The 115,343-nt window shown below is 38.4% G+C and carries 101 protein-coding genes, 2 pseudogenes and 2 riboswitches (1 of these 105 running past the window's edge); of the genes and pseudogenes, 89 read left to right on the top strand and 14 right to left on the bottom strand.

Annotated features, from left to right (window positions below; all coding sequences use genetic code 11):
* Both ACQV2X_RS00005 and ACQV2X_RS00010 read right to left on the bottom strand, forming a co-directional pair.
* The coding region (locus ACQV2X_RS00005) for a helix-turn-helix domain-containing protein (RefSeq protein WP_428894169.1) at positions 1 to 193 on the bottom strand (193 nt) is incomplete at its 3' end.
* A 6-nt stretch (positions 194 to 199) separates the two neighbouring features.
* Positions 200 to 599, bottom strand: a pseudogene (locus ACQV2X_RS00010) (transposase); the annotation flags it as partial.
* A gap of 308 nt (positions 600 to 907) precedes the next feature.
* Here ACQV2X_RS00010 and ACQV2X_RS00015 point away from each other — a divergent pair.
* The 8 genes from ACQV2X_RS00015 (at position 908) to ACQV2X_RS00050 (ending at position 7,290) form a co-directional block, all read left to right on the top strand.
* Complete coding sequence (locus tag ACQV2X_RS00015) at positions 908 to 1,072, top strand: hypothetical protein (protein ID WP_428893376.1); 165 nt, start codon at positions 908 to 910, stop codon at positions 1,070 to 1,072.
* Positions 1,073 to 1,129: 57 nt separating this feature from the next.
* The gene (locus ACQV2X_RS00020) at positions 1,130 to 1,429 is read left to right on the top strand and encodes a type II toxin-antitoxin system RelB/DinJ family antitoxin (protein WP_428893375.1); all 300 of its coding nucleotides are present in this window, start codon (positions 1,130 to 1,132) and stop codon (positions 1,427 to 1,429) included.
* Positions 1,426 to 1,740: a type II toxin-antitoxin system RelE/ParE family toxin gene (locus tag ACQV2X_RS00025; RefSeq protein ID WP_428893374.1), complete on the top strand. Its 315-nt coding sequence runs from the start codon at positions 1,426 to 1,428 to the stop codon at positions 1,738 to 1,740. The genes ACQV2X_RS00020 and ACQV2X_RS00025 overlap by 4 nt, the downstream gene beginning before the upstream one ends.
* Before the next feature lie 297 nt (positions 1,741 to 2,037).
* The gene (locus ACQV2X_RS00030) at positions 2,038 to 3,099 is read left to right on the top strand and encodes an extracellular solute-binding protein (RefSeq protein WP_428874378.1); all 1,062 of its coding nucleotides are present in this window, start codon (positions 2,038 to 2,040) and stop codon (positions 3,097 to 3,099) included.
* Positions 3,100 to 3,176: 77 nt separating this feature from the next.
* Positions 3,177 to 4,199, top strand: a complete 1,023-nt coding sequence (locus ACQV2X_RS00035; RefSeq protein WP_428875383.1) for an ABC transporter ATP-binding protein — start codon at positions 3,177 to 3,179, stop codon at positions 4,197 to 4,199.
* Positions 4,199 to 5,914, top strand: coding sequence for an ABC transporter permease (locus ACQV2X_RS00040; protein WP_428894135.1), 1,716 nt, complete (start codon positions 4,199 to 4,201; stop codon positions 5,912 to 5,914). The genes ACQV2X_RS00035 and ACQV2X_RS00040 overlap by 1 nt, the downstream gene beginning before the upstream one ends.
* Before the next feature lie 254 nt (positions 5,915 to 6,168).
* Positions 6,169 to 6,399 carry a PF20097 family protein gene (locus ACQV2X_RS00045; RefSeq protein WP_428874374.1) on the top strand — a complete coding sequence of 77 codons (231 nt, stop codon included), beginning with the start codon at positions 6,169 to 6,171 and terminating at the stop codon, positions 6,397 to 6,399.
* 429 nt (positions 6,400 to 6,828) lie between these two features.
* Positions 6,829 to 7,290 (top strand): Dps family protein, encoded by a 462-nt coding sequence (locus tag ACQV2X_RS00050; protein ID WP_428874373.1) that lies wholly within the window; start codon positions 6,829 to 6,831, stop codon positions 7,288 to 7,290.
* Between the two features lie 176 nt (positions 7,291 to 7,466).
* On the opposite strand, the gene ACQV2X_RS00055 is transcribed toward ACQV2X_RS00050, so the two are convergent.
* On the bottom strand, positions 7,467 to 8,087 hold the full coding sequence (locus ACQV2X_RS00055; protein WP_428874372.1) for a nitroreductase family protein: 621 nt from the start codon (positions 8,085 to 8,087) through the stop codon (positions 7,467 to 7,469).
* Positions 8,088 to 8,458: 371 nt separating this feature from the next.
* Between ACQV2X_RS00055 and ACQV2X_RS00060 the strand changes: the two genes are divergently transcribed.
* The 11 genes from ACQV2X_RS00060 (at position 8,459) to ACQV2X_RS00110 (ending at position 19,816) form a co-directional block, all read left to right on the top strand.
* On the top strand, positions 8,459 to 9,193 hold the full coding sequence (locus tag ACQV2X_RS00060) for a MurR/RpiR family transcriptional regulator (protein WP_428874160.1): 735 nt from the start codon (positions 8,459 to 8,461) through the stop codon (positions 9,191 to 9,193).
* A gap of 203 nt (positions 9,194 to 9,396) precedes the next feature.
* On the top strand, positions 9,397 to 11,052 hold the full coding sequence (locus ACQV2X_RS00065) for a PTS transporter subunit EIIC (protein WP_428894136.1): 1,656 nt from the start codon (positions 9,397 to 9,399) through the stop codon (positions 11,050 to 11,052).
* Positions 11,039 to 12,361: a 6-phospho-alpha-glucosidase gene (locus ACQV2X_RS00070; protein WP_428874158.1), complete on the top strand. Its 1,323-nt coding sequence runs from the start codon at positions 11,039 to 11,041 to the stop codon at positions 12,359 to 12,361. Before ACQV2X_RS00065 ends, ACQV2X_RS00070 begins: the two co-directional genes overlap by 14 nt.
* A gap of 61 nt (positions 12,362 to 12,422) precedes the next feature.
* Positions 12,423 to 13,565, top strand: a complete 1,143-nt coding sequence (locus tag ACQV2X_RS00075; RefSeq protein WP_428894137.1) for a glycerate kinase family protein — start codon at positions 12,423 to 12,425, stop codon at positions 13,563 to 13,565.
* Between the two features lie 697 nt (positions 13,566 to 14,262).
* The gene (locus tag ACQV2X_RS00080; protein WP_428881916.1) at positions 14,263 to 14,508 is read left to right on the top strand and encodes a hypothetical protein; all 246 of its coding nucleotides are present in this window, start codon (positions 14,263 to 14,265) and stop codon (positions 14,506 to 14,508) included.
* A 327-nt stretch (positions 14,509 to 14,835) separates the two neighbouring features.
* Positions 14,836 to 15,768: an NADP-dependent oxidoreductase gene (locus tag ACQV2X_RS00085; protein ID WP_428894138.1), complete on the top strand. Its 933-nt coding sequence runs from the start codon at positions 14,836 to 14,838 to the stop codon at positions 15,766 to 15,768.
* Positions 15,769 to 16,073: 305 nt separating this feature from the next.
* On the top strand, positions 16,074 to 16,796 hold the full coding sequence (locus tag ACQV2X_RS00090) for a DUF5058 family protein (protein ID WP_428874153.1): 723 nt from the start codon (positions 16,074 to 16,076) through the stop codon (positions 16,794 to 16,796).
* A gap of 10 nt (positions 16,797 to 16,806) precedes the next feature.
* Positions 16,807 to 17,523, top strand: a complete 717-nt coding sequence (locus ACQV2X_RS00095) for a hypothetical protein (RefSeq protein WP_428874151.1) — start codon at positions 16,807 to 16,809, stop codon at positions 17,521 to 17,523.
* Between the two features lie 52 nt (positions 17,524 to 17,575).
* Positions 17,576 to 18,742: an amidohydrolase gene (locus ACQV2X_RS00100; protein WP_428874150.1), complete on the top strand. Its 1,167-nt coding sequence runs from the start codon at positions 17,576 to 17,578 to the stop codon at positions 18,740 to 18,742.
* A 198-nt stretch (positions 18,743 to 18,940) separates the two neighbouring features.
* A complete protein-coding gene (locus tag ACQV2X_RS00105) occupies positions 18,941 to 19,141 on the top strand; it encodes a hypothetical protein (RefSeq protein WP_428891833.1) in 201 nt (66 codons plus the stop codon).
* A 279-nt stretch (positions 19,142 to 19,420) separates the two neighbouring features.
* The gene (locus ACQV2X_RS00110; protein ID WP_428894139.1) at positions 19,421 to 19,816 is read left to right on the top strand and encodes a hypothetical protein; all 396 of its coding nucleotides are present in this window, start codon (positions 19,421 to 19,423) and stop codon (positions 19,814 to 19,816) included.
* Positions 19,817 to 20,234: 418 nt separating this feature from the next.
* Here the strand turns inward: ACQV2X_RS00110 and ACQV2X_RS00115 are convergent, their stop codons facing one another.
* From ACQV2X_RS00115 to ACQV2X_RS00130, 4 genes are read right to left on the bottom strand one after another with little or no spacing between them, the layout of a single operon-like run.
* The gene (locus tag ACQV2X_RS00115) at positions 20,235 to 21,977 is read right to left on the bottom strand and encodes an ABC transporter ATP-binding protein (protein WP_428874146.1); all 1,743 of its coding nucleotides are present in this window, start codon (positions 21,975 to 21,977) and stop codon (positions 20,235 to 20,237) included.
* A complete protein-coding gene (locus ACQV2X_RS00120) occupies positions 21,967 to 23,730 on the bottom strand; it encodes an ABC transporter ATP-binding protein (RefSeq protein ID WP_428891835.1) in 1,764 nt (587 codons plus the stop codon). The genes ACQV2X_RS00115 and ACQV2X_RS00120 overlap by 11 nt, the downstream gene beginning before the upstream one ends.
* Positions 23,723 to 24,181, bottom strand: coding sequence for a MarR family winged helix-turn-helix transcriptional regulator (locus ACQV2X_RS00125; RefSeq protein WP_428874144.1), 459 nt, complete (start codon positions 24,179 to 24,181; stop codon positions 23,723 to 23,725). Before ACQV2X_RS00125 ends, ACQV2X_RS00120 begins: the two co-directional genes overlap by 8 nt.
* A 59-nt stretch (positions 24,182 to 24,240) precedes the next feature.
* Entirely contained in the window at positions 24,241 to 25,608 is a 1,368-nt protein-coding gene (locus tag ACQV2X_RS00130) for a PLP-dependent aminotransferase family protein (protein ID WP_428875373.1), read from the bottom strand.
* Between the two features lie 84 nt (positions 25,609 to 25,692).
* On the opposite strand from ACQV2X_RS00130, the gene pdxS reads away from it, so the two are divergent.
* Positions 25,693 to 26,553: a pyridoxal 5'-phosphate synthase lyase subunit PdxS gene (gene pdxS, locus ACQV2X_RS00135; RefSeq protein ID WP_428874142.1), complete on the top strand. Its 861-nt coding sequence runs from the start codon at positions 25,693 to 25,695 to the stop codon at positions 26,551 to 26,553.
* A gap of 73 nt (positions 26,554 to 26,626) precedes the next feature.
* Here pdxS and ACQV2X_RS00140 read toward each other — a convergent pair whose 3' ends face one another.
* A complete protein-coding gene (locus tag ACQV2X_RS00140; RefSeq protein WP_428874141.1) occupies positions 26,627 to 26,968 on the bottom strand; it encodes a phage holin family protein in 342 nt (113 codons plus the stop codon).
* Between the two features lie 122 nt (positions 26,969 to 27,090).
* On the opposite strand from ACQV2X_RS00140, the gene ACQV2X_RS00145 reads away from it, so the two are divergent.
* Positions 27,091 to 29,985 (top strand): insulinase family protein, encoded by a 2,895-nt coding sequence (locus ACQV2X_RS00145; RefSeq protein WP_428894140.1) that lies wholly within the window; start codon positions 27,091 to 27,093, stop codon positions 29,983 to 29,985.
* A 71-nt stretch (positions 29,986 to 30,056) separates the two neighbouring features.
* On the opposite strand, the gene ACQV2X_RS00150 is transcribed toward ACQV2X_RS00145, so the two are convergent.
* Positions 30,057 to 31,010, bottom strand: a complete 954-nt coding sequence (locus tag ACQV2X_RS00150) for an NAD(P)-dependent oxidoreductase (RefSeq protein ID WP_428876410.1) — start codon at positions 31,008 to 31,010, stop codon at positions 30,057 to 30,059.
* 333 nt (positions 31,011 to 31,343) lie between these two features.
* On the opposite strand from ACQV2X_RS00150, the gene ACQV2X_RS00155 reads away from it, so the two are divergent.
* On the top strand, positions 31,344 to 33,086 hold the full coding sequence (locus tag ACQV2X_RS00155) for an ABC transporter ATP-binding protein (RefSeq protein WP_428874138.1): 1,743 nt from the start codon (positions 31,344 to 31,346) through the stop codon (positions 33,084 to 33,086).
* Complete coding sequence (locus tag ACQV2X_RS00160; RefSeq protein WP_428874137.1) at positions 33,073 to 34,818, top strand: ABC transporter ATP-binding protein; 1,746 nt, start codon at positions 33,073 to 33,075, stop codon at positions 34,816 to 34,818. The genes ACQV2X_RS00155 and ACQV2X_RS00160 overlap by 14 nt, the downstream gene beginning before the upstream one ends.
* 81 nt (positions 34,819 to 34,899) lie before the next feature.
* On the opposite strand, the gene ACQV2X_RS00165 is transcribed toward ACQV2X_RS00160, so the two are convergent.
* Positions 34,900 to 35,583, bottom strand: coding sequence for a histidine phosphatase family protein (locus ACQV2X_RS00165; protein ID WP_428874135.1), 684 nt, complete (start codon positions 35,581 to 35,583; stop codon positions 34,900 to 34,902).
* A 158-nt stretch (positions 35,584 to 35,741) separates the two neighbouring features.
* On the opposite strand from ACQV2X_RS00165, the gene ACQV2X_RS00170 reads away from it, so the two are divergent.
* Complete coding sequence (locus tag ACQV2X_RS00170) at positions 35,742 to 36,593, top strand: YihY/virulence factor BrkB family protein (RefSeq protein WP_428875498.1); 852 nt, start codon at positions 35,742 to 35,744, stop codon at positions 36,591 to 36,593.
* 63 nt (positions 36,594 to 36,656) lie between these two features.
* A complete protein-coding gene (locus ACQV2X_RS00175; RefSeq protein WP_428874133.1) occupies positions 36,657 to 37,868 on the top strand; it encodes an FtsW/RodA/SpoVE family cell cycle protein in 1,212 nt (403 codons plus the stop codon).
* A 50-nt stretch (positions 37,869 to 37,918) separates the two neighbouring features.
* Here the strand turns inward: ACQV2X_RS00175 and ACQV2X_RS00180 are convergent, their stop codons facing one another.
* Positions 37,919 to 38,650 (bottom strand): gamma-glutamyl-gamma-aminobutyrate hydrolase family protein, encoded by a 732-nt coding sequence (locus ACQV2X_RS00180; protein ID WP_428874132.1) that lies wholly within the window; start codon positions 38,648 to 38,650, stop codon positions 37,919 to 37,921.
* 130 nt (positions 38,651 to 38,780) lie between these two features.
* Between ACQV2X_RS00180 and holA the strand changes: the two genes are divergently transcribed.
* Positions 38,781 to 39,800, top strand: coding sequence for a DNA polymerase III subunit delta (gene holA, locus ACQV2X_RS00185; RefSeq protein ID WP_428894141.1), 1,020 nt, complete (start codon positions 38,781 to 38,783; stop codon positions 39,798 to 39,800).
* Positions 39,801 to 39,815: 15 nt separating this feature from the next.
* Entirely contained in the window at positions 39,816 to 40,793 is a 978-nt protein-coding gene (locus ACQV2X_RS00190) for a diaminopimelate dehydrogenase (protein ID WP_428874129.1), read from the top strand.
* A 163-nt stretch (positions 40,794 to 40,956) separates the two neighbouring features.
* Here the strand turns inward: ACQV2X_RS00190 and rpsT are convergent, their stop codons facing one another.
* Entirely contained in the window at positions 40,957 to 41,217 is a 261-nt protein-coding gene (gene rpsT, locus ACQV2X_RS00195; protein WP_428874128.1) for a 30S ribosomal protein S20, read from the bottom strand.
* Positions 41,218 to 41,403: 186 nt separating this feature from the next.
* On the opposite strand from rpsT, the gene uvrB reads away from it, so the two are divergent.
* The 10 genes and pseudogenes from uvrB to ACQV2X_RS00245 all read left to right on the top strand — a co-directional run bounded on the left by uvrB (position 41,404) and on the right by ACQV2X_RS00245 (position 53,035).
* Complete coding sequence (gene uvrB / locus ACQV2X_RS00200; RefSeq protein ID WP_428874127.1) at positions 41,404 to 43,401, top strand: excinuclease ABC subunit UvrB; 1,998 nt, start codon at positions 41,404 to 41,406, stop codon at positions 43,399 to 43,401.
* Between the two features lie 61 nt (positions 43,402 to 43,462).
* Positions 43,463 to 43,555, top strand: a riboswitch (THF riboswitch).
* Positions 43,556 to 43,630: 75 nt separating this feature from the next.
* The gene (gene folP / locus ACQV2X_RS00205) at positions 43,631 to 44,623 is read left to right on the top strand and encodes a dihydropteroate synthase (RefSeq protein ID WP_428891840.1); all 993 of its coding nucleotides are present in this window, start codon (positions 43,631 to 43,633) and stop codon (positions 44,621 to 44,623) included.
* Positions 44,624 to 44,631: 8 nt separating this feature from the next.
* On the top strand, positions 44,632 to 44,982 hold the full coding sequence (gene folB, locus ACQV2X_RS00210; protein ID WP_428894142.1) for a dihydroneopterin aldolase: 351 nt from the start codon (positions 44,632 to 44,634) through the stop codon (positions 44,980 to 44,982).
* Between the two features lie 3 nt (positions 44,983 to 44,985).
* A pseudogene (gene folE, locus ACQV2X_RS00215) lies at positions 44,986 to 46,057 on the top strand (GTP cyclohydrolase I FolE).
* Positions 46,054 to 47,328, top strand: coding sequence for a bifunctional folylpolyglutamate synthase/dihydrofolate synthase (locus ACQV2X_RS00220; RefSeq protein ID WP_428894143.1), 1,275 nt, complete (start codon positions 46,054 to 46,056; stop codon positions 47,326 to 47,328). The pseudogene folE and the gene ACQV2X_RS00220 overlap by 4 nt, the downstream one beginning before the upstream one ends.
* Positions 47,315 to 47,848 carry an NUDIX hydrolase gene (locus ACQV2X_RS00225; protein ID WP_428874123.1) on the top strand — a complete coding sequence of 178 codons (534 nt, stop codon included), beginning with the start codon at positions 47,315 to 47,317 and terminating at the stop codon, positions 47,846 to 47,848. The genes ACQV2X_RS00220 and ACQV2X_RS00225 overlap by 14 nt, the downstream gene beginning before the upstream one ends.
* A gap of 131 nt (positions 47,849 to 47,979) precedes the next feature.
* The gene (rpsO, locus tag ACQV2X_RS00230; RefSeq protein ID WP_428894144.1) at positions 47,980 to 48,249 is read left to right on the top strand and encodes a 30S ribosomal protein S15; all 270 of its coding nucleotides are present in this window, start codon (positions 47,980 to 47,982) and stop codon (positions 48,247 to 48,249) included.
* A 161-nt stretch (positions 48,250 to 48,410) separates the two neighbouring features.
* A complete protein-coding gene (gene pnp, locus ACQV2X_RS00235) occupies positions 48,411 to 50,516 on the top strand; it encodes a polyribonucleotide nucleotidyltransferase (RefSeq protein WP_428874121.1) in 2,106 nt (701 codons plus the stop codon).
* Positions 50,517 to 50,744: 228 nt separating this feature from the next.
* Entirely contained in the window at positions 50,745 to 52,433 is a 1,689-nt protein-coding gene (locus ACQV2X_RS00240) for a ribonuclease J (protein WP_428873766.1), read from the top strand.
* Positions 52,434 to 52,435: 2 nt separating this feature from the next.
* Positions 52,436 to 53,035, top strand: a complete 600-nt coding sequence (locus ACQV2X_RS00245; protein WP_428874825.1) for an energy-coupled thiamine transporter ThiT — start codon at positions 52,436 to 52,438, stop codon at positions 53,033 to 53,035.
* A 95-nt stretch (positions 53,036 to 53,130) separates the two neighbouring features.
* On the opposite strand, the gene ACQV2X_RS00250 is transcribed toward ACQV2X_RS00245, so the two are convergent.
* A complete protein-coding gene (locus ACQV2X_RS00250) occupies positions 53,131 to 53,481 on the bottom strand; it encodes a hypothetical protein (RefSeq protein ID WP_428874824.1) in 351 nt (116 codons plus the stop codon).
* A 190-nt stretch (positions 53,482 to 53,671) separates the two neighbouring features.
* On the opposite strand from ACQV2X_RS00250, the gene gmk reads away from it, so the two are divergent.
* The 11 genes from gmk to ACQV2X_RS00305 all read left to right on the top strand — a co-directional run bounded on the left by gmk (position 53,672) and on the right by ACQV2X_RS00305 (position 65,067).
* The gene (gene gmk / locus ACQV2X_RS00255) at positions 53,672 to 54,313 is read left to right on the top strand and encodes a guanylate kinase (RefSeq protein WP_428873763.1); all 642 of its coding nucleotides are present in this window, start codon (positions 53,672 to 53,674) and stop codon (positions 54,311 to 54,313) included.
* A complete protein-coding gene (gene rpoZ, locus ACQV2X_RS00260) occupies positions 54,310 to 54,504 on the top strand; it encodes a DNA-directed RNA polymerase subunit omega (protein ID WP_428873762.1) in 195 nt (64 codons plus the stop codon). The genes gmk and rpoZ overlap by 4 nt, the downstream gene beginning before the upstream one ends.
* Before the next feature lie 75 nt (positions 54,505 to 54,579).
* Positions 54,580 to 56,994, top strand: coding sequence for a primosomal protein N' (gene priA / locus ACQV2X_RS00265; protein ID WP_428873761.1), 2,415 nt, complete (start codon positions 54,580 to 54,582; stop codon positions 56,992 to 56,994).
* A gap of 14 nt (positions 56,995 to 57,008) precedes the next feature.
* A complete protein-coding gene (gene fmt, locus ACQV2X_RS00270; protein ID WP_428873760.1) occupies positions 57,009 to 57,989 on the top strand; it encodes a methionyl-tRNA formyltransferase in 981 nt (326 codons plus the stop codon).
* A 6-nt stretch (positions 57,990 to 57,995) separates the two neighbouring features.
* Positions 57,996 to 59,357 (top strand): 16S rRNA (cytosine(967)-C(5))-methyltransferase RsmB, encoded by a 1,362-nt coding sequence (rsmB, locus tag ACQV2X_RS00275; RefSeq protein ID WP_428884823.1) that lies wholly within the window; start codon positions 57,996 to 57,998, stop codon positions 59,355 to 59,357.
* A gap of 8 nt (positions 59,358 to 59,365) precedes the next feature.
* On the top strand, positions 59,366 to 60,142 hold the full coding sequence (locus tag ACQV2X_RS00280; RefSeq protein ID WP_428873758.1) for a Stp1/IreP family PP2C-type Ser/Thr phosphatase: 777 nt from the start codon (positions 59,366 to 59,368) through the stop codon (positions 60,140 to 60,142).
* A complete protein-coding gene (gene pknB, locus ACQV2X_RS00285) occupies positions 60,126 to 62,105 on the top strand; it encodes a Stk1 family PASTA domain-containing Ser/Thr kinase (protein WP_428873757.1) in 1,980 nt (659 codons plus the stop codon). Before ACQV2X_RS00280 ends, pknB begins: the two co-directional genes overlap by 17 nt.
* A 78-nt stretch (positions 62,106 to 62,183) precedes the next feature.
* Positions 62,184 to 63,104 carry a ribosome small subunit-dependent GTPase A gene (rsgA, locus tag ACQV2X_RS00290; protein WP_428876399.1) on the top strand — a complete coding sequence of 307 codons (921 nt, stop codon included), beginning with the start codon at positions 62,184 to 62,186 and terminating at the stop codon, positions 63,102 to 63,104.
* A 6-nt stretch (positions 63,105 to 63,110) separates the two neighbouring features.
* Positions 63,111 to 63,761, top strand: a complete 651-nt coding sequence (rpe, locus tag ACQV2X_RS00295) for a ribulose-phosphate 3-epimerase (RefSeq protein WP_428894170.1) — start codon at positions 63,111 to 63,113, stop codon at positions 63,759 to 63,761.
* An 11-nt stretch (positions 63,762 to 63,772) separates the two neighbouring features.
* Positions 63,773 to 64,435: a thiamine diphosphokinase gene (locus ACQV2X_RS00300; RefSeq protein WP_428876397.1), complete on the top strand. Its 663-nt coding sequence runs from the start codon at positions 63,773 to 63,775 to the stop codon at positions 64,433 to 64,435.
* Between the two features lie 131 nt (positions 64,436 to 64,566).
* On the top strand, positions 64,567 to 65,067 hold the full coding sequence (locus tag ACQV2X_RS00305) for a hypothetical protein (RefSeq protein WP_428884821.1): 501 nt from the start codon (positions 64,567 to 64,569) through the stop codon (positions 65,065 to 65,067).
* 67 nt (positions 65,068 to 65,134) lie between these two features.
* Here the strand turns inward: ACQV2X_RS00305 and rpmB are convergent, their stop codons facing one another.
* Entirely contained in the window at positions 65,135 to 65,323 is a 189-nt protein-coding gene (rpmB, locus tag ACQV2X_RS00310; protein ID WP_258436016.1) for a 50S ribosomal protein L28, read from the bottom strand.
* A 202-nt stretch (positions 65,324 to 65,525) separates the two neighbouring features.
* Between rpmB and ACQV2X_RS00315 the strand changes: the two genes are divergently transcribed.
* The 41 genes from ACQV2X_RS00315 to der all read left to right on the top strand — a co-directional run.
* A complete protein-coding gene (locus ACQV2X_RS00315) occupies positions 65,526 to 65,882 on the top strand; it encodes an Asp23/Gls24 family envelope stress response protein (RefSeq protein ID WP_428873752.1) in 357 nt (118 codons plus the stop codon).
* 20 nt (positions 65,883 to 65,902) lie between these two features.
* Positions 65,903 to 67,570, top strand: coding sequence for a DAK2 domain-containing protein (locus ACQV2X_RS00320; RefSeq protein ID WP_428873751.1), 1,668 nt, complete (start codon positions 65,903 to 65,905; stop codon positions 67,568 to 67,570).
* Positions 67,571 to 67,645: 75 nt separating this feature from the next.
* Positions 67,646 to 69,682 carry an ATP-dependent DNA helicase RecG gene (gene recG, locus ACQV2X_RS00325; RefSeq protein WP_428894145.1) on the top strand — a complete coding sequence of 679 codons (2,037 nt, stop codon included), beginning with the start codon at positions 67,646 to 67,648 and terminating at the stop codon, positions 69,680 to 69,682.
* A gap of 14 nt (positions 69,683 to 69,696) precedes the next feature.
* A complete protein-coding gene (gene plsX / locus ACQV2X_RS00330) occupies positions 69,697 to 70,722 on the top strand; it encodes a phosphate acyltransferase PlsX (RefSeq protein ID WP_428873768.1) in 1,026 nt (341 codons plus the stop codon).
* A gap of 58 nt (positions 70,723 to 70,780) precedes the next feature.
* Entirely contained in the window at positions 70,781 to 71,023 is a 243-nt protein-coding gene (gene acpP, locus ACQV2X_RS00335) for an acyl carrier protein (RefSeq protein ID WP_428874816.1), read from the top strand.
* Positions 71,024 to 71,058: 35 nt separating this feature from the next.
* Positions 71,059 to 72,069 carry an ABC transporter ATP-binding protein gene (locus ACQV2X_RS00340; RefSeq protein WP_428873748.1) on the top strand — a complete coding sequence of 337 codons (1,011 nt, stop codon included), beginning with the start codon at positions 71,059 to 71,061 and terminating at the stop codon, positions 72,067 to 72,069.
* Positions 72,069 to 73,031: an ATP-binding cassette domain-containing protein gene (locus ACQV2X_RS00345; protein ID WP_428873747.1), complete on the top strand. Its 963-nt coding sequence runs from the start codon at positions 72,069 to 72,071 to the stop codon at positions 73,029 to 73,031. Before ACQV2X_RS00340 ends, ACQV2X_RS00345 begins: the two co-directional genes overlap by 1 nt.
* Entirely contained in the window at positions 73,032 to 73,994 is a 963-nt protein-coding gene (gene opp4B, locus ACQV2X_RS00350) for an oligopeptide ABC transporter permease (protein ID WP_428873745.1), read from the top strand.
* An 11-nt stretch (positions 73,995 to 74,005) separates the two neighbouring features.
* Positions 74,006 to 74,929 carry an ABC transporter permease gene (locus tag ACQV2X_RS00355; protein WP_428873744.1) on the top strand — a complete coding sequence of 308 codons (924 nt, stop codon included), beginning with the start codon at positions 74,006 to 74,008 and terminating at the stop codon, positions 74,927 to 74,929.
* Positions 74,930 to 75,311: 382 nt separating this feature from the next.
* Entirely contained in the window at positions 75,312 to 77,096 is a 1,785-nt protein-coding gene (locus tag ACQV2X_RS00360; protein WP_428874813.1) for an oligopeptide ABC transporter substrate-binding protein, read from the top strand.
* A 147-nt stretch (positions 77,097 to 77,243) separates the two neighbouring features.
* Positions 77,244 to 77,939 carry a ribonuclease III gene (rnc, locus tag ACQV2X_RS00365; protein ID WP_428874811.1) on the top strand — a complete coding sequence of 232 codons (696 nt, stop codon included), beginning with the start codon at positions 77,244 to 77,246 and terminating at the stop codon, positions 77,937 to 77,939.
* Positions 77,940 to 77,943: 4 nt separating this feature from the next.
* Positions 77,944 to 81,510, top strand: a complete 3,567-nt coding sequence (smc, locus tag ACQV2X_RS00370) for a chromosome segregation protein SMC (protein ID WP_428894146.1) — start codon at positions 77,944 to 77,946, stop codon at positions 81,508 to 81,510.
* 5 nt (positions 81,511 to 81,515) lie between these two features.
* A complete protein-coding gene (locus tag ACQV2X_RS00375) occupies positions 81,516 to 82,325 on the top strand; it encodes a Cof-type HAD-IIB family hydrolase (RefSeq protein ID WP_428873740.1) in 810 nt (269 codons plus the stop codon).
* 15 nt (positions 82,326 to 82,340) lie between these two features.
* Positions 82,341 to 83,366, top strand: coding sequence for a signal recognition particle-docking protein FtsY (gene ftsY / locus ACQV2X_RS00380; protein WP_428874808.1), 1,026 nt, complete (start codon positions 82,341 to 82,343; stop codon positions 83,364 to 83,366).
* A gap of 81 nt (positions 83,367 to 83,447) precedes the next feature.
* Complete coding sequence (locus ACQV2X_RS00385; RefSeq protein WP_428876367.1) at positions 83,448 to 84,449, top strand: helix-turn-helix domain-containing protein; 1,002 nt, start codon at positions 83,448 to 83,450, stop codon at positions 84,447 to 84,449.
* Between the two features lie 3 nt (positions 84,450 to 84,452).
* The gene (pgsA, locus tag ACQV2X_RS00390) at positions 84,453 to 85,034 is read left to right on the top strand and encodes a CDP-diacylglycerol--glycerol-3-phosphate 3-phosphatidyltransferase (RefSeq protein ID WP_428876366.1); all 582 of its coding nucleotides are present in this window, start codon (positions 84,453 to 84,455) and stop codon (positions 85,032 to 85,034) included.
* A 95-nt stretch (positions 85,035 to 85,129) separates the two neighbouring features.
* Positions 85,130 to 86,407 (top strand): competence/damage-inducible protein A, encoded by a 1,278-nt coding sequence (locus tag ACQV2X_RS00395; RefSeq protein ID WP_428894147.1) that lies wholly within the window; start codon positions 85,130 to 85,132, stop codon positions 86,405 to 86,407.
* 44 nt (positions 86,408 to 86,451) lie between these two features.
* Positions 86,452 to 87,513: a recombinase RecA gene (gene recA / locus ACQV2X_RS00400; RefSeq protein ID WP_428874803.1), complete on the top strand. Its 1,062-nt coding sequence runs from the start codon at positions 86,452 to 86,454 to the stop codon at positions 87,511 to 87,513.
* A 250-nt stretch (positions 87,514 to 87,763) separates the two neighbouring features.
* Entirely contained in the window at positions 87,764 to 89,326 is a 1,563-nt protein-coding gene (gene rny / locus ACQV2X_RS00405) for a ribonuclease Y (RefSeq protein ID WP_428874802.1), read from the top strand.
* Positions 89,327 to 89,564: 238 nt separating this feature from the next.
* Positions 89,565 to 92,129, top strand: a complete 2,565-nt coding sequence (gene mutS, locus ACQV2X_RS00410; protein WP_428876365.1) for a DNA mismatch repair protein MutS — start codon at positions 89,565 to 89,567, stop codon at positions 92,127 to 92,129.
* Positions 92,130 to 92,144: 15 nt separating this feature from the next.
* The gene (mutL, locus tag ACQV2X_RS00415) at positions 92,145 to 94,028 is read left to right on the top strand and encodes a DNA mismatch repair endonuclease MutL (protein WP_428894148.1); all 1,884 of its coding nucleotides are present in this window, start codon (positions 92,145 to 92,147) and stop codon (positions 94,026 to 94,028) included.
* The gene (gene msrB / locus ACQV2X_RS00420; protein ID WP_428876364.1) at positions 94,021 to 94,458 is read left to right on the top strand and encodes a peptide-methionine (R)-S-oxide reductase MsrB; all 438 of its coding nucleotides are present in this window, start codon (positions 94,021 to 94,023) and stop codon (positions 94,456 to 94,458) included. The genes mutL and msrB overlap by 8 nt, the downstream gene beginning before the upstream one ends.
* A gap of 3 nt (positions 94,459 to 94,461) precedes the next feature.
* Positions 94,462 to 95,049: a Holliday junction branch migration protein RuvA gene (gene ruvA / locus ACQV2X_RS00425; RefSeq protein WP_428894149.1), complete on the top strand. Its 588-nt coding sequence runs from the start codon at positions 94,462 to 94,464 to the stop codon at positions 95,047 to 95,049.
* Between the two features lie 19 nt (positions 95,050 to 95,068).
* Positions 95,069 to 96,073 carry a Holliday junction branch migration DNA helicase RuvB gene (gene ruvB, locus ACQV2X_RS00430; protein ID WP_428873729.1) on the top strand — a complete coding sequence of 335 codons (1,005 nt, stop codon included), beginning with the start codon at positions 95,069 to 95,071 and terminating at the stop codon, positions 96,071 to 96,073.
* Between the two features lie 13 nt (positions 96,074 to 96,086).
* Positions 96,087 to 97,124 (top strand): tRNA preQ1(34) S-adenosylmethionine ribosyltransferase-isomerase QueA, encoded by a 1,038-nt coding sequence (gene queA / locus ACQV2X_RS00435; RefSeq protein WP_428873728.1) that lies wholly within the window; start codon positions 96,087 to 96,089, stop codon positions 97,122 to 97,124.
* A 29-nt stretch (positions 97,125 to 97,153) separates the two neighbouring features.
* Positions 97,154 to 100,501 (top strand): DNA polymerase III subunit alpha, encoded by a 3,348-nt coding sequence (dnaE, locus tag ACQV2X_RS00440; RefSeq protein WP_428894150.1) that lies wholly within the window; start codon positions 97,154 to 97,156, stop codon positions 100,499 to 100,501.
* A 91-nt stretch (positions 100,502 to 100,592) separates the two neighbouring features.
* Positions 100,593 to 101,564 carry an ATP-dependent 6-phosphofructokinase gene (locus tag ACQV2X_RS00445; RefSeq protein ID WP_428873726.1) on the top strand — a complete coding sequence of 324 codons (972 nt, stop codon included), beginning with the start codon at positions 100,593 to 100,595 and terminating at the stop codon, positions 101,562 to 101,564.
* Positions 101,565 to 101,582: 18 nt separating this feature from the next.
* The gene (gene pyk, locus ACQV2X_RS00450; RefSeq protein ID WP_428894151.1) at positions 101,583 to 103,340 is read left to right on the top strand and encodes a pyruvate kinase; all 1,758 of its coding nucleotides are present in this window, start codon (positions 101,583 to 101,585) and stop codon (positions 103,338 to 103,340) included.
* Between the two features lie 239 nt (positions 103,341 to 103,579).
* Positions 103,580 to 104,452, top strand: a complete 873-nt coding sequence (locus ACQV2X_RS00455) for a CvfB family protein (protein WP_428873724.1) — start codon at positions 103,580 to 103,582, stop codon at positions 104,450 to 104,452.
* Positions 104,445 to 105,365 (top strand): site-specific tyrosine recombinase XerD, encoded by a 921-nt coding sequence (xerD, locus tag ACQV2X_RS00460; RefSeq protein ID WP_428873723.1) that lies wholly within the window; start codon positions 104,445 to 104,447, stop codon positions 105,363 to 105,365. Before ACQV2X_RS00455 ends, xerD begins: the two co-directional genes overlap by 8 nt.
* Before the next feature lie 22 nt (positions 105,366 to 105,387).
* Positions 105,388 to 106,554, top strand: coding sequence for a phosphopentomutase (deoB, locus tag ACQV2X_RS00465; protein ID WP_428894152.1), 1,167 nt, complete (start codon positions 105,388 to 105,390; stop codon positions 106,552 to 106,554).
* A 9-nt stretch (positions 106,555 to 106,563) separates the two neighbouring features.
* Positions 106,564 to 107,361 carry a purine-nucleoside phosphorylase gene (locus ACQV2X_RS00470; RefSeq protein ID WP_428874794.1) on the top strand — a complete coding sequence of 266 codons (798 nt, stop codon included), beginning with the start codon at positions 106,564 to 106,566 and terminating at the stop codon, positions 107,359 to 107,361.
* An 85-nt stretch (positions 107,362 to 107,446) separates the two neighbouring features.
* Complete coding sequence (locus ACQV2X_RS00475) at positions 107,447 to 107,878, top strand: hypothetical protein (protein WP_428873719.1); 432 nt, start codon at positions 107,447 to 107,449, stop codon at positions 107,876 to 107,878.
* The gene (locus ACQV2X_RS00480) at positions 107,878 to 108,642 is read left to right on the top strand and encodes a segregation and condensation protein A (protein WP_428873718.1); all 765 of its coding nucleotides are present in this window, start codon (positions 107,878 to 107,880) and stop codon (positions 108,640 to 108,642) included. The genes ACQV2X_RS00475 and ACQV2X_RS00480 overlap by 1 nt, the downstream gene beginning before the upstream one ends.
* The gene (gene scpB, locus ACQV2X_RS00485) at positions 108,635 to 109,216 is read left to right on the top strand and encodes an SMC-Scp complex subunit ScpB (protein WP_428894153.1); all 582 of its coding nucleotides are present in this window, start codon (positions 108,635 to 108,637) and stop codon (positions 109,214 to 109,216) included. Before ACQV2X_RS00480 ends, scpB begins: the two co-directional genes overlap by 8 nt.
* Before the next feature lie 9 nt (positions 109,217 to 109,225).
* Complete coding sequence (locus ACQV2X_RS00490) at positions 109,226 to 109,951, top strand: pseudouridine synthase (protein WP_428893121.1); 726 nt, start codon at positions 109,226 to 109,228, stop codon at positions 109,949 to 109,951.
* 47 nt (positions 109,952 to 109,998) lie between these two features.
* Positions 109,999 to 110,120: riboswitch (FMN riboswitch) on the top strand.
* 103 nt (positions 110,121 to 110,223) lie between these two features.
* On the top strand, positions 110,224 to 110,853 hold the full coding sequence (locus tag ACQV2X_RS00495; RefSeq protein WP_428894154.1) for an ECF transporter S component: 630 nt from the start codon (positions 110,224 to 110,226) through the stop codon (positions 110,851 to 110,853).
* 148 nt (positions 110,854 to 111,001) lie between these two features.
* A complete protein-coding gene (locus ACQV2X_RS00500) occupies positions 111,002 to 111,604 on the top strand; it encodes a LysM peptidoglycan-binding domain-containing protein (protein WP_428894155.1) in 603 nt (200 codons plus the stop codon).
* A gap of 61 nt (positions 111,605 to 111,665) precedes the next feature.
* Positions 111,666 to 112,331: a (d)CMP kinase gene (cmk, locus tag ACQV2X_RS00505; RefSeq protein ID WP_428873712.1), complete on the top strand. Its 666-nt coding sequence runs from the start codon at positions 111,666 to 111,668 to the stop codon at positions 112,329 to 112,331.
* A gap of 350 nt (positions 112,332 to 112,681) precedes the next feature.
* Positions 112,682 to 113,962, top strand: a complete 1,281-nt coding sequence (gene rpsA, locus ACQV2X_RS00510; RefSeq protein WP_428894171.1) for a 30S ribosomal protein S1 — start codon at positions 112,682 to 112,684, stop codon at positions 113,960 to 113,962.
* Positions 113,963 to 114,060: 98 nt separating this feature from the next.
* Positions 114,061 to 115,343 carry the 5' portion of a ribosome biogenesis GTPase Der gene (gene der / locus ACQV2X_RS00515; RefSeq protein ID WP_428873711.1) on the top strand. Its footprint extends 31 nt past the window's final position, so the window shows 1,283 of its 1,314 coding nt (coding positions 1-1,283); its start codon is at positions 114,061 to 114,063; its stop codon lies off the right edge, out of view.

Raw genomic sequence — 115,343 nt, forward strand, 5'->3', positions numbered from 1 at the left:
ATTGTTTGCGTTTCTGAGTAACTGTCCCGCGTTTCACTTTTGTATGAATGGTCTGTGGTGAACGTCCGAGCAATCGAGCGATTGCACGGTTGGATGGAGGAGGGACTTGTGTTTTATACGCTTCAATCTTCACACGTTCTTCATAAGATAGATGTTTGCCTTTGGGGGATGTGGTACCATATGTTTGAGCCATGTGGAATTTTGAGACAGAGTTTCCACAGAGTTCTTCAACAATTTTGAAGCTTTACGTGTAGAAACACCAGAGACATACCTCTCCAACATGGAAGCGAGCAGAGCCTGTTCATTTCGCTGATAACGCTCAAATACCGTTGGTGAAAATTCACCATTGCGAGTTCTGGACACTTTTAAATCAAGTGTTCCTACACAAGTGGTAAACTCTCGCTCATAATAGCCGTTTTTTGATTTTGACGACTTTTTAAACGTTCATACTCATCGGCTTGAATATATTCTGTTCGTTGGTTTTCCATTAACTGATTAAATACTGTCGTCAAACTATTTTTAGATACCTCCTCTTTTACCGAATAATCAATAATAATTTGAACCACTTCGCTGTTCAGTGTAAAATGTACTTGGGTCATGTAAAGTCCTTTTGGATATGTTTTGGAGTAAAAACATTGTACCGTAAAAGGAGCTTTATATGGCTCTTTATCTTTTACACAATTATATGGACTTTATCCGAATAACTCTAATATTGATATAGGTTCTTTAGAACTCTTTGAGAATGTAGCCTATGTCATGGCAAGACATGGGGATAAGACGGTAGAAGACAGTCCAGAGGAATGGTTAGATAATTTTTCTACTTTTTCTATTTATCAAATCCTATCCCAGCTAATAAAATTGTGGGGATTATATATTAAGATGGAAAAATATCTAAAAAGTAAGACCAATGACCACCCCCTTATTTTTATTAAGAGCAGTGGAACGTGGTCTTTCTGTTTTTGATTTAGATTTACTCACCATTGGACTTATAACTGATATGGACACAGAAAAAACTAACGATGAGTGGAAAGATAAGCAAGTAGTTACACAGGAGGACTTCGATAAACTTTAAATGTATAGACATAGTGTTGACGTATTTGATATAATTAAGCAAAAGGAGGAGTCAATTATGGCTAAGTCAGCAAACCTAAATATAAGGATGAAACCGGAAATTAAAGAAAGGGCGGAGGAGATACTGAAAACCTTGGGCATACCTCCATCAAATGCAGTGGATATGTTTTATAGGCAGATTATTCTTAATAAAGGCTTACCTTTTGATGTAAAATTACCGGATGTAAAACTTGTTGATATTTTTGACATCTCAAGGGATGAATTAAACAAGATGCTAATGGAAGGGATAAATGATTTAAAAGATGGGAAATATGAAAATGTGGATGAGGCTTTTAAATCAATTTACGATCAATTATGAGCAAATATACTATTGTAGTATCATCTAGAGCCAAAAAAGACATCATTGAAATATATGAGTATATTTCTGCAAACTTGAATTCTGATTTATCCGCATTAAGGTTAATAAAGAAAATAGAAGAGTCTATAAGAGGGCTTGATGAAATGCCTGAAAGATTTAGAAGGTATAGAGATGAAGACTTAGATAAAGAGAATATAAGAATTTGTCCCGTAAAAAACTATCTTATTTTCTACCGAGTAAATAATGGAGAAAAGCTAGTAGAAATAATCCGTGTTCTGTATTCAAGAAGAAATTACGAAGATATTTTATAAAGCACCTATCAAAAAGGGAGGTGCTTTTTTGATGCCTAAAATTAAGGAGATGATATATTGGCAAATAGAATAAAGAAAATAACGGTATAAATCGGTGGAGATACGACCAAATTACAGGCTGCATTAAAATAAGTAAATATCTTTAACGATATGAATCAATCACCGTTGGTAAGTGTTTAAATTAATAATAAATACTTGAATCAGCTTTTGAAAGGAGAGTAACTTTGTCACAACAATTGACTTTAATAGAGTGGGTTGGTAATCTTAGTTTGAAAAAAATAATGAGGGGCTTAATCAATGAATAAAAAATTTTTAATAGCATCAATGGCCGTTTTGTCTGCATCCGTTTTTACTAGCACTGGACTTGCTAAAGGAATGGCACAAGACGAAAAGCGTACAGTAACGATTTATTCCAATACTTATTATGACGATGCGCGTACGGCTCGGCTTGTCGAATTAGCTGAAGCTGAAGGCTTTTACTTGGAAATGGTAACCGCTCCGGGGGGAGATACTTACAATCGGCTACTGGCTGAGGCAAACGATCCACAAGCGGATGTGATTATTGGGATGGATGAAGCCAACTGGTTAAATGTACAAGAGCAAGTTGATTTACATGCTTTTGAACCAGTTTGGGCCGAAAACGTACCCGAAGAAATTATCATCGGCAAGGGTGAATTTTATCCTTTTGCTGAAGCGTATATTTTTGGGATGTACAATCCTGAATTTATAAACCAAGAAGATGCTGTAAAAACATTGGAAGCGTTAGGCCAAGAAGAGGCGTTGAAGAATAAGTACCGTATTCCGTCGGATTTAGCAGGTTCAACCAACCAAAAAATTATTCTTTCCATGCTAATGCAATACCGCGATGATGAAGGAGAACTTGGAATTTCTGAAGAAGGGTGGCAAAAAGTTGCGGCTTATATCAATAATGGCTACCAAGCACGAGAAGGGGAAGACCAATGGGTGCTTTTCCAAGAAGGCACAACCCCTTATAACTACTATCATATTTCAGGGACTGCGCTTGCCTTAGAAGAGTACGATGGCTTAGCATTAGAGCCAATCGTTCCAACATACGGTATTTTTTCCATGACTGAACAAATCGGGATTTTAGATAAGGGAGAAGAGTATGATTATTCAGCGGCTGAAGATTTCGTAAACTGGTACGGCTCTGATGAAGTGCAAAAAGTTTTTGCTGAAGAATTTGGCTTCTTACCGGTGACGGAAGGTGGCCAAGAAGTGCTTTCCGAACCCCTAAAAGCATTATTAGATAAAATGGTCCGTATGGATGTTGACTGGGATTTCTACCGTCAGAATGTAGATAGTTGGGTAGAAAAATTAGAACTGGAATATATGCCATAAGATCATTCTCGCCAAGTCCTCATCCTCATTTCGAGGCTGAGGCTTTTTGTTTTCTTATTCAATAAAGGAGTGGGCTTATGCTTAAATTAGAATCAATCGAAATTCGTTATGGAGACTTTGCCGCGGTCAAGGGTGTTAATTTATCAATAAATAAAGGAGAATTTTTTACTTTATTGGGTCCTTCCGGTTGTGGAAAAACAACCACCCTTCGCGCCATTGCAGGCTTAACATTACCGAGTCATGGTAAAATTTTATTAAATGAACAAGACATAAGCTATCAACCAGCTGAAAAAAGAAATATCGGCATGGTGTTTCAATCCTACGCTTTATTTCCGACGATGACTGTCTTTGATAACATTGCTTATGGTTTAAAAGTAGCGAAGGTAAATCGTGAAGAAATTAAACAAAGAGTAGCCGAACAAGCGCAATTAGTCGACCTCGACACCACCCTTTTAACTAAAAATGTTTCCCAGTTATCAGGTGGACAGCAACAGCGTGTGGCGATAGCAAGAACGTTAGTTACTGAACCGGATTTAATTTTATTTGATGAACCCTTATCCAATTTGGATGCAAAATTACGCGAACAGTTGAGAGGGGAGCTGAAAGCTATCCAAGCGCGTACAAATCTTACAGCTGTTTATGTTACGCACGATCAACGCGAAGCTTTAGAATTATCAGACCGAATAGCTGTTTTTAATAAGGGGGAAATTCAGCAAGTGGGAACGCCAAGTGAAATTTATAATCGGTCAGAAACAGAATTTGTCTGTAATTTTGTCGGAGATGTCAATTTTCTTTCAGAAAATTTAGTAGAATGGCTGAACCGTCAAAGCGATTTCAAATTCGATCGATCGAAGCGTCATTATATTCGTCCAGAGAACTTGCATGTGAACAGATATCCTTCTGACAATTTAAGTTTTACGACGACCCTTACGAATAAAATCTTTCAAGGAGATGTTATTCTATACGAAGTTGAAGCGGGACCGTCAACACTTCGTTTTATGACGCTCAACCAAACATTGAACACCTTTCAGCCTGGCAATTCTGTGACCCTATCTTTAGATACAGCAAGCATTTTATCCTATGAAAAAGGTGAGAGCTAATGCCAAAAATATCTAATAAAAAGGTGACTCATCTATTCTTCTATACTTTTATCATTTGGCTAGTTATTACCTTTATTATCTATCCAATTAGTGTTGTTTTCACCAATAGTTTACTAGTGGGTGGCAACCTTGATTTTTCTTCAATTGAGAAAGTGTTAACGTCCAAACGCGCCATGCAATCGATAAAAAATTCCTTTGTTTTAGCTGTTTCTTTGGCTGTATCAGTGAATTTCTTAGGCGTGTTTTTAGTTCTAGTCACGGATTATTTTGAGATAAGCGGGGCAAGATTCTTGAAGATGGGCTACATGACCACCCTGTTAATGGGTGGAATTGTCATGAACTTTGGCTATCTACTTGTTTATGGAAAGAATGGGTTTTTGACCAAGTTATTAATGGAGGTCTTGCCCAATTTAGATCCTTATTGGTTTGAAGGATTTGGAGCTGTTTTCTTTGTAATGACTTTCGGCACCACTCATATTTATATGCTTTTCTTATCGTCCGCTATCCGATCGGTTGATTTTAACTTGATTGAAGCAGCCAAGTTGATGGGATCAAGCCCTAGTTATATTTTGAAAACGGTTGTTTTACCAACACTTAAGCCGGTAATTATAACGCTGACTATTATGACCTTCCAAACAGGCTTGGCAGCTTTTTCGGCACCAGTTATGGTAGGAGGGAAGACGTTTCAGACGATTAGTCCATTAATTTTAACCTTTGCTAATCGGCCTGCTTCTAGGGACTTAGCGTCCATTCTATCGATTTTTCTAGGCTTCACCCAAATTTTTTTACTATATAGTATGACTCGTAACGAACACCGCCTGCGTTATTTATCTCTGTCAAAGACGCAAGCTCGTTTGCAAAAGCAAAAAATTCAGTCGCCTATCTGGAATGCAGTAATTCATGTGCTAGCTTATCTTATATTGATAATTTATTCCTTACCGCTCGTGGCTTTAATCATCGCTTCTTTTTCAAAATCTCAAGCCCTACGATCTGCTAATCTTTCACTTGGTCAGTTAACTTTAGATAATTATGTCAAGGTTTTTTCACTGAGTGACAACCTTCAACCCATTGTGACCTCCATTCTTTATTCATTAATTGCTGCACTGGCAGCCGTTTTTCTAATGGCTATTGTTGCTCGCAAGCTTCACCGTGGGCAACTAAAATTTTTCACGCCTCTTTTAGAATACGTCTTTTATATTCCTTGGTTGATTCCAGGGATACTGTTGGTAGTGGGGTATCTGATGGCTTATGATCGGCCTTCCTTTTTATTAGGAGGACATTCAGTAATCGGATCTTGGTGGATTTTACCCATAACTTATATGGTAGTTTCCCTTCCTAATTCCTTGAGGTATTTGAAGGCAGCTTATTATGGATTGGATAATCAATTAGAAGATGCTTCGGTCCTATTAGGAGCTTCATCAGGGTACACCTTTAGAAAGATTGTGTTACCAGTTATCCTACCGACTATCCTAGCACTTATAGCCATTCATTTTAATCGGCTAGTCGATGATTTTGATCTCTCAGTCTTTTTATATCAACCCTCCCAGCCTACTTTAGGTATTGTGATCCGTCGTAATGCGAACGCAGACACTAACAGTGACGCTCAAGCAATTAATGCGGTTTATTCCGTCTTTTTAATGGGGATAAAGGGACTCGCGTTGTATTTCATATATGGTCGGGGAAATCGCTTAGCTGAGGAAAGAAGAGGGAAATAAACCCTAAGGAATCGTCTGTTATTAAAATAAAAAAATTAAGTAAAATAAAAACGCCACCTTCAAAAGAAAGCCCCTTTACAAATAAAAATAACCATTCTTTCTTTGTGAAGAGAGTGGAGAAATAAACGCAGTACAACTTATTCCATAGTGGCATAAACTGCATCACTTGAACCGTTAAAAGTAAAACGGTTATAATTTCTCTAATCGATAAGTTTGTGATAGTCGGTGCATTAAATTTTAAAGGAGATGATTGTATGAATTGTCCTCAATGTGGTAACGAAATGTTAAAAGGGAGTTTATTAGGAGATCGCTATGCGATTAAGTGGCAGCCCGACGATAAAAAATTAGTCGGTGGTATATTTGCTAGCGGAGGATTCGCTTTAAAGAGTAATGGTTCTTTCTTAAGTCGCCCTAAAGCAGAGGCTTTTGTTTGTGAAAACTGTGAATTATTAACCGTCGATCTAAAAACGCAACGTAAAAAATAATAAGCTCTTAAAATAGCTGGAAAGGCTTGAATTTTCAAGTCTTTTTTTATTAATCAGGGGAAAAATGTTTTAAGACCTCTTGTTAAATTCGCTTGCTTTCTTATTAGTTATTTTATTCGTGTACTTTCGTGAATCGATTTTTATTCATCGCTAACAGGGTTCGCGAGTGAGCAATTGTTCAATGGAACGTTTCAAGAGGTGTTTTCTTTTACTAATTCATTTGGTAGAAAGTTCTTGTTGCTGGCTAATCAGTGTCGGATAATAGCTGTTTTAATTAAAAGGATGAAGGGAAACCGAAGTGATTAATTTTTAAGTATGGTTGAAGATAAGCATAATAATTAACTATTGAGGAGGAACATGCTATGCTAAAGATATAAAGCAATGGTGAGAAAAACCTTGCTTTAAAAGCAAAAAATAGGAGGAAATCGTATGGAGAAAAAGGTGTTTGATCTATTAAATAAAGTGGTTGCTACACAAGGTGTTTTCTATACTCGGCTGCATCAATTTCATTGGTATGTAAGCGGAACACGTTTTTTCACACTGCATGAAAAGTTTGAAGAATTGTATGATCAGGTGACAGCTGATATGGATGAGGTTGCTGAACGTTTATTAGCTATTGGTGGTCAGCCATATGCCACTTTAACAGAATTTATTGAACATTCTGTTATTAAAGAAAGTACTAGTGATCAAGCATTATCACAAGATCAAATGGTAGAAGCGATTGTCAACGATTATAGAACATTAATTGCTTTGTATGATGAAGGTATTCACTTAACCGATGAAGCAGAAGACTTTCCATCAAATGATATGCTCATTGCTTTAAAATCCGAGGCTGAAAAAACAATTTGGATGTTAAATGCTTACTTAGATAAAAGTGCTAATGAAAAATAGTCATAACATCTCCCTCCGTTATAAGAGGGAGTTTTTTTGTTCAGTGAATTCTTTTTAAGAAGATTGTTTAAGTTTATTGGCGTATTTTTCTATTTAAAGCTTAATAAAAGATTTAAAAAAGAAGTATTATCCATTTGGACAATACTTCTTTTCAAATGTTAATGAAAGTGTTTTACTTATTTTTTAACGATGAATCGCTCTTCTACTGGTTGGAACTCTTTAGGGCCAGCTGGTGAACCGATTTCGCCAAATGGCATTTGAGCGACTAATTCCCAGTCTCTAGAAATGCCATAAGTTTCATAAACTTTTTCATCAATCACACCATTATAGTGTTGTAAGGAAGCACCTAAATGTTTCTCAGCAAAAGCAGTCCATACATTAAATTGATGCATAGCATTAGTATGTTGAGCCCAAGTAGGGAATCCATCAGCAAAGATAGGGAATTGTTCTTGCAAACCTTTAACGACTGTCTTATCTTCGAAGAAGAGAACGGTTCCGTATGCATTTTTGAACATATCCATTTTTTGTTGTGTTCCTGTGAAATCAGCATCTCCCATCATCTCTTTTAAAGATTCTGTAGTTAAATCCCAAAGTTGTTTGTGGTTATCGTTTAATAGTAAAACGATACGTGTACTTTGTGAGTTGAAAGCTGAAGGTGTAAATTTAATTACATCTGCAATGATACTTTCAATTTCTGAGTCACTGATTGGTGATGCAGCCTTCAAATCGTAAATTGAGCGTCTTTTCTCAATCATGTCTAAAAAGTTTTCTTTTGGTTCTTTACTAAATAATCCCATTTATTTCACTCCTAAATCTAATTTGTAATTACTCTAATCAGATACACTCAAAGCTTAGTTTTCGTATATCTCTATTTTTAAGTATACACTATTCTTAACAAATAGCAAGTATAAGTTTCAAATTTTTTCTAAAGTTACTAAAAGTTTTGATCGATTGGAGTTATTTGTTGCTATCTAATCAAGAGATGGCAGACATCTGTCTCTTAGTTGCTTTTTAATCCTTTGCAACAAACATCTAGTTGTGACTCTTGTAAAACTGAATTAGTATGAAAGAATATAATCCTTTATAATGAAAGGGTATACATACTCAATAGGTATGCATTTAGACCACTTATAACTTGATGAGATACAAAAAAGGAGATCATAAATCTATGTACCAAGTAATCAACCAATTGCAAGAGAGGAATTTTGCTAAGAAAATAAGTCAAAGTGAAAAAGTTGTACTGGATTATTTAGAGAATCATTTTGCATCAATTCCCAATCAAACCGTGTTAAAAATTGCCCAAGAGACTTATACCTCACAAGCGACAATAAACCGAACGTGTAAGTTGTTAGGCTTTAAAGGGTTCAGTGAACTTAAATATGCGGTACAAGCAGACATCAATTTACAAAAACGTAAAGCACATTCAGGATTGACCACTACTGAAAGTGCTGTGGATCTGATTGACTTTGCAAGTTTGGCTGATTTAGCAGGGGCTATCTATACCCATCGCCACCACTTAATGCTCTTTGGTCTAGGGGCTTCCGGGGTCACCGCACGCTACATGGCAAGGCAGTTGATTTATTTAGGCATTCCGGTGGTGATTATTTCTGAAATCAAAATGTTGGAGCATTTTCACAATTATAGCCTATTAGTACTTTCATCTTCAGGTGAAACACAGCGCTGCTTGCAAGTTATTGAGAAAGCCAAAGCAAAAAAAATGACGGTCTTTGCGATAACCAAAAAGGATTCTTCAGTCATGAAGGCCAGTAAATTAAGCTTTTATCATGACGTTCAAGTGAATTTATTAGACGGTTTGTCAAGGGAACAGCAAGTGCATATGATTTTAATGGTCAATGAAACAATTAACTACCTCAAATCAAACTATTTGAAGTTAGTTAAATAAGCTTTTTAACAAAGTGGCCATTTGTGGATAATTATCCGTCCACTTGGAGCCATCCGTCTTATGTAAGCGCTATAATACAAAAGAAGTAAATTAAGAATATAAGAGAGGAGGAAGAATGAATCATTAGGTAGAAAAGAGACAGGGTTTCTACTGCAAGACACGACCGGTAACACTAGAAACTATAAAAGAGAGGATGTTGTCAATTGAAAAATTTTAGAAAGAATTTTCAAAGTTTTGGCAAATCTCTGTTATTCCCAATTAGTTTGCTTTCATTCATGGCAATCTTTCTGGGGCTATCAGCTGCTTTACAAAACGAAAATATAATCCGTTACGTGCCTTTTTTAGGGAACGAGATTTTACAAAACATTTTTGGCATGATTCGTAAGTTATCCGCGTTACCATTTGGGTACTTACCTATTTTATTTGCTATGTCGATTCCATTAGGAATGGTTAGAAGAGATAAGGAAGTAGCCGTTTATTCAGGGGCAGTAGGATATATTGCTATGCTGATTGGGATGACGTATGTATTACAACTTCAAGGCTTAACTCCGGACACAACGTCAATTAATTATTTAATGGAAACAGAGGGCTTGTCTCAAGTCGATGCCACTTTACAGAATTCCTTATTTACTCGTACGCTAGGCCTCTTTGTATATAATACCAATGTTATCGGTGGTATTATTGCCGGTTTGATGGGTGTCTTCTTACATAATAAATACCGTAACACTGAATTACATCAATCCCTTACTTTCTATAGTGGGAAACGTTTTGTACCAATTGTCGTAGCCATCGTGATGGCGATAGTCGGTGCCTTGTTAACCATCGTATGGCCTTTGGTAAATCAACTTATTATTGCTTTAGGTGGACTTATCAGCGAAACGGGCTCTTTGGGAATCTTTTTATATGGAATGATCGAAAAACTGATGATTCCAACGGGGTTGCACCATGTACTCAACCAGAGTTTCCGTTTCACCGCCTTGGGTGGGATTGAAAATATCAATGGTGAATCACTGGTCGGAGCCCTTCAAATTTATCTCTATCAATTAGACAACGGTCTTCCTTTTTCAACGGATGCAACAGCCTTCCTCGCTCAAGGTAAGATCTTGCAGATGGTATTCGGTATGCCGGCAGCTGTTTTAGCGATGTATCATATGGCTCTACCAGAAAAAAGAGACCGTTTATTGAAATTCTTTATTCCAGGTGTCACTGCGGTGATTTTAACTGGGATTACCGAACCGATTGAATTCTCATTTATCTTTATTTCACCAATCTTGTGGGTAGTGAATTCAATATTTGCAGGAATTGCCTTCTTAATTCCAGCCTTATTAGATGTGGCTATCGGAAATGTTCAAGGGGGAATCATCGATTGGTTCGTCTTTGGGGTACTGCAAGGTGCTGAAACGAAATGGTATATTTATCTCATTGCCGGACCCATCTTCTTCGCCGTTTATTATTTCACTTTCAAATATATTATCACCCGACTTAATATCATGACCTTAGGTCGTCAAGCCAGTGATTTTGTTGAAGAAGAAGTTGACGGTAATGAGGAGGTAGATATTACGGAAGCGAATCGTTTAACCGCGCAAAATATTGTCAATGGCTTAGGAGGCGTTGATAATATTACTGATGTTGATAATTGCATCAGTCGTTTACGTGTGGAAGTCAAAGACAGTTCGTTAATTGATGAAAGTTTACTTAACCGGACCCAACCCAATGGTATTATCAAACCAGATGACCATACCATCCATGTGGTTTACGGCGGAAGAATTACACAAATGCGTAACATCGTTGACGATTACATTTATAATCGTAAAGATCAAAAAATACAAAAGGAGACCGCAGAAAATGAAAAAAAATAATATAGTGGTTGTCGGTGGCGGATCTACTTGGACACCGGGTATTTTAAAAGCAATGACTAAACATCTGGATAAGTTTCCGATTAACAAATTGGTGCTTTATGATATTGATGAGAAACGGCAAGCAGTGATTGGGGAATTTGGCAAAATACTCTTTAGAGAAGAAGCACCAGAGGTAGACTTTAGCTATACGACAGATAAAAAAGAAGCGTATTCAAATGTGGATTTTGTCTTCTGTCAAATGCGGACAGGTGGCTACGATATGCGTGATCGCGATGAAAAAATTCCACTTCAACTCGGTGTCATTGGTCAAGAAACGTGTGGGCCGGGTGGATTTGCCTATGGTATGCGATCAATTAGAGATATGGAAGAAATGGTAAATGATGTGCGCCATTACAGTCCGGATGCATGGATCCTTAACTATACAAACCCAGCGGCAATTGTAGCTCTAGCACTAGATAAAATCTTCCCAGAAGAGGATAAAATTCTAAATATTTGTGATCAACCCGTCAACCTCTTACGTTCTTTCGGTAAGCTCTTAGACTACGATGCAGATAAATTTGAACCGGTTTATTTTGGTCTTAATCACTTTGGTTGGTTTACCCATCTTTACGATGAATTTGGTAAGGATCGCGCACCAGAACTAAAAGAAATGATTCTTAATGGGGGCTTTCGACCAGTGGATGCCGAACAGCGTGACCAATCATGGTTGGATACCTATGCAATGGTGGAAGATATGTTGCGAGACTTCCCAGATTATCTACCCAACACCTATTTACAATATTACCTCTATCCAGACGCTAAATTAGCTAAACTAGATCCAAATTGGACTCGTAGTGATGAGGTGCGAAATGGGCGCGAGAAAAAAGTCTTTACTGAATGTCGTCGTATTATTAAGAATGGCACAGCAAAAGATTCAGATATCGTGCATAATGATGCGCACGGAGACATGATTGTTGAAGTCGCTGCTTCGATTGCCAACAATTTAAGGAAGACTTTTGTAGTTATAGTCCGTAACGAAGGAATTGTTGCGAACTTACCGGATGATTGCATGATTGAGGTCGCTGCTTCACTAGGAGTCAATGGTCCACGACCTTACGCAGTAGGAAAAGTAGGCACATTCTATAAAGGCATGATTGAAGGGCAACACGCCTTTGAACAATTAACGGTCGAAGCCTACCTTGAAGAATCTTATGATAAGGCCTTACAAGCACTTACTTTAAATCGTACGGTTGTCGATGCCAAAAAGGCGCGTCAAGTCTTGGATGCTTTGATTGAAGCCAACAAAGAATATTGGCCGACTTTAAAATAAAGAGGGATACGACGTAAGAGTTATGCTTACGTCGTTTTTCTAAATAAGGAGAAGGTGTTTAATGAAGATATTAGCAGCAATCGATTCCTTTAAAGGATCAATGACTAGTGAACAAGCCAATTTATGCGTTAAAGATGCTTTACCTAATCATTCAGTCACCTGCTTTCCAATCGCAGACGGCGGTGAGGGAACAGTGGATGCCTTTGTATCGGTATTAAAAGGGGAATATATTACACAAACCATCAAGGGTGTTGATGGTAAGGCATTTAATGGAAAATGGGGATGGATTGAGCAGGAAAAATTAGCCATTATAGAAGTAGCACAAGGAGCAGGTATTATTCATGCCGACCCTAAAAACTTAGACCCTACGCGCCATACTAGCTATGGGGTAGGACAACAACTGATACAAGCACTTGATTTTGGTGCTGAAAGGATTATTCTTGGTTTAGGTGGTAGTGCGACCGTTGACGGAGGAATGGGCTTACTTCAAGCGCTAGGCTTAAAATTTTTTGATAGCCACCAGCAAGAGTTGCCCATTTTACCTGTAGAGTTGAATCGAGTAGCAAGTATGGATCCGTCAGGTCTAGATCGACGGATGAAGCAGGGTGATTTAATACTTGCCTCTGATGTAAATAATCCCTTAATAGGTCCTAAAGGAGCAAGCTATGTCTTTGGGCCACAAAAAGGCTTAGCTACTAAAGACCTTCCTACTTATGATGCTTCGATGAAAAATTACGCCGACCTATTGTTAGAGGCCACAAAAAAAGACTATCGACATTTAGAAGGGGCCGGAGCAGCAGGAGGGATAGGTTTTGCCTTATCGACCTTTTTTGGAGCCAAATATAGAAATGGGCTTTTCTTATTAGCTGAAAAAGGGAACCTTGACGCATTGATTAAAGAAGCCGATCTGATTATAACTGGTGAAGGTAGATTCGATGATCAGTCCCTCGGTGGCAAAGTACCTATTGGTATCAGTCGCTTGGCTAAAAAGTATCAGGTACCCGTCTTGTTATTTGCTGGACAGATTGATAGTCAACAAGTTGCCCTTCCTGAAGAAAACTTACTCGCCTTAATACCTATTGTTGATCGCCCTATGGAATTGGACCGAGCAATGGAATTGAGTCAACAACTGTTAACCAAAGCTGTGGAGAGGACGATCAATCTGATTGAGTTCGCTCAAAAAAATAAGCTGGTTTGCTTATAAAATGAAAGGTTTTAATAGAAAAAGACTGTCAAGAAGGATGTTCTTTTAAGGTTATTTTAAAAAAGTTGAAAGCGTTCTTACAATTTTATATAGTTAATTAGCGTTAGAAATTTAGTATGATTGTGTATTGCATGCGAATATTTCAGTTAAAAATTTTTTTCTGGGGGGATGGGATGCTTTCTACAAAATTGTTTGTTGTTTTCTTAATATTTCTTTTAGTTTTAATGATGGTTGCGATTTATCAATGGTATAAAGAAAAAGATCCTTACAAGAGAACAATTAATAAGCGTATCAGTATTATTTTAATAATAATTAATTTACTCGCTTTTCTTCCTTTTCTTGCATATTTGTTTCATAAATTCTAAAAGGAGACCTTATTAAAAAATAAAGGTCGTCTTATTAGGGCAATTGAATGTTAAATAATCTTAAAACAGATTTTTAATCTATGTTTGACCGTTGGGGGGGTTCAAGAATTTGAGTCTTCTTAATAGGACGCAGGTATTGTCTAATATAAAGATTTCAACTCAAATCATAAGTAATAGGTTAACCAACTCCATTGTTAGTGTTCGGTCAATAATAAAGAGTGTCATTCAATATCAAGGATCAGTTAGGGCACAAAATAATTAAAATTTAAACCATTAACTATACGTTTTGTTTGCACTCTGTGATATACTATCTTAAAAAGGAGGTTGTTCAAATGATTCATTATACGTCAACAGATTTAGGGACCAATGTTTCAGAAGAAGAAGTGATTAATCAAATCAAACAAGCCACTAAACCTATTCGTTTCACCCATTGGGAAGGGATGGGTACTCCCATTCATAATCAAGAAATTTCGAAAGAAGAAGCCATTGAAATTATAAGAAATGAACACACAACATTGATTACTGAAAATGATAAAATCATTAATGTGCAGACCTTTGAGGCATATAATAGACCCTAATTCTTCAAATCAATGCAGTCTTTAATTGGAACGATTGATGCGACGGTTTAAACAATAAAAGTCTGGTGGTTTAAAATTTAAATAAATAGGGCTGAGGATAAGACAACTTTATCTTCAGCCCTATTTATTTATCTTACATTAAGTTTTATATAATTCTAAGATTGTTTTCATTATTTTACACAAAATTCTGGACTGGATTAAACGCTAGATGCTCAATTTTTATGGTCTGTAAGCATCCCTTTAGGGGGTTCAAACAGTCCTGTGCTAAACTATTACTAAAGAGAGATGGAATTTTTCCAGTACTAGAAAATAGAAGGAGTGTTTGATATGAAAGCCATTGTTATCAATCAATACGGCGATACCGATCAATTTGTAGAAGCCAATCTACCTAAACCGCAGCTTAAAGACAATCAAGTTTTGATTGAATTGCATGCCACATCCATCAACCGCTTTGATACCAAGGTGCGAAGAGGTGAGATGGCTGAAGTAATTTCTTTTGACTTTCCCATTATTTTGGGACTGGATGCTGCCGGAGTAGTGGTGGAGATAGGTAAAGATGTTACTCAATTCAAAGTGGGGGATGAAGTCTTTGCCAATTCCTCTTTAAAAAGTGGAACCTACACTGAGTATGTGGCGGTTAAGGAGAGTTTAGTTGCCCATAAGCCAAAAAATATAACATTTAAAGAAGCGGCCGCTGTTCCAATGGTGGGTCTAACTGCTTGGCAAGCCATGGTGGAGTTTGGTCGAGTTAAAGAAGGTGACCACGTGCTGATTCATGCCGGTTCGGGTGGTGTAGGCAGCTTTGCTATTCAAATCGCTAAAAGTTTTGGTGCTTATGTTTATTCAACAGCCAGTGGTAAGAATGAAGACATGCTTAAAAAGCTGGGCGTTGATAGCTTCATTAATTATAAAACCACTGATTTTGCTGAGGTGGCTAAAGACTTAGACTTAGTCTTAGATACCTTGGGTGGCGAAACACTAGCTAAAAGTTTGGCTCTCTTAAAGGACGGCGGACGAATTGTTTCTACCGTGGGTCAAGCCGACCAGGAAAAAGCTAAAGCAAGAAACATTACGGTTGAAGCTCTTGCGGCCAAATCGAATGGAAACCACTTAGCCAAATTAGCTGAGTTAATTGAAAAGGGCCAAGTTAAACCTTATATCGGGCATGAATTCCCATTGACGGCTCATGGCTTAAGTGAGGCTCATAAAATCAGTGAAAGCCACCATGCTAAGGGTAAAATAGTGATTGTCATTAAATAAGGCCAATAGCTTTCTTCAAATGGGAGAAGTACAGCTGACGTAGGCATCTCACTGCTTTTTGAGCAATGCTGATGGCAAATAAATATTTTATGAGCGTTGAAATAAAAAATAGCAATTTTGATTCAAAACACCTTAGCAAACTATCAAAAACAAACGCTATCAATCAGAGTTTTGTTGATTCTGCACAACTATCCGGACTTCGTTTCATGTAATTTATTGTTGTTTTATAAAAGTGTAAATGTTATACTTTATTTACTTTATAAAGCGCTTTAAAGTTAAAATTTTATTAGAAACGGAGAATACACATGAATGAAACAATGCAAATTGCCAATAGTTTGGTGATGTGGATTTTAGCGATTATTATTGTATCAACTGTAATCATTCAATCCTTTATTTTTTATCGTCTTGCAAAGAATCACGTTAAAAACACTAATTTATTAAGTAATGAAGAGGTAAAGAAATCATTTAAAATTGGAATTATAGGAACGATTGGTCCAGCTTTTGCTGTTTTTGCGGTAGCCATCGCCTTAATTTCTCGGATTGGAGGACCAATTACCTTCGCAAGAATAGGAATTATCGGATCGGCTGCTTTTGAAATTATTTCAGCTCAGATAGGTAGTGGGGGAACTGCTGGTACAGCAGAGTTTATGCCTAAGATGTTATCTGCTGCTGCTTGGGTTATGACTTTAGGAGGAGCAGGCTGGCTGGTTGTGGTCTTCTTTGCTACTAAAAGAATAGATGGTATCCAAGAAAAAATGAAAAAAGCCAACCCTTTAACCATCGCTTACATGTCTGTCTTTGCACCTTTTATTATCTTTTTCACCCTAGGTTATAAAGAAGTCATCAATAAGGGAATTTTACAAGAAAACTCTTCGATTGCTCCTATGGCGGCATTAATTGCCGGAGGTTTAGCCACTGTTGCTATTAATAAAATCGTTGAAAAAGATCGTTCTAAAAAGTGGTTGAAGGAATGGTCTATGGGTTTTTCAGTTATTGCTGCAATGATTGTTGGAAGCATATTGAGTTAAGGAGAGAAAAATGGAAAATAATAAAAATTTATCAAGTAATTTTCAAAAGTCCATACATTTTTGGGGAAGGGTAACAATCGCAATTGCATTAATTTCAACTTTAATGATTCCCTCCTACTTAACCTTTGTATTAGGTCATTATCCTGACATTGCAGATATCATTTCTGGATTAATTTCGATTGTTGGGTTCGTGGGAGTTATTTGGTTCGTAGAGCCGATATCCTATTTCCCCACTCTTGGTCCAGCGGGTACTTATATGTCATTTTTATCTGGTAATATTGGGAATATGCGTATGCCAGTCATCGCTGCTACACAAGACGCTCTTGATTTAAAACCAGGATCTGAACAGGCTGAAGTAGCTGGGATATTTGCTATTATTTCTTCAACACTTACAAATCTTTTCATCTTGGGCATTGTCATGGTAGCTGGTCAAACGATTATCAATAGCTTACCACCTACCATCTTAGCTTCTTTTGATTTTGCCTTACCAGGAGTATTAGGAGCAATGATGATAACGTTAGGTTCCAAGGTTAAGAAAAATAATTTAATGGTTTTAGTCTTAATTGCTGTAGCAACTATGATTTTCATTAAATTCTCACCAAATTTTTTACCAGAAAGTATATATAAATTAATTTCATCAGCTGATGTAGGTATAGTCGCTTTATTAGGAATTGCTTATTCCTTGTATAGGGCCAAAAATGATGTAGAGTCAAACAATAAGGAATAAAAGATTTTAATTGACATTTTAATAATTAGTTAGATTTTAAGGAGGATAAATAATGAACTTTATTGAGAAAGCCAAAGAATTAGAAACTCAAATAATCGAAACGAGAAGATACTTACATCAGTATCCAGAATTAAGTGAACATGAGTTTGAGACTCAAAAGTACCTTATGAAGCGTTTGGAGGAGTTAGGGATACCTTATGAAAAGGTTGGTATAACTTCTTTGGTTGCCCATATTAAAGGTGGGAAGCCTGGTAAGACGGTTGCATTGCGTTCGGATATTGATGCCTTGCCTATTCTAGAACAATCGGGAGCTGAATACTCTTCTAAAGAAGATGGAAAAATGCACGCTTGTGGGCATGACGGTCATATGTCGATGCTATTAGGTGCTGCAAAAATGTTGACAGATATTAAAGAAGAATTACCAGGAGAAGTTCGCTTATTATTTCAAGAAGCGGAAGAAACCTTTACAGGAGCAAGAAGGGTTGTAGCTGATGGAGGAATGGAGGGTGTCGATGCGGTCTTTGGAATGCATGGTATGCCTATCGAAGTAGGAACATATGACATAACATCTGGTTATCGGATGGCAGGGTGCGATACAATCTACGTGAGCTTTGAAGGGGTTTCTGGACATGGATCCATGCCTCATAAAGCAAAAGATACGATTTTACCTGCTGCAGAGTTTGTGACTCAACTCAATGCAATGATCACTAAATTTGTGAATTCACAGTCTCCGATTGTGCTAACGGTAGGTAAATTTAACGGAGGAACTAAAGCAAACGTTATTTCTAAATATACTAAACTAGATATCTCTATGCGTTATTTACATGAAGAGACAAGAAAAATTATTCATAATAAGATTAAAGATTTGGCTGCTGGCTTAGAAAAAATCTATGATATTTCAATCAATGTTGAAATTGAAGAAAGTACAATTAGTTTGTATAATGATGAAAGAATCACTGAAATTGCTGCTAAAGCAGCTGAAAAAGTTTTTGGACCTGGAAAGAACGTTCACGGCCCAATCATGATGGGATCAGAAGACATGCCATATTATTTCCAAGAAGCACCTGGAGCTTATGCAATGATGGGTTATAGCAATGAAGAGAAAGATACAATTTATTTCCCTCACCATGAAAAATTCAATATTGATGAAGACTATTTGAAGTTTGGTGCAGCCCTACATGCGCAATTCGCATGGGATTTCTTACATATAAGCGAATAGTCTTTTGACTACTACTGAAAGTATGTTTTTAATTTAAGGATACTTATCTTTTTTGGCTCTATGTCAAATAGGGTGGATGGAAGAAAAAACACTTCCTTCCATCCTATTTATTATAGAGCCTCTTTTTTCTAATAAGCCTAATGGTTAGTAGACTTACTGACGATTAGGTTTTTTATTAATTAATTAGGCTATACATATATGTTACAAAACAATGATTATAAGCTAACAGATTTTTATTATAAGGGACTTCCAATTGATACTGAATATAAACGCATAATTGATAAACGCAATGACTATCATCAAATAATTAACTCTCTTCACTTGATAGATGCTTATCGAACCGGCTTTCTTCAACCTAATGATAAAGAGCTAGCTGAAGCTTATTGTAATTCGGTATAATTACAGGTGGAGCTGACTTGTTCGCATATAAAATTTATGTTCCACAAGTTTACGTGCGATAGAAAGATTTTGTTGAACAGATAATAAAGCGTGAAGAAAAATGTTACACTTCTCTTCTAAAATTACGCTGCTTCAAATTTTTTGATTGTTTTATTAAAGGAGCTATTTCTATGAGAAACACTCAAACTTCAAAAAATTAAGCCGGCTGTTGGAAATGCTTTTAGGGCTAGTTATCCTTTTAAGCATTTGTTCTTCATCTCTTTGTCTATATTTACGAACATGATAACTATACAAGATAGGACTATTAATCAGAAAACACAGGCATTTTCTTCGCTAGAAAAGTTGGAAACCACGCTAATCACTAGCGCAGAGAGCGAACAACATCTAAGTAATTTGCTGAAGGAGCAGACGGCCTTACTCGTTTTAAGAGATAATTATGAAGGTTTTCTAAGGGCTGATTTTGAGGAAGGAGATAAAACTTTTACTATTACTCTTACAGATGAAGATTTCAAAGCTTCAATTAATTTATTAGGGGCAGGCCATCTAGAAGTTTTGCCAGCATGGCAGAAGATGAAGAAAGAACTAAAAGCTGCTTATAATGAAATTGCCAAAGGGTTGGAAGGCGATTACCGCTTCAACTTGGTAAATCCAGCTGCTACAGACGAACAGGTCTGATCAATTTTAATTGTGTATGATATACCGATGAGACATACGAGTAGATAAACTTAAAAGATAAGTAACTTATGCCTTCAATTATTGAAGTTTTTTAAATACTTAAAATAACTATCAATAAAAAGCGAATTTGATTGGGGTCTTGCTAAAACACAGACAAGATACAATAAGAGGGAATTTCTTAATAAAGATTATAAAAATATTGTGGAGCAGGATGGTTTTGGATCCTTCTTCAAAGCATCCTGACCATCATGCAGTTGGAATCTAGCTTTCTATCGACTTCAGCTTATCAGCTGCTGTAGGGGCTGTCTTGAACTATCATTGTCACTATCAATACTATCACTTTGAATTTAGACGACAAGTGAGCCAATAGCTAAAAAGCTCGCCTGCTAGGGCGAGCTTTTGTGTGAGTAAACCTAGATTAGGCAGCTTCAAACTGACTATTATAGAGGTCGGCGTAGAATCCTTGTGCTTGAATTAATTGGTCATGGTTACCTTGTTCGATGATATTACCATCTTTTAGGACTAAGATTAAATCAGCATTACGAATAGTTGATAAGCGGTGGGCAATGATAAAGGAAGTTCGACCCTCAGTTAATTTATCCATGGCTTCTTGGATAAGCACTTCTGTTCGTGTATCTACTGAAGATGTTGCCTCATCTAGAATTAATAATGGCGCGTCCTTAATGAGCGCACGGGCAATGGTTAGTAATTGTTTTTGCCCAACTGATAGGGTAACTTTTTCATCTAAGATAGTGTCATAAGTATGGGGGAGGGTATTAATAAAATGGTCAATGCCGACAGCTTGACAAGCCGCAATCATTTCAGCTTCTCCCACATCTTTTTTATTAAAGAGTAAGTTTTCACGAATGCTTCCTTCAAATAGCCAAGTATCTTGTAAAACCATAGAGAAGTAATCATGAATTTCACTACGTTTCATTTTTTGGATATTTTTACCGTCTAGACGAATCTCACCCCTATCAATTTCATAAAAGCGCATTAATAAGTTCACAATTGTGGTTTTCCCCGCACCGGTTGGCCCAACAATGGCAATCTTTTTGCCTGGCTTGGCATAGGCAGAGAAGTCGTGAATAATCATTTCTTCAGGATCGTAGCCAAAATGAACATGGTCGAATTCAATTAAACCCTTAACGTCTTCTAATTGACGCGTCTTATGGTTTTCATCTTCTAATTCTGCTTCATTAAGAAAATCAAACACACGAGCCATAGCAGCGCGAGCCTGAGCTAAAGCTTGGCTGGATTGAGCCAACTGTTGAATCGGCCGAGAGAACATCCGAATATACATCATAAAGGCGACAATGACTCCAATCGTTATCTGACCTTCGATTACTAAGGCTGCACCGAAGATACACACCAATACATAACCAAAGTTACCAATAAAAATCATTAAAGGCATGGCAATACCTGAGAGAAATTGGGCTTTCCAAATGCTACTTTCTAAATCTTCATTAATCGTCCGAAAGGTTTCCTTGGCGAATTCGATGGCATTATATGAACGTACAATAGCATGGCCAGTATACATTTCTTCTATATGGCCGTTAATGTCGGCTAAGTGGTTTTGTTGTTGCTTAAAAAAGCTCCTGGATTTTATCATTAGAAAAATAGTGATTCCAAAACCAACTACAACGGTTGCGATAGAAACAAAGGTCAAAGTAACATCTGTGCGAAACATCATAATAAGTGTTCCGATTAACATAGTGGTAGCAGAAACAAGGGTAGACATACTTTGGTTGAGTGTTTGCCCTAAAGTGTCTAAGTCATTGGTCACTCGTGACAGGGTATCGCCTTGCGAATGTTGGTCAAAATAATTAAGAGGCATGCGGTTGACCTTGTGACCAATCCCTTCACGCAAATTTTGCGTTAAACGTTGTGAGATAGTTGCCATGATAAAGGAAGCACCGTAGTTGGCAACAGCCCCCAAAGCAAATAACATAGCTAAATAAGTGGCTTGTTGACTGATCTTTTCTAAATTCATTTCATTCATCATGCCTTGAGCAATTAAGTCGGTAATTTGGCGAATTCGATCCGGTCCGATTACTGAAATATAAGAACCAGCTATTGAGAAAAGAAGAGCCAATGCAAAAATTAGACGGAAGCCCTTGCTATAGGTTCTTAAAGTAACAGTTTTATCTTTATTTTCCATTGTCAAGTTCCTCCTTGTTTAATTGTGAATAAGCGATTTCTTGATAGATTTTGTTGGATGTTAATAATTCTTGGTGGGTTCCTTTACCAACAATTCGTCCCTTTTCTATGACCATAATCAAATCAGCATCCATGATGGTTGAAATTCTTTGACCGACAATGACTTTAGTCATTTCTTTGGTTTTTTCAGCTAGAATGTGGCGCAATTTACGATCGGTTTGATAGTCAAGGGCTGAGAAGGAATCATCAAAGATAAGAATTTGCGGTTTTCGACCGATAGCTCGGGCGATGGCTAAACGTTGCTTTTGCCCACCTGAGAAGTTGGTACCGTCTTGAGCCACATAACTTTGTAATTGTTCTTCTTTTTCAGTGACGAAATCTTTTGCTTGGGCGATATCGATGGCCTCCCATATTTCGGCTTCACTGAGTGGGCTTTGGCTGGAATCGCCAAAAGCAATATTAGATTCAATGCTTCCTGAAAATAAGACAGACCTTTGGGGGACATAGCCAATAATTTCGTTTAGGCGTTCACGAGGATAGTCTTTGATCGAATTGCCATTAATCAAAATTTCTCCTTCAGTGGTATCGAATAAACGTGGAATCAAGTTGATCAAGGTGGATTTACCAGATCCAGTTGACCCGATAAAAGCGAGGGTTTGACCAGCTTTTGCTTCAAAGGATATATCCTTAAGTACAGGCTTAGAAGCACCTGGATAAGTAAAGCTAACATCTTGGAATACCAGCGACCCTTTATCTTTTTCTTGTGGGGCCTTTTCTGGATAGATGAGACTCGATTTAGTATCTAGTACTTCACCGACTCTTTTAGCAGAAACCATGGTACGAGGCGTTATAATGAAGATCATAGTCATCATCATAAAACCAATCACTACTTGCATGGCATAAGATGAAAAGACAATCATATCTGAAAAAAGAACGATTTTTTCTTGAAAGGCAGCAGCTGCAATCAAATAGGCGCCTACCCAATAAACTCCTAAAGTCAAACCGTTAGAAACAAGCATCATTAGAGGGTTCATAAAACTCATTGTTCGGTAAATGACTAAGTTTAAACCGGTTAGTTCTTGGTTAGCGTCTGAGAATTTTTCGGTTTGATAGTCTTCCGCATTATAAGCACGAATTACGCGCATACCGGATAGGGTTTCTCGCATGATACGGTTCAAGCGGTCGGTTAAGCTTTGGACTAGCTTTTGTCTAGGTAAAACGATGGATAAGAGGATAATAATGGTTGTTAACATTAAGCCAACAGCAGTAAAGGTTACCCACATCCATTCCACATTTTTTGTAGAAATTTTACCAACAGCTAAAATAGCCATCATCGGTCCTCTAACAATAATTTGTAGGCCCATAGCCAAGAAGACTTGAATTTGAACGATGTCATTGGTTGTTCGCGTTAATAAGCTAGGAATGGAGAAATCTTGCAATTCTTTTGTTGAGTAATCCATAACAGAATCAAAAACGTCACGTCTCAATCCCGAGGCAAAACTAGCTGCCACTCGTGCTGATAGGAAGACAACTATCAGCGATAAGACGAGACCAATAATCGATAGACCAACCATCTTAGATCCTGGATGATAGAGATCTGAAACAGCTACTCCCGGATTTTGCAGTCTTTGTGTAATTTCTGACATATAGCCAGGTACTTGCAATTCAATCCAAACGCTAGCAATGATTAAGATAATAGCAGTTATCATCGTGGCTACTTGTTTAGCGGTTAGTCTTTTAAATATTTTAAGCATGAGTATCCTCCTTTTGATCCAATAATTTATTGGCCCTTATAATATTTTGGTCTATTCGTAGAAAAATTTTATGCAAGCAATTAATTTCTTCTTGTGAGATTCCATTCAGAAGGGTTTGTTTGATCATGATAATAAACGCTTCAATTTTACTCGATTTTTCAAGACCTAATTTTGTTAATTGTATGACTTTATGACGTTTATCTTCCGCATAGGGAAAAGTTTCAATAAAACCATTACGTTTCATCCGTTGAATTAAATGGCTGGCCACAGATTTAGAAATGTTTAAGTGGTCTTCAATATCCTTTTGAAAAACGTCTGAGTCTTGATGGCAGTATAGGTACATAATAGTGTGTCCTTGTGGACCGTCTAAATGTTGTATATCATAATCATTTGCATAACGCATTTTAAGTTGTTCGGCCTGGTGGATTGTATGTTTTAAATGATAGAGCATGGAAGTCTCCTTTCATATTAGTTACCATGAGAACTATTTTAAAGCAATCCTTTCCAATGTCAATCATTATGATCTGAAAGCTCTCTCTTTTTAAGATTTAATATTTCCTCCAAAAGCTTCATTCCGGCTTCTAATTCATTAAAATCAGCTCTAGCATATCCAACTACTAAACTAGCGGGTCTTCTTTTTTTATTTAATTCATAGTCTGCTAAAGGGGATAGAGCCATGCTGCTTTTTTTTGCTATCTCAACAATTTTACTTTCACTAAGAGTAGTAGCGTGAATTTCCAATAATAGGTGGAGCCCCGCGTTTGTACCAACAATTTTGAGATTATCGAAGTTTTTAGCCCATTCTTCTAATAATTGTCTTTTCTTAGCATATTTTCGTCGCATGCGGTTAACATGACGCGTAAAATGTCCACCAGCCATGAATTGTGCTAAGACATTTTGGGTCAATCGTGGAACGGGACAAGAAAAATAATAAGGGTATTCTTTAAATTTTTGTAAGAGCGAGTCTGGTAAAAGTATAAAAGATATTCTTAAAGCGGGACTAATTAATGATGAAAAAGACTGTAAGTAGATAACATGGTCATGTGAGTCGATCGCCTTTAAAGGGGGAATAGGCTTACCTTGATAGCGAAATTCACCATTGTATTCATCTTCAATTATCCATTTATCGTCTTGATTGGCCCACTCTAATAATTCTTGTTTGCGTCCGATTGTCATAATCGAGCCCGTCGGAAACTGGTAAGAGGGGGTAACATAGAGTAAGTCCATTTCTTTTTTATCAGTGGGACTAGGATTTGCACCTTCTTGATCTAATTCAATCGGTATCTGTTCAATTTGATTGGCTTTTAAAAAATCACCCCAACGATGAAAACCAGGATCTTCAACACCGATTTTAGCCTTACCAATCAATTTAACTAAGAGTAAAAGTAAGTTTTCAGTTGAGGAGCCAATAATAATGTGACTAGGAGAAGCCTTAATTCCTTTGGCATTCCATAAGTAGGTAGCGATCGTTTCACGTAAATGATGTTCACCGAGTTTAGAGCCTTTTTCAGTCAAATATCTTGCATCTTGATTGAGACACTCCATAGTAATTTTTTTCCAAGTGGCTACTGGAAATTCAGGATCCACTCCCTTGTAACGCCAATCAATAGCTGGCTGACTTTCTGCTTCTATTTCACTTAGCTGCCATTGATTGGGTTCTTTTAAACTTAACTTTTGGCTGAGAACGAAATATCCCTTTCGCTGAATAGCTTCAATATAGCCTTCTGCAGCTAACTGATCCAAACTAGCTGTTATAGTATTAAGGCTGACCCCACGGTCTTTAGCCATTTGTCTTTTACTAGCTAGCTTTTCACCGGGATTTAATTGACCTTGTAGGATTCTTTGTTTGATTTCATTATATAATTGTAAGTATAACAATCTGGTACCCTCACATTCTTTTGTTTTGGTACTTTATATAGTACCAAAATCTTTTATCATATAGCTATAGAAGGGAATGATTTTATGTCTAAAGAAATTATTGATCCAAAAACTTTTGTCGGTGGCGTGATTATGGATGTTATGAATCCAGAGCAAGCTAAAATTGCTGAAGCGGCGGGTGCAGTGGCTGTTATGGCTCTAGAACGTATTCCAGCAGATATTCGTCAAGCAGGTGGCGTTAGCCGGATGTCCGATCCAGCCTTAATCAAGTCGATTCAAGAAGCTGTTTCTATCCCGGTTATGGCTAAAGTGCGTATTGGTCATTTTGTCGAAGCGCAAATCTTACAAGCTATTGACGTTGATTTTATTGATGAATCTGAAGTTTTATCACCAGCTGATAATGACCATCATATAAATAAGACAAATTTCCAAATACCTTTTGTATGTGGAGCTAGAAATATTGGCGAAGCTCTCCGTCGTATTCAAGAAGGAGCTTCCATGATTCGGACCAAAGGAGAAGCGGGAACAGGAGATGTGGTTCAAGCTGTGACCCATATGCGGTCGATCCAAGCGGGCATTAAACGTATTCAAGCCATGGATGAAGATGAACTATATGTCGAAGCCCGTGACTTAAAGGTACCTTATGATTTACTTAAAAAAGTGCATGAAACGGGTGAATTACCAGTAGTTAACTTTTCTGCTGGTGGGGTAGCGACTCCTGCCGATGCAGCTTTAATGATGCAATTAGGTGCTCAAGGGGTCTTTGTTGGGTCTGGTATTTTCAAATCAGGTAACCCTGAAAAAAGAGCCAAAGCAATTGTTCGAGCTGTTGAAAATTATCAAGATCCTAAAGTCATCGCTGAAGTGTCAGAAGATTTGGGTGAAGCCATGGTCGGCTTGAACCCAGATGAAGTCGAAGTGATTATGGCTAATCGCGGTAACTAATCGAAAAGATACATGCTTCAAAAAAGACAAGGTCTGCCATGGCAAACCTTGTCTTTTTGTTTTTAAAATGGAACTAGATTCTATTGTGTTTTATATCTTCGTTCTGATTGAAAGTAGAGAAGAGGCTAATAACGATTGACAGTAAAGCTGCGTACCAGAAGTTTTCAACTTGAATACCATCCAACATACTGTCTACTAATTGAATCATAAAAGCATTAATAGCAAGGTTGAAGAAACCAAAGGTCAGTAAATTAATGGCACAGCCTGCAAACTTTAATAAACGTCCTAGAGTTCCACTTACTAATCCCAATAAAATAGAAAAAATAATGACAGACAATAAACTAGTGACAACAATCCCAGGGATTATGTAACTTAAAACAAGAACCACTAAAGTTGTTGTTAAAATATTTTTCATTCAATCACTCCTTTTATAATATTATAGCAGAAATTATCGCTTCTAAATACTTCTAAATTCTTTTAAAGGGCTTACAATTATGCCATAATGAGAAAGTAAACAATTAATTAGGAGGTCATATAATGACATTTAACAAAATAGAAAGTCAAAACATTCCAGATATTCACTCGGTGGGACATTTATATGTCCATGAAGAAACGGGGGCTCAAGTTCTATATCTCGAAAATGAAGATAAGAATAAATCTTTCACCATTGGCTTTAAAACACCGCCATATAGTGACAATGGAATTACGCATATTATCGAACATTCAGTTCTCAATGGGTCTAAAAAATATCCGTCTAAAGAACCTTTCGTAGAGATTATCAAAGGATCGATGAATACCTTTGTAAACGCTATGACTTTTGCCGATAAAACCATTTATCCTGTCGCTTCAACGAATGACCAAGACTTTAGCAACTTGATGAGCGTTTATTTAGATGCCGTTTTCGAACCGAATTTACGTCAAAATCCTCAAATTTTAGCGCAAGAGGGTTGGCATTATCATTTAGAAAAGGCTGAGGATGAGCTGATTTATAAAGGGGTCGTCTATAATGAAATGAAAGGGGCGATGGCTTCACCGGATGATCAAATGTATCATGCCATGAGTCAATCCTTATATCCAGACTCTATTTATCAATATGAATCAGGTGGTCTACCATCAGCTATTACAGATTTAACCCAAAAAGAATTTGTGGACTACCATCAAGAATATTACCATCCAAGCAATTCATTAACCGTTCTTTATGGTGACTTAGATATCAACCATGCTTTTGAGAGGTTAGAAGAATACTTTTCAGGAAAAGGCAAAACACCAGCTGTAGATTTAAAATTTAATATCCAAGAGCCAAGCCAAAAAGAAATAAATAAACACTATTCGATCACTGAAGGAGATGACCCAGCTGACAAAGACTATCTATGTTTAGCTTGGCATGTTTCGACTGCTGACAGATTACTAGAAGCCATGGCCTTTGAAATTTTGGAAGAAATTTTATTCGGTAATAACCAGTCTCCTTTGAAGAAAGCACTCCTTGATGCGGAAATAGGTGGCGACATCAGTGGAGGGCATGATTTACCTGGTTATACTGAAGTTTTTATGATTCTAGCTAAGTACTCGTCTGCTAATAAGATGGAGGACTTTAAAAAGGTTGTTAAAGAAACCTTAGCTAAATTGGTTGATGAAGGAATTGATCCAGCAATTATTCAAGCTTCCATTAATAAAATTAGCTTCCGTTTGAAAGAAAGAGTCATTTCAGAATCACGTCCTCGCGGCCTTTTTTATACCTTATCGGCTTACCAAACCTGGTTGTACGACTTTTCACCTTTTGACATTCTTTCCTTCTCTGAGAGGTTAACAGAATTGCGAAAGCTTGCCAAAGAGGGCTACTTTGAAAAATTAATTGAAGAAAAATTGTTAAACAATAACCACCGTGTGGCAATCACGCTTGAGGCAAGTCCAGGACTAAGTGATCAAAAAGAAGCCAAGCAAGATCAAGAACTACAAGCATACAAGTCTCAACTCTCTCAACAAGAGGTAGAAGATTTGGTAGCTTCCACTCAAGCCTTAATTGAACGTCAAGTATCGGTCGATAAATCAGAAGATTTAGCTAAAATCCCTATGTTAACTAAGGAAGACTTAACAACAGAAACAGAAGAATTACCTTTGACAATTAATCCGCTTGAAAAGAGTCAAGGTAAGTTTTATCATGCAGACCAATTCACCTCAGGCATTGATTACTTATCGCTTTATTGGGATATTCGTGATCTTGAAGTCGAAGAATACTCACGCCTTTCATTATTAGCCAAGTTGATGTCAGGCCTTGCTACAAAAAACTATTCTTCTGATCAATTACAACAGCAAATGGATACCCACACCGGTGGCATCTTAGCCTCAGTAGATATCGTTCCCAAATTAGACGGTAGTATTCAAACCTATTTTGCCTTAAATGGAAAAGCACTGGAAGCTTCATCCGATCATTTGATCGACTTAATGCAAGAAATTATGACTTCGACCTTGATTGAAGATCAGCAAGAAATCTTACGCATCATCCAAGAATTAATTGCCGGTTTTGAAAACCGTATAAACTTTGGGGCTCATGTTTTAGCCCTTAAACGCGCACTGAGCCAGTATAAGCCAGCTCTTAAATTAGAACAAATGACTTCAGGCATTGATTTCTTTAATTATTTAAAAGAATGCCGTGACTTACTCAAAGAAGGAAAAGGCGATCGATTATTAGACCAATTAAAGACTAGCTATCAAAAAATTCTTAACTTTAACCGTCTAAACATTTTATATACCGGTAATCAAGAGCGAGCAAGTTTGGTTAAAAATAAGGTGCTTAAAGCGTTTAATCAGCTTCCATCAAAAGATTTAGGACCTTTGCAAACTTATCCAAGTGGCAAGAAACAAAATGAAGCCTTTGTCACCGCTCAAGATGTCAACTATGTTGGTCTTGCGGCTGATGCTAGTGACCACCTACAGTATTCAGGTGCTTCTAAGGTCCTGAGCAATGAATTGAATTTAGGCTATCTTTGGAATACCATTCGTGTACAAGGTGGAGCCTACGGTTCTGGTTATGGTCATGATCGGTTAGGTTCTTTATATATGATGTCCTATCGTGATCCTAATATCCGCCAATCAGTAGAAAGTTATTTAGCGATTCCTGCTTATGTGCGCCAATTAGAGCTTTCAGAAAGCGAGCTACTTAAGAATATCATTGGCAGTCTTTCACCATTAGAACGTCCTAAATCAGCACACGAAAAAGGAGTAGAAGCCTTCACCTTGCATTTAACTGGCTTAGATTATCGAATGATTAGTCAGTTAAAAGAAGAGATGATTGCTGTAACGAATGAGCAACTAAATGACTTAGCAGATGGATTAGAAAACGCACTTCAAGATTACACTCTAGCAGTTATTGGTAATAAGGCGAAAATTGAAAAAGATAAAGACTTATTCGATGTAATCTATGAATTATACTAAGCTATTTAACTGGTTCAAATTGAAAGAGAAAAAGCATCCTATTTTTTTAGGGTGCTTTTTTATAAGGAGTATTAAACTAAGTTTTGTGGTTGATTTTCAAGATAACGATAGATGTTTTCAAAAGCGATTTGAGCTCTTAAATCCATCGCTTCATGGGTAAAGTAACCAACATGAGGAGACAGTAGGATGTTTGGTGCGGTTAGCAGCGGGTGGTCTTCACGAAGAGGTGCCTCGCTATCAAAGACATCAATTCCGGCTCCAGCAATCTCTCCATCCTTTAAGGCTTGGGCTAGGGCATCACTATCAATGATTGGACCGCGAGCGCAATTAATCAAAACGGCTGATTTTTTCATAGCTTGTAATTGATCTTTTCCAAAGAATTGCTGGGTTTCGCGGTTAAGTGGAAGGTGGATAGTGATGATATCACTCTTAGCTAGTAATTCTTCTAAGGAGGAGTAATCCATTCCCATATTGATTAATTCCTGATCACGACTGCGATTGAATCCCATTAAGTTAGCGCCAAAGGCCTTGAATAATTTAGCCGTTTCTTTACCAATTTTTCCAGTTCCAATAATTCCTACCGTCTTGCCTTTAATTTCAGAGCCTTGCCGAATACCAGGAAAGTCTTCGGTCATTCTTACTTCTTGGTCGCTAGCCTTGAGTTGACGGAATAAATTAAGCGTCATCCCTAGGACTAATTCAGCGACGGCTGTATTGGCATAGCCAGCGGCATTCGAAACTAAAATGTCGCGATCTTTGGCTTTGATTAAAGGAATATGGTCGACGCCAGTAAAAGCCACATTAATATATTTCACCATGTCTAATTGATCTAAGACTTCTTCGGGAAAAGGATTGTTTGCCAAAGTTATTATATCTGCTCCCTGACAGCGTTTAATCATTTCGTCTGGGTCTGTCGTTTTTTCAGGATAATATTTAAATTCATGGCCTGCTTCTATTAAAGGTTTTGCCAGTTCTTCAATCCGTTCTTGGGGGACTTTTAAGTTTTCTAGAACAACAATTTTCATAAATAAACCTCCTAATTAAATAGTAACTCTAATTATACGATACGCTATTGACAATTAATTGCAAATAAAATGAAATCAGTGTTTACAGATTATATGAAAAGGTATACAATAGATTCATTAAATTTAGAAAGGAGTTAAAACAATGAACACTATGAACTTATTTGTCTTTCATTTAATTATCACAAAAACTCCTTTCATAATAAATAGGAAGACTCACTAGCTAATTGATCTAGGAGTCTGTCATTATGCAAAAAGACACCTATTTAAGGAGCACCTTAAATAGGTGTCTTTTATGCTTACTTATTATGAAAGGATCTAGGAAGAAGGAGAGAGATGTTAGCAGCATTATATCAATTTATTAAGGAACATAAAATGGCTTATTTCATTGGCGGCCTACTAGCCATTTTATCAGGCTTATTAGCTATCGTTCCCAATTATATTATTCAATTATTCATTGATGCCATTGTCAAAAAATCTTTAGATTCAAAGACTTTAATTTTTTATTTAGCCGTTTTCTCAGTAGCGGCTGTATCAAATTATATCGTAGAGGCTTCTTGGTTGGTGATTCTTTTTGGTCGTTCATCACTTTTCACCAAGCAAGTCCGTCAAAAATTATTTCGCCGACTCACTTATTTAAAATTACCTTTTTATGAAAATTACCGCTCGGGTGATTTAATGACGCGGATGACTTCAGATATAGATCGTTTGGGGGAAACATTAGCTTATGGTTTTCTAATTATCATTTCAGATGGATCTTGGCTGGTTTCAATTCTTTTAGTCATGTTTATTACTATTTCCTGGAAATTGACCTTAATATCAATTATTCCTTTAATTCTTTTTGGGGTGATCATTCATTTCCTAGGACAAGAAGCCGATAAACGCTATGAAGCCAGCCGCGATGCGGTAGCTAAATTGTCTAACGAAGTGCTTGAAACAGTTGATGGGGTACGCGTAATCCGAGCCTATGGAAAGAAAGACTTAGAGCAGGTGCGTTTTCAAGAAAGAACCAAAGATGTTGTCAAACAAACCAATGTGATGAACTTCTTATTTGGTTTTTTTGGACCTTCTGCTCGTATCTTTTCTGGCCTTTCCACAGGGATTGGTCTGGCCTTAGGGGCATACTACGTCAACCAAGGCCAATTATCAATTGGTCAATTGATTACCTTCCAAATTTATCTCGGTATGTTTAATGAAGTGATTTGGGGGATGTCTGATTTGATTGCGATCTATCAACAGGGTCAAGTTTCACACCGTAAGATTCAAGAAATCGAAGAGGCTGATGATCTCTTTGGCAAAGAAGGCGACCGATCGATTAGTCAGATTGAACAAATTGATTTCAAAGATTTTCAGTTTGCCTATCCTGATGATCAAGAGCCAGTTATTCAAGCCATCAATTTTTCTTTAAAGGCGGGTCAAACTTTAGGAATTGTTGGCAAAACCGGTTCAGGTAAGTCGACCTTAGTGCGACAACTCTTACGCCAGTATCCTGTTGAAGATCCTGAATCCTTAAAGATTAACGGCCATCCGATTGCTGATTATCATTTTGAACAATTAGCTAGTTTGATTGGTTATGTTCCTCAAGACCATGTGCTTTTCTCTCGCTCAGTCAAAGACAATATTCTTTTTGGAAAGTCTGATGCGACAGAAGCGGAGCTGAACGAGGCCATTGAAGCAGCTGATTTTACTAAGGATATGGCCCATATGAATAAGGGCTTAGAAACCTTAATCGGTGAAAAAGGGGTAGCCATTTCAGGTGGACAAAAACAAAGAATTGCGATTGCCCGTGCTTTAATTCGTAAGCCGGAGCTTTTAATTATGGATGACTCCTTGTCTGCAGTAGATGCTAAAACCGAAACGGCTATCATTAAAAATATTCAAGCAGCACGTCAAGATAAAACCAATATTATCATTACCCATCGTCTTTCAGCTGTTTCGCATGCAGACTTAGTTTTAGTCTTAGAAGATGGGCGCATCATTGAAAGAGGAAAACCTGAAGAACTATTAAAAACTAAAGGTTGGTATTACCAACAGTATCGTAATCAACTAATGGAGGAGGGCGAAAATGGAAACTTTTAAACGTTTATTATCCTATTTGAAGTATGCTAAATGGAAATTTTTATTAGGTGTTTTCTTCCTAATTGCTTCGGTCGGCCTTTCTGTTTATGCTCCTTTATTAGCTAAAGATTTAATTGATTATGCAGCCAATCAAGTCAGTAATAATCAAATCATTGAACAAGGCAAGGTAATTAGCTTCTTCATTCGCTATGTCTTGATTTTGGTTTCTTCGGCAGTCCTTTCTTACTCTGCATATATTTTAATGGCTTTTGTGGCCAATCAGTTGAGTAAAAAGGTGAGGGATCAAGCCCATCAGCATATGCAAACCCTACCGGTTTCATACTTTGATGATAAACCGGCTGGAAAAATTGCGGCTCGAATTGTCAATGACACGGAAGTTTTGCGTCAGTCCTTTTATCAAAACTTTTGTAACCGTATGTTGATTAACTTAATGACGGTCATTGGTATTTATGCCGCCTTACTCTACGTCAATTTAAAAATTGGTTTAGCCTTTCTTTTATTCATCCCACTTTTTATCGTTTGGCAAGTTATTTATATGCGTAAAATTGCGCCAGTCAATACTAAATGGCGTGAAAGTATCTCTGAATTAAACAGCAAAACGGCTGAGATTATTCAAGGGGTAACAATTGTTCAAGCCTTTGGACAAGAAGAAATGCTCAATGATGAATTTGAAGCAACCAATGAAGAATGGTATCAATCAAGACTCCAATCCCAAAAGATTGATTCTAGACTCTCTTGGTCCTTGGCTGATTTATTAAAAAATATGGGTATTTTATTGGTAGTGACCTATTTAGGAACTCAATACTTAGAGGGCATCTTAGGTATTTCTGTCGGTAAATTATATGTGTTAATTAATTATGTATCGCGCCTTTTTGATCCGATTACACAAATTGTGCGTTTAATGACTATGTTGCAACAATCTTTAGTTTCAGGCTCTAGGGTCTTTTCCTTGATGGATCACCCCAGTGAAAAAGATCAAGCAGCAGTCTTTGAAATGGGTGAGGGGCGTGTTAGCTTTCAAAATGTGAACTTTGCCTATAAAGGCGATCAAAAAGTCTTAAAAAATATTAATTTTGAAGTTGAACCTGGTCAGACAATTGGTTTAGTCGGTCATACCGGTTCAGGAAAATCTTCGATAATTAATTTAATTTTCCGTTTCTATGATCCACAAGATGGAACGATTTTGATTGACGGCCAGGATATTCAAGACTTTTCGCGTGAGAGTGTTCGAGCCGATATGGGCATCGTCCTACAAGAGCCCTACCTTTTCTCAGGAACCATTGCTAGTAATATCTCTATGAATGATCCGGAGATCAGCCAAGAAAAGATCATGCAGGCTATCGAACAAGTTGGGGCCAAAGAAATGATGGCTAAATTAGAAAAGGGGATCGATGAAGTAGTGGTTGAAAAAGGTCAATCCCTTTCTTCAGGGGAACGGCAGTTAATTTCCTTTGCGCGTACCCTGGCTGCCGATCCTAAGATTTTAATTTTAGACGAAGCAACTTCACATATTGACACTGAGACTGAAACGATCATTCAAGCAGCCATGAAAGTTCTACAAAAAGGTCGGACAACTTTTATCATTGCGCACCGCCTATCGACTATTCAGCATGCCGATCAAATTATTTTGATGGATAATGGCGAAATCAAAGAAAAAGGCAACCATCATGAATTGATGGCTTTAAATGGACAGTATGCCGAAATGTATCGGATGCAGGCTAAGGTTTCCTAGTTTCTAAATTCTCAAGCAAAAAACACCGGGTAAATGCCCCGGTGTTTTTATTGCTTAGGATTAATTTATAAAATGGCTGACTTATTTATCGTAGATAAAATGCTCAGTTTGATTAAAGGCGTTTAAACGAAATTGTCCGTCACGATATTCAACAATGGATAGGGAACAATTAGATAGGGGTTGTCCACTCTCGAAATCTGCTACTAAACCGTGAATTAGATTGCTAATGGCCATGCCATGGCTCATAATCAATATTTTTTGATTAGTTCCCGCATGCTTATTTAATAGAATTAAAAGTCCTGATTCAATCCGATCCCAAAATTCAACATAATTTTCAGCCCAATGTTCAGGGTCTAAATGTTTTACTAGCTTTAGAAATTTAGGCATTTCAATTGGTTTATCCATTTTTTTTACGTCAATACCACCGGCCAATAAATGCTCATCCACTGCATCATACAGATTGGAAGCAGGTTGACCTTCAAATGAACCAAAGAAGACTTCCCGTAATTCCTTCATTAATTGGATTTCGTAGTGGTCTTTGTGATGGTTTTCATCCAGAACATAGCGGAGAGTTTCTTGCGTTCTGTGTAAATCGCTGGAATAAACCGCATCAAAATGGATATCTGCAATGCCACGACCAGAAGCTCTTGCTTGCTCAATTCCTTTAGCAGTTAGGGGGGCATCGGACCAACCTTGCACTTGACCATTGTGATTAAATATCGTTTCACCGTGCCGCATAAAGTAAAAAGTAACACCGTTAGACATAAATTCCCTCCGTTCTTTATTCTCTTTAATTATAACCTTATTGCCAATTATTGTCTAAGCAATCCGATTGAATTTATCGATTTTGCTTAGACATTCAAGTGCAATTACTCAATGATTATGGTAATCTATAGAAGTTATAAGAAGGGAGAGTAGCCTAAATGGGGTTGTTAAATACCAAGTCTAAAGACCAAATCAAAAGCTTAGTTGTCAAAATAAAAAAGCAGCTTGATGGGCTTTCTTTTGGCTCATACGCGGCGGAAGTTTCTTACTTTATTCTCTTAGCCGTTGTTCCTATTCTCTTAGCCTTTTCCAACTTGATTGTGCTCTTACCTTATTCTTATGAAGAAGTCATTGTCTTTTTGAGAACTTCTTTGCCTGGACAAGTGGCTAAGTCCTTAATCCCAATGATTCAACAGTATTATCAAACAGCTTCTACTAGCTGGGTGCCAATTGGTTTAGTCTTAGCTTTATGGCCTGCTTCCAATGTGTTTAATGCCTTGCAAAGAGTGCTCAATCAAATATATAGGGTAAAGAGTAAGAGACACTTTTTGATTCAACGCTTATTTGCCTATCTTTTTACCTTAGTCAGCGTCTTAGTTATTTTAGTTTCAACTTTTATTTTTACTTTCGGTGAGTATTTACTGACTTGGATTGACCAGTATTTAAGAAGTGATTTGAGCTTTTTGTTTACTTGGTTAAGAGGGGGAAGTTGGGGGTCTTTATTTTTCCTCTTTATTTTTCTAGTGATTGTTTATACCTATTTACCGCATCATCAATTAAAATATACTAAAGCTATTCCCGGATCCTTATTCTCTGTATTAACGTTTACTCTTTTAGGTAAATTATTTGGGACCATTATTCAATTTAATCAATCACTTAATAGTAACACTGCCTTGGGTGCAATTTTAGTCATCATGTTTTGGATTTATCTAAATTGTCTCATATTTTTTATCGGCGCTTTTATAAATGTTCTAACTTTAGATTTTAAAGCAGTTAATAAGAGACTTTAATGAAATGATTCGATCTATCAAATCCATCGATTAAGTCTTATCCTTAAGGAGGAAGAAATATTAATGCAAATAAATAGAAGAATTGCTAGTTATCAAGAAAATCGAATTGATTATGGCATTGTTTTAACTGTTTTGTTGTTATGTTTAGTGGGCTTAGCCGTTGTATATGCAACTACCGCAATGATTTCCAACCAAGGAATCGGGCCGACCTTACAACAAGCCTTGTGGTACGCCTTAGGTTCTCTGGTCGTTATTATCGTTATGCAGTTTGATAGTGAACAGTATTGGAAATTATCCATTTACTTTTACGGTATTGGTCTGTTTTTACTGGTGCTCGTCCTTTTTTTCCATGATCGCCAAACAGCAATCATGACGGGAGCTAAATCTTGGTTCAAATTAGGTTCTTTATCTTTTCAACCTTCAGAGTTGATGAAACCAGCCTTGATAGTTTATCTGTCACGATTGGTAACCGAACACAATAATCAAAATACTAATCGAACGATTCAAAGCGACTTTATCTTGATTGGTAAACTCTTATTGGCTTCCGCACCTGTATTAATATTAGTGCAAATGCAAAATGACTTGGGAACTAACTTGGTCATGCTGTCTATTATCGCTGGATTGATTCTTTTATCCGGTGTTTCATGGAAAATTTTATTTCCAGCTTTTTCAGTTGTTTTCATTGTTGGTGGGGGATTAATCTTACTGGCCGTCTTATTCCCAGATGCCTTACTGAAAATCGGCTTCCAACCTTATCAGTTAGGCCGGATCACTACTTGGTTAGAACCCTTCTCAGACACCAGAGGTGAATCTTACCAACTGGTTCAATCGATCTTAGCGATTGGATCTGGTCAACTCTATGGTAAGGGCTTTGGCATTTCCGAAGTGCCAGTTCCGGTTCGTGAATCAGACTTTATTTTTACGACTATTGGTGAAAATTTTGGTTTTTTTGGTGCGGCGATTATTCTGGTGATTTATTTTGTTTTGATTTATCAAATGGTTCAAACTTGTTTTGAGACTCAAAATGAGTATTATACTTATATTTCTGCAGGAGTTATTACCATGATTCTTTTCCACGTTCTAGAGAATGTGGGCATGACTATCGGTTTACTGCCAATTACGGGAGTACCATTACCCTTTATCTCTCAAGGGGGGTCGGCCATACTGTCCAATATGGTCGGAGTGGGTCTGATACTCTCTATGCGTTACCATCACCGATCCTATATGTTCTCAGAAGCTGACCCTTATATGTACGGTGATCGTAAGCAATACTAAAACAAAAACGAATCCTATGCAGGATTCGTTTTTGTTTGATTAATTAAAAATTACTGCTTATTTTTAGCCCGTTCTACCAAATCTTTAAAGATAGCTCGACTGCTTTCTTGATGTTTGTAAGTGAGTTCAGGGTGCCATTGGACAGCTAAAATATCCACATTTGGATCAGTGGATTCAATGGCTTCAACCAGATGGTCACCTGACCAGGCAATGGCTTTTAAGTCTTTACCCAGCTCTTTAATGGCTTGATGGTGAAGACTGTTGACGTAATCACCAGTTCCCATCCAATTACTTAAACGTGAATTGGGATCAATTTTAACCCGGTGGGTCATACGGTTTAATTCTGATTTTTGCACGTGTTGAATAGCCCATTCTGGATACAAGCTGAGGTCTTGATAGAGGTTCCCACCTTGAAGAACATTAATTAATTGCATACCACGACAGATACCAAGGATTGGCTTGCCAGCTTGCATAAAATGTTTAATTAATTTTAATTCATGGTGGTCACGGTCGATATTTAAAGATCCTAATTTTAAATGAGGTTCTTCTTGATAAAAACGTGGATCCACATCTTGTCCACCAGTTAGGATCAGACCGTCTATACGGTCAATAATGGCTTCAATTGGATATTGGTTATTGATGGGTAGAACGAGTGGAATCCCTCCCGCTTCAATAATAGCTTCTACAAAAAAGTGAGGGGTGTAAGTAGCATCGAAGGCTGCATATCGAGGGTCGTTTTGAATGGGTGTAATACTACCAGTAATTGCGATGATTGGTTGCATAATAAATTCCTTTCTGCGACTATAATGATATTCCTATTATACAAGAAAGTGCCTGCAAGTTAAAAGGCTTTATAGCATACAAAGCATAAAATATTTGGTACACTAATGAGAGAGGATGAGGAGGGGCATTATGGACTTTCAAAAGGCAAAACAGGCTTTGGTTCAGGGTAAGATTGATAATGTTTACTGTCTTCAAGGCAGTGAAGTCTATCTTCAACAAAATTTTCGACAAGCTCTGGCTCAAAAAATTGAAAATTTGGCCGGCGAACTAGACCTTTCTAGCTTTGACGCTAATGAAGTATCCATTGACACTGTTTTAGATGAAGCAGAAAGTTATTCGTTTTTTGTCGACCAACGCCTCATTATAGTGGACCAAGTAGATTTTCTAAACAGCCAAGCTCAACAAAAAATGACTGATGGTCAAACAAAGCGCTTGTTGGATTATTTGAAGGATCCTAATCCCGCTACTTGTATTCTTTTTATCGTCCCTCATGATCAAGTGGATAAAAGGCGAAAATTAACCAAGGCATTCCTGAAAGAGACGACTTATATTAATATTTCTCCTCTAGGAGAAGCGGCTGTTCAGTCCTTTATTCAAAGTTATATTCAAAGTGCTGATTTTGAGATGACTACAGAAGCCCAAAAGGCTTTGTTACAACGTGTAGATTATCAATTGAGTCAAGCAGTGGCTGAATTGGAGAAGTTGAAACAATTTGCTCAAAGTGGTCAAAAGGTTACCCTGGAAGTGGTAAATTCTTTAGTCACACGCAGCCTAGCTTCAGATGTCTTTGAATTGACCAATGCTATACTAGCCCGCAAGCTTGATCGCTCGATTCAAATTTATCAAGACTTAATATTAATGAAGCACGATCCCATTCAACTACATGCCTTAATCGTTTCGCAGTTTCGCTTATTTTTACAAGTTAAACTCTTACAAATGCAAGGAATAAAGCAAGATGAAATGGCTCAAACACTCTCTGTCCATCCTTATCGAGTGAAATTAGCCCTTCAAGCCAGTCGACCCATGCAAATAGGAGAACTTAGTCAGCTTTATTTACAACTCATTCAAGCCGATTACCAAATGAAAACCGGTTTGGGCAATAAGGATACGTCTTTCTATCTGATCCTGACCAAAATCATGCAACTTTAATTAAAGGAGGATCCTATGCAAAAAATTCGCTTAGCCATCGCAGGTTTCGATCAAGTGGGTCAAGCTATTATGGAAGTTATGGATCAACACCAAGACTTAATTATCCAGCATATCTTTAGCCGGCAAAGTAAGCAGGACTTCCCACAAGCCTTGCAGTCTTTGCCTATTCATCCCATGGAACAAGCACTTAACTTTAAAGAGTCTATTGATGTCTTGCTAGTCTGTAGGGGTACTACTGAGGATAATCCTGATAATCTAACGGAATATGCGGCTCATTTTAATTTAGTGGATACATATAATTTTTATGCTAAGCCAGCTCTTTTATTAAAATCGATCGATTCTATCAGTCAGGTTCACCATAAATTAGCCGTGATAGGTGTAGGGTGGAATCCTGGTATTTATACAATCAATCAATTATTGGCAGAAGCTGTGATGCCTCAAGCAACTAATTATCGTTTTATCGAAAATGAATGGAGTCAAAAAATGAGTGAAACACTGGCTGGCATAGAAGGAGTAGCCCAAGCAAGTGTATATATCAAAGCCTCTCCTCAAAGTATACAAGCCATTTTAAAAGGGGAAGGTGCTGATTTGCGTTTTTCTGACTATCAAGAAAGAGTGGCTTACCTAGTTTTGGAAGAGGGAGTGAATCCTGACAGGATTCATGATCAAGTACAGGCCTTACCTAATTATCTTTCTCAAGTTGAAAGGAATATAAATTTTGTTTCGAGTGATCAGATGACCAAGCTTTCAAAGGAAGCCAAAGCGGGTCGGCTGATTCGGACCCTTTCAGACAATCAAGAGCTTACTACTTATGATTTGAGCTTAAGTTTTAATCACCCTCGATTTAATCAAGCCCATTTACTGCTGGCTTATGCCAGAGCGGTTTACCGTTTAGCTAGTGAAGGAAAATCAGGAGCCTTAACACAATTAGATGTTCCAGTGTCTTATTTAAGCAAGCACAGTCGACAAGAACTACTTAATCAGTATCTATAAAATGAAGTTCAACATAAAAAGCATCCTTCTTAAAACCTTTCGATTAGGGTCTGTAACAAGATTTATCGGCTTGTTGTTAGGCCCCTAATCAAGCAAGGATTAACGAGGATGCTTGGTCTGATTAATCAGTAAAACAAAAAAGCTCCCAATGGAAGCTCAATTATTATTTAGCAGATGCAATTAATTTAGCTAAACGAGATTTATCACGTGCTGCTTTGTTGTGATGAATTAAGCCTTTAGTTGCGGCAGAGTCAATAGCTTTAACTGCGGCTTGGTATAATGCTTGAACATCACCTTCGCCCGTTTCAACTGCTACGCGAACTTTTTTCATTGCAGTTCTTAAAGCAGAAACTTGAGTGCGTTTACGGCTAGAAACTTTTTCAGTTTGACGTGTACGTTTTTTTGCTGATGCTGTATTGGCCATGAATGGTCACCTCTTTTCAATAAATCTAGTCTAAGTCTGAAAACTTAGTCAACAAGAAATATTATACAGAAGACAATGTCAACTTGCAATAAAAATAAGTCAGATTATTTAATAAGCATTGAACTTGTGAGACAAGCAAAAGTTGTGTAATTTATTAAGAGCAAAAGCATAAATGGAGGCGAGTTTTTGAAGAGTAATAAATTTAGGGTGGTATCACCTTATGAACCAGCTGGTGACCAACCCCAGGCAATTAAAGAGTTAGCGGCTGGTTTAAGAGCAGGAAAAAAAGAGCAGATTTTACTTGGGGCTACTGGTACGGGTAAAACATATACAGTGGCTAAGGTAATTGAAGAAGTCAATAAACCAACATTGGTCCTAGCTCATAATAAAACACTAGCCGGTCAATTATATTCCGAATTATTAGAATTTTTCCCTGATAATGCGGTCGAATATTTTGTCTCCTACTATGATTATTATCAGCCAGAAGCCTATGTGCCATCTTCTGATACCTATATCGAAAAGGAATCCAGTGTCAATGACGAAATTGATAAGTTGCGTCATTCAGCTTCTTCTTCTTTATTAGAAAGAGACGATGTGATAGTAGTCGCCTCAGTGTCGTGTATTTATGGTTTGGTTGATCCGGACATGTATCGTGAGCATGTACTTTCTTTACGTCAAGGTCAAGAAATTGCCCGTGACCAAGTGATGGCTCGTTTAGTCGACATGCAATTTGTTCGCAATGATATTGATTTTCAACGTGGAACCTTTAGAGCCCGTGGCGATGTCCTAGAAATCTTTTTAGCTTCAAGAGATAAAGAAGTCATTCGGATTGAGTTTTTCGGTGATGAAATCGACCGTATCCGTGAAGTAGATGTTTTAACAGGTGAAATCAAAAAGGATGTCGAACACTATCCCATTTATCCGGCTACCCACTTCGTAGCTAATCAAAAACAAACGCAAAGAGCAGTTGAAAGTATTCGTCAAGAATTAGAGGAAAGATTAGAAGTCTTACGCTCTGAGAATAAACTATTAGAAGCTCAGCGACTAGAGCAAAGAACTAACTATGATATTGAAATGTTATTGGAAATGGGCTATTGTTCAGGCATTGAAAACTATTCGCGCCATCTGGATGGGCGTGCACCAGGAGAGCCACCTTATACGCTATTAGATTTCTTTCCTGATGATTTTCTAATCGTTGCTGACGAATCCCACATTACCATGCCGCAGATTCGTGGGATGTATAATGGTGACCGGGCGCGTAAGGAGCAGTTGGTTGAATACGGCTTTCGTCTACCTTCAGCTGTGGATAATCGTCCACTTAAACTCAATGAGTTTGAAGACCATATTAATCAGATTATTTATATCTCAGCCACACCAGGCCCTTATGAATTAGAACATACCAACCATGAATATGTCGAACAAATTATTCGTCCAACAGGTCTTTTGGATCCTGTTATAGAGGTTCGACCGATTAAGGGACAAATTGATGATTTAGTTTCCGAAATTAGTTTAAGAGTGGAAAGAAATGAACGTGTCTTTGTAACGACTTTAACCAAAAAAATGTCTGAAGACTTAACCGATTATCTAAGGGAATTGGATATTAAGGTCAAATATCTGCATTCAGATATTGTGACTTTGGAGCGAACGGAAATCATCCGTGATCTCAGATTAGGTGTTTTTGACGTCTTAATCGGGATTAACTTATTAAGAGAGGGACTAGATGTCCCTGAGGTATCACTGGTGACGATTTTAGATGCGGACAAGGAAGGCTTTTTAAGGTCAGAACGTGCCTTGGTACAAACAATTGGTCGAGCCGCTCGAAACCAAAACGGTCGCGTAATTATGTATGCAGACCGCATCACTAATTCTATGCAAAAAGCGATTGATGAGACAGAAAGACGACGCCAAATTCAAACAGCTTATAATAAAGAGCATGGTATCACACCGACGACTATCAAAAAAGATATTCGCGACTTAATTCGTATCACTCACGATGTGGAAGCAGAAGATCGTCAAGAAAATGTCTTACTAGATTTCAAACAACTATCTCGGATGCAAAGAGAGGAAGAGCTGGAGCGTTTAACCATGTTGATGAAAGCTTATGCTAAAGAAATGAATTTTGAAAAAGCAGCCGAGACGCGTGATTTAATGATGGAGTTGAAAGCGCATTTCAAGATAAAATAAGTAATAAAAATCTAACATTGTAATTTTTAATGTATTCTCTTACAATATAAGGGAATTCAAAAACAGAGTAGGTTATTTACGTAAAGTGCTTCTAGATGGGATGTCGCTAGAAGACGAAGTGATTCTCACGCGATAGATAATCGCCTCCGCTGTTTTCATCTTGTGGAGGGCACTCTTTTGAAGAGTGCTCTTTTTTTGAGTCAAACTATCTAAGTGGGGAGAGTAAAACATGCAAGTAAATCCAAAAAAACAGCCAGTCTTTCGCTTTAACCATCGTGAGATTAAGCATGGCGACCCGACCATTCTCTGTGGAATCGTCAATGTGACCCCAGATTCTTTTTCAGATGGAGGAAAATGGTTTGGTCTAGAAGTGGCCTGTAAGCGAGCGATGGAATTGATTAAGCAAGGTTGTCAAATGATTGATATCGGAGGAGAATCTACCCGTCCGGGGTCGACTTATGTGGCCGTAGAAGAAGAAATCCAACGTGTCGTCCCAGTTATCAAGGCCCTAAGAGCGCAATCTGATGTAATAATCTCAGTTGATACTTGGAAAGCTGAGGTTGCTCAAGCAGCGCTTGCAGCCGGAGCCGATATTATCAACGATATTACTGGACTTTTAGGTGACCCGCGCATGGCCTCAGTGATTGCACCAACTCAAGCTGGTGTCATTGTGATGGCTAATCCAGTAATTGTCCGTCCAGACCATCCTTCCGCCAAGGTCTTTCCGCAGTTTGGAGCAGAAGGCGTCTTTAGCAAAGCAGAATTGGACGCTTTTGCCAAAATGGACGCTGTTGAATTGATGGATAAGTATTTTGATAAGTCTTTAAAGTATGCGGCTGAAGCGGGTATCAAAAAAGACCGCATCGCACTTGACCCAGGAATCGGCTTTGGTTTAACTAAACGTGAGAACTACCAATTAATCCATCAAGCCAATCGGATTCACCAAAAAGGCTTTACCTGCTTCTTAGGGGTTTCTCGTAAACGCTTTATTCAAAACACCCTGCAAGAAGCTGGCTTTAATGTAGATGTTGAAACCGAAGAAGGATTCAAACAAAGAGACGAAGGCTCTGCTGCCTTATCCGCTATCGCTGCTTTTATGGGTATCGAAATGCTTAGGGTTCATGTGGGAAGCTCTCACCGGATTGCTTCGTTAATTGGTAACCACTTGCGCTTATCTGATGGCTTAGAGGATACAAATTTTGCTGCTTATCCACTTAAATAGGAGGAGTTATGTTTAAGATAAAATTAAATAACATGCGTTTTTATTCGCATATTGGCTATTTTCCTGAAGAGAAGAAATTAGGTCAAAATATCGCTGTTGATCTGACGGTGACCATGAAGGCCAGTCTCACGCGAGATGATTTAAATGAAACAGCCTCTTATGCGCATTTTTATGATCTAGTTGCTGAATATATAAAAAAAACACGGGTCGACTTGATTGAAACAGTTGCTTTTGACCTTTTAGATTTAATAAAACAATCCAATCCACAACTAATTAGTCAGGTCAAAGTCAATGTTCGCAAATTACAATTACCCATCGATGGTATTTTAGATTCTGCCGAAATTGAATTGGAGGGATAGAGGATGGCAACTGTTTATCTGAGTGTCGGATCTAACTTAGGAGATCGGATGGCTAATCTGCGAAAGGGGCAAGAGCTGTTAGCGACTCATCCACAAATTGAAGTCTTAAAAGCCTCGGCCTATTATCAGACTTCTCCAGTAGGAGGAGTCGTGCAAGATGACTTCATTAATCAAGCTCTCGCCATTGAAACAGACTTAGATCCTTATGACTTATTGGACTACCTTCATGAAATAGAAGCCAAGTTACTAAGAAAGCGATTGATCGTTTGGGGACCTAGAACTTTAGATATGGATATCTTATATTTTGGCCATCTAGAAAGTGAAGACCCTCAGCTAACTTTACCGCATCCCGAAATAATGAACCGTTTGTTTGTGTTAATTCCTTTAAAAGAAATTATTGACACCAATTTTTATGCTTATTGTCAAATTAATCAAGCCATTGAACATTTAGAAAAGACACAAGACCAAAGAATAGAAAGAGTGGTAGAAAATGAAAGAAATTAATTTGAATCGTATAGAAGAATTAGTTCGTGAGCTTTTAATCGAAATCGGAGAAGACCCAGATCGTGAGGGGCTCATTGAAACACCTAAACGTGTTGCCAAGTCGCTAAAGGAAATTACAGCTTCTACTCGCTTAGAAGAATTTACGGAAGGAAAAATGTTCCCAACCGATGCCAGTCCTAATCAACAAATGGTGGCAGTCAATAATATCCCTTTTTATTCTATGTGTGAACATCATATGTTACCCTTCTTTGGGAATGTTCATGTAGGCTATCTTCCACAAGATGGACAAATTATTGGCCTGTCAAAAATACCAAGATTGGTAAACTATGCTGCAAGAAAGTTAAATGTGCAAGAAAATATTACGCGTGAAGTCGCTGAGGTTTTGATGGAGATTACCCATGCTAAGGGAGTAGCTGTGGTGGTTGATGCCCGTCATATGTGTGTGGAAATGCGCGGGGTCCAAAAAGTCAACTCCATTACCCGTACCAATTATTATTTAGGCGCCTTTAATGAAGATGTTCAGTTGCGGAATGAATTTCTGCAGTCTTTACCTAAGGTGAACGCCTTATGATTAACAGTTTGACCGATGATTTACCAACTATTCTTTATGGTGAAGGAGACCGTCTAAGTGTTTTAAAAGCCATGTTGAAACAATTGGGCCAACCGGACCAAACCGTTAAAATCATCCATATTGCGGGAACTAATGGTAAGGGGTCAACTGCTAATATGATTTCTCATTTATTACTTGCTCATGGATATCGCACAGGACTATTTACCAGTCCTCATTTATATTCAGAATGTGAAAGTATTAAAGTCAATGACCAAATGATTAGTCAGTCAGATTTCAGCTGTATCATGGCGGAAGTTCACCGAGCGGCGATTGTGTTAGGCTTAGACCCACAAAAAGATTTGTCACAATTTGAGACCACCTTTTTGATTGGGATCCTTTATTATGCCCATTTAGCCTGTGATTATCTAGTTTTAGAATGTGGTGTAGGTGGGGGCCTTGATGCGACCAATGCAATTAGCCACTCTGAATATGCCATCTTTACTAAAATTGGTATGGATCATTTAAATTTACTGGGGGATTCTTTGCAAGCTATCGTAGAGACTAAAGCTGGTATTATCCGTTCAAATCAACAAGTCATTGTGGCGCCGAACCAAAAGAACGGAGTGGTTGAGCGTCTTAAACAAATAAGCTCGGAGCAAAAAAGTTCTTTCCATGATAGCTCTGACCAAAAGATTGTTTACAAGCGTCCACATTATTTTCAAGTGGAACTAAATCAAAAAAGTTTTGAACTCTACTTGCCCTTATTAGGGACTTTCCAAAATGAAAATTTAAAGACCGTCTTTAAATGGTATCAAGTATGGTTGGAAAGTGAACAACCTTCTCCTATAGAGACTGACATGACAAAAGCTTTTAAAGACTTAAGAATGGTAGGACGTTTTGAAAAAGTGCAAAGCACTCCCGACATTATCCTAGATGCTGCTCATAATTTAGATGCCATTCAAGAATTAATCTCTAGCATCCAATCATTATATGCTGGTCAAAAGTTGAGCATTTTGTGTGGTTTTCTCAAAGACAAAGATGTACCGGCTATTCTAGATGAATTATTAAAATTAACTGCTGATTTTTATGTGACCCAGCCCGATTTTCCAGATCGAGCGATGGATACCAAAGAGCTAGCAAAACTTTTTGAACAAAAAGGAAGCTCAGTGATTTCTTATCCGGATAGTCGTGCAGGCTTAAAACAACTGATGGAAGACCAAGACGATCCTATTATTGTTGTGGGCTCTTTCCATCTGATAAAAAAAGTGAGGGATTTGTTTGCAACAAATTAATGCAGCAGAGCTTTTGAATAATGCGCAAGAATTGATTAAAGTCTCACCCTTCTTTAATCAGAAGAAGTTTTTAAGGCTCCAAGAAATAATGGATCAATATCCTGCAAGCAATCTCTTGGACCGCAAAAGTCCATTGCACTTATCAGCTTCAGCCTTGGTTTTTCAAGATCAGTCTTTAGTTTTTATTCATCATCCTTATTTACATAAAACTTTATTACCCGCAGGACACGTGGAAATAGGGGAGACCCCTCAAACAACAGCCTTGCGTGAGCTATACGAAGAAACGGGTTTAAAATTCACCTCCCTTACTCAGTCCGAATTAGTAGACCTTAATCTATTTGCCATCCCCGCTAACCCACAAAAAGGCGAAGGGGCTCATTATCATCTAGATTTTAGGTACTACTTCCAAGGGACCACTAAACAAAGCGCTCAATCAGAATTGGCTGTTCACTTATTAGCAGAAGATCAAGCTCCAGACGAATTTCAGCCCTATTTCCAATTAATTAAGAAAACCCCTTGATTATGAGACTGCTTTAAACTATAATTAATCATTGTTCTGTATGAAAATTCAGAACAATGCCCTCGCTCGGTTTAGCGCATCACCAACGCTTTACTTAGCTAGTGGAAATAAAATAGAAAGAGGTGAATAATATGGCATTAGCACAAGAACGTAAAACTGAAATCATGAAAGAATACGCACGTCACGAAGGTGATACCGGTTCTGTTGAGGTTCAAGTTGCTGTCTTAACAGAAGACATCAACAATTTAAACGACCATATTAAAACACATAAGAAAGATTTTCACTCTTATCGTGGATTAATGAAGAAAATTGGTCACCGTCGTAACCTTCTTGCTTACCTACGTAACAAGGACGTTACTCGTTACCGTGATTTAATTAAAAGATTAGGATTACGTCGTTAATCCTGCGACTAAAGGATGGCAATTAGCCATCCTTTTTGTTATATTACTAGTAGATTTGTTCGGAGTTTCACACTATACAAAAATGAGTCGTTTAAACTTTAAACGGTTGATTTTTGTTTAGTGCTACTCCGAATGATTAAAAATTTAAAAGGAGTTATGTTATGACAACTAAACAAGTATTTGAAACAAATTGGGGAGGCCGTCCCTTAATTGTTGAAGTAGGACAAATGGCAAAACAAGCCAATGGAGCAGTTTTAGTACGTTATGGCGATACAGTCGTTTTGACTGCTGCTGTCGCTTCCAAATCCCCTTCACCGATGAATTTCTTCCCCTTAACGGTTCACTACATTGAAAAAATGTATGCGGTTGGTAAGGTGCCAGGTGGTTTCTTAAAACGTGAGGGTAGACCTTCTGATAACGCGACCCTGACTGCCCGCTTAATTGACCGTCCAATCCGCCCAATGTTTCCTGAAGGCGTGCGGAATGAAATTCAAATTACTAATACAGTCCTTTCAGTTCAACAAGATTGCTCACCAGAGATGGCAGCTATGTTTGGTTCTTCGCTAGCATTGGCTATTTCAGATATACCATTTGATGGACCGATTGCCGGAGTGGATGTGGGACGTGTCGATGGTGAATTTGTTATCAACCCTACACCCGACCAAAAAGAAGTTTCTGAGATTGATTTAACCGTAGCAGGGACTGCGACCGCGATCAACATGGTAGAATCTTCTGCTAAGGAAGCATCAGAAGAGGATATGCTGGAAGCCTTATTGTTTGGACACGCTAATATTCAAGAATTAGTGGCCTTTCAAAAAGAGATTGTCCAAGCAGTTGGAAAAGAAAAATTTGAATTTGAATTAGTTCAAATCGATCAAGAAATCACTGAGCAAGTCAAGAGCTTATACAATGAAAAAATGGTTACAGCTGTTAAAACACAGGAAAAACAAGCCCGCGATGAAGCGGTTAATCAATTGAGTGAAGAAGCTGAAGTTTTCTTTAGTGAAAAGTATGCCGAAGCAGAAGATTTAGAAGAGAAACTGAAAGATGTTTCTTCGGCTATGCAGGACTTAGAAAAAGAAGTCGTTCGTCGGTTGATTACCCATGACCGTATTCGTCCAGATGGTCGTCAAATAGATGAAATTCGTCCTTTGGAATCTTTGGCTGGCATTTTACCACGTACCCATGGTTCAGGACTCTTCACCCGTGGACAAACGCAAGCTTTATCAGTAGCTACCTTGGCTCCTTTATCTGAACATCAAATTATTGATGGTCTTGGATTAGAAGAAGGCAAACGCTTCATGCATCATTATAACTTCCCTAACTTCTCAGTAGGAGAAACCGGACGAGTGGGTTCACCAGGTCGTCGTGAAATTGGTCACGGTGCGCTAGGTGAGAAAGCTTTAACCCAAGTGATTCCTTCAGAAGAAGAATTCCCATACGTTATTCGTTTAGTGGCTGAAGTATTAGAATCCAACGGTTCTTCTTCACAAGCATCCATTTGTGCCGGTACGCTGGCATTAATGGATGCCGGTGTTCCGATTAAAGCACCGGTGGCAGGAATTGCTATGGGCTTAGTGATGGACGGCGATAACTACACTGTCCTAACCGATATCCAAGGCTTAGAAGACCACTTAGGCGATATGGACTTTAAAGTGGCGGGGACTGCCGAAGGCATTACGGCCTTACAAATGGATATTAAGATAAAAGGAATTACTAAGGCCATTTTAGAAGAAGCTTTAGCCCAAGCTAAAAAAGCCCGTCTCGAAATCCTAGATAATATCACTCGTGAATTAGCTCAACCACGACCAGAATTAAGTCCTTATGCACCGAAGATTGAAATGGTGCAAATTGATCCTGAAAAAATTAAGGTGGTTATTGGTAAGGGTGGTGACACCATTAACTCCATTATTGACCAAACTGGCGTTAAGATGGATATTTCTCAAGAAGGACAAGTTAGCATTGCTTCTTCAGATTTAGCTATGATTAAAAAGGCAAAAGAAATTGTGCTTAGCTTAGTTGAAGATGTGGAAGTCAATAAAATATACGAAGGTAAAGTTATTAGAATTGAGAAGTATGGTTGCTTTGTGGAAGTCCTACCTGGTAAATCAGGTTTGCTTCACATCTCTCAAATTGATCATCGTCGCATTGAAAAGGTCGAAGATGTCTTTGATATTGGGGATACTGTAACAGTCAAAGTAACCAGTATCGATGAAAAAGGTCGGATTGATTTATCACGTAAAGTGTTAATGCAAAAGCCAGAATAATTATTAACGATAAATTTAATAAGTCTTAGCCCCCTCCTATAAATGAAGGGGGCTTATTCTAATTCATTAGTCTTTAATCAGTAGTCGTTGAGGTGGAAAGAGGCTCAAATTTTAATTTAAGGTGGTCTATGTTATAATAACTGAGATAAGCCAGAATTTGACCCCTTAACGGAGATCAAGCTGCTAAGCGTTTAATAAAATATGAAAAAATAATAATAGAGGTGTATTATGAGTGAGATTAAAGTTATTCCCTTAGGTGGTGTTCGCGAAGAAGGCAAGAATATGTATTTGGTCGAAGTCGATCAAGCTATATTTGTGCTAGATTGTGGGCTATTGTATCCACAAGATGATTTATTAGGAATTGATATGGTGATTCCAGACTTCACCTATTTAGAAGAAAATGCTGAGCGTGTAGTGGGGATTTTCTTGTCACATGGGCATGCCGATGCAGTAGGTGCCTTACCTTATTTATTAGATAAGATTGATGCCCCGGTTTTTGGAACCCAGTTAACGATTGAATTGGCTTCTATTTCTGCTCGTAGACAAGGACACGATGACCGCCTTGAAAATTTCCATGTGATTGATTCAGAAACTGAAATTGAATTTGGTGATGTCAATGTTTCATTCTTCCCTACCACTCACACCATTCCAGATTCAGTCGGAATCGTGATAGATACTAAAGATGGGGCGATTGTCTTCACAGGCGATTTCCGCTTTGACCCTTCAGCTTCTCAAGCTTACCGCACTGATTTTGGTCGGTTGACAGACTTAGGTAAGAAAAAGGTTCTTGCCTTATTGAGTGACTCTGCTGAGGCAGAATCACCAGTGGAAAATGTGAATGATCGTGTTATTACAGAAGAAATAACAGAAGTTTTCCGCAATGCGCGAGGAAGAGTGATAGTAGGGACGATTGGCTCGAACATTATGCGTATTCAGCAAGTCTTAGAAGCAGCTCACCATTCAAGACGAACCATTTTCTTCCCAACCAAAGACCTTTACGAAATTGTCGATGTCGCTTTAAAGTTAGATAAAATTTCTATTCCAAGTCGTGATGTCTTTGGTAATTTTAAAAATATCGATAAATATCAAGAGGATCAAATTGTTATTCTGGCTACTGGCGATGTGGGCGAACCGATTCAAACTATCCAAGCCATGGCTCAAGGTAAGCATAAAACAGTCACCATAAAGGAAGATGATACGGTTTATATTGCAACCACTCCATCTGTTTCAATGGAAAAGAGTGTGACTCGTACCAAAGATATGATTTATAGAGCCGGTGCTCGGGTTATGAGTGTGACAGACCACTTTAAGACATCGGGTCATGCTACACCCAATGATTTAAAATTAATGTTAAACTTTATTCAACCGGACTTTTTACTTCCAGTCAGTGGGGAATACCGTATGTTAAGAGCCCACGGTGATCTAGCCTTGCAAGTGGGAATGTCTGAAGATCAAATTATTATCCCATCTATTGGAGATGTATTAAGCTTTGAAAACGGAAAAGTTATCCAAGCAGGTCAGGTGACAGCAGGGGATGTCTTAGTCGATGGAAGTGGCGTAGGCGATATTGGGAATGTGGTTTTAAGAGACCGTCGTATTTTAAGTGAAGACGGAATTTTCGTTGTAGTCGCGACTATTTCACGTCGTTTGAAGAAAATTCTAGTTGGCCCACAAATTACCTCGCGTGGTTTCGTCTTTATGAAAACTTCCATTGATTTAATTGAAGCTTGTTCAGATATTACGCTAGATGTTTTAGAAAAACACATTGTTTCAGATGATTTTGATTGGAATAATCTTAAGGGCGATCTGCGTGAAAAAATTGGTAAGTATCTATATAAGGAGACTAAACGTCGTCCGGTTATCCTACCGATTATTATGGAAGCTTCAAATTATCAAGTAAAAAAAGGTGATAAATAATTATGAATAAACGCAGTATTAGACAATTTTGGGACATGGTGATTGCTCTTGTCCTATCCCTAATCTTGTTTTTTGTGTCTGATGAAGTAGCCATTAATTTTTTTGGGCTTGAGCTAATTATTGCCTTAATTCCTTTAATGTGGTTGGCATTGCGCCATGGCGCCCCATCAGCTATTATTAGCGGACTTTTGGTAGGAATTATCCAAGGAGTGCTTAACGGGGGATTAGATGATGGGTTAGTCTTAATCGTTCAATGGATTGCTCCCATCTTAGCAGTAGGAGTAACCGGTTTATTTGCGAAATATACACAAAAGACCTTGAACAATAAACGTTACTCTTCTACTTATTTGAATATCTTCACAGGCAGTCTTTTAGCTTTAATATTATTTATTGCTATTCGCCAATTGATTGTGCCATTTGCCTTGGGTGAAGAAGTCTTATTTGAGTTCAATAATCTTAACCATTGGCTAGGTCTTTTATTATCCTGGCTGCTATCAGCAAGTGTCCTAGTGCTGCTTGCGCGATTTATGCCACAAACAATTATTCCCAAACGCAGTAAATATCTTTCACGCAAAGAAACTTCTAGTTTATTAAATGATTAACAAAATTAATTAAAGCCCCCATCTTAATGATGAGGGCTTTTAAAAAACAGCGGGGAGGATGCTGTTTTAATCAAATCTTTAATCGATTAATGGACTTAAGCAATTAAAGTTTCTGTGATGGCAGTCACATTAATAATTTGATTCAAATTTAAAAGGAAGTGATTGGCTCCTACTTGCAGGCTAACGCTGTTTTGTGAACCAATTGGAGCCAGTACATATGCTTCCATTTCGGTCATATCCATTGTTTGATCGGGTAAATAATATTCAATGAGTATGTTTAAAGGAACTTGCTTGATATAAGCTTGATGAAGGATTCTTTCAACTTGTGCAAGGGGCATCATTTCAATAGATTCTTTGATAAGTGGAGTGGGTTGAAAGAAAGGTTGAAAAAGGGATTGGCTTACACGGCCAAGCCAGTTAGTTTGTCTTTTGATGGGTAATTCCATAAAAACCTCTCCTTTAATATCGAACGTTTGTTTGTAATTATATTATACGAACAAAGGTTCTTTTTGTCAACCTTTTTACGAACAAATTTTCGCATTTCATAATGGCTGTATTTTATTTATTTTTCAGCTTATCTTTATGTAGAGAGTGAATTGTGGTACTATATAGAACATGAAGTAATGGAGGGAAGTCATGTTAAAACAAAGGGGATTATTAATCGTTTTATCAGGCCCTTCGGGTGTCGGAAAAGGAACAGTTCGCAGCGCGATTTTTGAAGATTCAAATTGTGACTATGTTTATTCTGTTTCAGCAACTACTCGAGAGCGTCGACCAGGTGAATTAGAAGGGGTAGACTACTTCTTTATGAGTAGAGAATCATTTGAGGACTTAATTTCCCAAGAAGCCTTGTTAGAGTACGCGGAATATGTTGGAAATTACTACGGGACGCCGCTAGCATCTATTGAAGAAAATTTAGCGCAAGGACGCGATGTATTTCTTGAAATTGAAGTTCAAGGTGCCCGTAAGGTGAGAGAGAAGATTCCTGAGGGAATTTTCATTTTCTTAGCGCCTCCAAGTCTGAATGAGTTGGAGTCCCGTCTAACCGATCGTGGAACGGATTCCCAAGAAGTAATCGCTCGCCGTATGAATAAAGCTAAAGAGGAAATTGAATTAATGCGTCACTATGATTACGTGGTAGTTAATGATGAAATTTCTGAGGCGGTCGATGAAATTAATGCTATAATTAAAAGTGAACATCTAAGGGTTGAAAGAGTCATGCATTCGATCCAGGCAGATATTAATGCATATTTTGAAGAGGAGGCTAAGCAATCATGATGCTATATCCATCAATTGACGAATTATTGAAAAAAGAACCATCTAAGTATTCTTTAATAACTTTGGCAAGTAAACGTGCTAAAGAAATGGAAGATTATAAAATTATGCAATTACAAGATTATCAATCAGATAAACCTGTAGGCAAGGCTTTAGAAGAAGTTGTTGCAGGCGTATTATCCATTAAAAAATAAGAGGGCGAATAAGAAGGCTACTATGCAGATCATTTTTAATGATTTCATAGTAGCTTTTTAATAGGAGGTGAGCGAATGATCGCTGAAGTTATCATTGATATACCTACTGCACAAGTCAATCATAGCTTTGATTACAAAGTAAGTGCTGAAATGCAAGCTTTAATAAAGGTTGGTATGCGAGTGGAAGTTCCTTTTGGATATCGTAACCTAATGGCTTTTGTTGTTCATTTAAAAGATAATAGTGACTATCAAGGGGAATTAAAGGCGATTAGACGCTTGATTGATTACGAATCTTTTTTGAGTCAGGAACTAGTTGAACTTTCTCAAGTGCTTGCCGACCAACTTTATGCTTTTAGGATTTCAGTCCTACAAGCCATGTTGCCAAGTATTTTACGAGTCAAGTATCAAACGGTTGTTACAGTTAAACAGTCTGAAAAATTAGCTGAAGTGCTCGATTGTTCACCTGCAAAGTTAAATCAGCTTGGTGTCACGCGCCAATGGTTGGAAGAAAGGTTGACAGCTAGTCAAATTCGTTCATTATTAGATGAAGAAATTATTCAATTATCTTATCAGTTAATTGATAAAAAAACGCATAAGACCCTTAAGTATATCTTGCCTAATCGTTCACAGGCAGAATACCAAGACTTACTCGATCATTTAGATAAACGCAGTCATAAACAAGGTCAAGTTTTATCAGTCCTCATCGACCATCAATGGACTCAAGCCATAGAGTTCGATCAATTAGCAAAGCTGGCTCAAGTTTCTAAGGCCACCCTTAATACCATGATTAAAAAGGGGTGGTTGACGCTGGAAGAAAGGGAAGTTTATCGGCCAGCTTATCAAGTAGATCAAGCACCTCCTTCCTCAGCCAAAGCCTTATTAGCACAGCAACAAACAGCATTTGAGACTATAAAAAATCACATGACAGCTGAAGAAGCCCAAACCTTTTTATTGCAAGGAGTCACCGGATCAGGTAAAACCGAAGTCTATTTACAATTAATAGCTGAAGCCCTTAAAGCTGGTAAATCAGCGATTCTATTAGTGCCAGAGATTGCCTTAACACCACAAATGGTAGACCAGGTGATTGGTCGCTTTGGCAAAGGCGTTGCCGTTTTGCATTCAGCTTTATCATTGACCGAAAAATATGATGAATGGCGCAGAATCATTCGGCAAGAAGCGAAAGTGGTCGTCGGAGCGCGTTCTTCTATTTTTGCTCCGTTAAAAAATATCGGCATCATTATTATTGATGAAGAACATGAAACGACCTATAAACAAGGAGACAATCCACGTTATCATGCAAGAGAAGTTGCTAAATGGCGATCAAAATACCATCAGTGTCCCTTAGTTTTAGGTTCAGCCACACCTTCTTTAGAATCACGTGCTCGGGCTGAAGTTGGTAAGTATCAATTATTAAGAATGGACCAACGTGTTAATCAACAACCCTTACCACCCGTAACCATAGTGGATATGACTCAGCATTTATTGGATCAAGAAACACTGGAACTTTCTCAACTTTTAGAAGATAAAATTGCCGAAAAATTAGCGTCTAAAGAACAGGTTGTTTTGCTTTTAAATCGCAGAGGCTATGCCTCTTATGTCTTATGCCGTGAATGTGGTCATGTCATTCAATGCCCACATTGTGACATCTCTTTAACTTACCATAAGACTGGAGAAAAGCTTAAATGTCATTATTGTGATTACCAAGTAGGACTGCCAACCAATTGTCCTCAGTGTGGTTCTAAGCATTTGAGAAAACAAGGCATTGGCACTCAAAAAGTAGCCGAAAGTTTAAAGCAACGCTTTCCTCAAACACCCATTATCCGTATGGATAATGACACCACTCGACGCAAGGGTGCTCACAAAAAATTATTAAAAGCATTTGCCAGTCAAGCAGGTTCAATCCTTTTAGGAACACAGATGATTGCTAAAGGTCTCGACTATGAACAGGTAACCCTGGTTGGTGTCATTAATGCAGACACTGGTTTGAACTTACCAGACTTTAGAGCTGCTGAAAAAACCTTTCAGTTGCTGACTCAAGTAGCCGGAAGAACAGGGCGAGGCAAGCTAAAAGGCGAAGTGGTCATTCAAACCTATAATCCTAACCATTATGTGATTCAGCTAGCCAAAAAACATGATTATGACAATTTTTTTTATTACGAAATGCGAAGACGCCATATGAGCCATTATCCTCCTTATTTTTATACAACATTAATTAAGGTGTCTTCTAAAAACCGAGGCAAGGCTCAAAAAATGATCTATCAACTCAAGGATCAATTGATGGACAAAGTGAATACCCAATTAATGATATTAGGTCCCTCAACAGGAGGAATTGAAAGAATCAATGATTATTATCAATTCCATTTGCTCTTAAAATATAAAGAAGTAGACTTAGTTAAAGATCAGCTACAAACTATTCTTCTTGCTAGTCAAGAAAGCCAGGCCAAGGGAGTCTTTGTTCAAATAGACCATGAACCCCAGTATTTTATTTAGAAAGAGGTTATTGAATGAAAAAAATAATTTTTATGGGAACCCCTCCTTTTGCGGCAACCATTCTGAAAGGATTAATTCAACAAGTAGAGTATGAAGTGATTGCAGTAGTGACTCAACCAGATCGTCCAGTTGGTCGAAAACGTATTCTAACACTACCTCCAGTTAAAAAAACAGCTTTAGAAGCTAATATTCCAGTCTTTCAACCGGAAAAGTTAGCCGATTCAAAGGACTATCAGACTCTATTGAATACAGAAGCCGATTTAATCATAACGGCTGCTTACGGACAGAAAATACCACTTGCTTTATTAGAAGCACCCAGTCAAGGGTCTATTAATGTTCATGCTTCACTCTTACCTAAATATCGTGGAGGGGCTCCAATTCATTATGCAATTTGGCGGGGTGAAGAAGAGACGGGTGTAACAATTATGAAAATGACTGAAGAAATGGATGCTGGGGATATTCTCATTCAAACAGTTTTACCGATTTCTGAGAAGGATGATGTGGGCATACTGTTTGAAAAACTGGCTGTCGTTGGTAAAGAATTATTATTGAATTTCTTGCCGAAATTTTTTAATGGGGAGTATGAAGCGACTCCACAAGAATATAGCCAAGTACTATATTCTCCAACCATCAAAAAGCATGAAGAGCAGTTAAATTGGTTGCAAAGTGCGCGTGTCATTGACCGTCATATACGCGCCTTTAGACCTTTTCCAACAACCTATACCCTACTAGATGGTCAAAGAGTAAAAATCTGGCAAGCTCAACCCTTAAAAGAACTGGATGATAACATTGAAAGAATATTAACAGAAGAAATTCCGGGCCAAATTGTTGCTGCTGATGAAGAACACTTCTATGTTCGATGTGGTCAAGATTCCTACTTAGCAGTTAGTGAATACCAACCCGCTGGAAAAAAAAGGATGATGGTTAAAGAATACTTAAAAGGGACACCGGCAGAAAGTTTAATTGGTAAGATATTCGACAGTGAAAAGGACTAATAAATAATGAAAATTAAACAAAGAAGCCAAACAAAATTGAAAAACAATCTCCGCTGGGACATGCTGAGATTGTTAGATCAAATTGATAACCAAGACCAATATTCTAATATCGTGATAGATAATTATCTGGCTTCAAGTAATCGAAGCAGTCAAGATAAAAATTTAGTGGTTAAGGTGGTTTACGGTAGTGTCCAACGTCGCTTGACCTTGGATTTCTATTTACAGGATTTAGTAAAAGGTAAAATAGAAGATTGGGTACGCAGCCTATTGCGATTATCTATCTATCAAGCTGTTTATTTAGACCGCGTGCCTCAGCACGCTATTGTAAATGAAGCAGTCGAGATAGCCAAAGTAAACGGACACCAAGGCATTGGAAAATTAGTTAATGCTATTTTACGTAACTTTTTCCGCCAAGAGCTTCAGTCATTGACGGTAATCACAGAACCCTTGGAGAGACTATCGATTGAGCATTCCGTTCCGCTTTGGTTGGTCAAATACTTTGACCAGCACTTACCAGAACATCAGCTCAAAGCATTTCTTTCTAGTTTGAATCAAGTTCCTAATTTGAGTGCTAGAATCAATGGTCCAACAGCCAAACGATCACATATCATGGACCAATTAAAAGAGCAAGGGTTGGCGGTTACTAGCAGTCAAGTTTCTCCTTTTGGTTTTCGAATCACAGCAGGGGATGTCTTTAATAGTCAAGCTTATCAGGAAGGTTTGTTTACCATTCAGGATGAATCATCCATGCTGGTTGCCCCTTTAGGTAAATTGACAGGTTCTGAAAATGTTTTGGATGCATGTGCAGCTCCAGGAGGAAAAGCTAGCCATATTGCTTCACTTCTAACTGATGGACACTTAACAGCTTTAGATATTTCTAAGCATAAGTTAAGTATCTTAAAAGATCATGCCGAGCGGTTAGGCTTAAGTCATAAGATAGATTCAATAGTAACCGATGCCTTGGACTTCCAACCACTTTCTCAAACTGCTTTTGATGTGATATACTTAGATGCACCCTGTTCGGGTATCGGTTTGATGCGTCGTAAACCTGAAATCAAATATCAGAAGTCGCCTGTCGCTATTCAAGAACTGGTTAAATTACAAAAGCAATTATTTAATCATATGCTTTCTTTGCTCAAGCCAGGTGGTCGCTTAGTCTATTCTACTTGCACCCTGACTTATGAGGAAAATGAACAATTAATTGAAGAAATCTTAAAGGAAAATAGTGAGTGGCAAGTGGAGTCCATCCTAGCTGAAGAAGTTTTAACAGATAATGTAATAACTTCCCAAGGCTTTCTTCGCATTTGGCCCCAACAGCATGGAACAGATGGCTTTTTTATCAGTCGTTTTCTTAAAAAAATAGATTGAGGTGAGTTATGAAAATCACTATACATTCAAACATAGGGAGAAAGAGAAGTTCTAACCAAGATTATGCGGATTATTTTTATTCTCAAAACCAACAAATCCTTTTTATTCTATGTGATGGCGTGGGAGGCAACTTGGCAGGAGATATTGCTAGTCAACAAACGACAGAGTTTGTTGGTCGGGCATTCGAAACAATTGATTACCCTATGACCATCACCCAAGCGCATGCTTGGATGACCCAAATGACCAATCAAGTGAATACTTTCATTTTGAATCAAGCAGACCTTAATCCAGATTATGAAGGAATGGGAACGACAATTGTACTTGCAACAATTGTCGAGCAGACCATTCTTATTTGTCATGTCGGTGATTCGCGGGCTTATGCATACGGAGCGGGCCAATTAAAGCAATTAACCGAAGACCATTCTTTAGTCAATGAGTTAATTCGTACAGGTGAAATAACAGTAGAAGAGAGTATTGATCACCCACGTCGTAATGTGGTCACCCAATCCATTGGAACACCAATGGTTTTAGAACCAGCTTTTTCAGAGATTTCTCTTGATAAAGTGGAACTTCTCTTGCTTTGCTCGGATGGTTTAAACGGCATGCTTAAAAATGAAGAAATTGAACAAATAATTAATAATCAAACAGATTTAGACCGCTTAGGTGATGAACTAGTCGCAGCGGCTAATAATGCTGGGGGTCTCGATAATATTACTATTATTCTAGCCAGCGATTTTAATTTGGAGGACGAAGGAGGTGACATTATTCATGGAAATAGGGGATAAACTATCCGATCGTTATGTCCTAACTTCTGTCATTGGTCAAGGCGGCATGGCAAATGTCTTTTTAGCTCATGATTTAATTTTGGATCGAGACGTAGCTGTGAAGGTGTTACGCTATGACTTCCAGGATAATCAAGATGCGATTCGTCGTTTCCAAAGAGAAGCCATTTCAGCCAGTCAACTGCTACATCCCAATATTGTAGAAGTTTATGATGTCGATGAACATGAAAAACAGCAATATATTGTGATGGAATATGTAAAAGGTCAAGACCTTAAAACTTTTATCAAAAAGAATGCACCTGTCCCGCTAGAACTAGTTGTTTCCATTATGGGACAAATTGTAGCGGCTATCGATGTGGCCCACAAAAATCGTATTATTCACCGCGATATAAAACCACAAAACATTTTAATTACTGCAAATAATGTGGTTAAGATTACGGACTTTGGTATTGCTGTGGCTTTATCAGATACTTCGATTACTCAAACCAACACCTTGCTAGGCTCAGTTCATTACCTATCGCCCGAGCAAGCCAAGGGCAATAGTGCAACCACTAAATCAGATATTTATGCCATGGGTGTAGTTTTATATGAGCTAATCACGGGTTCTGTCCCACATGATGGTGAATCCGCAGTTTCGATTGCACTTAAACATTTTCAAGAACCCTTTCCAACTATTCGAGAGCGCTTAGAATATGTTCCTCAAAGCTTAGAGAATGTCGTCTTAAAAGCGACGGCTAAGCAAGCGAAGGATCGTTATCGTACGGCTCAAGAGATGTTTAACGACTTATCTTCTTCTCTTAGTGTCGGACGTATTGATGAAAAACCCTTTATTCCTAGCAGTCAGTTGGATGAATCAGAACAATTTAAATCCATTCAGCCCATTCCAGCCGCTGATCGTGTGTTGACGGAAACAATCGAAGGGCCTGAGCCTTTAAATGAAGAGGAGTTTCCAACTTTTGATTTACCAGATAAAAAGACTAGCCATTTAGGGTCCAAGATTTTTAAAATTCTCTTCTTTGCTACGATATTGTCCTTACTATCTTTAGCTGTCTTTTTCGCCTATCGCTTATTCGTTGCCAGTGTAATCGTTCCTGAATTGGCTGGCCTAGACCAAAAACAAGCCATTGAATTACTAGAAGAGAATGATTTAATGCTAGGCGAAAGTACTGTTGTTTGGGATGATCTTATTCCGCGCGGCCAAATTATTGAAAGTGATCCCCAATCAGGGGACCGCATAAATCGTGGCTCTAAAGTTAATTTAACCTTCTCTGACGGCAAGCCGAGAGTCAAAATCGGTGATTACCTCAATCAAAACTATGAGCCGGTCCGTCGTAAACTAATTGATGCAGGTTTTATAGTTGACTTAAGGTATTTAGCAGCTAGTCAGTCAGAAGCAGGTAAAATTTTAGAACAGAGTATTGCACCGGGTACGGAAGTCGTTCCTGGTGAAAGTTCAATTATTTTAGTAATCGGATCCTATTCTGAGCAAACGACCATGCAAGATTTTACTAATTTATCAATTGATATGGTCTATAAGTTTGCAGACACTTATGGTCTCTATGTAGAAGAAGCTTATCAATATCATGATTATCTACCTGAAGGGATTGTCATTGATCAAGACCCACTTTCAGGCTCACCCATTGCTCAAGGAGACACCATTAAGGTGACGGTTTCTCAAGGTGAAGAAAAAGCAGAAGTGTCGACTGCCACAGAAACGGTATACCTTGATTATGTCCCTAAGTATGCTGAAAATGACTACGAACAAAGCAAGCCATTACCGAATAAAATCCAAGTTTTTATAGGAGATGACCGTAATAATATCACTCAAGTTGCGCGTGAAATTGAAATCACCGAATCGCGTGAAATTCAAATCGTCCTCTATATTCCCGAAGGAGGATCCGGACAGTACCGTGTCTTAAGAGACGGCGAAATTGTCGCACAGTCCTCAGCCGTTTATCCTAATTAAGAATTTGAAGAGTTAAGAGCAGCATTACTGACTCTTAACTTTTTTTCTGAATAAATACTGACCAAAGGAGGAAATTATTTGAAACAGCTTATTACCTCACATGAAGGGATCATCTATCAAGCAGTTAGTGGCTTCTATTATGTATGGTCGCAAGGAGAATCTTTTGTAACAAAAGCAAGAGGTAACTTTCGTCACTTGAAGACCAATCCCTTAGTGGGAGATCGCGTACGATTTGTCATGGATCAACAAGATGAAAGTCAAGTGGGCAGATTAGAAGAGATCTTCGAACGAGATAACTTTTTGATTCGACCGGCTGTTGCTAATGTCGACTATGCTCTCATTGTCATGTCCTTAGTTGAACCTGAGTTTTCCTATAATTTATTAGATTATTTCCTTGTTTCGATGGAGTCTCATCGCATCCAACCCATTATTATCTTGAGTAAATATGACCTTTTAATCGAGCATCAGGGACGGGATGCAGCCAATGACTTAGTAGCAGAAATCAGAGCAATCTATGAAGTAATTGGTTATGATGTTTTTCTCTTTGACCAATCCAATGAAAAGATGCAAGCTATTCAAACCATTTTCCAACAAGGAATATATGTAATGACCGGTCAATCGGGAGTGGGAAAATCGACCCTTTTAAACAAACTGCTACCTCAAGCTGAAATTAAGACCAACCAGATATCCAGCCATTTAAACCGCGGTAAGCATACCACTCGAGAAGTTACTCTTTATCGTTTTGGTCAAGGACTCTTAGCCGATACACCCGGTTTTTCAGCTATTGATTTCGACCATTTAGAAAAAGAAGAACTGGCCGCTTGTTTCCCAGAAATTCACCAAGCAGGTGCAAAGTGTCGGTTTAGATCTTGTATCCATAAGAACGAACCTAATTGCCATGTGAAAGAGTTGGTGGCAAGTGGCATAATAAGTAACAGCCGTTATCAAAATTATTTGCAGATTTTAGAAAAAATTGAAAACAAAAAAATTTATTATTAAAGGAGAATAGTCATGAAAATTGCACCTTCAATGTTGAGCGCTGATTTTAATCACTTGTTAGCAGATATCCAGACCATCGAAAAGGGTGGAGCAGATTATCTACATATTGATATTATGGATGGCAGCTTTGTACCGAATATTTCATTTGGTCCCATGATTTTTAAAGGATTAAGATCTCATAGCCATATGGTTTTTGATTGTCACATGATGGTGGATCAACCGGAGCGGTATTTGGAAATGGTTGCTGATGCGGGAGCGGATATTATCACCGTACATGTGGAAGCGACCCAACATATTCATTCAGTCTTACAAAAGATAAAAGCCTTAGGAAAAAAAGCGGGAGTGGCTATTAATCCAGGAACTCCAGTCGAAGCGGTTTATCCTTTATTGGAATTAGCGGATTTAGTCTTGGTGATGACTGTTAATCCAGGCTTTGGTGGTCAGGCTTTTATTGAATCAACCATGAAGAAGGTAGAAAAACTAGCCAAATTACGTCAAGAAAATGATCATTATCACTATGAGATTGAAGTAGACGGTGGGGTCAATGATCAAACAGCTAAAAGTTGTATAGCAGCTGGTGCAGATGTTTTAGTAGCTGGTTCCTACATCTTTAAGCAAATGGATCTGGCTGCAGCTATCGCTTCCTTAAGACCCTAAGGCCAATTAGTATGGTGGATAAGATTATTATCTGTGCTGGGGCTCCTAATCCAGCCCTCAGCCATTTGTCTGAGGTGACAGATCAGACTTATCTCATTGGAGTTGACGAAGGGGCCCTCCAATTGGTGAAGGCAGGCTATCGATTGAACGTTGCAATTGGAGACTTTGACTCGGTCACTCCCACCCAATTTAGTAAGATTGAAGCGGCTAGTCAAGAGGTTTTAAAATATCCAGCTGCCAAAGATGATACCGATATGGAGTTGGGCCTTGAATTCGCTCTTAAACAAGACAGTCGATGTCCGGTGGAAGTATATGGCGCAATAGGTAATGGAGAGGGACGTTTAGATCATTTAATTGCTAACCTTTGGCTCGTCTTTCAAGAACGCTATTTTGCAATTATCCCCCGTTTAAGCTTTATTGAAAAAGATCAAGTGGTGCGATTTTTTAAACCAGGCAATTATTTTCTACAAGACTTGAACAATTGCCGCTACTTATCCATTATTTCAATGACGGCTGTTAAGCAGCTGCAGATTAAGCAGGCCAAATATGAACTAGGTTTAACAGATTATGCTTTTCCTCGAGCCTTGGTGTCTAATGAGTATGTCGATCAGCACAAAGTAAATCTTTCTTTTACTGAAGGTCTCTTGATGGTTATTTGGGAAAAAGGAAAATAAAGGCTTGAGTTTAAAAATAGAAGATAGGAATATAAAATTGAAGCACTTTCATTATTGTGTTAAAATTTGCTTAATAAATAATATTCGAAGTTTATTTAATCAATTTTTTATTAGGAAAGGAAGTTGATGGGATGAAAAAGCTTTTTGCTTTAATAATGATTATGATACTCATGCTACCGCCAGCTATATTTGCTCAAGAGGAGATAGTTGATTTTGAGGGACGCTATTTGACTGAAGAAAACTCAAATATTATGGGGTTCGAAATAGAAGAAGACTTATTGAAAGTAATTTTAGGCCGGTCTTACTTTGGACAAGCAGCTTTGGAAGGTGATTATTCGGACGCATTACTACAATTATATACCGAGAGCATTAATCAGGATGGGCGTTTAATGATGGTAAAAACAGATGAAGCAGCAGAATCTTTAAAAAATCAACAATATATTAACCTGCGCTTTTCTGATGAAGTTCCTATGGCAGTTGAAATTATCGTACATAATCCAACCTACAGAATAAAAGATCAAAAACTAACCATTTCTTTTGCGGATAAAGAACTTTTCAGCTTTGAACTAAATGAAGAATCTAATTTGGTGGATGAAGAGGGCAATCAATTTATGCTAAAAGAAAAAGATTAAACAAAACAAAAAAGCCTCCTAGCGCTTCATCTTGATGATGATTGGCTAGGAGGTTTTAATGTATTGATTAAGCACGTTCAACTTTACCTGATTTTAATGCTCGCGCTGAAACCCAAACTTTTTGAGGTTTGCCATCGATCATAACACGTACTTTTTGTAAGTTAGCGCCAAAACGACGTTTTGATTTATTCATTGCATGAGAGCGATTGTTACCAGATACAGCTTTACGCCCTGTGAAATAACATTCTTTAGCCATGGTTCTGCCTCCTTTTCCTTGTAACAATTTAAAAGTTACATTTCATACCAAATTAATTTACCATAATTTGACTTTTGAAGCAAGTGAATTATGATGAAATTAACTACTAATCTTAAATATCTCGTTACTAAAACTATTAAAATAGGTGCTAAGCTAAAAAATTTATGCTAAACTATGGTGGACAACAAAAAGGAGGTACTTTATGGCTATTAATATCCAAACTCCAAATGGAGAGATATCCTTAGAAAATGAAGTGATTGCAACCATTGTCGGTGCAGCAGTTACTGACAACTACGGTGTTGTAGGAATGGTAAGTAAACATTTCTTCCGTGATAATTTAACAGACATTCTTAAGAAAGAAAACTATTCACGTGGTGTTTTAATTTCTCAAGAAGGAGACAATATTTCAGTAGATGTCTATATTGTCGTTTCTTACGGGACAAAAATCTCTGTGATTTGTCAAAATATTCAACAAGCTGTTAAATACAATGTCGAGCAACTCTTGGGCTTTGAATTGGACTTTGTTCATGTCCATGTCCAGGGTGTGACTATCGACTAGGATCGTTTAGGAGGTAAAGTGTGGAACTGAAAACAATCAAAGCATCTGACTTTAAACAGATGTTTATAGCAGGTGCCGAGCGCCTGGCTGAAAATGTTGACTTAGTGAATTCGTTAAATGTCTTTCCCGTGCCTGATGGAGATACAGGAACTAATATGAATATGACTTTCCAATCAGGTGTTGAGAATATGCGTAATTCTACTAGTCATCATGTTGGAGAATTAGCAAATGCCGTGGCCAAAGGACTGTTAATGGGGGCTCGAGGAAATTCAGGCGTTATCTTGTCACAAGTTTTCCGTGGCTTCTCAATGGCAATTAAAGATTGTGAAGAATTAAATGCCAAAGACTTTGCTAAGGCTTTTATTGGTGGTGTGGAATCAGCTTATAAGGCAGTGATGAAGCCAGTTGAAGGAACCATTTTAACTGTTGCTAGAGAATCTGCTGTAAAAGGTGAACAAGAAGCTAAGCAAACAGAAGACATCATACAAGTGATGCGCACGATCGTAGCAGAGGCAAAAGAATCATTGGATCGAACACCTGAATTACTACCAGTTTTAAAACAGGTGGGTGTAGTCGATTCGGGTGGTAAGGGGCTTTTATGTATCTATGAAGGCTTCCTTGCCAATCTTTCAGGGGAAGTCATTATCGATGAAGTTGAAGACCAATCTAATGACCATGCCCACGCAATCTTCGAAGAAATGAATGAACACCCAATGTCTATGGATGAGATTACCTATGGTTTCTGTACCGAAATTATGGTAAGAATTGGACAAGGACAGACTGTTAAGAAAGCTTTTGATTATGAAGAGTTTAGACAAACGCTTGATAAAAAAGGTGATTCTTTGCTGGTTGTTGCCGATGATGAAATTGTTAAGGTCCACATCCATACGGAAGATCCAGGCGAGATTATGCAATTGGGTCAAGAATTTGGTGAGTTAATTAAAATTAAAGTCGATAATATGCGTGAGCAAGTTAGAGACTTAGAAGACAAAGAGACTACGCTGCGTCAACAAGCTGTCCCTCAAACTCAAGAAGATTACGCAGTGATTGCTGTAGCTTCAGGTAAAGGCTTGACAGAGCTCTTCCATTCTATTGGAGTAAAGGAAGTCCTTTCTGGAGGTCAGACAATGAATCCTTCTACCGAAGACTTCATTAAAGCAATCGAGCGAGTTAACGCCAAAAATATTATCTTGTTACCGAATAATAAGAATATTATTATGGCGGCTCAACAAGCGGCTGAAGTCAGTGAAGTACCAACGGTAGTTGTGGGCACAAAGTCAATCACCCAAGGAATCTCAGCCATGTTGATGTATGATCCTTCAGTTGCCATTGAAGAGAACAGACTAGCTATGGAAGAGTATGCGCTAAGCGTTGCTTCTGGACAAATTACTCATGCTATTCGAGATACAGAAATTAATGGCCTATCCATTAAAGAAAACGATTTTATGGGTATTTTAGATGGCGATATAATCTTAACCCACACTGATTTAAAAGAAACTCTGATCCAATTGGTTAATCGAATGGTGGATGAATCAAGTGAGTTAGTAACGGTTATTATTGGCGAAGAGGGTGATCATTCATTAGCCCAAGAAGTTGCTGACCATTTTGAACAAACTAACTCTGAGATAGAATTTGAACTTATTCAAGGAGACCAACCAGTCTACAATTATTTTGTAACGGTGGATTAGATTGTTAGAAAATAGCTGATCACCACTTAGTTTCTAGGTGGTGATTTATTTTTTTGCTCAAAGAGGAGGAAGAAGATGGGAAAGTCTTGGTTAGATCCTATCGATCAGCTCAAAGGTGTTGGCCCCAAGACCAGTCTTTTATTTAAACAATTAGGAATTGAAACAGTAAAGGATTTAATGTTTCATTTTCCATTTCGTTTTGAGGATATCCAAGCACGCCAGTTAGAAACTATTCTTGACCAGGAAAAAGTTGTCTTGATGGGAAAAGTTGTTAGTCCAGCTGTGGTCAACTATTTTGGTAGAAAGAAAAGTCGCTTAAGTTTTAAATTGGCTGTAGATGGCTATCAAGTGATAACCGTCTCTTTTTTTAACCAGCCCTACTTAAAGAAACAAATTGAATTAGGTCAAACGCGAGCTATCTATGGTAAATGGCAAGAAAGTAACCAGTCGCTAATGGCCATGAAATTAATTAATCCGTCAGCAGGTGAGGACTATGCACCCATTTACCATACTAGCAAGGGACTGAGTCAGGGCCAGATTGTCAAAGCCATCAAGCAAGCCTTTGTTGATTATCAAGAAAGTATTGAAGAAATCATTCCGACTTATTTAAATCAACAATTTAACTTAATAAATCTGAAGGAAGCACTTTGGGCCATGCATTTTCCTAAGCAAGATAATGCGAAAAGACAGGCCCAGCGAAAGATCATCTTCCAGGAGTTCTTTCTTTACCAATGGCGCTTACAAAGCGCCAAATTTAACCGCTTAAAAACTAAGGGTATTCAAATCCACTATCAAGTTGAAGAATTACGACAAATTATCCAAAGCATCCCTTTTGAATTAACGGATTCACAAAAAAAGGCGGTTAATGAAATTTGCCGCGATCTTTTATCACCTTATCCAATGAACCGTTTATTGCAAGGAGATGTAGGTAGCGGTAAGACCTTAGTTGCCTTCTTGACCATGATTGCTAGTGTGCAAGCAGGTTATCAAACAGCCTTGATGGTTCCAACAGAAATATTAGCTCAGCAGCATTATCAATCTTTTAATCAATATTTTGAAAAGAGTGGTTTTCATGCAGAAATATTAACTTCTGAGAGGCAAGTTTCAGAAAAAAAAGCTGTTTTACAAGGTCTAAAAACAGGACGCATCCGATTGATTATCGGTACCCATGCTTTAATTCAAGAGGGAGTAGATTTTAAATCACTCGGCTATATCGTTATAGATGAGCAACACCGCTTTGGTGTTGGCCAAAGACAGAACTTATTAGAAAAAGGTCTGGCTGGTCAAGAAGCCAATGTCCTGCAAATGACAGCAACTCCCATACCCAGAAGTTTGGCTCAGACCCTTTATGCCGACCTTTGCGTCTCAACCATGGAAGGTCTACCGCGTGGAAGGGTTGAAATTAAGACACAAGCCGTTAGTGATAAGCACATTGCCACAGTCTATGACCGTATGCAAAAAGAATTAGATAAGGGTCATCAAATCTATTATGTATTGCCTTTAATTGAAGCCAGTGAATTTATGGAACAAGTTGAAAATGTACAAGAGACTTGTCAACGTTTAAGAGAAAAATTTCCACGAGTTACAATCGATAGTTTGCATGGTCAATTGAGTAAAGAAGAACAAAAAGAAGTGATGAAAGCTTTTAAGGCTCAAGCAATTCAAATTTTAGTAGCAACCACTATGGTTGAAGTCGGTGTGGATGTACCGAATGCAACGGTCATGGTCATTCAATCAGCCGAACGTTTTGGTTTAGCCCAGCTCCATCAGTTAAGAGGGCGGGTAGGGCGAAGCTCATTACCCTCTTACTGCTTTTTAATTGCCAACCCAACGACCCAACAAGGAAAAGAACGTCTGATTAAGATGGTCGAAAGTCAAGATGGCTTTGAACTATCAAAAGCGGATATGGAAATTCGTGGCATGGGAGATGTCCTAGGACGAAATCAAAGTGGAATTGCCCAATTTACATATGGACATCCCTTACAAGACGAAGCCATTATGACAGCGGCTTATCAAGCAGTCGACCATTTAATGAGACAACCAGATATAGTGAGTGAGAAAGAAACAAAAACAATTGAAAAGTATACCCAATTAATTAAATTAGAAATTTAGGAGTGGAATTTATGATTAAAATAGCGATTGATGCAATGGGTGGCGACAATGCACCACAAGCCGTATTTGACGGAGTTCTAAGAGCCTTAGATGCTTATAAGGACATCGAAATTCATCTTTATGGCGACGAGAAAGCCCTTAAAAATCTTCCAGATATGTTTGATGACCGTTTAATCCGAATACCGACTACTGAGGTTATCAAAGGAGAAGATGAACCGGTAAAAGCTGTTCGTCGCAAGAAAGATGCTTCAATGGTGGTTGCTGCCAAGGCGGTAAGAGAAGGTAAAGCAGATGTACTGCTTTCGGCTGGGAATACAGGCGCCTTATTAACAACCGGCTTATTGGTGGTTGGTAGAATTAAAGGTGTCGATCGACCGGGATTGATGCCGGTCATCCCAACCATTAATGAGAAATCTCCTCATTTAATTTTAATGGATGCCGGAGCCAATGCGGAATCAAAAGCAGAGCACCTCTTACAATATGCTCAACTAGCTAGCTATTATGCTGAGAGTGTTTTAAAAATAGAGCAAGCAAGAGTAGGGCTTGTTAATAATGGAACAGAGGCTGGTAAGGGAGATGAATTACGTAAACAAGCTTACCAACTCCTCAATCAAGCGAGTGGTTTAAATTTTGTAGGCAATATTGAAGCCAAAGATCTTTTAAATGGGCAGGTAGATATTGCGGTGACAGATGGCTTTACCGGTAATGCTATCCTAAAAACATTGGAAGGAAGCCTAAAATCCATCTTCAAATTACTCAAACGAACTCTAAGTGAGAGTAGTATCACCAATAAAATTGGTGGCCTTCTCATTAAACCCTCATTAAAAAAGATGGCTGAAAATTTTGATGATAGCAAGCAAGGAGGAGCAGTCCTTTTAGGGGTTAAAAAGCCAGTAATTAAAGCGCATGGATCAGCAGATGACATCGCCATTTATCATGCTATTCGACAAGCTCGTGAAATCGTTTTATCAGGTTTTTCCGAAGAAATAAGCACTTTTTTTGAAAATAGTGACAAAAATGATAGACAGATTAGAAAATAATCGTTATTATAATATAACCGGCATTGTGGTATAACTTTTTAATTAAGGAGTGGAAAATTTGAAGACAGAAACATTTGAAAAAGTTAAAACTTTATTAGTAGAGCATTTTGATCTTACTGAAGATCAAGTAACTGAAAATCTAACCTTTGAAGACCTAGGCGCCGATTCTTTAGATATGGTGGAATTCGTGATGGGGATTGAGGAAGAATTTGATATAGAATTCGAAGATGAAAAAATTGAAAAGCTCTCAGATATTAAGGACGCCGTTTCTTATATCGACCAATTACGATCAGAAAAATAAATGGATGTCATAGTCATTGATAAAGGAGGCCTCAAATGGAATCAAAAGAGATATTATTAGAAGTTAAAGATTTGCACACTGGTTTTCGCATTAAAGACCAGTATTTCGATGCTGTCGATGGGGTTTCTTTTACCCTAGCGCGTAATGAAAAGTTAGCCATTGTTGGGGAGTCAGGCTGTGGAAAATCAACCCTGGCCACTTCAATCATAGGCTTACACAATCGCATGAATACAAAAATTACCGGGGAAATTAATTACAAGGGTGATAATCTCGTTAATTATGATGAATCAGATTATGACAAAATTCGCGGGAATGATATTGGCATGATCTTCCAAGACCCTTTAGCGTCATTAAACCCTTTAATGACAGTAGGTGAGCAGATTGAAGAAGCTTTGTATTATCATACCAAGTTAGATGGACAACAACGAACTCAGCGCGTACTTGAATTACTCGACCAAGTAGGTATTGAAAACCCTCAAAGAATGGCCAAGCAATATCCACATGAATTATCAGGTGGAATGCGTCAGAGAGTAATCATTGCCATTGCATTATCTTGTAAACCACCAATAATTATTGCAGATGAGCCGACAACTGCTTTAGATGTAACTATTCAAGCACAAATTTTGGATCTTTTGAATGAAATTCAAGAGGAAACCGAATCAGGAATTATTTTGATTACTCACGATTTAGGAGTAGTTGCAGAGACGGCTGATCGAGTAGCAGTTATGTATGCAGGACAATTTGTTGAAGTTGCAAGTGTCGAAGAACTCTTCAATGATCCGAGACATCCTTATACCCGCTCACTCTTAAAGTCCATTCCGCAATCCAATGATTTAGTTGATGAAAAGGGCGATCTACATGTAATACATGGGGTTGTACCTCCATTAAACCGTTTAGAACGCAAAGGCTGTCGTTTTGCTCCTCGTATTCCTTGGATTCCTGAAGAACATCATGAAGAGCATCCAGTTCTCCATGAAGTAAAACCAGAACATTGGGTACGTTGTACTTGTCATGAACACTTTTATTTCACTGAGGAGGTGGACTAATGTCAGAATTTCTTACAATTGAAAACTTAAAGGTTCACTATCCAATTCGATCCGGTTTCTTTAACCGTATCACTGACCATGTCTACGCAGTAGATGGTGTGGACTTAAGCTTTGAGGCAGGAAAAACTTATGGCCTGGTGGGTGAATCAGGCTCAGGTAAATCAACTATTGGAAAAGCTATTATCGGTTTAGAAAAATTGACCGAGGGTAAAATTATCTATGAAGGGGAAGACGTTTCGAATGCTGCATCCAGTCGCAGGTCAAATTATCGGCGCAATGTTCAGATGATCTTCCAAGATTCATATTCTTCTTTTAATCCGAAGAAGAGGATTCTAGATATTATGGCGGAGCCCTTGCGTAATTTCACCCATTTAACGATTGAAGAAGAAAAGAGAAAAGCAAGTGAACTCTTAGAAATAGTCGGTTTGACTTCAGAAGCTTTAGTCAAGTATCCGCATGAATTTTCAGGAGGACAAAGACAAAGAATTGGGGTAGCTAGAGCTGTTGCGCTGAACCCTAAATTAGTCATTGCTGACGAACCAGTTTCAGCTTTAGACTTATCGGTTCAAGCTCAAGTCTTAAACTTTATGAAACGTATTCAAGAAGAATTTAATGTTTCTTACTTGTTTATTTCGCATGATTTAGGCGTGGTGAAACACATGTCTGACGAATTGGCCATTATGTATCGTGGAAGATTTACTGAATATGGCTCTAATTATGAAATTTATAAAAATCCTCAACACATATATACTAAAAGGCTTTTATCAGCTATACCGCATGTTGATCCAAACAATCGAAGAGAGCACCATATAGAGCGTCTCCGAGTGGAGAAAGAATATCATGAAAATGCCAGTCAATATTTTGAGGAAAGTGGACGGGTCTATGATCTGAAGAAGATTAATGATCACCACCAAGTGGCTTTAAAAGAAGTCGGCTTTGCTCAAAGAGAGGAAGTGAAATAAATGTGGAAGACGATTTTAAGAAGGGTCATTTTAATGATTCCTCAAATTTTTCTTTTAAGTATCATTGTCTTTGTTTTGGCTGCTTTGATGCCAGGGGATGCGTTGACGGGTTTACAAGATCCAAATGTGGACCCTGCTCAAATAGCAGCCATGCGGGAGCAACTAGGACTAGATAAACCGTGGCCAGAGCGTTATGTTGATTGGATTACTGGTATCTTTCAAGGTGATTGGGGACGGTCTTGGCATCACCGTCAACCGACTCTAAAGATTATTGGTCAAAGAGTTTGGCCCACCTTACAATTATCTTTATTAACAGTGATCATTTCGTACGGAATCGCTTTACCATTAGGTCTGTTTTCTGGTCGTTATCAAAATTCCGTTTTTGATAAAACCGTTAACTTATATACCTTTGTAACTTATGCTATTCCATCTTTCGTATTGGGTTTATTTATGATTTGGTTATTTGGTTATATTCTTGGCTGGTTCCCTACAACTGGAACAGTAGACCCGGGTCTTGAGCCTGGAACGCTTGATTTTGCTTTGTCAAGATTTAAACACATTATTTTACCAGCTATTACAATGGCACTTTTATCAACAACCTCTACTATTCAATACTTAAGAACAGGAGTCATTGATGCTAAAACGGAAGATTATGTTCGCACAGCTAAGGCTAAAGGCGTTCCAGAAAATGTTGTTTATCGCAAGCACATCTTCCGGAATTCAATCCTACCAATTGCTGCCTTTTTAGGCTTTACCATCACTGGTTTGTTAGGCGGATCTGTCTTCACTGAGACAGTCTTTAATTATCCAGGAATGGGAAAATTATTTGTCGAATCAATCGCTTTACGTGATTTTTCTGTAATGATAGCTATTACATTGATCTACGGATTTACAACCCTTTTAGGTTCGTTATTATCAGACATCATTATGGTTTTTGTTGACCCTAGAATTCGAATTAAATAGGAGGTGGAATAATGGCTGAAAATAATACACAGGTAACAGTAAATGAAGAACTATTGCAAGACCAAGTTTCCACTCCACCGATGGGTTGGGAAGTTATTCGTCGAGAGTTTGCACGTGATAAAATTGCTGTTTTATCATTAATTCTTTTATTAATTATTGTCGTAGCGGCGGTCTTATCAGCATTCTTTATTGATTCCGATGCTGCAGGCATAGTTAACATTTTTGACCGCTTTACACCGCCAGGCGAAAAAGGCTATCTTTTAGGTACCGATGAGGGTGGAAAAGGCATTTTTGAACAGCTTTTACTAGGAACAAAAAATTCCTTAATTATCGCTTGGGCTGTCACTATATTAACAGCAGGTTTTGGGACGATTATTGGTTTGATTGCCGGTTATTATGGGGGTCGAGTGGATGATTTTATTATGCGTGTGGTAGACTTTTTAATCGTTTTACCGAGAATCATGATTATTATTGCGGTCGTAACAATCGTTAAACGCTTCGACCCTTGGACTTTGATTTGGATTATATCTTTATTTGGTTGGATGGGGCAGACCCGTTTGATTCGAACAGCTTCTTTATCAGAAGCATCCAAGGATTATATCAAGGCATCAAAAACCATGGGGACTAGAGATTGGAAAATTATGCTCGGCTCCTTATTACCGAATCTTTCTTCGCTAATGATCACCAACTTAACCCTATCCTTTGCCGGTAATATCGGTTTAGAAACAGGACTTTCTTTCTTGGGCTTTGGTTTGCCTGTTGGAACACCTTCTTTAGGAACGCTAATTGGTTACGCTAGAACACCAGATATTATTGAAAATAAATGGTGGGTTTGGTTGCCAGCTGCCTTGTTAGTATTGATCATGATGTTATCAATTAACTATATCGGACAAGCTTTCCAACGTGTAGCAGATTCAAAACAAAGAAGAGGATAAAAATTTTAAGAGCTTTACCCTTTATTTACTTTAGCGTTAAGCGATGAGTAAGAAGTGGGGCTCTTTTTTTATGAGAAAATTTTAATCTTACAGAAAAGTTTTCGTTTTGAAATTTTATTATATCTTGTAAGTGCTAAATAAAAATCAAAAGATTTTTCTGCTAGAAATTACTAGTTGGGTCATAAGCTTTAAAATAATGAAAAGACATTTTCATGAAAAACCTTTAAGACAAGTGAGCTTTGGAAACTTTTCATAAATAAACCCCTAATAAAGCTTGTTTTTATTAGAAAAAGATAAAAATATTAAAAAAAAATTAGAAAAGACTTGATTTAATCATATAATTTCTATATGATAGGATTATCACATTTAGAGGAGGCTTAGTATGAGAAAATCATTAGAAAAACATCTTATACAGTTTATGACAACAATGACAATCGGTTCCTTGGTATTGAGTTCCCTACCTATGGTCCAAGCTGAGGAAGCAGATGGAGAAGGAGCCCCCGCACCGGACATTTCGACTTCTGTAGAGCATGAAGGTGAAGTCATGGAGGGTGGAACACTTAAGGTAGCCTTTGTTTCCGATACCGCATTTGCAGGTGTCTTCAATAATATGTTTTACACAGGAAACCCAGATGCAACCGTAATTGCTTACTTTAACCCTGGCCTATACGGCTACGACAATAACTTCAAGATCGATGATTCCGGTTTTGCCAAAGTGGAAATGGATGTTGAAAATAAACAAGTAACTATCACAATCCCAGAAGGAGTTAAGTGGGATGATGGCGAACCGATTACGATAGATGACGTTATTTTTCCTTACTATGTAGTAGGACACCCTGATTATACCGGCATTCGTTATGGTAGCGATTTTGAGAATGTGGTAGGAATGGACGAGTATCATAACGGCGAAGCCGAGGAAATTTCTGGGTTGGAACGTGTCGATGATTATACCCTAACCGTTACTTATAAGGCTTTTCCGAACTCAATGGTTCAAGCTGGTGGAGGAATTTCTTCTTATATCGAACCTGAGCATGTCTTTGAAGGTATCGAAGTAGCTGATATGGAAGACTCTGCACCTGTACGTGAGAAACCAGTAGGCTTTGGACCTTTTAAGGTGGAATCAATGACACCAGGTGAAGCAGTCACTTATACTGTAAATGAAAATTATTATAAGGGGCGTCCTAAATTAGATGGAATGACGATGAATGTCATCAACCCTAATTCAATTGTTGCTGAATTAAAGGCTGGTAATTTTGATATTGCAACCTTACCAACTGATAAGTATGATACTTATAAAGATGCAACGAACTTTACTACCATTGGTTATGAGCAGAATGCTTATACATACATTGGCTTCAAGATGGGTAAATGGAATGAAGAAGAAGGTAAAAACGAATTTGATCCTGAATTAGTTACATCCAATAAAGCTCTTCGTCAAGCGATGGCTTATGCCATGGATAATGATTCAGTCGGCCGTGAATTCTATCAAGGATTGCGTCGTGCTGCAGACTCAATGATTACACCAAACTTTGTAGAATACTTAAATCCTGACGTTAAGGCCTATGAATACAATCCAGAAAAAGCTAAGGAAATTTTAGCAGAAGCTGGCTTTAAGGATGTGGATGGTGATGGTCTAGTGGAAGATCCTAATGGCGAGAAATTCACCTTGAACTTCGCTTCAATGTCAGGTGGTGAAACAGCTGCTCCATTGGCTCAGTACTATGTACAAGCATGGAACGCAGTCGGTATTCCTGTAGAGCTATTAGATGGACAATTACTAGAGTTTAATTCTTTCTATGAACGTATTAAGAAGGATGATCCAGAAATACATATTTTCCAAGCTGCTTTTGGTACTGGTGGCGATCCAAATCCAAATGGATTATTTGGTGAACGAGCACAATTTAACTACAGTCGCTATGTGAATGAAGAACATAACCAATTATTAGCGGATATTGAATCAGACGAATCGTTTGATGATGACTACCGTCAAAAAGCCTTCTACGCTTGGCAAGAATTTATGCATGAAGAGCTTCCTGTTATTCCAACGCTTTGGAGATATGAATTAACAGCCGTTAATAAGCGTGTGACGAATTGGGATGTTGAAATTGGAGCAAATCTTGATTGGACACAAGTAGGCTTAACTGCTGAAAGTCCAATTGCTGAATAATTTAAAATTTTAAAAGATGAAGATCAAGCATAGCTTTGCTTGATCTTTTTTTTTATATACGGTATTTCATTTTTGTATTGCTGAATGACTTTGTGTAATCAAGGGATTTTTGGTAAAATCAGTGTATATTTGATAGGAGTCGAAGCCATGCATCAGTTAATAGAACACATCGAAAAAGAATTAAAAATTAAAGTTACTAACCAGAAGATTATTCAGCAAGCTTTCTACCATCGGTCATATATTAATGAGCAAGGTGAGAACTTAATTCAGTCCAATGAACGATTAGAATTTTTAGGCGATGCTGTGCTTGAGATTCTGGTTAGTCAATTTTTATATGGACAATACCCCCATAAGCCTGAAGGAGATCTTTCACGCATGCGAGCTCAGCTCGTCAGGGAACCAAGCCTGGCTTATTTAGCTAGACAAGTAGACTTTCCTCAATTTATCCAATTAGGTAAGGGGGAAAGATTGTCGGGAGGTAAAGAAAGAGATTCCATTTTAGCAGATACATTTGAAGCCTTTTTGGGGGCAGTTTATTTGGATACTGGTATGGATATGGTTGAAAACTTTCTGAGTAGAATCCTCTTTGATCACCATCAAGAAATTTTGACACTAACCGTGCAAGATTATAAGACCAAGTTCCAAGAAATGGTTCAAGTCAAGGGAACAGTTAAGATTGAATACCGTCTCCTAGCAACCCAAGGACCTTCTCATGCACAAACCTTTACCATTGGGCTGTATTTAGAAAACGACTTAATAGCTAAGGCCAGTGGCAAAAGTAAAAAAGAAGCAGAAATGAAGGCCGCTAAAAAAGCCATTCACCATCTTCAAAAAGGAGTGTAGCTGTTTGTATTTAGAAAGAATCGAAATGACTGGTTTCAAATCTTTTGCTGATAAAACAGTCATTAATTTTGATCAGGGCATGACAGCAATAGTCGGTCCCAACGGTTCAGGTAAATCGAATTTATCTGAAGCCATTCGTTGGGTCTTAGGAGAACAATCGGCTAAATCCTTGCGTGGTAACAAGATGGAAGATGTTATCTTTAATGGTTCACTCGATCGAAAGCCAGTCAATATTGCTAAAGTATCCTTGGTTTTAAATAATGAGGATCGTTATATTGATATGGACCCCAAAACGATTACGATAACGCGTCAATATAACCGTAATGGTGAGAGTTATTTTTTTATCAATCAAAAAAATGTTCGCTTAAAAGATATCACTGATTTGCTGTTGGATACAGGCTTAGGTAAAAATTCTTTCGCCATGATTTCCCAAGGTAAAGTCGAGTCCATCTTTTTAAGTAAACCAGAAGAAAGACGAGGAATTTTTGAAGAAGCAGCTGGTGTACAAAAATATCAATACCGCAAACAAGAAGCTCAAAGAAAATTGCTGCGGTCACAAGACCATTTGAACCGTGTCAGGGATATTTTACATGAATTAAAAAATCAACTGCAGCCACTTAAAGAACAAAGAGAAAAGGCTTTGACCTACCAAGAGAAAGCGGCCCAATTGAAAGAAGAAGAAATATCCTTATATACCTTTCAAATACAAGACTTTAAAGCTAAATGGCAACAAGCCAAGGGCCACTACCAACAAATAAAAGCTGAATTAGACCGAGTTAAGAATGATCAAAAAACTTTTTCGCAATCAATCGATGATAAACAGAACCAATTAGACTTGATAAATCAAAGCATTGATCAAGAAGAGATGGAAAGTCGAAAACTTATCCAATTGATTGAGAGATTAAAGGGCCAAATTGAAGTGTTTCAGCAAAAAACGCTTTATGCCAATCAATCCAGTCAAGAAAGAAAACTAAATCAAGATCGCTACCAAAATCAATGGGTTGACCACCAAAAACAACAAGAGGCCCTTAATCAAAATTTAAACTCATTAGAAGAAGGTATTCGAAAAGCAAAAGAAGAAGTAAAAGCATATAATCAACAACTTAATGACTTTCAAGCGCTAAAGAATGAAGAGTTAGATCAGTTAAGGGGAGAATTGATTGACTATTATCGTCAAGAGTCGGCTATAAAGAATCGCTTGCAACAATTTGATAAATTTAGCCAACAATTCGATCAACGCAAGGAAAGCTATCAAGACCAAATCAAGGAAAATCAAATTCAAATCCAAGCTCTTGAAGACCAAGAAGTTAGCTATCACGATCAAATAAAACAAGTGAAAGCAGACTTAGAAAGCCTTCAAACTGAAGGGGAAAAGGCCCACCAAGCATTGGATCAAGCCCAAGCCAATCGTGATCAATTAAGGAAAGTAATCTACCAAGCAGACCACCAAATCCAAATGCTCCACTCCAAGTATCAAAGCTTGCTACAAATGCAAGTGGAATATGCCGGCTATTACCAAGGAGTCCGAGTCGTGATGAACCACCGTGATCAACTACAAGGAATCATTGGAACGGTAGCCGAATTAATCGAAGTTGAAAAAAACGATCAAGTTGCTATCGACATTGCTTTAGGAGCTGGTTTGCAAAATATTGTTGTAGAAAATGACCAAGCTGCTAAGCAAGCTATATCACTTTTAAAAAACAAAAGAGCCGGACGAGCCACCTTTTTACCAAGAAGTAATATGAAAGCTCGGACCCTAAAGGCCCATCACCAAGAGCTACTCCAACAAAACCAAGGAGTGGTGGGGATTGCTAGTGAACGAGTTTCTTATAAAGCAGAAAATCAGCGAGTGATTCAGCAGTTATTAGGGTCTACAGTGATTGTTGATACACTTGAAAATGCCCAGTCACTTGCTAAGGCTAGCCATCAACAGTTAAAAATCGTAACACTTGAAGGCGACTTGATCCTTCCTGGAGGCTCTGTTACAGGGGGAAGAAATAAGCATAAGTCACAATCTGTAATGGGGCGCTCTCAAGAGATTGCAAGCCTTGAAAAAGAGTTGAAAGAACTAAAAAAGAGTCAAAAAGAACAAGTGGCAACTTTTGAAAGGTGTGATCAGAAGGTTTCGCAATTTCAAACGGCTTATCAAAAAGCTTTATCAGATCACCAACAACTTAGTCAAGACCACCAAAAATTGCTGAATTTAATTGAAAATATACAGTCACAGCGAGATCAAAAAAATAAACATCTATTGATTTTAACCGATGAATTCAAGCAAATGACTCAAGATTTTGAGACTTCTCACCAAGATTTTCAAGCAGCTGAGCAAGACTTACAAGCTCTAAAGGCTAAAATTGAAGAAGTCCATCAAACCATTCAATCCATGCAATTGTCTCAATCGGAAAAACAAATGAAGATTGGGCAACTTCAAGCCGACTTGAATGAAAGCAAAACCAATTTAGTGCTTTTGGAAATGGAAACCAAACAAAAAAGAGAAAGCCTGCAAAATGAAATTAAGCAAGCACAAAATTTAGAAGAATTAATTGCTTCCAGTCAACAGTTAGAAGAAAGTGACTGGAATGAAGTTCAAAACTTAGAAAAATCAATCAGTCAATTTAAAATGGATTTAAGCCAAGCAGAAGGCGATTTAGACCAAGTCAACGCTGATTTAAGCGTTCTACGCCAAGACCGCCAGAGTTTAAATGAAAGTTTAAGGAGTCATCAGCAGGCCTTAAAAAATAGCGAAGATCAACTTCAAAATCAATACCAAGCAGAGGCCAAATGCCAAGCTAAGATTGAAAGATATGAAGATCAGATGGATCAAGATTTACTCTATCTTAATGAAACCTATGCCTTGTCGTTCGAAGCAGCTACTCAATTAGCCCAGCCTGTAGAATCTGTTGCTCAGGTAAAAGAAGTGGTTAAAAAGTTGCGTAAGGAAATTGATCAATTAGGACCTATCAACTTAGCAGCAATTCAAGACTATCAAGAAGTGGATGAACGTTATCAATTGTTATTTGAGCAAGAAAATGACCTGTTAACAGCTATGGAGCAGCTAAATAATACCATTGATGAAATGGATTCAGAAGTGGGTAGTCGCTTTAAAGAAGCCTTTCAAGCTATTAACCATCAATTTCAAAAGACCTTCACTCGTTTATTTGCTGGCGGTAAGGCTAAGTTAGAATTAACCGACCCGACCGATTTATTAACTACCGGTGTCGATATTATTGCTCAACCACCCGGTAAGCGTAAGCAAAACTTAGCCCTCTTATCAGGAGGCGAAAGAGCTTTAACGGCCATTGCTTTATTATTTGCTATTTTGGAAACAAAGACCGTTCCATTTGTGGTTCTAGACGAAGTGGAGGCAGCTTTAGATGATGCCAATGTTTACCGTTATGGGGAATACATTCAAAACTTTACCCAAGAAACGCAATTTATTGTCATTACCCACCGCAAAGGGACCATGGAATATGCCGATATTCTATATGGAGTGACTATGGAACAAACCGGTATTTCTAAACTAGCAGCGGTGAAAATGAATGATTTTGTAGCATTAGACCATCAGGAGTAGATAAAATGATTCAATTACTAGCCATCGATTTAGATGGAACCTTATTAAATAGTTCCAAAGAAGTTACAGCTAAAAACCTTGAAGCACTTGATTACGCTCAAGAGCGAGGCGTTAAAGTCGTAATATGTACAGGTAGACCTTATTCAACCATGCATCATTTAATCGATCAAATCGGCTTAAAAAGTGAGGATGATTATTTAATTCTATATAACGGTGCCTTTGTTCAAAGAATTAGTGATGGGCAAGTCTTAATACAAGAAGAGTTAAGCAGCCAAGATCTTCACTCATGGTATCGAGAGTTAACAACTTTAAATTTACCTTTAAACGTTCTAGACCAGGATTTAGTTTATGAACCCTTAACTTACCCAAAAGGTTATGAAAGTTTTTATGTGGGCAATGTTTCTACAGCCCCCCATACCAAAATTGATTTTAATGATTTTGATGAAGCCCATCGTTTTATGAAATTTGTGGTCACGATTGATGAAGCCCATTTATCGCGGCAAATTCCACTGTTAAATAAAGAACTTGTCAGTCAATATACCCTATCAAGATCCCATCCTTTCCAATTAGAAATTATGAAAGCGGGAGTCAATAAAGGAAATGCTTTAAAAAAGTTGTCTGATCAGTTAAATATTCAACCTTCTGCTATAATGGCAATAGGAGATCAGATGAATGATGAGCGCATGATTGAATTTGCTGGTCTTGGAGTGGTGATGGGAAACGGCGCAGAGACTTTAAAGCAGAGGGCTGATTTCATTACTTTATCCAATGATCAAGAAGGTGTCGCTCATGCAATTTATCAATTTATTCAATAGAATGGAGGAAGTCATATGGGATTATTTGATCGCATCAAACGTGCTTTCACAGGTGAAGATAAGGTTGTAAAAGAAGAAATTTTAGACCAAGAAGAACAGATTGTCTTTGAAAAGTATGATAAGGGGATGGAAAAAACACGTAAATCCTTTTCTGACCGCATCACGGATTTATTTACTTCTTGGCGCGAATTAGATGATGAATTCTACGATGATCTAGAAGAAATCTTAATTTCAGCCGATGTTGGCTTCAAAATGACTCTAGCTTTAACGGATGCTATTCGTGATGCAGTAGAAGCTGAAAATGTTCATAAAGCTCAAGATGTTAAGCGTGTTATGTTAGAACAAATGGTGGCAATTTATGAAAAAGACCAACCAGTCAATCCTGATTTAATTGAAAATCCAAACGGGCCAACCGTAGTCTTATTTGTGGGGGTCAACGGGGTAGGCAAGACGACTTCTGTCGGTAAAATTGCTTATAATTTAAAACAATCCGGACATAAGGTTTTAATGGCTGCTGCCGATACTTTTAGAGCAGGTGCAGTTGAGCAACTAAATGTTTGGGGAGAGCGCTTAGGAATACCAGTAGTGACCGGAGCGGACCAAGGAGACCCTGCTTCTGTAGTTTTCGACGCTGTGAAAAAAGCCAATGCGGAAGAGTACGATTACCTTTTAGTTGATACAGCAGGGCGTTTACAAACTAAAGCAAATCTCATGGCTGAATTAGCTAAAATGAAACGGATTATCGAAAGAGAAAATCCGAATGGCGTACAAGAAGTTCTCTTGGTTTTAGATGCAACAACCGGACAAAACGCCTTAATTCAAGCGAAACAATTTAATGAAGCAACCGAGATCAGTGGACTAGTCTTAACAAAATTAGATGGGACAGCTAAGGGGGGCGTCATTCTTTCTATTCGCCATGAATTAGATATTCCAGTTAAATATATTGGTTTGGGTGAACAAGCGAGTGACCTACAAGCTTTTGACGCTGAGAAATATATGTATACGCTTATTCGTGACTTACTTGAGAAAGAAGCCAACTAAACTTAATTAGGGACTTTTATCTGACCCAAGGCTTTTAACTGTGCTATAATGTGAATGATAGAGATAGAAGGGGTCATAATTATGAGTGAATTAGGAACAAGATTACGTGAAGCACGCGTAAATAAAGGGTATACACTTAATACCCTGCAACAAATGACTAAAATTCAAAAAAAATATTTACAAGCGATCGAAGAAGGCCAACTGGAAGAACTACCGGGAAATTTCTATGCCCGAGCCTTTGTGAAACAGTATGCCGATATGGTAGGTTTAGATGGAGATACTCTTTTAAAGGAATATGCTAGTGAGTTGGAAGTGCAAAACAATGAAAGCAGTCCGATAAGAGAAGAAGAGGCTGAAATGCCAAGTCGGTTACGTAGCCGTCATTTAAATGATGAATCGAATCGGATGGAGAAAATCCTCTCTTATATTCCCATGGCTATTCTATCAGCAATTATTATCTGTATTATCGGTATCTTAATTTATACCATTCGTCAGATTTCAACGGAAGATAATCAAGTCGCTCAAACCAATAATAATGCTGATGTCTTAGAAATTGTTAAGCCGTCGGCTAATCCAGTCGATGGATCGACAAAAGAGCCAGAGGTGACTGAAAAAGCTAATAACAAAAAAGACTTAGCGGAAAACCAGCTTTTAGTTGGAAAAGAAGTAATTACTGAAATCTCTCAAGCTGGCGAGATTAAAACCTACCAATTAGAAGGTCCAATTGAAAATTATCAATTTGGTGCCAAAGGAAATGCCTTTGTTTGGGTCGGTATTTATGAAGAAGGAAGTATGGTAGTTGACCAAACGATTTCTAAAGATGAAGTTTTAGAACATCAAGCCAATGATACAACCAAGACTGTGCGGATGGAATTAGGTTATCCAGAAGGGGCTCAATTTATAGTCAACGGTAAAACAGTTGAGCCTGATCCGAGTGTTCCTGGCGTTATTATCTTTAAAGTTAAAGATGAAACTGCCTCTTCAACTGAAGAGCTAGCCATTGATGAGCTGGGAGAAAAGAATGAAGAAACTTCTTATGAAGGTCCAGCGGTATTAGACCCCAATTATTCATCAGGAGAGTAAATTATGAACATTGCTAATCGTTTAACTGTTTTTAGAATATTCTTAATCCCTATCTTTGTTTGTCTTTTAACTTTACCTTTGGATTGGGGCAATCTAACACTGTTAGGAACGACTCTTGCTACCCCTTACTTTATTGGGGGGCTCGTATTTGCCATAGCATCCTTTACGGACTATTTGGATGGTTACTTAGCGCGAAAATTACATTTAGTCACTTCCTTTGGTGTCTTTGCGGATCCAATGGCAGACAAGCTGTTAGTCATTGCAGCACTTATCCTGTTGGTTGAACACCAATTCATCCCAGCTTGGATCGTTATTATTATTATTAGTCGTGAGTTATTAGTGACCGGTTTAAGAGTTCTACTCGCTCAATCTAATGGTAAAGTAATGGCAGCGGCCTGGCCTGGAAAAGTTAAAACCTTCAGTCAAATGTTTGCCATTTTGTTCTTTCTTTGGAAGAATGCTGGCTTTACATGGTTGCCTTTCTCATTGGCACATTTTTTAATGGGAGTTGCTTTATTCTTTACTGTATATTCAGGTGTAGAATATTTTTATAAAGCGAGACATCTTTTTACCGATATTAAGTAGATTATTTTCATTAAAAGTCATCGTTTTGATGGCTTTTTTTTAAAGAAAACACCTTTTTTAATTTTAATAGGTATATATAAAATGGAGGGCCTGCAATGAAGTTAGAAATTATCACAGTGGGGACCGAATTGGTTCAAGGACAGACCATTAATACCAACGCAGCACTACTAGCTCAAGCATTTGCTTCAATAGGTATTTTGTCTTTCAACCAACAAGTGGTAGACGACAATCCAACGCGACTTGAAGAAGCAATTAGAATCGCTGCGACTAGAGCAGAACTAATTGTTTTAGCTGGTGGGATAGGGCCGACCCATGATGATTTAACCAAAGAAAGTTTAGCCCACTTTCTTGGTCAAGAATTAATTGTTGATTTTCAACAATGGCAATACATTCAAGATTATTTTAAAAAACAAAATCGTCAACTTTCACCCTTAGAGTATAAACAAGCTTTAACCTTTAAAGAGGGGTATTGTTTTCATACAGAAGATGGCTTAGCCTGTGGCAGCTTATATTTTGCTGCTGATGCTAATCAATATTACCTATGTTTACCAGGCCCACCTAGTGAGTTAAAGGCCATGCTTGAAAAAGAAGTTTTACCTTATTTTAAAGAAAAAATTGACCAGACCATAGCAATTAAATCCATCTATTTAAATTTTTATGGGATTGGCGAGTCGCAAGTGGCCCATATATTAGATCCAATTATTAAAAAAACAAAAGAGCTGGAAATCGCGATTTATGCTAAGCCTAGACATATTCGCCTAGTCTTGAATCAAAAGCAAGAAAAAATAGCTGACAATAACCAATTATTAGAAAAAACAGCCCAGCAAATAATCGCTAAATTAAAAGACTATTACATAGGTGAAGGAAGAGAACATACTATAGAAGCTTATTTGATTGATCGATTGAAGCAGCTGAATCTCACTCTTTCTGGTGCTGAGAGTTTAACAGGAGGTAAAATGCTCAGTCGCCTCACTCAGATTCCAGGTGCTTCAACAGTCATAAAGGGTGGCTTTGTGGTCTATCAAGCGCAAACCAAGGTAGATTTGTTATCGGTTGATCCTATGATAATTGAAGAATATTCAGTCTATAGTGAGCAATGCGCTTGTGCTATGGCCGAACAATGCTTAAAATTAAGTGGCAGTGACCTCGCTCTGGCTTTAAGCGGAGTAGCGGGTCCGGGCTCTGATCAAGGACATCCAGCTGGAGAAGTCTATCTGGCTTGTGCAAGTAAAAATCGTCCGACCGAATGGCAGAAACTCATGCTTCCCAATCGAGGGCGCGACTATGTACGGGACTTGGCCACTAATTATGGTTATGAATTAATTAAGAGAGTAGTCGAACAAAAGTTCGCAAAAAACTTGAGTTTGGACTAAGAAATTGTTAAGATAAGATTACCTTGATGAACGGAGGAAATAATATGGTAGATGCCAACAGACAAAAAGCCTTAGATCAAGCGCTAAAAAATATAGAAAAAAGTTATGGAAAAGGTGCAATCATGCGTTTGGGTGATCGAACAAGCGTTGAAATTGATACAGTTCCTTCAGGCTCCCTCGCCCTAGATGTGGCCCTTGGAATTGGCGGTTATCCACGAGGACGGGTCATTGAATGTTATGGACCGGAATCTTCTGGTAAGACTACTGTTGCCCTACATGCCATTGCATCTGTCCAAAAGAAGGGGGGCTTGGCTGCCTTTATCGATGCTGAGCATGCTTTAGATCCTGTTTATGCTGAGAAATTAGGAGTTGATATTAACGAATTATTACTCTCTCAACCAGATACAGGAGAACAAGCTTTAGAAATAGCAGATGCCTTGGTCTCATCAGGAGCAGTCGATATTGTAGTGGTTGACTCTGTAGCAGCCTTAGTACCACGAGCTGAGATTGAAGGAGAGATGGGAGATTCGCACATTGGTTTGCAAGCGCGTTTGATGTCGCAAGCCATGCGTAAATTGTCCGGCTCAATTAATAAAACCAATACGATTGCTTTCTTTATTAACCAGATTCGTGAAAAGGTGGGTGTAATGTTCGGTAACCCAGAAGTAACCCCTGGTGGTCGTGCCTTGAAGTTTTATTCTTCTATTCGTCTTGAAGTCAGAAGAACTGAAAGCCTTAAGCAAGGCGGTGATGTGTATGGTAACCGGACACGAATTAAAGTCGTTAAAAATAAACTGGCACCACCGTTTAAAGAAGCCATGGTCGACATTGTTTATGGTTACGGTATTTCGCAAATTGGAGAGCTTGTAGACATGGCATCTGATTTGGATATTATTAACAAGGCAGGTTCTTGGTATTCATATAAAGAAGAAAGAATTGGTCAAGGACGCGAAAGTGCTAAACAATTCTTAGAAGATAACCCACACATCTTTGAAGAGATTGATCAACAAGTTAGACAGCATTATCAAATTGGTGGACATTCGGCAGTAACTTCTGAAGAAGCCGATGAAGAAGCACTAGAAAAAATTAAAGAAATTAAAAAATAATTTTTGAGATATTTTTTTAAAACTAGCAAAACGCAAATTATAAAGCTTTAAAAGGCCCCTCAATCCAATGAGGGTCTTCTTTTTTATAAAAAAGCGTCAGAAAAATTTGAGGCTAAATAGTCATAATGATCCTTTGAATTATTTGACTATGGCTGCGATTAAAAGTATTATAAAAATTGTGGAAAGCCACGATTAATTTTTACACCATATTAATTAATGAAAAAACTAAATAGATACGGAGGTGACTCTTATGGAAAATTTGATTCCACTCGCCTTCGCTATCGTTGCTTTAATTGCTGGTTTTGTTATTGGTTATATCGTTAAACAAAAATCAGATGAAAAAAATATTGCGGGTGCAAAAGCAAATGCCGAAGCAATTATTGATGATGCGATAAATCAAGCCCAAACTTTAAAACGCGAAGCGCTTTTTGAAGCGAAGGAAGAAAATATCAAATACCGTAATGAGATTGAAAACGAGCTGAAAGATCGTCGCCAAGAAGCGACAAAATTTGAAAATCGTTTAATTCAAAAAGAAGAAAACCTGGATAAGAAAAGCAATACTTTAGATAATCGAGAATCTCTATTAGAAAATAAAGAAGCAGATTATTTAAAACGTAAAGATGAATTGGTTGAAAAGGAAAGTGAAATTGAACAACTTATCTTAAAAGGCCAAGAAGAATTAGAAAGAATTGCTATGATGTCAAGAGATGATGCAAAAGAAATCATTCTTAAAGAGACAGAAGAGACACTTTCTAACGAAATGGCTGTCATGATACGTGATGCTGATCAAAAAGCTAAAGAAGAAGCGGACCGTAATGCGAAAGAAATCATTCTTCAAGCTATTCAACGTTCGGCAACAGACCTAGTCACAGATAATTCTGTATCGGTTGTGCACTTGCCAAATGATGATATGAAGGGTCGGATTATTGGTCGAGAAGGACGGAATATTCGTACCTTAGAAAGTCTAACAGGTATCGATTTAATTGTAGATGATACACCTGAAACAGTCGTTTTAAGTGGCTTTGATCCAATTCGTCGAGAAATTGCTAAGCTCGCTCTTGAACATTTAATTCAAGATGGCCGAATTCATCCTGCTAGGATTGAAGAAATGGTTGAGCGGGCACGTAAGGAAATGGATGAGCGCATCCGCGAAGTCGGTGAAGAAGCTGTCTTTGATGTTGGTATTCACGCTATTCATCCTGATCTAATTAAAATTATCGGTCGTTTAGCTTACCGGACTTCCTATGGTCAAAATGTCTTAAAACACTCTGTTGAAGTTGCAAAGTTAGCAGGGGTAATGGCCGGTGAATTGAATGAAGATGTAGTCTTAGCCAAAAGAGCGGGCTTACTTCATGATATTGGTAAAGCATTAGACCAAGAAATTGAAGGTTCTCACGTTGAAATTGGTGCAGAAATTGCTAATCGTTATAAAGAAAATGAGGTAGTTATTAATGCAATTGCTTCTCACCATGGCGATACTAAAGCAACTTCTGTTATTTCAGAATTAGTCGCAGCGGCTGATGCCTTATCTGCTGCAAGACCAGGTGCACGAAGTGAATCCTTAGAAAACTACATTCGTCGCTTGAAACAATTGGAAGAAATCGCCAATGAAAATGAAGGCGTTACTCAATCCTATGCTATCCAAGCAGGTCGAGAAGTACGTGTGATTGTCGCTCCAGACAAGATCAATGATGCTAAAGCGGCTGCTTTAGCAAGAAGTGTGAAACAACGCATTGAAAATGAAATGAAATATCCAGGAAATATTAAAGTAACGGTGATACGCGAAATACGAGCCGTAGAGTATGCGAAATAAAGACAAGGCACAACCCCTTTTGGAGTTGTGCTTTTTATATCATGATAATGATGAGAGCTTTTGCTAAAATAGAACTAGTCAAAACCTTTACTTCTAAGAGAACCTTTGCTTAAATCTCAAATTGTTATTAATTAATTATTAACAAGCAAGTAGAAAGAAAGCTTATTTGGCTTATGTCATTATTATGATATCAATTCAAAACCAATCAACGATTAAATGAACTAGAGGATGAGTAGCCATGTCAAGTAAAGAAACCCCTATGATGCAACAATATCTATCCATTAAAGCCAAGCATCAAGATTCCATCTTGTTTTTTCGTTTAGGCGATTTTTATGAAATGTTTTATGAAGATGCTATTACTGCTGCAAGAGTATTAGAAATCACGCTGACTTCCCGTAATAAAAAAGCCCAAGATCCAGTGCCCATGTGTGGGGTTCCTTATCATTCAGCCACCGAATATATCCGTCGTTTAATCCAAGAAGGCTATAAAGTGGCTATTTGTGAACAATTAGAAGATCCACGACTCACCAAAGGGATGGTCAAAAGAGATGTTGTTCAAATCATTACACCAGGAACCATTTTGGTCGACCAAGCACTCAAACACAAAGAAAATAATTACCTAGCCGCTTTTTTAAAAGCAAAAAACACTTACCATTTGGTTTATGTGGATATTTCAACGGGTCAAAGTCGGATGACTCAAACAGAAGATTGGAATCAATTTGTCAGTGAAATCCAAACGGTTAAACCCAGTGAGTGGATTATCGATGAGGAAGGAAGATCAGGTTTTAGCCAAGAAGAACTGAGCCTACTGCAAGAAAGGATTACGGCTTTTAAATCAACCTTTACACCTGCCGCTTTAACAGAAAATTTCTTTAAGCTAAAAGAGGCAAGCCCTGTTCAAACAGAACTTTTAAAATACTTATCAGCTTATCTCCAATCGATTCAACCGCATGCTTTTGATTATTTAAAAGAGGTGGAAGAGTATACCTTATCTGCCTACTTGCAGATGAATCAATACACTAAGGTGCAATTAGAATTAACCGAATCTTTAAGAACGCAAAAGCGAAAAGGGTCTTTATTGTGGCTGATAGACCGCACGCAAACGGCCATGGGAGGAAGACTATTACATCAGTGGTTGGATAAACCCTTATTACAAAAACAAGCTTTAATTAGCCGCCATCAAAAGGTAGCCGGTTTAATTAATCATTACTTTCTTCGCCTTGAATTAATCAATATTTTAAAAAATATCTATGACCTTGAACGCTTGGTAACAAAACTATCTTTACAGACTGCCAATGCTAGAGAAGTTGACCAATTGCGCCAGTCTTTAAAACAAATACCCCTTCTTAATCAGTATCTCCAACAATTGAACGAAAGCATGGATTCAGTGGATCAATTTCAAGCCTTGCCTGAATTTAATGAGCTTTTGGCTATTATTAATGAAGCTTTGGTCGATAATCCACCGATTTCATTAACAGAAGGTAGAATCATTAAAGACCGCTATCATAAGCAGTTGGATGGTTATCGTGATGCTTTAGATAATGGTGAAAGTTGGCTAATTGATTATCAAGAGCGTGAACGTCAAAGAACCGGCCTAAAAACCCTGAAAGTAGGCTATAATAAAGTCTTTGGCTATTACCTAGAGATGAGCCGTCTGCAAGCACAAGACTTTGACGATCCGACTTATGTCCGCAAGCAAACGTTAGCTAACAATGAACGCTATATTACAGACGAACTTAAACAAATAGAAAGTACCATTCTGGGGGCCCAGGAAAAGGCTGAAAAGTTGGAGTACCATCTCTTTATTGAATTACGCAATCGTTTAAATACCTATTCTAGCCAACTGCAAGAATTGGCACAAGCGGTAGCCACTCTAGATGTTTTATGTTCTTTTGCTGAATTAAGTGAGGAAGAAAACTTCACCCAAGCTCATCTGTCTGATCAAAGAAAAGATTTTGAAATAAAAGAAAGTCGTCATCCCGTTTTGGAGAAGTTAATCGGACGCGCTAAGTTTATCGCCAATGACTTTGACTTAGACCAAGATCAATTTGTTCTACTATTAACCGGACCTAATATGTCGGGCAAGTCGACTTATATGCGTCAAATCGCCTACAGTGTGATTCTTAATCAAATCGGTTGTTTTGTCCCTGCTAAAGAGGCGAGACTGCCCTTAGTCGATCAAATCTTTACTCGGATTGGATCTTCTGATGATTTAACCAGTGGGCAATCCACCTTTATGGTAGAAATGATAGAGACCAATTATGCCTTACAAAACGCCACAGACCGCAGTCTTATCCTCTTTGATGAGATTGGTAGAGGAACCGCCACCTTCGACGGTATTGCCCTAGCGGAAGCGATTCTTTACCATATTGCTCAAAAAGTGGGGGCTGCTACCATCTTCTCTACCCATTATCATGAATTAACGGACCTTGACCAAACACTTTCTCAAATAAAAAACATTCATGTTGGAGCAGTGGAAGAAGCCGGTCATTTAGTCTTTCTCTATAAGATCTTAGCTGGACCAGCGGATAAGTCCTACGGCATTCATGTAGGACGCTTAGCAGGCCTGCCGGAATCAGTCTTGCGACAAAGTCAAGTGGTGTTGGATGAGTTAGAAGCTAATGCCAAGCATTTACGCAACCATCAAGTTGATCCAATAGATCTCTTGCCAATCCCTGAAGAAGAGCAAACTAAAGAAAGCTCTTCGAAGATTGAAACGGCTCTTGAAGCAGTAGATGTTAATCAAATGACCCCCCTAGATGCTTTAAATTTCTTAGCCCAATTAAAACAAGAATTGAAATAAAGAAAGGAGACCGCAATGGGAATTATTAAACAAATGGATATCGCTCTAGCCAATCAGATTGCAGCCGGAGAAGTGGTTGAAAGACCGGCTTCAGTCGTTAAAGAATTGTGTGAAAACGCCATTGATGCCAAAGCAGATCAGATTCAAGTGGAAGTAAAAGAAGCGGGTATTCAACAAATTATAGTGATTGATAATGGTCAAGGAATGGTGGAAGAAGATCTTCATCAATCCGTTTTAGCTCATGCGACCAGTAAAATATATTCCCTACCAGACCTTTTTCAGATTACTTCTTTAGGATTTAGAGGAGAGGCCCTAGCTTCTATAGCTTCAGTAGCCAAAATCAGAATTGAGTCGACTTGGAATGAAGCAAACCAAGCCAGTCAAAGTGGTCATTTTATTGAAGTTGAAAATTCAAAAATAATCAATCAAGGTTCTTGCCCGCCCCGTAATGGGACTACCGTGCAAGTGGATTCAATTTTTTATAATACACCAGCCCGACTCAAGCATTTAGCCAGTCTGCAAACTGAAATGCGCCATATTCTTAAGGTAATCCAGAATTTAGCTATAGCCTATCCAAGTATTTCTTTTACTTTAATTTCAGATGGAGATCGTTTGCTACAAACGGTCGGTAAGGGGGATTTGAAGCAAACCATTGCTCAACTGTACTCACCCCAGCAAGCAAGAGAAATGCTAGCCTTCAAGCAATCGGACATAGAGTTTGGCCTAGAAGGATTGATCTCACCACCCACCTTGACTCGAACTAGTCGCAATTATATTCACTGGATGGTCAATGGTCGAACAGTCAAGAGTCCTTTTCTTAATAATGTGTTGATCAAGGCTTATGGCAAGCAGTTAATGATCGGTCGTTTTCCTTTGAGTTTTATTCAAATAACAACGGATCCTCGCTTGGTAGATGTCAATGTGCATCCTACCAAACAGACTATTCGCTTAAGTAAGGAAGCGGAACTGGCTAAACTATTAACTCAAGCCGTTCAAGCAAGCTTATTACAAAACCGCGCCATTCCTGAAGCAGGAGACAGCCTATTTAGACCTACTCGTTTCTACCAACAAAATAAGGGGCAATTAGACTGGATCAGCCAAACATCCCATCTAGCAGAAGATAAGCAAGCTATAGAGCTGTCTCGTCCTGATTCTAACCAGATAAAAATGGATGAGTACACAAAAGTCAGTGACTTCCCAACTGAAAAGACTCAAGGGATGATGGAAGCATTAAGCTCTCAAGCAGTAGAAAAAGAGGCATTGGATCAACAAGAAAAACCAAAGATGATTGATTTTAGTCAGCTACGCTATGTAGGTCAGATTCATGGCACCTATTTAATTGCTGAAGGTCCTTCTTCTTTCTACTTAATTGATCAACACGCTGCCCAAGAGAGAGTCCGTTATGAAAAATTAATGGCTGACCAAGTGGATGTTGACCAGCAGCAGGATTTTTTGATGCCCAAGCTATTTAGTTTTGATTTAAAAACGGCGCAAATGGCAGAAGAATATAGCGACCGTTTGGCCGAAATAGGGATTCACTTACAAGCTTTTGGTCCTAAATCCTATCAAATGCAAAGTCATCCCACCTGGTTAGAAGCCGATGAATTGGACCAGATAGTGCCAGACTTATTAGACCGTTTGAGCCGGCAAGAAGATCTTTCAGTTAATCAATTGAAAGAAGCGAGCATTATCATGCAGTCTTGTCGTGGTGCTATTAAGGCCAACCATCGCCTAGCAGACAGTGAGGCCATTCATCTACTTGCTGAAATGAACGATTTGCAAGATCCATTGCATTGTCCCCATGGTCGTCCAGTATTTATCGAATTCGATCCGACCACTATTGAAAAACTGTTTAAACGTATTCAAGATCATCATTTAGGAGGAAGAGAAAATGACTAAAAAAGATTATCAAGATAAAATTAAAAAATTAGACCCCATTCAATACCATGTGACACAAGAAGCAGGTACTGAAAGACCTTTTAGCGGTAAATATGACCAGTTTGACCAAAAAGGCATTTACGTTGATATTGTGTCAGGAGAACCCTTATTTTCGAGTAAGGATAAGTTTGATGCTGGCTGTGGCTGGCCATCCTTTACTCAACCAGTTAAGGGAACTGAATTGCAAGAATTAGAAGACCATAAATTATCCAGACCTCGAACAGAAGTTCGCTCCAAGCAAGCGGATTCTCATTTGGGCCATGTCTTTAATGATGGGCCAAAGGATAAAGGAGGCTTGAGATACTGTATTAACTCAGCCGCTTTACGCTTTATTCCTTATGAGGAGATGGACCAAGCAGGTTATAGCGATTATAAGAAATGGGTGGAATAGTTAATGTATCAATACATTCAAGGACAAGTTAAGCAGATTCAACCCACTTACTTAATTCTAGAAGCTAATGGTATAGGTTACCAAATCTGGTGTGCTAATCCTTTCCGTTGGCAAGAAAAGATGCAAGAAAGCATCACACTCTTTATCGAATTAGTAGTCAGAGAAGATGCAATGCTCTTATATGGTTTTATGGACGAGGCTGAAAAGAACCTCTTTTTACAATTGAATAAGGTTTCCGGTATTGGCCCCAAGTCGGCTCTATCCATTCTAGCGTTAGATGATCAAGTGGGCTTGGTGCAAGCTATTGAATCGGCTGATGCCAAGTATTTAATGAAGTTCCCAGGGGTGGGTAAAAAAACAGCCCAGCAAATGATTTTAGACTTACAAGGTAAGCTTGATTTGAGTCAAATGAAAGAAAGTGAAGACTCACCAACAGCTAAAAATAGTTATTTAGAAGAAGTAAAACAAGCCTTAGATGGTTTAGGCTATTCTAAGCGTGAGATTGAGCGCATCATGCCAAAAATAGAAAAAGAAGCCATCCAATCAACCCAAGAAGGTTTGAGTTTAGCCTTTAAGCTCTTAATAAAATAAGCAAGAGAAAGGAATCAATATGGATCAAGAAAGATTTGTATCAAGTGAAAGCTTGAGTGAAGATGATCAACAGCTTACCACTTTGAGACCCCAATTATTAAAAGATTATATCGGTCAATCGAAGGTTAAAAACGAATTGAATGTCTATATTCAAGCAGCCTTGAAGCGATCAGAAGCGCTCGATCATGTCTTACTCTATGGGCCTCCTGGCTTAGGTAAAACCACTCTTGCCATGGTGATTGCCAATGAGTTAGACGTTAAAATTCAAACAACTTCAGGCCCAGCTATTGAGCGACCGGGTGATTTATTAGCCATTCTTAATGAACTGGATGCTGGCGATATTCTTTTTATTGATGAAATTCACCGCTTACCTCGCATTGTTGAAGAAGTACTTTACTCAGCCATGGAAGATTATTATGTCGATATTGTTATTGGACAAGGAGCTAGTTCCCAGCCCATTCATTTTGAATTGCCACCCTTTACTTTAATAGGAGCAACCACACGGGCGGGGATGCTTACTCAACCCCTGCGTGATCGCTTTGGCATTATGGCCCACATGCAGTACTATGAGGTCAAAGATTTAGAAAAAATCGTTAAACGGTCTGCCAGAGTCTTTCAAATCGACATCGATGATCAAGCCAGTAAAGAATTGGCCGTAAGAAGTCGTGGCACGCCAAGAATAGTTAACCGTATGTTAAGACGGGTGCGTGATTTTGCACAAGTTCATGGCGATGGCAATATTCATATCAAAGATACCAAAGAAGCTTTAAAAGTCTTACAAATTGATGCTTTAGGCTTAGACCCGCTTGATCGTAAACTTTTAAAGACGATGATTGAATTTTATGGTGGAGGACCGGTTGGAATTGCCACCCTTGCTGCCAACATTGGAGAAGATATCGTGACCCTGGAAGATATGTATGAACCTTATCTTGTCCAACAAGGCTTCATTAAGCGTACGCCTCGAGGACGGATGGTTACCGAATTAACATATCGCCATTTAAATTATCCCCTGAAAGAAAAATAGAAAGAAGAAAACGATGACTTATACAACTAAAGATTTTGATTATCATTTACCAGAAGAATTGATTGCTCAAACTCCCTTAAAGGACCGCTCATCATCGCGTATGTTGGTCTTAGACCGTCAAAGTCAGCAAACAATCGATACAGACTTTAAACATATGCTTGACTATTTAAAGCCTGGGGATGGCTTAGTAATTAATGAAACCAGAGTTATTCCCGCGCGTTTATTTGGTGTTAAACCGGATACCGGGGGACATATTGAGGTCCTTTTATTAAAAAACACCCAAGGTGACCAATGGGAATGTCTAGTTAAACCAGGTAAAAGAGCTCGTTTAGGGACCGTCTTACATTTTGGCGACCAAGCCCAATTAGTGGGAACAATTATCGAACATAAGGAAGACGGAGGAAGAGTTATTGAGTTTTCTTATCAAGGTGTTTTCCTAGAAGTGTTAGAATCCCTAGGTCAAATGCCTTTACCACCTTATATAAAGGAAAAATTGGATGATCCAGATCGCTATCAAACGGTCTATGCCAAGCAAAATGGTTCGGCCGCTGCTCCAACAGCTGGCTTGCACTTTACTCAAGAACTAATGCAAGAGGCAATAAATAAAGGCATTGAGATTATTCCGATTGTGCTGCATGTTGGCTTGGGAACCTTCCGACCTGTTTTTGTAGAAAAGATTGACCAACACCAAATGCACGCTGAATATTATCAAATCAGCCCAGAATCGGCTGAAAAAATTCAAAACATTCGTAAAAGAGGTGGCAAGATCACAGCAGTCGGTACAACCTCTGTGCGCACCTTGGAAACAATTGCACGTGACCATCAAGGGCAAATTGTGCCAGCTTCTGGTTGGACGGATATTTTTATCACGCCAGGTTTTAAATTTCAAGCAGTTGACCATTTAATTACTAATTTCCACTTACCGCAATCAACCTTAGTTATGTTGGTTTCAGCCTTTTATGATCGCGATAAAATTTTACAAGCCTATCAACACGCAGTGGATCATAAATATCGTTTCTTTAGTTTTGGAGATGCGATGTTCATTCTCTAAATAAACACAGTGGAAGGTGAGAAAAGCAAATGCTATTCAATGTTCGTAGCTCTTATTCTTTATTGCAATCCACCCTTGATTTAAATCAATATGTAGCTAAAGCTAAGTCCCTAGGCTACACGCATCTTGGCTTAGCCGATCAAGGAGTCTTACATGCTAGTCTTAAGTTTTACCTAGCCTGCCAAAAAGCAGACCTTCATGCCATGATAGGGCTTAGCTTGAACTTGCCGGGACGCCTGGACCAAAGTCAAAGCTATCCTATAATTCTTTATGCCCTGAATTACCAGGGCTATTTAGCTTTGATTCAACTTTCTAAATTAATCAACCAAAGCCATCCAGATTATCAGCAAATCGATCATCTGATGAAAGAAGCTAGCCAATCATTGGTTATCATTACTGCCGGCAAGAAGGGAGAATTAGAACAAGCCCTTCTACATGAGAATTTTGAAGCAGGACAAGCGATTCTTCAGTCTTGGCTTCATATTTTTCCGCAAGACAATTTTTATCTAGGACTTTCGATTTATCCCTTCAATGAATTAGAAGTTTCATGGCTATCTCAATTTGCTCGTAACCACCAATTAAAGATGGTTTGTAACCAAGCAGTCGAAAGTCTCACCAGTGAAGAAGGTTTTGCTATAAGGATTTTACAAGCGATTGATCGCGGTGAAAGCTTGGATCCTTCAATTATGACCTATCGGACGTCTCATTATTTATACGGCCGTAATGAATTAGAAGACTTGTATTTACAAAAGGGACTGGAGCAGGTAGTCACCAATAGTCATGCTTTGGAAGAACGTATGCAAGTGCAGCTGCCCATTAATCAGTCGCTCCTACCTAAATTTAAAACACCAAATAATATAGCTGCTAAAGACTATTTAAAACACCTATGTCAAAACAAGCTAGCAGAGTTAAAAGTTGATCAAGTGCCCATTTATCAAGAACGCTTAGACCATGAATTAACTACCATCGATCAAATGGGTTTCAATGATTATTTCTTAATTGTTTGGGAAATTATGGCCTTTTGTTATGAATATAATATCCGAACGGGTCCAGGGCGAGGGTCTGCTGCTGGCTCTTTAGTAGCTTATCTATTAGGAATTACTAAGATAGACCCGATAGAATATGATTTACTCTTTGAACGCTTCTTAAATCCTGAACGCTACAATATGCCCGATATTGATATCGATATTCCAGATGATAAAAGAGACCAAGTGCTTCGTTATGTCGCCCAAAAATATGGCAGCCAGCAGGTAGCTCAATTGGTGACTTTCGGTAGTTTTGGGGCCAAGCAATCACTACGCGACACCCTCAGAGTCTTGTCCTATCCTAAAATGGTGCAAGATCGCTGGTCCAAGACCATACCAACTGAAGTGTCCATCCGCTTGCAGGATGCTTATCAAAAGTCTAGCGCTTTAAGACAGTTAATTGCTGAAGATTCTTTAAATGAACAAATTTTTAAAACTGCTCTCACCATTGAGGGCTTGCCACGACATACTTCTACCCATGCTTCAGGAGTTGTGATTGCCGATCAAGATTTGAGTCGCTGGGTGCCCGTTACAACAAGAGAAGGCCAAATACAGCTTACACAATTTGATATGGAAGATGTCGAACGAGTAGGTTTGTTAAAAATGGACTTTCTGGGCTTGAAAAACTTACAAATCCTAGATACTATTTTGAACTTAATTAAGCAAAATCAAGGCTTAGCCATTGACATCGATGCCATTGATCGTGAGGATTCAGCCACTTTAAGACTTTTCCAAGAAGCTAACACCCAAGGAGTCTTCCAGTTTGAATCTGAAGGAATTCGCCAAGTTCTAAGAAGATTAAAACCGGAAAGTTTTGAAGATATTATCGCAGTCAATGCTTTATACCGACCGGGGCCTATGCAACAAATTTCTCATTTTATCAACCGCAAGCATGGTAAGGAAAAAATTGATTATATCCATCCACTTTTAGAAGGAATTTTACAAAAAACCTACGGAATTATCGTTTATCAAGAGCAAGTTATGCAAATCTGCCAAAAGTTGGCTGGTTTTAGTTTAGGGCAAGCCGACCTCTTGAGAAGAGCCATGGGTAAAAAAGAGATGGACCTAATGAAAGACCAACAAGTTGCTTTTCTAAAGGGTTGTCAAGAGCGTGGACTGGATAGTCAAACCAGTCAGCAAGTTTTCCATTATATTTATCAATTTGCCAATTATGGTTTTAATCGGGCGCACGCTGCTGTTTATTCGACTTTGGCCTACCAACTAGCTTATTTAAAGGTTCACTATCCATTAGAGTTCTTTACAGCCCTCTTAAACCATGGGCGATCAATTCATCAAAGTTTGGATGAATACCTATTAGATGCCAAACGTACGGTAGGACCCTTTTTAATGGTGGATATCAATCGCTCACATACTAATTTTAAAATTGAAAAAGGGGCTATTCGAATTGGTTTAATGGCTATCAATGGACTCAGACATGATTTTTGTCAAGTCATTTTAGATGAGCGCAATTTAGCTGGGCCTTTTACCGATTTCCAAAACTTTCTATCACGGATGCCCCTTAAATTTCTAAAGACCAATTTAATTCAAGCGCTAATAGATGCCGGTGCACTCGACACCTTTGGCTACACACGAGCGACCTTGACCGAGAACTTAGAACATTTTATTCAATTTCGCAAGATTTCAGGCAATCATATTAACTTATTAAAAGAGATTGAACCTAAAATTAATTTGGTCAGAGAGTGGCCTAAAGCCCATTTACTCAAGCGTCAGCGTGAAGTACTAGGCTTGCAATTAGCTGGCCATCCTATTGATGAGTTTTTAAAACTGATTGAAGGAGATCAAAGCTTTCTATCTATTGGAGCTTTAAAATCCTTAAAAATGCCTAAAGGTAAAAAAGTAAAAGTTCTAGCCTATATCGAGCACATGAAAGTCATTGAAACTAAGAAAAAAGACCAGATGGCTTTTTACCGTCTCAATGATGGCAGTCAAAATATTTCTCTGGTTAGTTTCCCTGAAAGTTATCAACGATTTGGCCACCAGCTCAAAGAGGGTCAAGTGGTGGCTTTGCAAGGCCAACTAAGCCTAGATCGACAAGGTCAGCCACAAATTGTTTTGGATAAATTACTGCCCTTACCAGAAGATGAAAAGCAATCCCATTCATCACCGATTCGTCAAGTATTTATTAAATTACTAGCCGGGGCTTCTAGTCAGCAATTAGTGGAAAAATTAAAAGCTTTAGCGGTAGAAAACCCAGGTCCTTTAGAAATAATCATGGTCGATGCCAACCGCAATGCTTGGAAATTAGAGGCTCTATATAATATTTCTATGGCAGATCGGGTGGTGGATGAGTTAAAAGCTCTTTTTGGAGAAAATAATGTCTATTTTAAATAATGAATCTGACTGATAATCATATCAACGGACAGGCTTTTTAATTCATGTTAAAATATTATTAAGAGAGTTAATGAATAAGAAGAGGTGACTTATGAGACGTTTAGCAGTGCTAACAAGTGGAGGTGACGCTCCCGGAATGAACGCCGCTATTCGAGCTGTTGTTGAACAGGGCCTCCATCATCAAATTGAGGTAGTAGGTGTTCAACACGGTTTTAAAGGTTTAGTGGAAGGTGAATATAGGAAAATAGGGATCAACGACCTCACTCATGCCATTCGTAGAGGAGGAACCATCCTTTATTCAGCCAGGTACCCTGAATTTAAACAGTTAGAAGTACAAAAAAAAGCCATTCAACAAATGGAATCCCTAGGAATTGAAGGCTTAATTGTTATTGGAGGAGATGGCTCCTTCCAAGGAGCTCTAGCTCTTACTAAATTAGGTTTTCCAGCTATTGGTATTCCAGGAACCATTGATAATGATATTCCAGGGACCGAATATACGATAGGGTTTGACTCTGCCATGTCGGCAGCGATTGAAGCCATCGATAAAATTTCTGACACAGCGGCCTCACATAACCGTACCTTTGTAGTCGAAGTGATGGGACGTAACGCGGGGGATATTGCTATATGGGCCGGAGTGGCTGTGGGAGCCGATGCCATTGTTATTCCTGAAGAAGATTTCTTTATCGGTGACATTGCTCGCAGAGTCAATACGGCTCTTAGTCATGGGAAAGACCATGCTTTAATCGTATTAGCCGAAGGTGTCATGGGCGTGGAAGAATTTATCAAAGAATACAAAAAAGAAGCCCCTGATCAAAGTGTTCGTGGGGTTAACCTCTCCCACATTCAAAGAGGGGGTAATCCAACAGGTCGTGATCGTGTTTTTGCTACATTAATGGGTGCTAAGGCAGTGGATTTAATTCTTCACGGACAATCGGGTATTTTCGTCGGCATTACCAATGAAGAATTATCCGTTTGTGACATCGTTGAAACCTTAACCAAATCCAAGCACAAAGTAAGAGATGATTTGTACGAAATTAATCGTAGCTTAACGGATCGCTATTGAGCATGAAAAGGAGTTAATATGAAGAAAACAAAGATCGTTGGCACAATGGGGCCGGCAACTCAATCAAAGAAAGTAATGGTCGATCTACTTCACGCAGGAATGAATGTAGCCCGTTTTAATTTTTCTCACGGTGATCAAGCATCGCAATTAAACCATATCAACTTATTTAAAGAGGCCCGTCAAGAAGCCGGTGTTATAGCTGGTATCTTATTAGATACCAAGGGACCTGAAATAAGAACGCATAAGATGGAACATAATGGCATTCTATTAGAAAAAGGTCATAAAATCCGGATAGCGATGACTGAGGTTTTAGGTAGTGCTGATAAGTTTTCTATCACCTATGAAGGCTTAATTGATGATGTGACTATCGGTTCGCTTATTCTAATCGATGACGGTTTAATTGAATTGGAAGTCGAAGCCATTGATGATCAAGCCAAGGAAATTGCTTGTGTGGTAGTCAATTCAGGTGTCTTAAAATCACAAAAGGGTATTAATGTACCAGGTATTTCTTTAAATATTGCGGGTATCACTGAAAAAGACAAGCAAGATATTCGTTTTGGCGCGCGTCAAGATGTTGACTTTATAGCGGCCTCCTTTGTGCGCCGTCAAAATGATGTGATGGAAATACGTGCTATTCTAGAAGAAGAAAACAAGACCAATATTAAGATTATCTCTAAAATTGAAAACCGGCAGGGTGTCGATAATATTGATGAAATTATAGAAGTATCAGATGGGATTATGGTTGCCCGCGGAGATTTAGGGGTCGAAGTGCCAACAGAAGACGTGCCCCTTATTCAAAAAATGATTATTAAGAAATGTAATCGAGCAGGTATTCCAGTCGTGACAGCTACACAAATGTTAGATTCTATGCAAAGAAACCCTAGACCTACACGAGCCGAAGCAGGAGACGTGGCCAATGCTATTTTTGACGGAACGGATGCTGTCATGCTTTCTGGGGAAACAGCGGCAGGGGATTATCCTTTAGAAGCTGTGAAAATGATGGCTAAGATATGTGAACGGACTGAATCACAATTATTAGGTCAGGATGCCTTTACCTTGAAGAAATTCAATCAGTCAGACTTGACTGAAGCTATTGGTCAAGCGGTGGGACATACTGCTCGTAATCTGGGGATTCAAACCATCGTGGCAGCAACCTCTTCTGGCTATACGGCACGCATGATTGCTAAATACCGGCCGTCTTCTAATATCTTAGCAGCTACCTTTGAGGAAGAAGCACAACGTTCACTCACACTGGTGTGGGGGGTTCAACCTTTCGTTATTGGTAAGCCTGATTCAACCGATGAGATGTTAGATTCTGCTTCAGCCATGGCAGTAAGGCAAGGTTTTGCTAAAGAAGGCGACTTGATTATCATTACTGCGGGCGTTCCAGTTGGTGAAAAAGGCACGACCAACATTATGAAGATTCAATTAATTGGAACTAAGTTAGCTGAAGGACAAGGTGTTGGCAGTGGTAACTTCATTGGTAAGGCAGTGATTGCTCATACCGCTGAAGAGGCTAATGCTTATGTCAAAGAAGATACTGTATTAGTCACTAGCCAGACCGACCGTGATTACACTCCAGCTTTAGAAAGGGTGGGCGCTATTATCTGTGAAAGCGGAGGTATTACTTCCCATGCCGCTATTTTTGGCTTAGAAAGAGGCATACCGGTAGTAGTAGCAGTAGAAGGTGCTATGGAAGCTATTAAACAAAATGAACTGATTACTGTGGATGCTCGTCGTGGAATTATCTATCGCGGAGCAACGGTATCCATCTAGTATAGCAGAGTTCTATCTAAGACACTTATTTTAAGACATTTCTTGGCTTATTTATTGATGGGCTGAAGAAATGTCTTTTTGCGTGCCATCTTTTCTCTTTGCTTACAGAATGTGTTAAAATTGTTAATAGAAGACTAAGCGACTAGAATTAATTGTCTTTTGCTTAGGATAGAGTCGGTCTTTACTTTAGGATAGCTCAATCAGCTTGAAGAGAGTTTGATCAGATAGGAGAATGAAAGATGAAATTAGGAAGAATTACCGAATGTAAGATAAGTGACGAGAATGAAAACAGTTATTTTGCGCAAGTGGAAGGGACAACCTTTCGCTTAGACAAGGATCAAATCCAAGGTCAAAGTTATCACTTAGGCGACCAAATTAAAGGGCTTATTTATGAGGATATGAATCGTGAGGCCCGTATTCAATTAGACATCCCTAAGGCAGCTAGTGGTCACTATGATTGGGGCACAGTAACTCAAGTGCGTAAAGACTTGGGTGTGTTTGTGGATATTGGTCTTTATCAAAAGGACCTAGTAGTTTCTTTGGATAATTTACCAGATGATAAAAGTCAATGGCCTCAAAAAGGGGACCAGCTCTACTTGACAATGACTGTGGATAATAAGAACCGTTTTTGGGGCGAATTAGCAAGTTTTGACCAGATGGAAGAATTATTTATCAAGGCAGCTGACCGTTTGATGAATCAAGATTTAGAAGTAACCATTTTTCAATTGAAATTAGTAGGAGCTTTGGCAATTTCTAAAGAGAACTTCCGCAGCTTTATACATGAGAGCGAATGGATGTTACCCCCGCGTTTGGGTCAAAAAATCAAGGGACGGGTAGTCAAGGTACAAAGTGATGGGTCTTTAAACTTGTCCTTAAAACCAAGAGCCCATGAAGCCATTAGCGATGATGCGACTATGTTAATACGTCTATTAGAAAAGACGCCCAATCATTTCTTACCTTATCACGACAAGTCTGATCCTGAAGCTATTAAGCGAGAATTTGGTATTTCTAAGGGACAATTTAAGCGCGCGGTCGGTTCCTTAATGAAGAATAAGCAAATTCGTCAAGAGGCTAATCAGGGGATTTACTTGGTGACGTCAGAAAATGAATAAGGCGGTCAATCAACAGTTACAAAATTATTTAGCGGATTTTAAGCGCTATTTACAAATTGATCAAGTCAAATCAAAAAATACAATCCAAGCCTATGTAAGAGATTTAAAAAAGTTTATAAACTACCATCAAGACCATGCTACACAAAGCTTAGACCAAATCGATTATAGCTACATGCAAGGGTTTTTAGCCCATTTACACCAGCAAAATTATGCCACATCTTCTACTTCACGGCTTTTATCAGCTATGAAACAGTTTTTTCATTATTTGTTAAAAGAAGGGGTTATCCAGCAAAACCCCTTGCAATTAGTTCAAGGACCCAAGCAAGCCAAAAGCCTACCTAAGGTTCTATCAATGGAAGAAGTGGAAGCCATTATTCAAGCACCGAATATAGCCACTTTAACCGGTTTAAGAGACCGAGCCATCTTAGAAGTCCTTTATGCTTGTGGCTTACGTGTGAGTGAATTAACTCAGCTTCAGTTAGCTGACTTACACTTAGACTTGGGTTTTGTTCAAACTTTAGGTAAGGGCAATAAGGAAAGAATCATTCCCTTAGGGGATGAAGCCATCTATTGGGTTGATCAATACTTACAAGATGCCCGAGGTGTTTTTGCTAGTAAAAAGACTGCTCAAGCAGGCCAGATTCTCTTCTTAACAGAAAGAGGAAAGGCCTTCACCCGCCAAGGCATCTGGAAAAATCTTAATAAATATGTTCAACAAGCAGGAGTCAATCAAAGAGTTTCACCACACATGTTGAGGCACTCTTTTGCCACTCATTTGTTAGAAAATGGTGCCGATTTACGCATGGTTCAAGAACTGTTGGGTCATGCAGACATATCGACCACTCAAATATATACACATATTTCACATCACCGCTTACAGGAAGTTTACCGTAAGAACTTTCCACGCGCTTGATGCGATTAAAGGAGGAAATAAAATGTTTAAAAGAATACACTTAATCGTTATGGATTCTGTCGGAATTGGACAAGCACCCGATGCAGAAGAATTTGGAGACTCTAACGTTCACACCTTAGGCCACATTGCCGAAAACTTTGATTTAAACTTAAAAAATATGGCTCAAATGGGTCTGGGTAAAATTGACACCATCAAAGGGGTAGAAGCCGTCGATCAAGCTTCCGCCTACTGGACTAAATTACAAGAACGTTCAGCTGGTAAAGACACCATGACTGGCCACTGGGAAATGATGGGTCTTTATATCGACCAGCCCTTTAGAGTCTTTCCAGCTGGTTTCCCACAAGAGTTGATTGAAAAATTAGAAAATTTTGCTAAGCGTAAGGTAATTGGGAATAAGGTGGCTTCTGGAACCGAAATTATTAAAGAATTAGGACCCGAGCAATTAGAAACGGGGGCATTAATTGTATATACATCAGCCGATTCTGTTTTACAGATTGCTGCCCACGAAGAAGTCATTCCTTTAGAAGAACTTTACAAGGTCTGTGAATATGCCCGTGAGATTACTTTGGAAGATCCTTACATGATTGGTCGGATTATTGCCCGACCTTATGTCGGTCAAATAGGTAATTTCGAAAGAACCAGCAATCGTCATGACTATGCCTTGGATCCCTTTGGCAAAACGACCCTTGATTTCTTAAAAGATGACGGCAAATCGGTCATTGCAGTGGGCAAAATTAATGACATCTTTAATGGAGCGGGTATTACTCAAGCGATTCGCACTAAGTCCAATATGGACGGTGTCGATCAATTACTCAAGGTCATGGGGGAAGATTTTGAAGGCCTATCTTTCACTAACTTAGTGGACTTCGATGCCAAATATGGTCACCGTCGTGACCCTCAAGGCTATGGTCAAGCCTTAGAAGACTTCGACGCCCGCATTCCTGAACTAATTCAAGCCATGAATGAAGAGGACTTGTTATTAATCACAGCCGACCATGGTAATGATCCGACTTATAAGGGAACCGATCATACCCGTGAATATGTGCCTTTATTGGCCTATTCTAAAAAGTTTAAAGCGGCAAGTGAACTACAAGCGCAGCACTTTGCTGATATCGCGGCCACTATTTCTGATAACTTTGGTGTTAAACAGACAGATCAAGGACAGTCGTTTTTAGCACAATTAAAATAGGAGAAGATTATGTATCAAAAAACCTTAGAATATTTAAAAGACCACGGTATGGTAGCCCCTCGAATTGGTTTAATTCTAGGCTCTGGTTTAGGAGATTTGGCAGATGAAATTAAAAATCCGGTTAAAATCCCTTATGAAGCTATCCCAAGTTTTCCAGTATCAACTGTTGAAGGTCATGCTGGTCAATTGGTCTATGGCAGCCTAGCTGGACAAAAAGTAATAGCATTACAAGGACGTTTTCACTATTACGAAGGTTATGACCTTGAAACAATCACCTTTCCGATTCGGATTTTTAAAGAATTAGGGGTCGAAAGTTTGATTCTTACAAATGCAGCCGGTGGGGTTAATAATAGTTTTAAACCTGGAGATCTAATGGTCATCAAGGATCAACTTAATTTTACAGGCGAAAATCCTTTGATTGGTAAAAACAATCCACAAGGTCCGCGCTTTGTTGATATGAGTCAAACTTATAGTAAAAGAGGCATTCAATTGCTACATCAAACAGCTAAAAGTTTAGGTTTTAGTTTACAAGAGGGAGTTTATGCATGGATGACCGGTCCTTCTTATGAGACCCCAGCTGAAATTAGAGCCATTCGTTTGATGGGGGGCGATGCAGTGGGAATGTCTACTGTTCCCGAAGCTATTGTAGCAAGACATGCTGGGCTGGAAGTCTTGGGAGTGTCTTGTATTACCAACTATGCAGCCGGTATGCAGGAGACACTTAACCACCAAGAAGTGATGGCTGTTTCTAGAGAAGTGAAACCACGATTTAAGCAATTAATTTATCAAGTGATTGAACAAATATAGGACTTTGTAAAGCTTTAAGTTGAAATTTCAGTCTTTGCATGGTAATATCTCAAGGAAATCTAATTAGAGATAGGAGGTCGCAAAAATGCTAGTTCATTCAACGCATAAGAATGAAAAAGTTGTCTTAGGACTCTTAAGTTTAACTTGCGAAGGTGAAGATCAAATGGCTCAAGCAGGCGAAATTTTAACTAAATATCGCGACCAAGAAGGTTTCGACCTTTACTTATATAAAGATCCTGAAACAAGCAACTTCGTTGGTTTAATCGGTATTGAGCAGCGTAAAGTTGAAACGGATCCCCAAGAAAATCTTTCGACAATAATCGTTCACCTTATATCGGTTATTCCTTCCTTTGAAGGAGAGTCCGTGGATTATCAATTGTTCAAAGAACTTAAAGATATGTTTCCACAAATTCAAATCTCAGGTTCCATTCAATCAGAAACCCAAGATATGATTGCCCAGTTTGCTGAGAAATATCGTCAGCAGATAAAAGCAAATAGTGAAGGGGAAGCCAATTAATGCAAGAGGATCGAACCAATCAAGACTTAACCCTTAAATTAACGGCCTTTCAAGGGCCGTTTGATTTGCTTTTACACCTAATTAAAGAGTTAGAAGTCGATATTAACGATATACCCATGACGGAAATTACTGACCAATATTTGGCTTATATTGACCAGATGCAGGAATTAGACCTCGATAAGGTCGGAGAATATTTAGTGATGGCGGCCACTCTATTAGAGATCAAGAGTCGTCTCTTAATTCCCATTGAACCGGATGAATTGGATGGTGATTTAGAAGACCAAGATCCGCGGAGTGGTCTGGTTCAGCAACTGCTCATTTATCAACAATTTCAGCTAGTAGCGGACACCTTAGAAGATATGCAAGTGGATCGTAGTAAGCACTATTCAAGACCAGCGGCAGATCTTTCAAACTTTATAGCTTTTATTCCCTTAGAAGAAGGTGAGCTTTCGCTAGAGCAATTACAAACCAGTTTGAAGAGCGTCTTGCAAGCGCAAGAACAAAGACAACCTAAAGAAAAAGAAATTCATCATGATCAAGTTTCAGTGACGGACAAAATGCAATTCATTCGACAACAATTTCAATCCATTAAGCCTAATCAATCCATTGCTTTTTCGTCTCTTTTATCGAATGGCTCTCGACCAGAAATTATTGCCACATTTATTGCTGTTTTAGAAATGGTCCGTAAGCAAGTTCTGGTTTTTCAACAAGAAAGCTATCTAGATAGCATTGAACTGCGTTTGAGGGAGGAAGGTTATGCTTAGAAAAATAGCAGGCATTATTTTTGTTGCCGGGGAAGAAGGCGTGACCTTGAATGAGTTAGCCGCTCTTTTAAATCTCTCACCAACAGAAATTAAGCCTATGATTGAAGAAGTCCAGCAAACTTTAAAAGACCATCCACTATCGCCAATTGATTTGGTCCAATTTGGCGAACGCTTCTTGTATGTAACCCAAGCAGACTTAGACCCCTTGATTAAAAATTTTGCTCAATCGCCACTGCAACAAAAGTTAAGTCGACCGGCTATTGAGACCTTGGCTATCGTAGCTTACCGTCAACCGATTACACGTATGACCATTGATGAAATTCGGGGCGTTTCTTCCCAAGCCATGCTACAAAAATTAGTCAGCCGAGACCTCATTAAGGAGGTAGGTAAGTTAGAAGCGCCTGGTAGACCCATACTTTATGGAGTCACCGATTACTTCCTCAATTACTTTGCGCTATCTTCCTTAGAGGATCTACCACCTATTGAAGATTTAGCCCTCAACAGTCAAACCGCTTCAGAAGAACTTTTTTCATTAAAAAGATGGGAAATTAATTTATTTGATCAAGAAGAATAAGGAGGAACTATGGAAAGACTACAAAAAGTTATGGCTCACGCAGGGGTTGCCAGTCGACGCAAATGTGAAGACATGATTAAAGAAGGTCGCGTCAAAGTAAATGGACAAGTGGTTCGTGAATTAGGAACCAAAGTCACCAGCAATGACCGTATTGAAGTAGACGAGGTGCCTATTTATAAGGAAGAACCGCGCTATATCTTGCTTTACAAGCCAAAAAACTATATTTCAGCTGTGGCTGATGACAAGGGCCGTCCGGTGGTTACCGATTTAATCCATGGTATTGAAGAACGTATCTATCCGATTGGCAGATTAGACTTTGATACGACAGGCTTACTCTTGTTAACCAATGATGGTGACTTTGCCAATCAGATGATGCATCCTAAGCATCAGATTGATAAGACATATATTGCGAAATTGGGTGGCATTCCTACAGCTAAAGAATTAAGACAATTAGAAAAGGGCGTAATGATTGATGGTCAAAAGACCTCCAAAGCTAGAGCTCGTCTCATTTCTAGCAATCAAGATAATCGTACAGCCGTTGCCCAATTAACCATCCATGAAGGCTGGAACCATCAAGTTAAGAAAATGTTTGAAGCCATTGGTTATCCCGTCTTCAAATTGAAGCGCGAATCTTTTGCTTTTCTTGGCTTAGATAATTTGAAACCGGGTATGTGGCGAGAGCTAACTGCCTTTGAAGTGGATAAATTAAGTAAGATGGCTTTAGATAGTGAATAAGAGCTTGCTTAAATCCGAGATAAATGCTATAATTCATTTAAATTAAATAACGTCTTCGGGGCAGGGTGAAATTCCCGACCGGCGGTAGAGTCCGCGAACTTAGCTGTGGCTAGGTTGAACTGGTGTAATTCCAGTACCGACAGTAAAGTCTGGATGGTAGAAGATAAGATATTGATAAGTTTATGCTTATTTAGGCTACCATCCTCTCAGTTTGAGTGGATGGTTTTTTTATCAATGGACCCTCCTAAAGACGTAAAAAAAGGAGAATCGTTATGAAGAATCGAAAAGTTCAGAAAGTCACACTTTTAGCCATTTTAGGAGCTTGGGCAGTCGTTCTACGTTTTTTTGACTTCCCAATCTTGCCATTTGCACCTTTTCTTAAGGTTGATTTTTCGGATCTTATGGCCTTAATTGGTATGTTAATTTACGGACCACAAGGCCTAGTTGCCGTGGCCTTCATTCGTGATTTGGTTAATTATATCCTTAAGGGAGGGGAAGCTGGTATTCCGATTGGGATGTTAATGAGTATGACAGCGACCTTAGCCATGTTTTTACCAAGCCACTTCATTTTGAAGTATTTAAAAGAAAAAGGGCAAGCTATTAAATTTTCTTTAATCTCTCTTAGTCTTGTCTTTAGTTTAACTCTCTCCATGGCTTGCTTTAATTACTATCTGGCTTTACCTATTTATGTCAAAGTCATGAACTTTCCCATTGATGATTATATGACTTATATCCTATCTGTCATTGTGCCATTCAATTTAATCAAGGGCTTAATCATGGTTGTCGGTCAAATTTTTGTCATTAAATCAATGAAGACCATATTTGGTCGCCGCATTAACTTCTATGATGGTTACATACGAAAAGGTTACCGTTCTGCTACTAGAATATTACAACAGCAATAAGTAATTTACTTTTTTAGGTCAATTGTGTTTGCATCAAGTTTAGAGTTTGCTATAATATAAGAAATTGGACTCATATGCTAACCTAGCCTTTTTAGGTTTGTTGCTATGAATAGATATCTTAATATCGATTAGTGTAGGAGGAAGCTTGATGGCAAAGGATAACGAACGCTTTGATCAACCTGAAGATAAGGATCAAGGTTTAAATGAAAAAGCAAAAACCAAAAAATTTACTGCCCCATGGAACAATAAGTTTGGTGAGGATGAAAATTTCAAGAATCGTCAATTTTCACGCTCGGCTAGAAATCAACCGAAGCAGGAAGCAACCGTTTTATCAAACGCTTTGCTATTCTTCTTAATTTTCACTTTGATTTTCCCGTTTGCATTGTATGCTTATATCGACTCACAAAAGAGTGATAAGCCTTTAGAAAGTAAAACGGCTGAACAGGTTGTTCTAAGTAAGAGCACAACTGAAGAAGCAACGACAACCAAAGAAGAGAAGACAACAACTACTGAAGCTGTTACGCGTGAAATCGAAGCAACAACTACGACTCAAGCGCCTGTACCGACTCAACCAGCAGTTGAGACTTCTGCTCAACCACAAGCAGCGTCAACTTACCATACCGTAAGTGCGGGTGAATCATGGTGGTCAATCTCTCAAGTTTATGGTGTTGATGTTTATGACTTAGCTGCTGCCAACGGAACTACAATTGACGGTACTTTGATGCCAGGCTCACAAATCGTCATTCCATAAAAGAATAAGAAAGTTAAGGCTGAGTTAATTCTCAGCCTTTTTATGAGAAAGGAATTAACCAATGTTTTCAATTGCAATCGATGGCCCAGCGGCTTCTGGTAAGTCAACCGTCGCTAAACTTATCGCAAAAAAATACCAACTGACATATATCGATACTGGCGCTATGTATCGCGCAATCACTCTAGCTTGTTTGCTAAATAAAATAAATATTAATGATCCCCATCGTTTAGGAGAAATTTTACAAGCAGTCAAAATTTCTTTTGAAATGGATGGCGACCAACAAAAAGTTTTAATCAATGGGCATGATGTCAGTCAAGAAATTCGTTCGGTGGAAGTGACACAAAATGTTTCTAAGGTTTCTGCTAATCTAAGGGTCAGACAAGCCTTAGTCAAGCAGCAACAAGCTATAGCTAGTGAAGAAGCAGTGGTGATGGACGGACGAGATATTGGCACGGTAGTTCTACCAGATGCCAGTCTTAAGTTTTATCTTGTAGCTTCCAGTCTAGTAAGAGCTCAAAGACGCTATGAAGAAAATCTAACTAAGGGCATGGAGACCCAATCCCTAGAAGAGATTGAAGCTGAGATTATTAAACGCGACCACTACGATAGCAATCGTCAACACAGTCCTTTGCAAAAAGCAGAAGATGCTATTGAAATGGATACTTCAGACTTATCCATTGATCAAGTGGTTGAAAAATTAAGTGACTATATCGATTCTATAAAATAATTTTAAAAAGGAGGCTGATGAGCCTTTTTTATTTTGATGAAACTAGATAATCAGATCTCGTTTAAATGAATAAAAGTCAGCAATAATAAAATTATTGATAATATCGGCCTTATTCGCAATATTCGCTAGACGATATCCCTTTCTTTTGTTATAATGTTTCTTAGAGTGCTTGCATAGTGTCTATTAGTAGACTCTATGTAAGTAACAATTTTTATAGGTAACGCTTAGGAGGAACGGGTAGAATGTCAGAGTTTGTTGAGAATAATGAAGTAAATGAAGAAGTAGAAGCAACGGAAGAGGTTGAGACTACTCAAGTAGAAGAAAGCAATGGTTCAGAAACTATTGAAACAATGGAAGATGCTTTAGATAGTGTCTTAGATATTAAAAGTGGCGATACCGTTTACGGTGATGTTTTAGCTTTTGATGAAAATAATCAAGTACGTGTAGCAATTAAAAACAGTGGTGGATTAGAAGGGGTTATCCCAGCTAACGAACTAGCTGCAACACGCGTTGAAGATCCTACTGAAGTTGTAGCAATTGGTGATGAAATCGAATTAGTAGTTATCAAGCCAATCCAAGATAAAGAAAATGGCAACTTCTTATTATCTAAAAAACGTGTCGATGCTAAAAAAGTATGGGCAGAATTAAAAGAAAAATCAGAAAATGGCGAAACAATTGAAGCACCTGTTAAAGATGTTGTTAAGGGTGGTTTAGTAGTTGACGCTGGCGTTAGAGGATTTGTACCAGCTTCAATGGTAGAAGATTTCTTTGTGGATGACTTCTCACCTTATAAGGGTCAAACATTAGAGTTCAAGATTATTGAAATTGATGAAAACGACAACCGTTTAATCTTATCTCATAAAGAAATTGCACGTGAAAAACGTGAAGCTGAACGTGCTCAACGCATGGAAGAATTAGAAGAAAATACAATTGTAGAAGGTAAAGTAGCTCGTCTAACTAACTTCGGTGCTTTCATCGATTTAGGTGGCGTTGACGGATTGGTTCACATCAGCCGTATCGCTCACGAACACGTTAAACATCCAAGTGATAAATTAACTGTTGGTGAAACAATTGAAGTTAAAATCTTGTCAATCGACAAGGAAGAAGGACGTATTTCACTTTCAATCAAGGATACCTTAGAAGGACCTTGGGAAAATATTGAAGAAAAAGCACCAGAAGGTTCTGTACATACAGGAACTGTTAAACGTTTAACTAACTTTGGTGCCTTTGTGGAAGTATTCCCTGGTGTTGAAGGTTTAGTACATATTTCTCAAATTGCTCATGAGCATATTGAAACTCCTCAAGATCGTTTAACTGAAGGCCAAGAAGTTGAAGTGAAAGTTCTTTCAACAGATGCAGAAGCTCAAAGATTATCCCTTTCCATTAAAGCTTTATTAGACAAGCCTGAAGGTTACGAAGAACCAGTTCGTCGCGAACGTCAAGAATCAAATGATTCAGATCGTCCACGTCGTCCAAGAAGAAACCGTAATACAAATAATCAAACAGCTAACCGTTCTAACCAAACCCGTCAAAACACTAACTCAATTAATGATGCAGCCAATGAAGGAAGCTTCACATTGGGTGACATGTTAGGCGATGCATTCAAGTCTTTACAAGACGATGCTGAGTAATCGATTCTAATAACATTACTTACTCCAATTGTTTCTTCCATTTTGCTGATTAGCTTAATGGAAGAAACAATTGGTTTTTAATTTATGGAGGTGAAAGTATGGAAATACCAGTAGTGGCTATTGTGGGCCGACCGAATGTCGGTAAGTCCACCTTATTTAATCGCTTAATTGGCGATCGTCTTTCGATTGTAGCCGATTATGAAGGGGTGACGCGTGATCGAATTTATGCAACAGGATCATGGTTAGGTCGTGAATTTCGACTGATTGATACCGGTGGTATCGATATGAGTGATGAACCCCTCATGCATAAAATTAAATATCAAGCTGAAATTGCAATGGAAGAAGCCGACGTTATTATTTTTATGACCTCAAGTCGAGAAGGCGTCACCGATGCGGATGAAGCCATAGCCCATTATTTACACCGCACCAATAAACCGGTGGTTTTAGCAGTCAATAAGGCGGACAATCCAGAACAAAGGCAGCAAGTCTATGAATTTTATGCTTTAGGTCATGGCGATCCCTATCCCATATCGTCTTCGCACGGAACCGGAACAGGGGATTTATTAGACCAATTAGTTTCGCACTTCCCAGCCGATAGTCCGGATGCAGATGATCGCGAACGCATTCGTTTTTCTTTTATTGGACGGCCAAATGTCGGCAAGTCTAGCCTGGTTAATGCCTTATTACAAGAAGAACGTGTGATTGTATCCAATATTGAGGGAACAACCCGTGAAGCAGTCGATACCGATTTTGTTAGTCAATCTGGACGCCATTTTACAGCAATCGACACAGCAGGTATTCGTAAGCGAGGCAAGGTTTATGAAAATACCGAAAAATATTCTGTCATGCGAGCCTTATCAGCCATTGACCGTTCAGACATTGTCTGTCTAGTAATCGATGCAGAGACTGGCATTCGTGAACAGGATAAGAGGGTAGCAGGATACGCTTTTGAAGCCAATAAGGGCATGGTTATTTTAGTCAATAAATGGGATGCCGTCGATAAGACCGACAAATTATTTGAGAAATTTACCGATGATATCCGGAATGAATTCCAATACTTATCTTTTGCGCCCATTCTTTTCGTTTCTGCCAAGACGGGCCAACGCTTAGAGAAACTACCGGCTATTTTGGAAGAAATCTATGAAAACCGCTATCGTCGCATTCAATCTTCGGTCTTGAATGACGTTTTGATGGATGCGATTGCCATGAACCCTACACCCACTGATAAGGGACGTCGGCTTAAGATTTATTATATGACTCAAGTGGCTGTCAATCCACCAACCTTTGTCGTCTTTGTTAATGATACAGAATTAATGCACTTCTCTTATGTAAGATTCTTAGAGAACAGGATGCGTGATTCCTTTTATTTTGACGGTACACC

It is taken from the genome of Facklamia sp. P12945, from assembly GCF_050409485.1.
In the GTDB taxonomy this organism is placed as follows: domain Bacteria; phylum Bacillota; class Bacilli; order Lactobacillales; family Aerococcaceae; genus Facklamia.

What these genes read in the sequence shown, in the direction of transcription:
- ACQV2X_RS00105 (WP_428891833.1), top strand. Translation starts at nt 18,941, where the DNA reads ATGTTACAAAACAATGATTATAAGCTAACAGATTTTTATTATAAGGGA.
- rny (WP_428874802.1), top strand. Translation starts at nt 87,764, where the DNA reads ATGGAAAATTTGATTCCACTCGCCTTCGCTATCGTTGCTTTAATTGCT.
- ACQV2X_RS00480 (WP_428873718.1), top strand. Translation starts at nt 107,878, where the DNA reads ATGCAAGAGGATCGAACCAATCAAGACTTAACCCTTAAATTAACGGCC.
- ACQV2X_RS00055 (WP_428874372.1), bottom strand. Translation starts at nt 8,087, where the DNA reads ATGGGATTATTTAGTAAAGAACCAAAAGAAAACTTTTTAGACATGATT.
- rpsT (WP_428874128.1), bottom strand. Translation starts at nt 41,217, where the DNA reads ATGGCCAATACAGCATCAGCAAAAAAACGTACACGTCAAACTGAAAAA.
- ftsY (WP_428874808.1), top strand. Translation starts at nt 82,341, where the DNA reads ATGGGATTATTTGATCGCATCAAACGTGCTTTCACAGGTGAAGATAAG.
- ACQV2X_RS00340 (WP_428873748.1), top strand. Translation starts at nt 71,059, where the DNA reads ATGGAATCAAAAGAGATATTATTAGAAGTTAAAGATTTGCACACTGGT.
- ACQV2X_RS00150 (WP_428876410.1), bottom strand. Translation starts at nt 31,010, where the DNA reads ATGAAAATTGTTGTTCTAGAAAACTTAAAAGTCCCCCAAGAACGGATT.
- opp4B (WP_428873745.1), top strand. Translation starts at nt 73,032, where the DNA reads ATGTGGAAGACGATTTTAAGAAGGGTCATTTTAATGATTCCTCAAATT.
- fmt (WP_428873760.1), top strand. Translation starts at nt 57,009, where the DNA reads ATGAAAAAAATAATTTTTATGGGAACCCCTCCTTTTGCGGCAACCATT.
- ACQV2X_RS00385 (WP_428876367.1), top strand. Translation starts at nt 83,448, where the DNA reads ATGAGTGAATTAGGAACAAGATTACGTGAAGCACGCGTAAATAAAGGG.
- ACQV2X_RS00250 (WP_428874824.1), bottom strand. Translation starts at nt 53,481, where the DNA reads ATGGAATTACCCATCAAAAGACAAACTAACTGGCTTGGCCGTGTAAGC.
- mutS (WP_428876365.1), top strand. Translation starts at nt 89,565, where the DNA reads ATGTCAAGTAAAGAAACCCCTATGATGCAACAATATCTATCCATTAAA.
- ACQV2X_RS00490 (WP_428893121.1), top strand. Translation starts at nt 109,226, where the DNA reads ATGGAAAGACTACAAAAAGTTATGGCTCACGCAGGGGTTGCCAGTCGA.
- ACQV2X_RS00080 (WP_428881916.1), top strand. Translation starts at nt 14,263, where the DNA reads ATGATTCATTATACGTCAACAGATTTAGGGACCAATGTTTCAGAAGAA.
- ACQV2X_RS00075 (WP_428894137.1), top strand. Translation starts at nt 12,423, where the DNA reads ATGAAGATATTAGCAGCAATCGATTCCTTTAAAGGATCAATGACTAGT.
- mutL (WP_428894148.1), top strand. Translation starts at nt 92,145, where the DNA reads ATGGGAATTATTAAACAAATGGATATCGCTCTAGCCAATCAGATTGCA.
- ruvB (WP_428873729.1), top strand. Translation starts at nt 95,069, where the DNA reads ATGGATCAAGAAAGATTTGTATCAAGTGAAAGCTTGAGTGAAGATGAT.
- pyk (WP_428894151.1), top strand. Translation starts at nt 101,583, where the DNA reads ATGAAGAAAACAAAGATCGTTGGCACAATGGGGCCGGCAACTCAATCA.
- ACQV2X_RS00470 (WP_428874794.1), top strand. Translation starts at nt 106,564, where the DNA reads ATGTATCAAAAAACCTTAGAATATTTAAAAGACCACGGTATGGTAGCC.
- ACQV2X_RS00140 (WP_428874141.1), bottom strand. Translation starts at nt 26,968, where the DNA reads ATGAAAAATATTTTAACAACAACTTTAGTGGTTCTTGTTTTAAGTTAC.
- ACQV2X_RS00475 (WP_428873719.1), top strand. Translation starts at nt 107,447, where the DNA reads ATGCTAGTTCATTCAACGCATAAGAATGAAAAAGTTGTCTTAGGACTC.
- deoB (WP_428894152.1), top strand. Translation starts at nt 105,388, where the DNA reads ATGTTTAAAAGAATACACTTAATCGTTATGGATTCTGTCGGAATTGGA.
- rpsA (WP_428894171.1), top strand. Translation starts at nt 112,682, where the DNA reads ATGGAAGATGCTTTAGATAGTGTCTTAGATATTAAAAGTGGCGATACC.
- ruvA (WP_428894149.1), top strand. Translation starts at nt 94,462, where the DNA reads ATGTATCAATACATTCAAGGACAAGTTAAGCAGATTCAACCCACTTAC.
- rpmB (WP_258436016.1), bottom strand. Translation starts at nt 65,323, where the DNA reads ATGGCTAAAGAATGTTATTTCACAGGGCGTAAAGCTGTATCTGGTAAC.
- ACQV2X_RS00445 (WP_428873726.1), top strand. Translation starts at nt 100,593, where the DNA reads ATGAGACGTTTAGCAGTGCTAACAAGTGGAGGTGACGCTCCCGGAATG.
- ACQV2X_RS00035 (WP_428875383.1), top strand. Translation starts at nt 3,177, where the DNA reads ATGCTTAAATTAGAATCAATCGAAATTCGTTATGGAGACTTTGCCGCG.
- cmk (WP_428873712.1), top strand. Translation starts at nt 111,666, where the DNA reads ATGTTTTCAATTGCAATCGATGGCCCAGCGGCTTCTGGTAAGTCAACC.
- ACQV2X_RS00040 (WP_428894135.1), top strand. Translation starts at nt 4,199, where the DNA reads ATGCCAAAAATATCTAATAAAAAGGTGACTCATCTATTCTTCTATACT.
- ACQV2X_RS00125 (WP_428874144.1), bottom strand. Translation starts at nt 24,181, where the DNA reads ATGCTCTATCATTTAAAACATACAATCCACCAGGCCGAACAACTTAAA.
- ACQV2X_RS00300 (WP_428876397.1), top strand. Translation starts at nt 63,773, where the DNA reads ATGGTGGATAAGATTATTATCTGTGCTGGGGCTCCTAATCCAGCCCTC.
- ACQV2X_RS00305 (WP_428884821.1), top strand. Translation starts at nt 64,567, where the DNA reads ATGAAAAAGCTTTTTGCTTTAATAATGATTATGATACTCATGCTACCG.
- holA (WP_428894141.1), top strand. Translation starts at nt 38,781, where the DNA reads ATGGACTTTCAAAAGGCAAAACAGGCTTTGGTTCAGGGTAAGATTGAT.
- xerD (WP_428873723.1), top strand. Translation starts at nt 104,445, where the DNA reads ATGAATAAGGCGGTCAATCAACAGTTACAAAATTATTTAGCGGATTTT.
- ACQV2X_RS00180 (WP_428874132.1), bottom strand. Translation starts at nt 38,650, where the DNA reads ATGCAACCAATCATCGCAATTACTGGTAGTATTACACCCATTCAAAAC.
- ACQV2X_RS00455 (WP_428873724.1), top strand. Translation starts at nt 103,580, where the DNA reads ATGAAATTAGGAAGAATTACCGAATGTAAGATAAGTGACGAGAATGAA.
- rpsO (WP_428894144.1), top strand. Translation starts at nt 47,980, where the DNA reads ATGGCATTAGCACAAGAACGTAAAACTGAAATCATGAAAGAATACGCA.
- folP (WP_428891840.1), top strand. Translation starts at nt 43,631, where the DNA reads ATGCAAGTAAATCCAAAAAAACAGCCAGTCTTTCGCTTTAACCATCGT.
- ACQV2X_RS00160 (WP_428874137.1), top strand. Translation starts at nt 33,073, where the DNA reads ATGGAAACTTTTAAACGTTTATTATCCTATTTGAAGTATGCTAAATGG.
- recA (WP_428874803.1), top strand. Translation starts at nt 86,452, where the DNA reads ATGGTAGATGCCAACAGACAAAAAGCCTTAGATCAAGCGCTAAAAAAT.
- ACQV2X_RS00020 (WP_428893375.1), top strand. Translation starts at nt 1,130, where the DNA reads ATGGCTAAGTCAGCAAACCTAAATATAAGGATGAAACCGGAAATTAAA.
- ACQV2X_RS00345 (WP_428873747.1), top strand. Translation starts at nt 72,069, where the DNA reads ATGTCAGAATTTCTTACAATTGAAAACTTAAAGGTTCACTATCCAATT.
- ACQV2X_RS00120 (WP_428891835.1), bottom strand. Translation starts at nt 23,730, where the DNA reads ATGCTTAAAATATTTAAAAGACTAACCGCTAAACAAGTAGCCACGATG.
- ACQV2X_RS00070 (WP_428874158.1), top strand. Translation starts at nt 11,039, where the DNA reads ATGAAAAAAAATAATATAGTGGTTGTCGGTGGCGGATCTACTTGGACA.
- ACQV2X_RS00355 (WP_428873744.1), top strand. Translation starts at nt 74,006, where the DNA reads ATGGCTGAAAATAATACACAGGTAACAGTAAATGAAGAACTATTGCAA.
- ACQV2X_RS00395 (WP_428894147.1), top strand. Translation starts at nt 85,130, where the DNA reads ATGAAGTTAGAAATTATCACAGTGGGGACCGAATTGGTTCAAGGACAG.
- ACQV2X_RS00170 (WP_428875498.1), top strand. Translation starts at nt 35,742, where the DNA reads ATGGGGTTGTTAAATACCAAGTCTAAAGACCAAATCAAAAGCTTAGTT.
- ACQV2X_RS00115 (WP_428874146.1), bottom strand. Translation starts at nt 21,977, where the DNA reads ATGGAAAATAAAGATAAAACTGTTACTTTAAGAACCTATAGCAAGGGC.
- ACQV2X_RS00375 (WP_428873740.1), top strand. Translation starts at nt 81,516, where the DNA reads ATGATTCAATTACTAGCCATCGATTTAGATGGAACCTTATTAAATAGT.
- ACQV2X_RS00220 (WP_428894143.1), top strand. Translation starts at nt 46,054, where the DNA reads ATGATTAACAGTTTGACCGATGATTTACCAACTATTCTTTATGGTGAA.
- rsmB (WP_428884823.1), top strand. Translation starts at nt 57,996, where the DNA reads ATGAAAATTAAACAAAGAAGCCAAACAAAATTGAAAAACAATCTCCGC.
- ACQV2X_RS00110 (WP_428894139.1), top strand. Translation starts at nt 19,421, where the DNA reads ATGATAACTATACAAGATAGGACTATTAATCAGAAAACACAGGCATTT.
- pknB (WP_428873757.1), top strand. Translation starts at nt 60,126, where the DNA reads ATGGAAATAGGGGATAAACTATCCGATCGTTATGTCCTAACTTCTGTC.
- ACQV2X_RS00240 (WP_428873766.1), top strand. Translation starts at nt 50,745, where the DNA reads ATGAGTGAGATTAAAGTTATTCCCTTAGGTGGTGTTCGCGAAGAAGGC.
- msrB (WP_428876364.1), top strand. Translation starts at nt 94,021, where the DNA reads ATGACTAAAAAAGATTATCAAGATAAAATTAAAAAATTAGACCCCATT.
- ACQV2X_RS00090 (WP_428874153.1), top strand. Translation starts at nt 16,074, where the DNA reads ATGAATGAAACAATGCAAATTGCCAATAGTTTGGTGATGTGGATTTTA.
- folB (WP_428894142.1), top strand. Translation starts at nt 44,632, where the DNA reads ATGTTTAAGATAAAATTAAATAACATGCGTTTTTATTCGCATATTGGC.
- ACQV2X_RS00145 (WP_428894140.1), top strand. Translation starts at nt 27,091, where the DNA reads ATGACATTTAACAAAATAGAAAGTCAAAACATTCCAGATATTCACTCG.
- ACQV2X_RS00095 (WP_428874151.1), top strand. Translation starts at nt 16,807, where the DNA reads ATGGAAAATAATAAAAATTTATCAAGTAATTTTCAAAAGTCCATACAT.
- pnp (WP_428874121.1), top strand. Translation starts at nt 48,411, where the DNA reads ATGACAACTAAACAAGTATTTGAAACAAATTGGGGAGGCCGTCCCTTA.
- pgsA (WP_428876366.1), top strand. Translation starts at nt 84,453, where the DNA reads ATGAACATTGCTAATCGTTTAACTGTTTTTAGAATATTCTTAATCCCT.
- gmk (WP_428873763.1), top strand. Translation starts at nt 53,672, where the DNA reads ATGTTAAAACAAAGGGGATTATTAATCGTTTTATCAGGCCCTTCGGGT.
- ACQV2X_RS00085 (WP_428894138.1), top strand. Translation starts at nt 14,836, where the DNA reads ATGAAAGCCATTGTTATCAATCAATACGGCGATACCGATCAATTTGTA.
- scpB (WP_428894153.1), top strand. Translation starts at nt 108,635, where the DNA reads ATGCTTAGAAAAATAGCAGGCATTATTTTTGTTGCCGGGGAAGAAGGC.
- ACQV2X_RS00190 (WP_428874129.1), top strand. Translation starts at nt 39,816, where the DNA reads ATGCAAAAAATTCGCTTAGCCATCGCAGGTTTCGATCAAGTGGGTCAA.
- ACQV2X_RS00315 (WP_428873752.1), top strand. Translation starts at nt 65,526, where the DNA reads ATGGCTATTAATATCCAAACTCCAAATGGAGAGATATCCTTAGAAAAT.
- ACQV2X_RS00360 (WP_428874813.1), top strand. Translation starts at nt 75,312, where the DNA reads ATGAGAAAATCATTAGAAAAACATCTTATACAGTTTATGACAACAATG.
- ACQV2X_RS00050 (WP_428874373.1), top strand. Translation starts at nt 6,829, where the DNA reads ATGGAGAAAAAGGTGTTTGATCTATTAAATAAAGTGGTTGCTACACAA.
- ACQV2X_RS00280 (WP_428873758.1), top strand. Translation starts at nt 59,366, where the DNA reads ATGAAAATCACTATACATTCAAACATAGGGAGAAAGAGAAGTTCTAAC.
- dnaE (WP_428894150.1), top strand. Translation starts at nt 97,154, where the DNA reads ATGCTATTCAATGTTCGTAGCTCTTATTCTTTATTGCAATCCACCCTT.
- ACQV2X_RS00500 (WP_428894155.1), top strand. Translation starts at nt 111,002, where the DNA reads ATGGCAAAGGATAACGAACGCTTTGATCAACCTGAAGATAAGGATCAA.
- ACQV2X_RS00060 (WP_428874160.1), top strand. Translation starts at nt 8,459, where the DNA reads ATGTACCAAGTAATCAACCAATTGCAAGAGAGGAATTTTGCTAAGAAA.
- ACQV2X_RS00045 (WP_428874374.1), top strand. Translation starts at nt 6,169, where the DNA reads ATGAATTGTCCTCAATGTGGTAACGAAATGTTAAAAGGGAGTTTATTA.
- recG (WP_428894145.1), top strand. Translation starts at nt 67,646, where the DNA reads ATGGGAAAGTCTTGGTTAGATCCTATCGATCAGCTCAAAGGTGTTGGC.
- ACQV2X_RS00165 (WP_428874135.1), bottom strand. Translation starts at nt 35,583, where the DNA reads ATGTCTAACGGTGTTACTTTTTACTTTATGCGGCACGGTGAAACGATA.
- ACQV2X_RS00100 (WP_428874150.1), top strand. Translation starts at nt 17,576, where the DNA reads ATGAACTTTATTGAGAAAGCCAAAGAATTAGAAACTCAAATAATCGAA.
- rnc (WP_428874811.1), top strand. Translation starts at nt 77,244, where the DNA reads ATGCATCAGTTAATAGAACACATCGAAAAAGAATTAAAAATTAAAGTT.
- ACQV2X_RS00245 (WP_428874825.1), top strand. Translation starts at nt 52,436, where the DNA reads ATGAATAAACGCAGTATTAGACAATTTTGGGACATGGTGATTGCTCTT.
- priA (WP_428873761.1), top strand. Translation starts at nt 54,580, where the DNA reads ATGATCGCTGAAGTTATCATTGATATACCTACTGCACAAGTCAATCAT.
- pdxS (WP_428874142.1), top strand. Translation starts at nt 25,693, where the DNA reads ATGTCTAAAGAAATTATTGATCCAAAAACTTTTGTCGGTGGCGTGATT.
- ACQV2X_RS00015 (WP_428893376.1), top strand. Translation starts at nt 908, where the DNA reads ATGACCACCCCCTTATTTTTATTAAGAGCAGTGGAACGTGGTCTTTCT.
- rpoZ (WP_428873762.1), top strand. Translation starts at nt 54,310, where the DNA reads ATGATGCTATATCCATCAATTGACGAATTATTGAAAAAAGAACCATCT.
- queA (WP_428873728.1), top strand. Translation starts at nt 96,087, where the DNA reads ATGACTTATACAACTAAAGATTTTGATTATCATTTACCAGAAGAATTG.
- ACQV2X_RS00025 (WP_428893374.1), top strand. Translation starts at nt 1,426, where the DNA reads ATGAGCAAATATACTATTGTAGTATCATCTAGAGCCAAAAAAGACATC.
- ACQV2X_RS00030 (WP_428874378.1), top strand. Translation starts at nt 2,038, where the DNA reads ATGAATAAAAAATTTTTAATAGCATCAATGGCCGTTTTGTCTGCATCC.
- ACQV2X_RS00155 (WP_428874138.1), top strand. Translation starts at nt 31,344, where the DNA reads ATGTTAGCAGCATTATATCAATTTATTAAGGAACATAAAATGGCTTAT.
- ACQV2X_RS00495 (WP_428894154.1), top strand. Translation starts at nt 110,224, where the DNA reads ATGAAGAATCGAAAAGTTCAGAAAGTCACACTTTTAGCCATTTTAGGA.
- ACQV2X_RS00175 (WP_428874133.1), top strand. Translation starts at nt 36,657, where the DNA reads ATGCAAATAAATAGAAGAATTGCTAGTTATCAAGAAAATCGAATTGAT.